The sequence below is a fragment of the Polaribacter sp. IC073 genome, from assembly GCF_007997075.1.
In the GTDB taxonomy this organism is placed as follows: domain Bacteria; phylum Bacteroidota; class Bacteroidia; order Flavobacteriales; family Flavobacteriaceae; genus Polaribacter.
Genome location: NZ_VORS01000003.1, coordinates 287,359 through 376,233, shown reverse-complemented (window position 1 = coordinate 376,233; position 88,875 = coordinate 287,359). Strand labels below are relative to the sequence as shown.

Annotated in this window: 65 protein-coding genes, 2 tRNA genes, 2 rRNA genes and 1 pseudogene (1 of these 70 only partly in view); 49 read left to right on the top strand and 21 right to left on the bottom strand. The window is 33.5% G+C overall.

Features of this window, described 5'->3' with window-relative positions; all coding sequences use genetic code 11:
* The 3 genes from rrf (ES045_RS06965) to ES045_RS06955 form a co-directional block, all read left to right on the top strand.
* Positions 1-91: ribosomal RNA gene (rrf, locus tag ES045_RS06965) — 5S ribosomal RNA — on the top strand; the annotation flags it as partial.
* A gap of 152 nt (positions 92-243) precedes the next feature.
* Positions 244-353: ribosomal RNA gene (rrf, locus tag ES045_RS06960) — 5S ribosomal RNA — on the top strand.
* A 2,812-nt stretch (positions 354-3,165) separates the two neighbouring features.
* Positions 3,166-3,447, top strand: a complete 282-nt coding sequence (locus tag ES045_RS06955) for a pyrimidine/purine nucleoside phosphorylase (RefSeq protein ID WP_147114493.1) — start codon at positions 3,166-3,168, stop codon at positions 3,445-3,447.
* A 355-nt stretch (positions 3,448-3,802) separates the two neighbouring features.
* Here the strand turns inward: ES045_RS06955 and ES045_RS06950 are convergent, their stop codons facing one another.
* The 5 genes from ES045_RS06950 to ES045_RS06930 form a co-directional block, all read right to left on the bottom strand.
* A complete protein-coding gene (locus ES045_RS06950; protein WP_147114490.1) occupies positions 3,803-5,266 on the bottom strand; it encodes a glutamate synthase subunit beta in 1,464 nt (487 codons plus the stop codon).
* A gap of 4 nt (positions 5,267-5,270) precedes the next feature.
* Positions 5,271-9,782 carry a glutamate synthase large subunit gene (gene gltB, locus ES045_RS06945; protein ID WP_147114487.1) on the bottom strand — a complete coding sequence of 1,504 codons (4,512 nt, stop codon included), beginning with the start codon at positions 9,780-9,782 and terminating at the stop codon, positions 5,271-5,273.
* 214 nt (positions 9,783-9,996) lie between these two features.
* A complete protein-coding gene (locus ES045_RS06940; protein ID WP_147114484.1) occupies positions 9,997-11,238 on the bottom strand; it encodes an ammonium transporter in 1,242 nt (413 codons plus the stop codon).
* An 88-nt stretch (positions 11,239-11,326) separates the two neighbouring features.
* Complete coding sequence (locus tag ES045_RS06935; RefSeq protein ID WP_147114481.1) at positions 11,327-11,665, bottom strand: P-II family nitrogen regulator; 339 nt, start codon at positions 11,663-11,665, stop codon at positions 11,327-11,329.
* Positions 11,666-11,698: 33 nt separating this feature from the next.
* A complete protein-coding gene (locus tag ES045_RS06930; protein ID WP_147114479.1) occupies positions 11,699-12,679 on the bottom strand; it encodes an outer membrane beta-barrel protein in 981 nt (326 codons plus the stop codon).
* Between the two features lie 269 nt (positions 12,680-12,948).
* Between ES045_RS06930 and ES045_RS06925 the strand changes: the two genes are divergently transcribed.
* Entirely contained in the window at positions 12,949-13,731 is a 783-nt protein-coding gene (locus tag ES045_RS06925) for a tRNA pseudouridine(38-40) synthase TruA (protein ID WP_147114476.1), read from the top strand.
* A gap of 240 nt (positions 13,732-13,971) precedes the next feature.
* On the opposite strand, the gene ES045_RS06920 is transcribed toward ES045_RS06925, so the two are convergent.
* Entirely contained in the window at positions 13,972-15,114 is a 1,143-nt protein-coding gene (locus ES045_RS06920) for an acyl-CoA dehydrogenase (RefSeq protein WP_147114473.1), read from the bottom strand.
* A gap of 91 nt (positions 15,115-15,205) precedes the next feature.
* Here ES045_RS06920 and ES045_RS06915 point away from each other — a divergent pair, with 91 nt between their 5' ends.
* The 12 genes from ES045_RS06915 (at position 15,206) to ES045_RS06860 (ending at position 28,387) form a co-directional block, all read left to right on the top strand.
* Positions 15,206-16,264 carry an anhydro-N-acetylmuramic acid kinase gene (locus ES045_RS06915; protein WP_147114471.1) on the top strand — a complete coding sequence of 353 codons (1,059 nt, stop codon included), beginning with the start codon at positions 15,206-15,208 and terminating at the stop codon, positions 16,262-16,264.
* 190 nt (positions 16,265-16,454) lie between these two features.
* Positions 16,455-17,687 (top strand): Glu/Leu/Phe/Val dehydrogenase dimerization domain-containing protein, encoded by a 1,233-nt coding sequence (locus ES045_RS06910; RefSeq protein WP_147114468.1) that lies wholly within the window; start codon positions 16,455-16,457, stop codon positions 17,685-17,687.
* A gap of 15 nt (positions 17,688-17,702) precedes the next feature.
* Complete coding sequence (gene nhaD, locus ES045_RS06905; RefSeq protein ID WP_147114465.1) at positions 17,703-19,106, top strand: sodium:proton antiporter NhaD; 1,404 nt, start codon at positions 17,703-17,705, stop codon at positions 19,104-19,106.
* A 144-nt stretch (positions 19,107-19,250) separates the two neighbouring features.
* Entirely contained in the window at positions 19,251-19,940 is a 690-nt protein-coding gene (locus ES045_RS06900) for a MotA/TolQ/ExbB proton channel family protein (RefSeq protein WP_147114462.1), read from the top strand.
* 119 nt (positions 19,941-20,059) lie between these two features.
* Positions 20,060-20,452, top strand: a complete 393-nt coding sequence (locus ES045_RS06895) for an ExbD/TolR family protein (RefSeq protein WP_147114459.1) — start codon at positions 20,060-20,062, stop codon at positions 20,450-20,452.
* Between the two features lie 38 nt (positions 20,453-20,490).
* Positions 20,491-21,318 (top strand): energy transducer TonB, encoded by an 828-nt coding sequence (locus ES045_RS06890; RefSeq protein WP_147114456.1) that lies wholly within the window; start codon positions 20,491-20,493, stop codon positions 21,316-21,318.
* A 68-nt stretch (positions 21,319-21,386) separates the two neighbouring features.
* Complete coding sequence (locus ES045_RS06885) at positions 21,387-22,595, top strand: bifunctional folylpolyglutamate synthase/dihydrofolate synthase (RefSeq protein ID WP_147114453.1); 1,209 nt, start codon at positions 21,387-21,389, stop codon at positions 22,593-22,595.
* Between the two features lie 59 nt (positions 22,596-22,654).
* A tRNA-Val gene (locus ES045_RS06880) sits at positions 22,655-22,729 on the top strand.
* Positions 22,730-23,197: 468 nt separating this feature from the next.
* A tRNA-Val gene (locus ES045_RS06875) sits at positions 23,198-23,272 on the top strand.
* 367 nt (positions 23,273-23,639) lie between these two features.
* The gene (locus tag ES045_RS06870) at positions 23,640-24,590 is read left to right on the top strand and encodes a GDP-L-fucose synthase family protein (protein ID WP_147114450.1); all 951 of its coding nucleotides are present in this window, start codon (positions 23,640-23,642) and stop codon (positions 24,588-24,590) included.
* 1,681 nt (positions 24,591-26,271) lie between these two features.
* Positions 26,272-27,393 (top strand): GDP-mannose 4,6-dehydratase, encoded by a 1,122-nt coding sequence (gmd, locus tag ES045_RS06865; RefSeq protein ID WP_147114447.1) that lies wholly within the window; start codon positions 26,272-26,274, stop codon positions 27,391-27,393.
* A 55-nt stretch (positions 27,394-27,448) separates the two neighbouring features.
* On the top strand, positions 27,449-28,387 hold the full coding sequence (locus ES045_RS06860; protein WP_147114444.1) for a Gfo/Idh/MocA family protein: 939 nt from the start codon (positions 27,449-27,451) through the stop codon (positions 28,385-28,387).
* Between the two features lie 831 nt (positions 28,388-29,218).
* Here ES045_RS06860 and ES045_RS16725 read toward each other — a convergent pair.
* Entirely contained in the window at positions 29,219-29,350 is a 132-nt protein-coding gene (locus tag ES045_RS16725) for a hypothetical protein (RefSeq protein ID WP_262712858.1), read from the bottom strand.
* 665 nt (positions 29,351-30,015) lie between these two features.
* On the opposite strand from ES045_RS16725, the gene ES045_RS06855 reads away from it, so the two are divergent.
* The 22 genes from ES045_RS06855 to ES045_RS06750 all read left to right on the top strand — a co-directional run bounded on the left by ES045_RS06855 (position 30,016) and on the right by ES045_RS06750 (position 56,156).
* On the top strand, positions 30,016-30,393 hold the full coding sequence (locus ES045_RS06855) for an HU family DNA-binding protein (RefSeq protein ID WP_147114441.1): 378 nt from the start codon (positions 30,016-30,018) through the stop codon (positions 30,391-30,393).
* 668 nt (positions 30,394-31,061) lie between these two features.
* Positions 31,062-31,490 carry an adenylyltransferase/cytidyltransferase family protein gene (locus tag ES045_RS06850; protein WP_147114438.1) on the top strand — a complete coding sequence of 143 codons (429 nt, stop codon included), beginning with the start codon at positions 31,062-31,064 and terminating at the stop codon, positions 31,488-31,490.
* A gap of 754 nt (positions 31,491-32,244) precedes the next feature.
* Positions 32,245-33,570: a UDP-glucose dehydrogenase family protein gene (locus tag ES045_RS06845; RefSeq protein WP_147114435.1), complete on the top strand. Its 1,326-nt coding sequence runs from the start codon at positions 32,245-32,247 to the stop codon at positions 33,568-33,570.
* A gap of 100 nt (positions 33,571-33,670) precedes the next feature.
* On the top strand, positions 33,671-34,651 hold the full coding sequence (locus ES045_RS06840; RefSeq protein ID WP_147114432.1) for an SDR family oxidoreductase: 981 nt from the start codon (positions 33,671-33,673) through the stop codon (positions 34,649-34,651).
* 64 nt (positions 34,652-34,715) lie between these two features.
* The gene (locus ES045_RS06835; protein ID WP_147114429.1) at positions 34,716-35,072 is read left to right on the top strand and encodes a four helix bundle protein; all 357 of its coding nucleotides are present in this window, start codon (positions 34,716-34,718) and stop codon (positions 35,070-35,072) included.
* Positions 35,073-35,130: 58 nt separating this feature from the next.
* A complete protein-coding gene (locus ES045_RS06830) occupies positions 35,131-36,468 on the top strand; it encodes a nucleotide sugar dehydrogenase (protein ID WP_147114425.1) in 1,338 nt (445 codons plus the stop codon).
* A gap of 86 nt (positions 36,469-36,554) precedes the next feature.
* Positions 36,555-37,880 (top strand): UDP-glucose dehydrogenase family protein, encoded by a 1,326-nt coding sequence (locus ES045_RS06825; protein WP_147114422.1) that lies wholly within the window; start codon positions 36,555-36,557, stop codon positions 37,878-37,880.
* Between the two features lie 50 nt (positions 37,881-37,930).
* Positions 37,931-39,445 carry an MATE family efflux transporter gene (locus tag ES045_RS06820; RefSeq protein WP_147114419.1) on the top strand — a complete coding sequence of 505 codons (1,515 nt, stop codon included), beginning with the start codon at positions 37,931-37,933 and terminating at the stop codon, positions 39,443-39,445.
* A 4-nt stretch (positions 39,446-39,449) separates the two neighbouring features.
* Positions 39,450-40,745 carry a Coenzyme F420 hydrogenase/dehydrogenase, beta subunit C-terminal domain gene (locus ES045_RS06815; RefSeq protein ID WP_147114416.1) on the top strand — a complete coding sequence of 432 codons (1,296 nt, stop codon included), beginning with the start codon at positions 39,450-39,452 and terminating at the stop codon, positions 40,743-40,745.
* Between the two features lie 3 nt (positions 40,746-40,748).
* Positions 40,749-41,849, top strand: a complete 1,101-nt coding sequence (locus ES045_RS06810; protein ID WP_147114413.1) for a polysaccharide pyruvyl transferase family protein — start codon at positions 40,749-40,751, stop codon at positions 41,847-41,849.
* 7 nt (positions 41,850-41,856) lie between these two features.
* Complete coding sequence (locus ES045_RS06805) at positions 41,857-42,825, top strand: glycosyltransferase family 2 protein (RefSeq protein WP_147114410.1); 969 nt, start codon at positions 41,857-41,859, stop codon at positions 42,823-42,825.
* The gene (locus ES045_RS06800; protein WP_147114408.1) at positions 42,825-43,898 is read left to right on the top strand and encodes an EpsG family protein; all 1,074 of its coding nucleotides are present in this window, start codon (positions 42,825-42,827) and stop codon (positions 43,896-43,898) included. Before ES045_RS06805 ends, ES045_RS06800 begins: the two co-directional genes overlap by 1 nt.
* A 16-nt stretch (positions 43,899-43,914) precedes the next feature.
* Complete coding sequence (locus tag ES045_RS06795) at positions 43,915-44,706, top strand: glycosyltransferase family 2 protein (RefSeq protein ID WP_147114404.1); 792 nt, start codon at positions 43,915-43,917, stop codon at positions 44,704-44,706.
* Positions 44,707-44,882: 176 nt separating this feature from the next.
* Positions 44,883-46,046, top strand: a complete 1,164-nt coding sequence (locus ES045_RS06790) for a glycosyltransferase family 4 protein (RefSeq protein WP_223267198.1) — start codon at positions 44,883-44,885, stop codon at positions 46,044-46,046.
* The gene (locus tag ES045_RS06785) at positions 46,039-46,644 is read left to right on the top strand and encodes a sugar transferase (protein ID WP_147114401.1); all 606 of its coding nucleotides are present in this window, start codon (positions 46,039-46,041) and stop codon (positions 46,642-46,644) included. Before ES045_RS06790 ends, ES045_RS06785 begins: the two co-directional genes overlap by 8 nt.
* A 2-nt stretch (positions 46,645-46,646) precedes the next feature.
* Entirely contained in the window at positions 46,647-47,846 is a 1,200-nt protein-coding gene (locus ES045_RS06780) for a sugar-transfer associated ATP-grasp domain-containing protein (RefSeq protein ID WP_147114398.1), read from the top strand.
* A complete protein-coding gene (locus tag ES045_RS06775; protein ID WP_147114394.1) occupies positions 47,846-48,451 on the top strand; it encodes a sugar transferase in 606 nt (201 codons plus the stop codon). Before ES045_RS06780 ends, ES045_RS06775 begins: the two co-directional genes overlap by 1 nt.
* 21 nt (positions 48,452-48,472) lie before the next feature.
* Positions 48,473-49,534: a hypothetical protein gene (locus ES045_RS16590; protein WP_223267197.1), complete on the top strand. Its 1,062-nt coding sequence runs from the start codon at positions 48,473-48,475 to the stop codon at positions 49,532-49,534.
* Positions 49,535-49,884: 350 nt separating this feature from the next.
* Entirely contained in the window at positions 49,885-51,018 is a 1,134-nt protein-coding gene (locus ES045_RS06765) for an aminotransferase class I/II-fold pyridoxal phosphate-dependent enzyme (protein WP_147114521.1), read from the top strand.
* A gap of 28 nt (positions 51,019-51,046) precedes the next feature.
* Positions 51,047-52,945 carry a polysaccharide biosynthesis protein gene (locus ES045_RS06760; RefSeq protein ID WP_147114390.1) on the top strand — a complete coding sequence of 633 codons (1,899 nt, stop codon included), beginning with the start codon at positions 51,047-51,049 and terminating at the stop codon, positions 52,943-52,945.
* Between the two features lie 113 nt (positions 52,946-53,058).
* Entirely contained in the window at positions 53,059-53,772 is a 714-nt protein-coding gene (locus ES045_RS06755; protein WP_223267196.1) for a polysaccharide biosynthesis/export family protein, read from the top strand.
* A gap of 2 nt (positions 53,773-53,774) precedes the next feature.
* A complete protein-coding gene (locus tag ES045_RS06750) occupies positions 53,775-56,156 on the top strand; it encodes a GumC family protein (protein ID WP_147114383.1) in 2,382 nt (793 codons plus the stop codon).
* A gap of 55 nt (positions 56,157-56,211) precedes the next feature.
* On the opposite strand, the gene ES045_RS06745 is transcribed toward ES045_RS06750, so the two are convergent.
* Complete coding sequence (locus tag ES045_RS06745; RefSeq protein WP_147114379.1) at positions 56,212-56,952, bottom strand: tyrosine-protein phosphatase; 741 nt, start codon at positions 56,950-56,952, stop codon at positions 56,212-56,214.
* A gap of 153 nt (positions 56,953-57,105) precedes the next feature.
* Between ES045_RS06745 and ES045_RS06740 the strand changes: the two genes are divergently transcribed.
* Positions 57,106-57,960 carry an N-acetylglucosamine kinase gene (locus ES045_RS06740; protein ID WP_147114374.1) on the top strand — a complete coding sequence of 285 codons (855 nt, stop codon included), beginning with the start codon at positions 57,106-57,108 and terminating at the stop codon, positions 57,958-57,960.
* On the opposite strand, the gene ES045_RS06735 is transcribed toward ES045_RS06740, so the two are convergent.
* Entirely contained in the window at positions 57,950-59,206 is a 1,257-nt protein-coding gene (locus tag ES045_RS06735; RefSeq protein ID WP_147114371.1) for a UDP-N-acetylmuramoyl-tripeptide--D-alanyl-D-alanine ligase, read from the bottom strand. The genes ES045_RS06740 and ES045_RS06735 overlap by 11 nt on opposite strands.
* A 67-nt stretch (positions 59,207-59,273) precedes the next feature.
* On the bottom strand, positions 59,274-60,953 hold the full coding sequence (gene gldJ / locus ES045_RS06730; protein ID WP_147114366.1) for a gliding motility lipoprotein GldJ: 1,680 nt from the start codon (positions 60,951-60,953) through the stop codon (positions 59,274-59,276).
* Between the two features lie 199 nt (positions 60,954-61,152).
* Between gldJ and porU the strand changes: the two genes are divergently transcribed.
* The 7 genes from porU (at position 61,153) to ES045_RS06695 (ending at position 72,035) form a co-directional block, all read left to right on the top strand.
* Entirely contained in the window at positions 61,153-64,611 is a 3,459-nt protein-coding gene (gene porU, locus ES045_RS06725; protein ID WP_147114361.1) for a type IX secretion system sortase PorU, read from the top strand.
* A 47-nt stretch (positions 64,612-64,658) separates the two neighbouring features.
* On the top strand, positions 64,659-65,780 hold the full coding sequence (gene porV, locus ES045_RS06720; RefSeq protein WP_147114358.1) for a type IX secretion system outer membrane channel protein PorV: 1,122 nt from the start codon (positions 64,659-64,661) through the stop codon (positions 65,778-65,780).
* A gap of 78 nt (positions 65,781-65,858) precedes the next feature.
* The gene (gene cdd, locus ES045_RS06715) at positions 65,859-66,341 is read left to right on the top strand and encodes a cytidine deaminase (RefSeq protein WP_147114355.1); all 483 of its coding nucleotides are present in this window, start codon (positions 65,859-65,861) and stop codon (positions 66,339-66,341) included.
* Between the two features lie 97 nt (positions 66,342-66,438).
* Positions 66,439-66,822: a group III truncated hemoglobin gene (locus tag ES045_RS06710; protein WP_147114352.1), complete on the top strand. Its 384-nt coding sequence runs from the start codon at positions 66,439-66,441 to the stop codon at positions 66,820-66,822.
* Between the two features lie 125 nt (positions 66,823-66,947).
* Entirely contained in the window at positions 66,948-68,012 is a 1,065-nt protein-coding gene (locus tag ES045_RS06705; protein ID WP_147114349.1) for a 3-oxoacyl-ACP synthase III family protein, read from the top strand.
* Positions 68,013-68,859: 847 nt separating this feature from the next.
* Positions 68,860-70,395: a glutamine-hydrolyzing GMP synthase gene (gene guaA, locus ES045_RS06700; RefSeq protein ID WP_147114518.1), complete on the top strand. Its 1,536-nt coding sequence runs from the start codon at positions 68,860-68,862 to the stop codon at positions 70,393-70,395.
* A 5-nt stretch (positions 70,396-70,400) separates the two neighbouring features.
* Positions 70,401-72,035 (top strand): LysM peptidoglycan-binding domain-containing protein, encoded by a 1,635-nt coding sequence (locus ES045_RS06695; protein WP_223267195.1) that lies wholly within the window; start codon positions 70,401-70,403, stop codon positions 72,033-72,035.
* A gap of 112 nt (positions 72,036-72,147) precedes the next feature.
* Here the strand turns inward: ES045_RS06695 and ES045_RS06690 are convergent.
* Positions 72,148-72,517, bottom strand: a pseudogene (locus ES045_RS06690) (DUF2892 domain-containing protein); the annotation flags it as partial.
* Positions 72,518-72,751: 234 nt separating this feature from the next.
* Between ES045_RS06690 and ES045_RS16355 the strand changes: the two are divergent.
* Positions 72,752-72,895 (top strand): hypothetical protein, encoded by a 144-nt coding sequence (locus ES045_RS16355; RefSeq protein ID WP_189663040.1) that lies wholly within the window; start codon positions 72,752-72,754, stop codon positions 72,893-72,895.
* Positions 72,896-72,976: 81 nt separating this feature from the next.
* Here the strand turns inward: ES045_RS16355 and ES045_RS06685 are convergent, their stop codons facing one another.
* Positions 72,977-73,492, bottom strand: a complete 516-nt coding sequence (locus tag ES045_RS06685; protein ID WP_147114344.1) for a DUF2892 domain-containing protein — start codon at positions 73,490-73,492, stop codon at positions 72,977-72,979.
* A gap of 106 nt (positions 73,493-73,598) precedes the next feature.
* Positions 73,599-76,745 carry a cytochrome c biogenesis protein CcsA gene (gene ccsA / locus ES045_RS06680; RefSeq protein ID WP_147114341.1) on the bottom strand — a complete coding sequence of 1,049 codons (3,147 nt, stop codon included), beginning with the start codon at positions 76,743-76,745 and terminating at the stop codon, positions 73,599-73,601.
* Positions 76,746-76,854: 109 nt separating this feature from the next.
* Between ccsA and ES045_RS06675 the strand changes: the two genes are divergently transcribed.
* Complete coding sequence (locus ES045_RS06675) at positions 76,855-77,430, top strand: hypothetical protein (protein ID WP_147114338.1); 576 nt, start codon at positions 76,855-76,857, stop codon at positions 77,428-77,430.
* A 73-nt stretch (positions 77,431-77,503) separates the two neighbouring features.
* Here ES045_RS06675 and ES045_RS06670 read toward each other — a convergent pair whose 3' ends face one another.
* The 5 genes from ES045_RS06670 to ES045_RS06650 form a co-directional block, all read right to left on the bottom strand.
* Positions 77,504-78,871, bottom strand: a complete 1,368-nt coding sequence (locus tag ES045_RS06670; RefSeq protein ID WP_147114335.1) for an NAD-dependent succinate-semialdehyde dehydrogenase — start codon at positions 78,869-78,871, stop codon at positions 77,504-77,506.
* Between the two features lie 3 nt (positions 78,872-78,874).
* Positions 78,875-80,524 (bottom strand): acetolactate synthase large subunit, encoded by a 1,650-nt coding sequence (locus ES045_RS06665; protein ID WP_147114332.1) that lies wholly within the window; start codon positions 80,522-80,524, stop codon positions 78,875-78,877.
* 388 nt (positions 80,525-80,912) lie between these two features.
* Positions 80,913-81,689, bottom strand: a complete 777-nt coding sequence (locus ES045_RS06660) for a TIGR03915 family putative DNA repair protein (protein WP_147114329.1) — start codon at positions 81,687-81,689, stop codon at positions 80,913-80,915.
* Positions 81,690-82,952 carry a putative DNA modification/repair radical SAM protein gene (locus ES045_RS06655; protein ID WP_147114326.1) on the bottom strand — a complete coding sequence of 421 codons (1,263 nt, stop codon included), beginning with the start codon at positions 82,950-82,952 and terminating at the stop codon, positions 81,690-81,692.
* 212 nt (positions 82,953-83,164) lie between these two features.
* Positions 83,165-84,688, bottom strand: a complete 1,524-nt coding sequence (locus ES045_RS06650) for a GH3 auxin-responsive promoter family protein (RefSeq protein WP_147114323.1) — start codon at positions 84,686-84,688, stop codon at positions 83,165-83,167.
* 173 nt (positions 84,689-84,861) lie between these two features.
* Between ES045_RS06650 and ES045_RS06645 the strand changes: the two genes are divergently transcribed.
* A complete protein-coding gene (locus ES045_RS06645; protein ID WP_147114320.1) occupies positions 84,862-85,209 on the top strand; it encodes a hypothetical protein in 348 nt (115 codons plus the stop codon).
* A gap of 58 nt (positions 85,210-85,267) precedes the next feature.
* Here ES045_RS06645 and scpA read toward each other — a convergent pair whose 3' ends face one another.
* The 3 genes in view from scpA to ES045_RS06630 are tightly spaced (at most 19 nt apart) and all read right to left on the bottom strand, a layout consistent with a single transcriptional unit that may run on beyond the window.
* Entirely contained in the window at positions 85,268-87,331 is a 2,064-nt protein-coding gene (scpA, locus tag ES045_RS06640; protein WP_147114316.1) for a methylmalonyl-CoA mutase, read from the bottom strand.
* On the bottom strand, positions 87,324-87,644 hold the full coding sequence (locus ES045_RS06635; RefSeq protein WP_147114313.1) for a hypothetical protein: 321 nt from the start codon (positions 87,642-87,644) through the stop codon (positions 87,324-87,326). The genes scpA and ES045_RS06635 overlap by 8 nt, the downstream gene beginning before the upstream one ends.
* 19 nt (positions 87,645-87,663) lie before the next feature.
* On the bottom strand, positions 87,664-88,875 hold the 3' portion of the coding sequence (locus ES045_RS06630) for a methylmalonyl-CoA mutase subunit beta (protein WP_147114310.1). It continues 141 nt past the right edge of the window; only the last 1,212 of its 1,353 coding nucleotides appear in the window; its start codon lies off the right edge, out of view; the stop codon is at positions 87,664-87,666.

Genomic DNA, 88,875 nt, shown 5'->3' with positions numbered 1-88,875 from the left:
GGGCTCACCTCTTCCCATCTCGAACAGAGAAGTTAAGCCCAATCGCGCCGATGGTACTGCATTTATGTGGGAGAGTAGGTCGCCGCCTTTCTTAATTCTGATACAATCAGAATATTACAAACCTCATGTCGAAAGATATGAGGTTTTTTAAATATTATATATATACTTCAGTTTTACTGAAGTATATATATAAATTAGTATTACGATAATTATTGAAATACTAGCAACTAACCCATTAAATTTTAGGGTGGTTATAGCATTAGGGCTCACCTCTTCCCATCTCGAACAGAGAAGTTAAGCCTAATCGCGCCGATGGTACTGCATTTATGTGGGAGAGTAGGTCGCCGCCTTTCTTAATTCTGATAAAATCAGAATACTACGAACCTCATATCTCACGATATGAGGTTTTTTTATGTAAGAAATTCAAACAGTTTGTTTATGTTTGGAATATATTGCCTGTAACTATGGAAGAAGTGACCTGTTCTGCAAGTGAAATTAACGTTTAACTTTTGCTGCTATGTGCAAAAGTATTGAACACACACATGGTATCACTAAAAAATTTGGTACCAATACAGAGAGTTATGGTTAAGCTAGAGGTATGAACTTTGAACCTTAATTTATTTTTATTTTAAAACATCAATTGAAATTGCGAAATTATTATTATCAGAAACGCTTGTTCATTTTTTACCTAACCAAATACGAGGTTAAAAGGGTGTCTTTATTTTTTATTTTACTGAACTAGAAGATCATAGTTCCTAAATAATTTAAATTGAGCCCTAAAGGATTTGTTCCGGAAGCTCCCGTTCAAGATTTTGAAATCCAGGGTAATTTTTTGTTTACATATTATTAGACGACATGGGGTGAGAATAAATCTAAGAAAGTAGTTACAAGAGATTGGCAGTTATCCGCAAAAGTTTTAGAATTATAAGTGAATTTAATGCCTTTTTAAAACGAATCATTAGGTAAGTATGCAAGGACTATTTCTTTTATAGCTAATTGCTAAGGGGCGAATACTAAGGACCTACAAAAATAAAACAAAAATTATTTATATGATTTTAAACATTGCAATCAAAGCCACCTACAAAACAATGGTTATTATTTACCGAAAATATTAGAGAATAGTTTTTTATAGATGAAACTGTATTTTCTAATGTTGATTTATCGTCTTTGTGTATTGAAAGTTACGTTATTTAAGCAGTGAATTTACTAAATAAAACACAGAAAAAAAAATGTGCCAAGATTTTCATAAGTAAACTAAAAGCAGTAATTTTTAATACACGGTGTTGGGTGTAGGTATTTTGTTTTTCAACTTTTTCTAAATTAAATTCCTATTTTATTTACTTTTCCTAAATTATCTTAAACTTCAAGATTTTAGTTTTTCGCACAGTTCAGTAGAGTTTGATTTTAAGAACCTTAATATTTCTGTTTTATCTACTTTTCCTAAATTATCTTAAACCTCAAGATTTTTGTCTTTCGCACAGTTCAGTAGAGTTTGATTTTAAGAATCTTAATATTTCTGCTTTATTTACTTTTCCTAAATTGTCTTAAACATCAAGATTTTAGTTTTTCGCACAGTTCAGTAGAGTTTGATTTTAAGAACCTTAATATTTCTGTTTTATCTACTTTTCCTAAATTACCTTAAACCTCAAGATTTTAGTTTTTCGCCCAGTTCGGTGGAGTTTGATTTTAAAAACCTTTAAATTTCTGCTTTATCTACTTTTCCTAAATTATCTTAAAATTCAATATTTTACTTTGATTTTAAGATTGATTTGCCATTAAAATAACTGTATTTTAATATCTTAGAATTTATTTGTTGAGTTTCAGTTTTTACTTACACCCAACTACTATCATAAGTAATAAAAACGCAAAAGGAAATAAAGCAGCTTTCATAGCGATGATTAAATGCATTAAAGCTCAAATACATCAAAAGATATTTTCAAATAACAGAAAAATAATAAAAGAAGTAACACTAGATATCGATGGAAATATGGGCTTAATTTTGTAGAAATTATTCTTACAGTCGACTCGGGCTATAGCTAGGTTTTATGCACAAAAATCAGCTTTAGATACTTTACAGGAAATTAGAATTGAACATTGTTGGGAAGTATGCATAAAGAAAATGGTGCCCGTGAAAATGCTAGAAAAAAAATTATTAAAATAGACTTGGAAACTATTTTCAGCGGAGATACATTACAATAATTATTAGCAAGAAGTAAGTTTTTACGATGTAAATTGAATAGTAAATCAACAAGAAAGAGCTGAAATGCTTCCTGTAATCTATCCAGATATAGAGAAAACCTACATATTATCTCATATTTATCCTGGATATATATTCAGACAAAGGACAAAAAAGCTGCTTTAATTAGGCTTACTAAATGCGATGAAAAAGTAAGATAAGTGAAGTTCAATATTTTGAAGAGTAGTGCTAGAACTAGATTTATGAACTATAAGAATGTTCCTCATTATTTTGAGCATAGGATTACAGTTGCTTTCGCAGCCGCTCTTAATGCTAAAATCAAAGCTTTAGAACTCAGTTTAGAGGTTTTGGAACATAGAATCTTTCTTTTTTAGACTTATAGATATATAAAACCTTATAATTTTGTACATCATCTGGGCTTTGCTTGGATGGTATTCTCGTAAGCCTTTGGGATACGTAATCGTTTATGGTAGTTGTTTTTCTATATGTATTGCTTATGCTTAATATGAATGAATTAAACACCATTGATGATTTCTAATGTGATATAGTTAGGCCCTGTGTGCGTAATATTTTCTAGACTACCTAATGGAGTTCTTTGGAATTCGATAAAGATTTCCTATGGTGTCAAAGTTAGCTAAACGGTAATTAATTTTTAAAAACTCATCCGAAGTACTTTCTTTTATATTGTTCTCTTTTTTAATATTGTATTAAAACCCGCTTTTTACTTTTTTATTAGTAGTAAATTTATTAGATTTTAGCTATTTTTCTGTTCTAAATACGGCAAAGATATATTAAGAAAAAGTTAGTTAAGATATTCGTTAGAAGCGGGTAATATAACGACTGTGATCTTACCAAAAGAGTCTCAAAATGATTGATAATTCTTAAAATACATATAGAAATGCTTCATTATTTTGTGATTACCTGTTTACATTTTCTTATTTTTGTGACTAAATAATTAAAATACTTATATGATATCAACAAACGAATATTTTGACGGTAATGTTAAATCTTTAGGATACAAATCAGCTATTGGAAGTTCTACACTAGGAGTAATGGAAGAGGGTTCATATGAATTTGAGACCAGTAAGCATGAGACTATGAATGTGATAGAGGGAGAGATGACGGTGCTGTTACCGAAAACTTCTGATTGGGTTACTTATAAAACAGGTGAAGCTTATCAAATTGAAGCAAATAAAAAGTTTCAAGTTAAAGTATCAAGACAGACATCTTATTTATGTCAATATAAATAAAATTAATAAAAATAACTTTTTAAAGCATAAGGACTTCCAAGTTGGATATTCTTATGCTTTTTTTTTAAGATTTAGTTAACTTCCGTACTTCAATTAATATGTAAAAAACGCACTCTCTTTGCTACTATAACTCATAAGAAGATTATAGTGTATTTTCCGTTTAAAATTCTAGTAAATAATTGATCATTTTAGGGTTTATTTAGGACACTAGTAGTGAAGAAGTTCAAACTGAGGAATGAAAGGAGAATTTGTATTGCATGCGTGCAACAAATAATTGTCTTTAAAATTTAACAAAAAAACTCATCAATATTTATGTATTGATGAGTTTTATAAAATAAATACTTAAAATGGATGTTTACATAGCAACTAAATCGCCAGAAACATCTTTTGAAGGCAATTCTGATTTCCCCATTAAAAAGAGATCTACTTGTCTGGCAGCTTCTCTACCTTCTGAAATTGCCCAAACAATTAAAGATTGTCCGCGACGCATATCTCCTGCCGTAAATATGTTTTTTACATTAGTTTGATATTTTCCGTACTCCGCTTTATAGTTCGATCGCACATCTTTTTCAAGTCCTAATTTGTCTGCTAATGTACTTTCTGGACCTGTGAAACCTAATGCCAATAGCGCTAAATCACAAGGCCATATTTTTTCTGTACCTTCAATTTCAATTAATTCTGGTCTTTGACCCGGAACCATTTTCCATTCAACATTCACCGTTTTTAAAGCTATTAATTTTCCGTTTTCATCTTTAACAAACTCTTTTGTGTTGATTAACCAATTACGTTCTGCTCCTTCATCATGAGAAGAAGAAGTTTTTAATTGTAAAGGCCAATAAGGCCAAGGAGTTGTTGGTGAACGGTGTCCTGGAGGTTTTGGCATAATTTCAAAATTAACTACAGATTTTGCTCCATGTCTGTTTGAAGTACCAATACAATCTGAACCTGTATCTCCACCACCAATAACTATTACGTCTTTATCGGTTGCCATTATTTGGTCTTTTACTACTGCTCCAAACAATACTTTTGTTTGTTGTGTTAAAAAATCCATGGCTTGTACAACTCCATCAGCATTAATACCAGGAGTTGGTAAGCTTCTTTTTTCTGTAGAACCGCCACATAGAACAATGCTATCAAAAGCTTTTAAGTCTTTAACATCATAATTAACGCCAACATTAACGTTGGTTTTAAATAAGATTCCTTCTGCTTCTAAAATAGCGATTCTTCTATCGATAATTCCTTTCTCCATTTTGAAATTCGGAATTCCGTAACGCAATAAACCACCAATTGCATCATCTCTTTCGAAAACAGTTACTGTATGACCCGCTCTATTTAATTGTTGTGCCGCAGCTAAACCTGAGGGGCCAGAACCAATAACTGCGATTGTTTTGTCGGTTCTGTTCTTTGGAGGTTGTGGTTTAATCCATCCTTCTTTAAAGGCACGTTCTACAATATTTTTTTCAATATTTTCAATAGAAACAGGGTCTTCAATAATACCCAATACACATGATTGTTCACATGGAGCAGGACATAAGCGACCTGTAAATTCCGGAAAATTATTTGTAGAATGTAATATCCATGAAGCTTTTTTCCATTCCCCTTGATGTACCATGTGATTAAAATCTGGAATTAGATTTCCTAATGGACAACCACTGTGACAAAAAGGAATACCACAATCCATACAACGTGACCCTTGTTTTGTTACCTCTTTTTCTGAAAGAGGAACTGTAAATTCCTTATAATTCTTTACTCTATCTTTTACAGAAGTGTACGTTTCATCCTGTCTTTCAAATTCTTTAAATCCTGTTATTTTTCCCATGACATTATGCTTTTGTTAATTCTTCGAACATTGGTTCTTCTGTTTCTAAACGTTTTAATGCTTTTTTGTATTCCGTTGGCATCACTTTTACAAAGTTTCTTAAACTTGTATCCCAATCTGCTAACAATTCAGTGCCTCTATTACTATCTGTATATAAAACGTGTTTTTCTATGGTTGCTTTTAACTCTGCTGCAACTTCTTCAGAAATTTCTTCAAATTCAATTGACTCTGTATTACAAAGTCCGTTTACAAATTTATTTTCTGGATCGTATACATACGCAATTCCACCACTCATACCAGCAGCAAAATTTCTTCCTGTTTTACCTAATACAACTACTTTACCACCTGTCATGTACTCACAACAGTGATCTCCAACACCTTCTACAACCGCAGTTGCACCCGAATTACGAACTGCAAAACGTTCCCCTGCAATTCCGTTAATGTAAGCTTGACCAGCGACTGCACCGAACATACAAACATTACCTACAATGATATTGTTTTCTGCTAAAAAGTCTGCTTTTGCTGGCCTCTTAATAATTAATTTTGCTCCAGATAAACCTTTTCCTAAATAATCATTTGTATTACCATCTAGCGTAAATGTTAATCCGTGTGCACCAAACGCGCCAAAACTTTGTCCTGCGGAACCTGTAAAGTTGATATTCAACGTGTCTTCAGGCAAACCTAAATGACCGTAAATTTTAGAGATTTCATTACTAACAATTGCTCCAACAGCTCTGTTTGTATTTTTAATTGGATAATCTAAGGTCATTTTTTCTTTTCGATACAAAGCTCTATGTGAATCTTTTAATATGGTAAAGTCTAAAACGCCTTCTAAATTATGATCTTGAGGCTCTGTATTTTTAACAGTCATACTTTTATACCCGGTTGGCCTGTGTAAAATACTAGATAAATCTAACCCTTTTGCTTTATAATGTTTGATCGCTTTATTTGCGTTGATTTTATGAGTTTGACCCACCATTTCATCTAAAGTTCTGAAACCAAGTTCAGCCATAATTGCTCTTAATTCTTCTGCAATGTAAAAGAAGAAATTAATTACGTGTTCTGGTGTTCCTTTAAAGTTTTTACGCAACTCTTTATCTTGTGTTGCAATACCAACCGGACACGTATTTAAATGACATTTACGCATCATAATACAACCAGAAGCAACCAAAGGAGCCGTTGCAAAACCAAATTCTTCAGCACCTAACAATGCAGCAATGGCAACATCACGACCTGTTTTTAATTGTCCGTCACACTCCACAACAATTCTACTTCGTAAACTATTCATTACCAAAGTTTGTTGGGCTTCTGCCAAACCAAGTTCCCAAGGTAAACCTGCGTGTTTTAATGAAGTTAAAGGAGAAGCTCCTGTACCACCATCATAACCAGATATTAAAACAACATCTGCTTTTGCTTTTGCAACACCAGCAGCAATGGTACCTACACCAACCTCCGAAACCAATTTCACATTAATTCTAGCCTCACGATTTGCATTTTTTAAATCGTAAATTAACTGTGCTAAATCTTCAATGGAATAAATATCGTGGTGTGGAGGAGGAGAAATCAATCCTACAAAAGGAGTTGAATTACGCACGGCAGCAATCCAAGGATATACTTTTTCCCCGGGTAACTGGCCACCTTCACCAGGTTTTGCTCCTTGTGCCATTTTAATTTGAATCTCTTTCGCATTTGTTAAATAATGAGAAGTTACCCCAAAACGACCAGATGCTACTTGTTTAATCGCAGAGTTTCTACTATCACCATTTATATCTTTTTGAAAACGATTTCTGTCTTCACCACCTTCACCAGAATTCGATTTACCACCAATTCTATTCATGGCAATCGCTAAATTTTCATGCGCTTCTCTAGAAATAGATCCGTAAGACATGGCACCCGTTTTAAAACGTTTTACAATGTCTGTCCAAGGTTCTACTTCCTCTAAAGGAATAGGGTCTAGGTTGTCAAATTCGAACAAACCTCGAATGGTCATTAAACTTTCTGCCTGTTCGTTTATTGCTTTCGCATACACATCATAACTCCCTTGATCTGATAATCGTACCGCTTGTTGCAATTTAGAAACCGTAGTTGGGTTGAATAAGTGACGCTCACCATTTCTTCTCCATCTATAATCTCCACCAACATTCAATCCTAAATTTTTATCAATTTGATTGTCTGGATATGCTTGTTTATAACGTTGGTCTATTTCTTTTTCAATTTCGTATAAACCAATCCCTTCAATTCTAGAAGCAGTATATGGAAAGTATTTTTCTACAAACTGTGAACTAAATCCTACAATTTCGAAAATTTGAGAACCTCTATAAGAATGTAATGTAGAGATTCCTATTTTGTTCATTACTTTTAAAATTCCTTTTCCAATAGCTTTATTGAAGTTATCAACCGCACCTTGCTCGTCCATACCTGTAATAAAACCCTCCTTCACTTGCGTTCTAATGATTTCATTCACCATATAAGGGTTTACAGCACTTGCGCCATACCCAAATAAAGTAGCAAAATGATGCGGCTCACGTGGTTCTGCAGACTCAATAATAATATCGAAATAAGAACGCTTGCGTAAACGATTTAATTGATGATTTACAAAAGAACATGCTAACAAAGCAGGAATAGGAGCAAACTCTTGATTTACACCTCTGTCTGAAAGAATGATGATATTATTTTTATCTTCAATAGCTTTTTCAACTTGAATAACAATGGCATCCAAAGCATCCTCAAGTCCATTTAGTCCTTGTGCTTTTGGATATAAAATTTCTATCGTTTTTGTTTTGAAACTTTCAATATCAATATTTCTAATTTTTTCTAAATCGGCATTAGAAATAACAGGATTCTGAATTCTTAATTTTCTACACTGTCTTTCTGTAATGCTAAAAATATTTCTATCTTTTCCTAAATTTAAACTGATGTCCGTTACAATTTCTTCACGAATTCCGTCTAAAGGCGGATTGGTAACTTGTGCAAATAATTGCTTAAAATAATTAGATATTAATTGAGGTCTGTCTGATAAAACGGCTAAAGGCGTATCTATTCCCATAGAACCTAAAGCTTCTTTACCAACCTGCGCCATGGGTGTGATTACTTCTTGTATATCTTCAAAAGTATAATTAAATAAACGCTGACGTGTTTTAATATCGATGGTTTCAATAGGGCAAGTTTCACTTGTATAAGGAACATCTTTTAAATCTAGGTGTGTATTATCTAACCATTCTTGGTAGGGTCTTTCTGAAACAATTTTACTTTTTATTTCTTCATCCTGAATGATTCTTCCTTCATTCATGTCTACCAAAAACATTTTTCCTGGTTCTAATCTACCGTGTTCTTTTACATCTTCTGGCGCAACTTCAAAGACACCAATTTCTGAAGACATAATAAGCCTTCCACTTTTGGTAATTGTATATCTAGAAGGTCTTAAACCGTTTCTATCTAACAAAGCACCGATGTAATCTCCGTCTGTAAAAGGTACAGAAGCGGGGCCATCCCAAGGTTCCATAATACAACCATTGTATTCGTAAAAAGCTTTGAGCTCTTTAGACATGGTTTTATGTTTTTCCCAAGCTTCAGGAATCATCATCATCATCACTTCTGGTAATGATCTTCCTGTATGTGTTAACAGTTCTACCACCATATCCATAGAAGCAGAATCAGATTTTCCTGGTAAAATAATTGGAAATAATTTTTCTATTTGTGGACCAAAAACATCACTTTTCATGATTTCTTCTCGCACACGCATTCTACTTATATTTCCACGAAGTGTGTTAATTTCACCATTCTGACACATGTGTCTAAAGGGTTGTGCCAACTCCCAAGTTGGCATTGTGTTTGTAGAAAAACGTTGGTGCACTAACGCCAAACGGGTAACCAAATCTACTTCTTGTAAATCTTTATAATAAGGTCCAATATCTTCTGGCATAATAATACCTTTATAGATGATCGTGGTGATAGATAAACTTGAAACGTAAAAATAATTACATTCAGAAATTTTAGATTTTCGAATGGTATGTTCTGCTATTTTTCTAGCAGCATATAGTTTTGCTTTAAAAGTAGCTTCGTCTAAAACTGCATTTTTACCAACAAAAACTTGTTCTATATTTGGTTCAGAAGCCAATGCAATTGGTCCTAATTGCGTAGCATCTACAGGAACTTCTCTCCATCCTAAAACAGTAAGTCCTTGTGCTGTTATATTTTCTTCAAAAGTAGTTTTACAGAAATTATATTGATTGGTGTTTTTTGGTAAGAATACCATTCCAACAGCATATTCTCTTTGTTCTGGTATCAAAAAATCACAAACTCTTTTAAAATAAGCATGAGGAATGTCTATTAATAAACCAGCCCCATCTCCTGTTTTTCCATCAGAACTAACACCTCCTCTGTGTTCTAGTTTCACTAAAATTTCTAGAGCATCATGTATAATCTGATTTGTTTTTTCTCCATTCAAATTACAGATAAATCCTGCACCGCAATTTTCGTGTTCAAATTCGGGTAAATATAAGCCTTGTTTCTCCATGTTTTATTGAATTATATTGGCTAATTTATATTTTTTATTGAGAAAAATTCAGTGATTTAAAGGTTTATATATAATTTTTATGATGAAAACAAAATTTTGCTATAAATAATTCAGTTATAATAATTAAAGCTTTTTATATTGAGAATATGCCAATAAACTGTAAATACCTACAAATTTGTGAATTTTGCAGGTAAAACAGCGATTTTTTTATGGATTAATGCTCATTTAAACGAAAATCTGGATACGCATCCATACCATGTTCATGGGCATCTAAACCTTCTAACTCTTCTCTTTCATTGACTCTAATTCCCATTGTTTTCTTTAATGTGAATATGATGATGAATGAAGTTGCCAAACAAAAAACGGCGTATGAAGCAACACCAATTAATTGACTTAAAAATTGTGTGCCACTAGCTAGGTTTCCAAAAATTCCAACAGCTAGAGTTCCCCAAATACCACAAATTAAATGAACTGCAATGGCACCAACAGGGTCGTCTAACTTCAATGTATCAATGAAGCGAACCGCAAATACAATTAAGACTCCGGCAATACCGCCAATTAAGATAGCATCTGTTGGAGACATTTGATCTGCACCTGCAGTAATACCAACCAATCCTCCTAAAATTCCGTTTAAAAACATTGTTAAATCTAGGTTTTTATATAGAATAGTAGAAATAATTGCGGCGATAACGCCGCCACTGGCAGCAGCTAAACAGGTAGTTACCAGCACTAAAGAGGTCGATGCAGGAGCTGCAGATAGTACCGAACCACCGTTAAAACCAAACCAACCTAACCAAAGAATTAAAACTCCGGCAGTTGCTAAAGGAATGTTGTGACCAGGTATTGCTTGTATTTTTCCATTTTTAAATTTTCCAATTCTAGCACCTAATAAGCAAACTGCAACAAGTGCTGCCCAACCACCAACAGAGTGTACCAAGGTTGAACCTGCAAAGTCATAGAAAGGAGTAGATAGTTGATCTAAAAATCCGCTACCCCATTTCCAAGAACCTGCAATTGGGTAGACAAAACCAACATATAAAATAGTAAATATCATAAAGGGTAAGATTTTCATTCTTTCTGCAACTGCACCAGAAACAATTGTTGCAGCTGTTGCGGCAAACATTCCTTGGAATAAAAAGTCTGTCCAGAAAGTATATCCTTCGTTATATGCTAAATCTAAAGTACCTTCAGCATTTAGAGGAGAAGAAAGGCCAAATATAAAGTCTCCTAAATATCCAGAAGCATTTGCACCCCAAGTTGGGTACATTAAGTTAAAACCAACTAGAGCATATAGCAACAACCCAACAGTAATAATAAAAATGTTTTTAAATAAAATGTTGATGGTATTTTTTTGTCTGGTTAAACCGATTTCTAAAAGGGCGAAGCCTAAATGCATAAAGAAAACGAGTGCTGTACAGATCATCATCCATACATTATTTATTGTGAGTAATTCCATGTTTTTTTTGTTGTTGTAATTTTAATTAATGATTCAAGTAAAAGCTACTTGTATTCTGTGGCTCTAAATTGCCAACTGATAGCAAAAGCTAGTTCAACGTTTCTCCTCCCTTGACTCCAGTTCTAATTCTGTACGCTTCATTAATGTCGCTTACAAAAATTTTACCATCACCAACATCTCCCGTGGAAGCAGCTTTGATGATTGTTTTAATGGTAATGGTTTCGAAATCATCATTTACAACGATCGATAAATATCTTCTTTGAATATCGCTTGTACTGTAGCTAACACCTCTGTATACATGGCCTTCTTTTTCGTTACCTAATCCTGTGACGTCCCAATAAGAGAAAAAGTTTACGCCAACTTCATGCAGTGCGTCTTTTACTGCGCTAAATTTAGATTTTCTTATAATTGCTTCTATTTTTTTCATGGTTGAATATATTGATGAGTTCGTTTTTAAGTTTTAGAAAGAGTAAACAGCAGCTATTGTTAAGCCAGTTACGTTGTGGTCTCCAAAGAAAGTTACATCATCAGAAGTATCATATCTTACTTCTGTGACAAGTCTTAAAGTATTTGTAATATTTGTGTTTCCTGTTAAAGTAAATGCAGATTGGCTTGCGTCTCCAGTGCCAGAAGTAGTTGTGTAGAATTCTGGTCTAATACCTAAAGAAAAAGTATCAGAAAAAGTGTTTTGTAAGTACAAAGCGACACCTTGGTAACCGGCATCTGCATCATCAGCGTTTGCGAAGGCAGCATTAATTCCGAAGAAAAAAGAATCTGATAAATTAAAACCACCTGTATAGTCTACGTACAAAGCATCATTAACACCAGAGCCATCAGCACCATATACTAAATTTAAAAACTGACCTTTGTACCCTGTTTGGAAACCTAGTTGGTAAGTATCCGTTTGGTTCGCTCCTGAAATTTCTGTGTGAGGATTTGTAACTGCAAACATGAAAGACAAATCTTCTGACGCTGCATAGTCAATTTTTAAACCAGTATGAGAAAAAGGACCAGCATTAAATAAGTAAGAGACCGTGTAATTAAAATTGCCAACAGGAGAAATTACTTCATATCCTAAGAAAGTGTTAAACTGACCTAGTGAAAAAGTTACTTTTTCTGAAGCATTATAGTAAGCATATAATTGATTAATTGCACCAGTGTACGCATTTGCAGCAGTTGCTCTTGGGCCATATGCTAGATCTGCAACAACACCTACTTTTCCTTTTTCGTAAGAAAAGATGGTATTCACCATTCCTAAACCAAAACCATTTGCGGCTACGTCAGATAAGATACCAACATTTCCTAAGCCTGAAGTTGATAAGTTTGTAGCGTAATACGTATCTACACTTCCGCTTAATGTAAAAGTTCCTTTGTTTTCTTTTTCTTGACCAGTTGCTATTAAACTGCTTGCTATGAGTAAAGTAAAAATAATTTTTTTCATAAACTTTGTTTTTATAATTGTGGTTTGTTTTTGAATCAACGGGTCAAATGTATCTATTTATATTTAATTTACAGGGGGTGTTTTTTTATTATAGCTAAATATTAAATATATACCCATAAAAAAATGGGGGTTAAATTATTATATATCTATTTTTTTATTTTTGAAGGGTGTGTAATATTGGGTATGTAGAAAACTAGTGTCTAATTTTGTGATATCCATAAAAATGCATGTTTTGTAAAAAAATATGGATTTATTGTACTTTTGCAGCTATGAAATATTCATTTTCTTATATTATTTGTATAGAATTCTTAGGTTTTCGTTTTTCTGGTTGGCAAAAGCAGAAAAATGCAAAAACATTGCATGATATGGTTGATAAATCTTTGTCTTATGTTTTTGAAGATTTTGACTTTAAAACCATTGGTGTTGGTAGAACCGATGCAAAGGTGTCTGCAAACTCTTATTATGTACAATTGTTTAGAAATACTAAAATTGAAGAAGTTTCTTTTTTACAATCTTTAAATTCTAACTTTTCTCCTGATTTTAGAGCAAGTTCTGTTAAAGAGGTGGATGTAAAGTTTACTATTATTAACACGCCAAAAATTAAAGAATATCATTATTACTTTTCTTTCGGAGAAAAAAACCATCCTTTTGCGGCGCCTTTTATTGTAAATATTGCAGAAACTCTTGATGTAGAGAAAATGAAAATTGCTGCAAAACTATTTGAGGGAGCGCATTATTTTCATAAGTATTGCACCAAGCCAACTGAAAATGCCATCTTTAAAAGAGTCATTGATTCTTGTGAAATTGTAGAAAACACTATTTTGACCGCAAGTTTTTTTCCTGAGAAATCTTATATCTTAAAGGTGAAAGGAAAAGGTTTTTTAAGGTATCAAATACGATTAATGATGGCGACCTTATTTGAAGTGGGTAAAGGAAATCTTGATTTCAATTTTATTGAAGCATCTTTAAAAGAAGACAACGATAGGCACTTTATGAGAAACAATGCGCCTTCTTCTGGTTTGCAGTTGTATAATATCGAGTTGAAGGAGTAGTTTTTGTAATAAGCCAGCGTGAGCGATAGCAACGACATCCTTTTTAAAGTGTACCTAAAGAGGTTCGCTGCTTTTTAATAATGAGATTCTCACAGTTTATGAAAAGGTGCGCTTCGCTATGACAAATTTAAAAAGATATAGTGAATAGCGCGGTTTTTGTTTTTCTCAAAAACACGCCCAAAAGAAAAAAATCCACCTTATGAAAAGATGGATTTTTGTACCTTATATATAAGGCGTTGTTTATCCTTTGATAATTCCTCTAGAAATTACAATTTTCTGAATCTCAGAAGTTCCTTCGTAAATTTGTGTAATTTTTGCATCACGCATTAAGCGTTCTACGTGGTAATCTTTCACAAAGCCGTTTCCACCGTGAATTTGCACCGCTTCTACGGTATGTTCCATGGCAACTTTAGATGCGTACAGTTTTGCCATTGCAGAAGACATGTCGTAATTATTACCTTGGTCTTTGTCCCAGGCAGCTTTCATAACCAACATTCTTGCCGCTTCAATTTCGGTGTGCATGTCTGCTAATTTGAATGCAATTGCTTGATGATTGCAAATTTCTGTACCGAATGCTTTGCGTTCTTTAGAGTATTTTAAAGCCAATTCGTAAGCTCCTGCTGCAATACCTAAAGCTTGGGCAGCAATACCAATTCTACCTCCAGAAAGTGTTTTCATTGCGAATTTGAATCCAAATCCATCTTCACCAATTCTATTTTCTTTAGGTACTTTTACGTCGTTAAATTGCAAAGTGTGGGTGTCTGAACCACGGATTCCTAATTTATCTTCTTTAGGTCCTACATGAAAACCTTCCATTCCTTTTTCAACAATAAAAGCATTGATTCCTTTATGTCCTTTTTCTCTGTCTGTTTGGGCAATCACTAAATAAACATCTGCACGCCCCCCGCTTGTAATCCAGTTTTTTGTCCCGTTAATTAGGTAATGATCTCCTTTGTCTTCTGCCGTTGTTGCTTGAGAAGTTGCGTCTGAACCTGCTTCGGGTTCACTTAAACAAAAAGCACCTACAAATTCTCCTGTAGCTAATTTTGTTAAATATTTTTGTTTTTGCTCTTCAGAGGCATATGATTCTAAGCCGTAACAAACCAAAGAATTATTTACAGATACAATGACAGAAGCAGAAGCATCAATTTTAGAAAGTTCTTCCATGATTAACACGTAAGAAATAGCATCCATTCCGCTTCCTCCGTATTTAGGAGCTACCATAATTCCCATAAAACCAAGGTCTCCCATTTTTTTCACCAATTCTTGTGGGAATTCTTGTTTGTTGTCTCTTTCTATGACACCTGGCAATAATTCTGTTTGTGCAAAATCTCTTGCAGCATCTCGAATCATTGTGTGTTCTTCTGTTAAACTAAAATCCATCTGTATATTTATTTGTTATATTCGTAATATTCGGCATCAAAGATATCGATTTCGTAACATATTTTCAATAGATTTTATTATTTTTACGCATATGGATAAACGAGAGGTTTTTGTAATCGGTTTAATGTCTGGTACTTCTTTAGACGGAATAGATTTGGTGTATGTAAAGTTTAAGAAAGACGACGTTGCTTTTTTTGAGATTATACATGCAGAAACGGTTGCATATGCAGCCGAATGGAAGCAAATGTTACAAAACGCCATTCATTTTTCTTCGGAAGAATTATTAGCTTTAGATACTACTTACGGCAAGCATTTGGGAGATGTGACAGCTAATTTTATTGCCAATTATAAGATTGAAGCAATCGATTTTATCGCTTCTCACGGACACACTATTTTACATCAACCAGAAAAAGGAATTACTTTACAGGTTGGTTCTGGGAAAGAAATTGCAAAAATAACGAACCAAAAAGTTGTTTGCGATTTTAGGACACAAGACGTTGCTTTGGGCGGACAAGGAGCACCTTTAGTGCCAATTGGGGATGAATTGTTATTTTCTGAACATGATTTTTGTCTAAATTTAGGCGGATTTTCTAATGTTTCTTTTCATAAAGACGGAGTAAGAGTTGCTTTTGATATTTGTCCTGTAAATATTGTATTAAACTTTTATGCTAATAAAATGGGGTTAGCATATGATGCTTCTGGTAAAATAGCATCCGAAGGAAAAATAAATGAGCAACTTTTAGAAACGTTAAATGCGCTCGAATTTTACAAAATTGCCCCGCCAAAATCTTTAGGCTTAGAATGGGTTCAAGCAGCAGTATTTCCTTTAATAGATAAGTTAGAAGCAGATGTTTCTGTTATTTTAAGAACTTTTGTAGAACATATTGCCATTCAAATAGCAACGGTTGTAAAAGATTCGAATGCGGTTTTAATAACTGGCGGAGGTGTTTTTAATTCTTTTTTAATGGAAAGGATCAAAGAGACTGCTACTATTAAAGTTGTAGCATCGTCTGATGCATTAATCAACTATAAAGAGGCGTTAATTTTTGCTTTTTTAGGAGTTTTAAAAATTAATAATCAGGTAAATTGTTTGAAAAGTGTCACTGGTGCTAGTGAAAATCATTCTTCGGGAGTTATTTTTTTACCTTAGTTTTTTATTTTAAAAAGCGGTGACATTTGTTTTTTTAGAGTAAGTTTGTGAGGTAAAGTATAACGTTTAACAATTCAAAAAATATTTTAAAAAATGAATCAGCTTTAACTTCTCTAAACAAAGTAAATGTCGTAAAAAAAAATGCATGGAAAGATTTAGAAATTAAGTTGAAACTTTATAAAGAAATAAAATGAAAGAATTATTAAAGAAATACGAGAACAAGCAACCAGAAATTGTTTTTCATTGGAAAGATCAAGAAACTGCAGCAGAAGGTTGGACCGTGATAAACTCCTTAAGAGGTGGTGCTGCTGGTGGAGGAACACGTATGAGAAAAGGCTTAGACATGAATGAAGTATTGTCTTTAGCAAAAACAATGGAAGTAAAGTTTACCGTTTCTGGTCCCGCAATTGGGGGGGCGAAATCGGGTATTAATTTCGACCCAAATGATCCAAGAAAAAGACAAGTTTTAGAGCGTTGGTACAAAGCAGTAACGCCTTTGTTAAAACATTATTATGGTACGGGTGGCGATTTAAATGTAGACGCAGATAAAGAGGTAATTCCTATCACAGAAGATTGTGGTGTTTGGCATCCACAAGAAGGTATTTTTAATGGGCACTTCAAACCAACAGAAGCAGATAAAATTAATAGAATTGGTCAATTGCGTTTAGGCGTAATTAAAGTGATCGAAAATAAAGATTTTTCGCCAGATTTATCAAGAAAATATACCGTTGCAGATATGTTAACGGGCTACGGTGTAGCAGCAGCAGTAAAACATTATTACAACATTTATGGTGGTAAAATTGAAGGGAAAAGAGCCATTGTACAAGGATTTGGAAATGTAGGCTCTGCAGCCGCTTATTATTTAACACAATTAGGTGCTAAAGTTGTGGGTATTATAGACAGAGAGGGCGGTGTAATAAAGGAAGAAGGTTTTTCTATGGAAGAGATGACGGCTTTATTTCTAGCCAAAAATGGAAATCAATTAGTTTCTGAAGACATGATTCCTTTTGAAGAAATTAATGAAAAAATATGGAAGTTGCCAGCTGAAATTTTTATTCCTGCAGCAGCTTCAAGATTGGTTTCTAAAGACCAAGTACAGCAAATGATAGATACTGGTTTAGAAGTAATCTCTCCAGGAGCAAATGTGCCGTTTGCAGACAAAGAAATTTTCTTTGGACCTATAATGGAATATACAGACAATCATTTAAGTTTGTTACCAGATTTTATATCAAACTGTGGTATTGCAAGAGTTTTTGCCTATTTAATGGAAGCAAGAGTTGCTTTACCAATGCAAGACAAAGCTATTTTTGATGATACTTCTAATATTATAAAAAAGGCATTGCAAAACACTTTTAAAAAGAGTGCATCTAAAACAAAAATATGTTCAACCGCGTTCGAAATAGCGCTCAAACAATTGATATAAACTAAATAAGAGAATATGGAATCAGTAATTATTATAATTTTTGTAATGGGGTATTTGGCCATTACATTAGAACATAACATAAAATTAGACAAACTAATACCTGCCTTAATTATGATGGCGGTGTGTTGGGCTTTGGTAGCGCTTGGTGTAGATAATTTTACAACATGGTTCGATTCTGCTAAGCACGCTTTGGTAGATGGTTTTGGTGGTCTTGGGCATGATGCTAAAATGCATTTAGTAGAAGAAACACTCTTGCATCACTTAGGTAAAACAGCAGAGATTATAGTATTTCTTTTAGGAGCCATGACCATTGTAGAGATCATCGATTATTTCGACGGTTTCTCTACGATTAAGAGTTATATAAAGACGAAGAAAAAATCTAATATATTATGGATTTTCTCCATACTTGCTTTCGTATTGTCTGCCATCATAGATAATTTAACAGCAACGATTGTGTTGATTTCTATTTTACAGAAAATTGTTAAAAAGAGAGAGGAAAGAATTTGGTTTGCTGGTTTGATCATTATTGCAGCAAACGCAGGGGGTGCTTGGTCTCCTATTGGAGATGTTACCACCACAATGCTTTGGATTGGTAAAAAGGTAACGACTTTAAAATTAGTACAATATTTACTACTACCTTCTTTATTATGTATGGCAGTTCCTACTTTTATAGCCTCATTTTTACCTGCTTTTAAAGGGGAAATAGATTTTGATGAAAACGAAGTAGAGAAACCAAAAAGTGCACACAGTGCTAAAATGCTGTATTTAGGTTTAGGCGCTATTGTTTTTGTACCTGTTTTTAAAACAATTACACATTTACCTCCTTATGTTGGCATGATGTTGTCTTTGGCAATTGTGGCAACTTTTGCAGAAATATTCAGTCGTGCTAAATTCTCTCTAACAGATTATGACAGTGCAGAGTCAGAAGCACACGCACATCACAGTCCGGTGCATGCATCTTTGTCTAAAATTGAAATGCCAAGTATTTTATTTTTCTTAGGAATTTTAATGGCAGTTGCGGCTTTAGAGTCCTTAGGAATTTTATTCAATTTTGCATCTACATTGCAAGAAAATGTGCCAATGATGGGTACAGAAGTGCACGAAGTAGGCATTACAGGAGTCTCCGATTTAGTCGTAATGTTGCTAGGTGTTGGTTCTGCGGTAATAGATAATGTACCTTTGGTTGCGGCAAGTTTAGGGATGTTTAATGAGCCTTTAGATAATGAGTTATGGCATTTTATTGCTTTTTCTGCAGGAACAGGTGGTTCGATGTTAATTATTGGTTCTGCAGCTGGTGTTGTAGCAATGGGAATGGAGAAAATAGATTTTTTCTGGTATTTTAAAAAAATATCTTGGTTGGCACTCATCGGCTTTATTGTTGGTTCTGCTGCGTTTATGATTACCAGAACATTATTTTAATGCGCATGTAATAAATTATAAAATGTCATTTCATGGTTTATTTGGAATGGCATTTTTTTTGAAAATAAAGCTGACTTGTCTCTTTTTGAAGCAATTTAAAAAAGGAATAGTCGTTAATAGGTAAGAACTTTAAATCAATCGTAAATGTGGTCATTTTTTCAAGAAAATAAAGAGGTGTTAGCAGAAGCTGTTTCCGAAGAGAAAACACTCTCTATCTATAAATTAATTATGGATGGTGGTTTAGGAGGTCAAATAATCATTGCGCTTTTAGTTGTATTGCTAACAATTGCATTGTATATTTATTTCGAACGCTTTTTTGCTATAAAATCAGCAGCAAAAATTGATGAGAATTTTATGAATCAAATTCGAGATTATATTTCCAATGGCAAGTTAGAAGCGGCAGATTCACTTTGTAAAAGCAAGAATACACCAACGGCACGTTTGATTGGAAAAGGAATTTCTAGAATAGGAAAACCTTTAGATGACATCAATACGGCCATTGAAACTGCAGGAAAGTTAGAAGTGTATCAACTAGAAAAAAATGTAAGTGTTTTGGCTACGATTGCAGGTGTTGCGCCAATGATTGGTTTCTTAGGAACTGTCATTGGAATGATCATTGCAATTCATGAAATAGCAAATGCTGGCGGACAAATAGATATAAAATTACTTTCAGACGGCTTGTATACAGCCATGACAACTACAGTTGGTGGTTTAATTGTTGGTATTATTGCTTACAGTACGTACAATCACTTGGTGGTTAGAACGGATAAAGTAGTGTATCAAATGGAAGCGAAATCTGTAGAGTTTTTAGATTTATTAAACGAACCTGTATAAAAGGTTCAAGATGGAACGTTTTAGGTTCAAAGGGGCGGATTTTGAATTGGTAGTCATGCTATTTTTTAATATTTTGAACCCAACCTTAAACTTTGAATTTTAAACATTGAATATTTAGTATGAATTTACGCGGAAGAAATAAAGTAGATCCAACATTCAATATGTCATCCATGACAGATATTGTTTTTTTATTGTTGATATTTTTCATGCTCACATCAACTTTAGTTACGGTAAGTGCCATTGATGTTTTGCTGCCAAAAGCAGGCGGAAAAACAGAGAATAGTAAATCTGTAGCCGTTTCAATTACAAATAATTCAATTTTTTATATCGATAAAACAGAAGTCACTTCCGCTAATTTAGAAAGTGAGATTTTAAGAAAAGTAGGAACTGACAAGCAAAAAACGATTATTATTCGTGGAGACAAAGAGGTGCCTTATAAAAATGTGATGAAAGTGATTGACATTGCAAATAAGAATAAATTAAAAATGATTTTAGCTGTAGAAGGCAAATAAAAACGTTGGCACTTCGAGCGCAGTCGAGAAGTAAAACTATGCAAATATTAAACACAACACATAAACGCAAATCGGCAGTAATTACTGCGCTTATTCTGATGCTTTTCATCTTCGGGATCTTTAATTATGGGATGCAGTATTTAGATCCGCCAGAAGAATATGGTTTGGCAATCAATTTCGGAGACTCAGCTGTTGGTAGCGGAGAACCTGTTGCCGAATCTAAAAAAATAGCTCCAAAAGAAGTTGTGAAAGAAGAAGAAATTGTAGCAGAGGTACAGGAAACTCCGAAAGAAGTTCTCAAAGAAGAAATTATTACAAATTACACTTCCAAAGACGTTCCTGTTGTAGAAAAAGTCAAAGAAAAGAAAAAAGAACCGCTCAAAGAGGTTGTGAAAAAGGAAGTTCCGAAAGAAAAGCCGAAGCCAAAACCATCGAAAGAAAATCAAGATGCCTTAAATAAATTGTTAAACGGAAACTCATCCGAAGGAAAACCAAAAGGAGAAGGTGATGACAAGGTAGAAGGTGTAAAAGGGCAAGAAGGAGGAGATTCCAATTCTTCTAAATATTATGGCAATACAGGCAGCGGTGCTGGTGGCGATTATAATTTAGCAGGAAGAAAAGCATTGTCTACACCCAAAAGACAACCAAATTGCCAAGAAGAAGGCATTGTCGTTGTTCGAATTACAGTAGATAAAAACGGAAAAGTAATCAGTGCATTTCCGGGTGTAAAAGGAACCACAAATACAGCACCTTGTTTGGCAAAACCAGCAAAAGAAGCTGCGTTAAGAACTCTTTGGAATTCAGATAAAGACGCTCCGTCAATTCAAACCGGAACCATTATTTATAAGTTTTCATTGTCTAAATAATCACTTACATTTGTTGCTTATTAATTGTTCTGCTGCGCTTGTCGAAGCATATTTTCAATCCATTATAAATGACGTATAAAGAAACCTTAGATTGGATGTTTGCGCAATTGCCAATGTACCAAAGAGAAGGCAAAACAGCATTCAAAAAAGATTTAACCAATACCCTCGCGTTGTCAAAAGAATTAAACTTCCCAGACAAGAAGTTTAAATCGATTCATGTGGGTGGCACAAACGGAAAAGGATCTACAAGTCATCTGTTGGCTTCTATGTTACAAGAAGCAGGCTATAAGGTTGGTTTGTACACATCGCCGCATTTAAAAAACTTCACAGAAAGAATAAGAATCAATGGAGAAGAAATTCCGAAGCGAAAAATAACAGCATTTATAAGTAAGCACAAAGATTTTTTAGCGCAACAAAAGCTATCCTTTTTTGAAATGACCGTAGGTTTGGCTTTTGATTATTTTGCTTCCCAAAAAGTAGACATTGCCATTGTTGAGGTTGGTTTAGGCGGACGGTTAGATTCTACAAATATTATTACGCCAGAAATAGCTGTCATTACAAATATCGGTTTAGACCATACACAGTTTCTAGGAGAAACATTGCCAGAAATTGCCTTTGAAAAAGCAGGAATTATAAAAAAGAATGTTCCGGTTATTATTGGTGAAGAGCAAATAGCAGTCAAAAATGTTTTTTTAGCGAAAGCAGCAGCAGAAAAAGCACCCATTTACTTTGCTTCAGATGAAGTAGGTAGGTATCAAACGGATTTGTTAGGTGATTACCAAGAGAAAAATACCAAAACAGCTGTTGCAGCAATAAAAAAGTTAAAAGGATTTCAAGTTTCCGAAGAAAATATTAAAAACGGATTGCTACACGTGGTAAAAAACACCAATTTAAAAGGAAGGTGGCAGATTTTACAAGAGCATCCAAAGGTGATTTGTGATACGGCGCATAATAAAGAAGGTTTAGAAATTGTTTTAAATCAGCTTCAAAAAGAACAAGGAAAGCAGCTTCACATTGTATTAGGAGTTGTTTCAGATAAGAAATTAGAAGACCTTTTACCTCTTTTTCCTAAAGCAGCCAGCTATTATTTTTGCAAACCCAACATACCAAGAGGCATGTCTGAAGCTGTTTTACAGGAAAAAGCAACCGCATTTGATCTATTTGGAAAAAAATATGCATCTGTAGAAGAAGCATATAAGGCTTCGTTACGTTCTGCTAATCAAGAAGATGTAATCTATGTTGGCGGGAGTACTTTTGTAGTAGCTGAAATTATTTAAATAAAAGATGTTTTTTGTTTGGTATCTCTAAAAACGGTGCTATATTTGCAACCGCTTAAGGGCAATTAGCTCAGTTGGTTCAGAGCATCTCGTTTACACCGAGAGGGTCGGGGGTTCGAATCCCTCATTGCCCACATCAAATACAATCCTGTCGATTTTTCGACAGGATTTTTTATTTTAGAAAAAGCTGAAGCTTGCTTCGTGATTTTTCTAAAATAAAAAAGACATTATGAGCGGAGCTCATGAGGATTGTATTTGCAGTAGCGGTTTCAATTGGGGATCTGCAATCCCTCATTGCTCACATCAATTACAATCCTGTCGAATTTTCGACAGGATTTCGTTCTTAAAAAAATAGCAGCTTGCTTCATGGTTTTATAAAAATAAAAAAAAGACGGTATGAGCGGAGCTCATAAGGATTGTGTTTGCAGTAGTGGTTTCAGTATGAGGTATCTAATTCCTTGTTGCTTAAAAAAGTAAATTCAAAAGCTCACACTATTTGCGCGTTTTTTTTTAGCATTAAAATATTTTTTCATTTAAAAATAAAATTCTACCACTTTTTTGTTTGGTATGTCTAAAATCTATATTATATTTGCATCCGCTAAGGGCAATTAGCTCAGTTGGTTCAGAGCATCTCGTTTACACCGAGAGGGTCGGGGGTTCGAATCCCTCATTGCCCACATCAAATACAATCCTGTCGATTTTTCGACAGGATTTTTTATTTTAGAAAAAGCTGAAGCTTGCTTCGTGATTTTTCTAAAATAAAAAAGACATTATGAGCGTAGCTCATGAGGATTGTATTTGCAGTAGCGGTTTCAATCGGGGATCTCTAATCCCTCAATACTTACCACGGTAAAATGCAGCAGAATTCCTAAAGTTTTTTTGTGTCTAAAAATATTTTTTTAAAACATTAAATTATCCTCAATAAAATAATCCTTTTTGTATTTTTGTTTTTAGAGACTGTTAAGGTTTATCGAAAGTTTCATTTATTTTAGATTTTTACAAATTTGAAGGAATGACATTTTTATATCATAGAAATTATAGGCAATGAATACATCAACAAAAATATATATTGCAGGACATAAGGGAATGGTCGGTTCTGCTGTTTGGAGAGCCTTAGAAAAGAAAGGTTATCATAATTTACTAGGCAAAACGAGTGCAGCCTTAGATTTAAGAAATCAGCAAGAAGTACTTCATTTTTTTGAAACCGAGAAACCAGAAGTTGTCATCGATGCTGCTGCCAAAGTGGGTGGTATTTTAGCGAATAGTGATTTTCCTTACCAGTTTTTAATGGAAAATATGCAAATCCAAAATAACTTAATTGATGGAGCATTAAAGTCAGGGATCGAGAAATTTATTTTTTTAGGAAGTTCTTGCATTTATCCCAAATTTGCTCCACAGCCATTAAAAGAAGAACACCTATTAACAGCTTCTTTAGAGCCAACAAATGAATGGTATGCCATTGCGAAAATAACGGGAGTGAAGGCTTGTGAGGCAATAAGAAAACAATTCAATAAAGATTATGTGAGTTTAATGCCCACCAACTTATATGGCACACATGATAATTTCGATTTGAAAACATCTCATGTATTGCCTGCCATGTTGCGTAAGTTTCATGAAGCGAAGCTAAACGATAATGCTCCTGTTGAATTATGGGGAAGCGGAACACCAATGCGCGAGTTTTTATTTGTAGATGATATGGCAGCAGCAGTTGTGTATGCTTTAGAAAATGAATTGCCAGAACATTTGTACAATGTAGGTTCAGGAAAAGATATTACTATAAAAGAATTGGCAGAAACAATTCAAAAAGTAACGGGGCATCAAGGAGCGATTTTGTGGGATTCATCAAAACCAGACGGAACGCCAAGAAAATTAATGGATGTTTCTAAAATGAAAAAAATTGGTTGGCAATATACCACAGCGTTAGAAGAAGGAATAGAGAAAACATACCATTGGTTTTTGGAGAATATAGAGGATGTTAAGGAAGTGAAAATGTAGCAACGTTTTTCGATATTCGTTGTGCGTTCATTGAAACTGAAAAAGGGAAAGAAAGACAAAGACTAAGACAAAGACTAAAACGAAGACAAAGACTAAGACTAGTTAAGGAAGGAGATAATGTTAGCGTTAAAGGCAGGAACAACGTTAATGTCAAAGTCAAGGTGTATAAAAAAGACAAAGACTAAGACTAGCTAAGGAAGGAGGTGATGTTAGCGTTAAAGGCAGGAACTAAGACTAAGACTAAGACAAAGACAAAGACTAGCTGGGGAAGAAGATAATGTTAGCGTTAAAGGCAGAAACTAAGACTAAGACAAAGACTTGGGTTAAGACAAAGACTAAGACAAAGACTAAAACGAAGACAAAGACTAAGACTAGTTAAGGAAGGAGATAATGTTAGCGTTAAAGGCAGGAACAACGTTAATGTCAAAGTCAAGGTGTATAAAAAAGACAAAGACTAAGACTAGCTAAGGAAGGAGGTGATGTTAGCGTTAAAGGCAGGAACTAAGACTAAGACAAAGACAAAGACAAAGACTAGCTGGGGAAGAAGATAATGTTAGCGTTAAAGGCAGAAACTAAGACTAAGACAAAGACTTGGGTTAAGACAAAAACAAAGTCAAAGTCAAAGTCAAAGTCAGAAAAAAGACAAAGACTAGCTGGGGAAGAAGATAATGTTAGCGTTAAAGGCAGAAACTAAGACTAAGACAAAGACAAAGACAAAGACTAGCTAGGGAAGAAGATAATGTTAGCGTTAAAGGCAGAAACTAAGACAAAGGCTAAAACTTAGATTAGGACAATATCAAAGTCAACGTTTTAGTCAAAGTCAAGGTGTACAAAAAAGACAAAGACTAAGACAAAGACAAAGACTAGCTAAGGAAGGAGATAATGTTAGCGTTAAAGGCAGGAACTAAAACAAAGACTAAGACTTGGATTAAGACAAAAACAAAGTCAACGTTTTAGTCAACGTCAAAGTCAGAAAAAAGACAAAGACAAAGACTAGCTGAGGAAGAAGATAATGTTAGCGTTAAAGGCAGGAACTAAGACAAAGGCTAAAACTTAGATTAGGACAATATCAAAGTCAACGTTTTAGTCAACGTCAAAGTCAGAAAAAAGACAAAGACTAGCTGGGGAAGAAGATAATGTTAGCGTTAAAGGCAGAAACTAAGACAAAGACTAAGACTTGGGTTAAGACAAAAACAAAGTCAATGTTTTAGTCAAAGTCAAAGTCAGAAAAAAGACTAAGACTAGCTAAGGAAGGAGGTGATGTTAGCGTTAAAGGCAGGAACTAAAACAAAGTCAACGTTTTAGTCAAAGTCAAGGTGTATAAAAAAGACAAAGACTAAGACAAAGACAAAGACTAGCTAAGGAAGAAGATAATGTTAGCGTTAAAGGCAGAAACTAAGACTAAGACTAAGACAAAGACTAAGACTTGGGTTAAGACAAAAACAAAGTCTAGGTCAAAGTCAAAGTCAGAAAAAAGACAAAGACTAAGACTGGGTGGAGAAGGAAGTCAACGTCAAAGTCAAAATCAAAGTCAAAGTCAAAGTCAAAGTCAAAATCAAAGTCAAAGTAATACTAAGACAAAGACGCAGATTAGAACAAAAACAAAGTCAACGTTTTAGTCAAAGTCAAAAGGCAACGTCAAAGTCAATGTTAGACTTGGACAAAGTTAATAAAGAAAATAATGGAAAAACAAAAAGTAGCATTTATAACAGGAGTAACAGGGCAAGATGGCGCTTATTTAAGTGAGTTTTTATTAAAAAAAGGATATCAAGTCCACGGTATGAAGAGAAGATCTTCTTTATTTAATACCGATAGAATAGATCATTTGTATCAAGATCCGCATGTAGATAACAGAAATTTCTTCTTGCATTATGGAGATATGACCGATAGTACGAATATCACGCGTTTGATAAAAGAAATTCAGCCAGATGAAATCTATAATTTGGCAGCGATGAGTCATGTTGCAGTCTCTTTTGAAACTCCAGAATATACCGGGAATGCAGATGGATTAGGAACCTTGCGAATTTTAGATGCGGTTCGTTTGTTAGGTTTAGAGAAAAAAACAAGAATTTACCAAGCTTCTACATCAGAACTGTATGGAAAAGTACAAGAAGTTCCGCAGTCTGAAACGACCCCCTTTTATCCGCGTTCACCGTATGCAGTTGCGAAGATGTATGCTTATTGGATTGCAGTAAACTACAGGGAAGCATACGGAATGTACACTTGTAATGGAATTCTTTTTAATCATGAATCGCCCTTAAGAGGAGAGACTTTTGTGACTCGGAAAATTACCAGAGCAGCCTCTCGAATAGCATTGGGGTTACAAGATAAACTATATCTTGGAAACTTAGATGCGAAAAGAGATTGGGGCCATGCAAAAGATTATGTGCGCATGATGTGGATGATTTTACAAGCAGAAGAAGCAGAAGATTGGGTAATTGCAACGGGTAAGACAACGTCTGTAAGAGATTTTGTAAGAATGAGTTTTGCTGAAGTGGGGGTTACATTAGAATTTAAAGGAGCAGGAGTTGATGAGAGAGCCTATGTAAAAGCATGTGACAACTCAAAATATCAAATAGAAATAGGAAAGGAAATATTGGCGGTAGATCCTAAATACTTTAGGCCAACAGAAGTAGATTTGTTAATTGGAGATCCTACAAAAGCAAATACCAAATTAGGTTGGATTCCAGAGCATGATTTACAATCTCTTGTAAAAGATATGATGAAAAATGATGTGCGGTTAATGGAGAAAGATCAGTATTTAAAAGAAGGAGGATATATGACTCTAAACTACTTTGAGTAAAGTGAATGGAGCTTTTAAGTTTCTAAAAATGACTAGTTAAAAATCAGTAAAAAAAATGAAGAATTTTGCATTAATAGGCGCTGCAGGTTATATTGCACCAAGACATTTAAAAGCAATTCAAGATACCAATAACAATTTAATAGCAGCCCTAGATAAGTTTGATTCTGTGGGGGTGATGGATCGCTATTTTCCGAATGCAGATTTTTTCGTGGAGTTTGAAAGATTCGACCGTTACATCGAAAAATTAAAGAGAAATCAGAACATCAACTTAGATTACGTGAGTATTTGTACGCCAAATTATTTGCACGACTCTCATATAAGAATGGCGTTAAGAAGAGGGGCAGATGCCATTTGTGAAAAACCAATTGTTTTAAATCCTTGGAATATTGATGCTTTAGCCGCGATAGAAAAAGAATCTGAAGGAAAAATAAATACCATTCTTCAATTAAGATTGCATGATGCTATTATTGCGTTAAAAAACAACGTGGATTTAACGAACAAGAAAAACAAGTACGACATCGATTTAACCTACATCACGTCAAGAGGAAAGTGGTATGATATTTCTTGGAAAGGAGATGAAGCAAAATCAGGCGGAATTGCAACAAACATCGGCGTTCATTTCTATGACATGTTGTCTTGGATCTTTGGTGATGTTCAAGAGAATGTTGTTCATTTGAGAGAGAAAAACAAAGCAGCAGGCTATTTAGAGTTTGAAAATGCAAGAGTGCGTTGGTTTTTGTCAATTGATGAGCATGACCTTCCGAAAGAAATTAAGGAAAAACAGCAGAGAACTTTCAGGTCGATCACAATAGATAATGAAGAGCTAGAGTTTAGTAATGGTTTTACAGAGTTGCACACGGAAAGTTACAAGAAAATACTTTTAAATAAAGGGTTCGGACTGGAAGAAGTGAGAAGTTCTATTGAAATTGTGCATGATATTCGAAATACAGGCATTGCAACATCAGGTGAAAAACACCCCTTTTTAAGTAAATAAAGCATATTTATAGGAAAGGATCATAAAATAAGAAATTACCGCTTACGGATATTTCAATCCAATACGCAAAGAGCATTTAGGATACTTTAAGAGTGCTATTGCCATACTTTTTTTGCCATGAGTTAAATATAAAATGCATCAATTTATATAAATGGTCAAAGTCAATTTTAGAAACAAAAACTAAGACTAGCTGGGGAAGGGAGATAATGTTAGCGTTAAAGGCAGGAACTAAGACTAAGACTAAAACTTAGATTAGGACGAAAACAAAGTCAACGTCTTAGTCAACGTCAAAGTCAGAAAAAAGACAAAGACTAAGACAAGCTAAGGAAGGGAGATAATGTTAGCGTTAAAGGGAGGAACAACGTTAATGACAAAGTCAATGTCAATGTTTGTGAGAAAGATAAGTATTTAGTAGTGAGTCAAGTAATTGGGTTCAGGCAAAAATAAAGTCAATGTCTAAGTCAAAGTCAGAAAAAAGACTAAGACAAAGACAAAGACTAGCTAAGGAAGGGGGTGATGTTAGCGTTAAAGGCAGGAACTAGGACGAAGACAAAGACTTCGATTAGGGCAAAAACAAAGTCAACGTTTTAGTCAACGTCAAAGTCAGAAAAAAGACAAAGACTAAGACAAAGACAAAGACTAGCTGGGGAAGGAGATAATGTTAGCGTTAAATGCAGAAACGAAGACTAAGACAAAGACTTAGATTAGGATAATATCAAAGTCAAAGTAAAAGTCAAGGTCAACGTCAGAAAAAAAGACAAGGACTTCGAGTAGTACAAAAACAAGGTCAATGTCAACGTCAAAGTCAAAGTCAGAAAAAAAGACAAATACTTAGATTAGGACAATGTCTAGGTCAACGTCAAAATCAACATCAACTTCAACATCAACATCAACATCAACATCAACGTCTAAAAGAGGGGGAAATGTATTTGCAAGAACCTGTACTTCAGATATTTGATGCATTTGAACTCGTTTTGTTTCAGTAAAAAGCAACCATCCATACAAGAGTTGTTCTAAAGTGTTGTTTGCTAACGATCAATGACCAAATTCATTAAAAATACACTGTAAAAATTAGGGAATTAACAACTAATAGCAGCACAAGCCTCTTCAAAAGATGAAAAGTAAATTTATTAAAAGCGCTTAAGAGCGCTTTATGCAGCTGTTTTGTAGATAAGTGTACCAAAACTACTTAAGATCTTGAATCGTTCACAAAACAATCTTTAAAATGTTAATAAGTCTAAGTTAATATGCTATATCGGGTGTAGATGATAATTGTATATTTACACATATCAAAAAAGCCTTCAAGTTGGTGCTTAAAGACTTTTTTAAAATGGTAACACTTTAAGAAGTGTTTTGTTTTGATTCTAGACTTCAAAATTACAATACTTCTTAAAACTTACCAAAAAAATTAGTATAATTTTTAATGCAGCACATCGAGCTGCCAGGTAAGGTATGACTTAATTTTATTTTCACGAACTCCATTAGGTGGTTGTTGCTTAATGTTTTACCACTTAAAATCGTGCGTGGTTGGGTGCTTGTCACAGAGTTTTTAAAGCGAAGATAGAGATGTCGTACAACGATCTCTTTAAATAAAAGTTGTAATTTTTAAATTTTTAAAGGAAACCATTATGGTAAAAGTAACAGTAATAGAACGTCCTAATCCGCAGGACAGAGTAGCGGCCAATAAGTTTTATGCACAAGCAATTGCAACAGGTACAACCGATTTAGAAAGGTTGGCGTATTTAGTTTCCAATCAAAGTACGGTAAGAGAAGCAGACTGTTATGCCGTTTTGTTGTCTTTGTTGCACAATGTAGCAGATGAGTTAGCGCAAGGCAAAATTGTAAAGCTAGATAAGTTGGGGTCTTTTCAAATAGGAATAAACTCAGAAGGGATGGCTACAAGAGAGGAGTTGTCGGTAAGTGCTATTAAAAAAGCGCATATCAATTTTAGACCAGACAAACGTTTGCGTTCGATGCTAAACAATGTGGATTTCACATTCAAATAATAGGTATTGTACATTGTTTAAGGAGTCCCGATGCTATATCGGGACTTTTTTTTTCTTCTTTTTTCATTCTTACCTCAAAAACTTCCCATACTTTTTGTAAAAAGATAGGTAACTTTTTGCAAAAAGTAGCGGTACTTTTAAGTAAAAGAAAGGATACTTTTTAAAAAAGTATCCTTTCTTTTTTTTTATTTCTTTTTAAGCAGGGTAATCGTGTGTTTCTTCGGGGTTTTGTCTAGGAGCGAAAACCCTAAAACCTCCATTGCGCCACTCGAATCCGTCATTTCTCCATTCGAATTCGTCATTGCGAGGCACAAAGCAATCTCATTGGTAGGAGTGATTCACAAACAGATTGCCGCGTCGTACCTCCTGGTAATGCCACTCGAATCCGTCATTTCTCCACTCGAATCTGTTATTGCGAGGCAGGAAGCAATCTCATGGGAGGAGTGATTCACAAACAGATTGCCGCGTTGTACCTCCTCGCAATGACGGCTGACTAACAACAAGATTGCCGTGTCGTACCTCTTCGCAATGCCGGTTTCAGGTTAGAGGAAGTACAACCTTCTATTGAAATTGTGCATGATGTTCGAAATACAGCCATTGCAACATCAGGTGAAAAACACCCCTTTTTAAACTAAAAAATTAACACTACATTTGTCAAAAATGAAAAGATGAAAATAGGAATTACCTTCAGTTCATTTGATTTATTGCACGCCGGACATATCACCATGTTAGAGGATGCAAAAAATCAATGCGACTACTTAATCTGTGCATTGCAAACAGATCCTACAATAGATAGGCCTGAAAAAAATAGGCCTGTACAGTCTGTCGTAGAAAGATACATTCAGCTAAATGGCTGTAAATATGTGGATGAAATTGTGCCCTACGCTACAGAGCAAGATTTAGAAGATATTTTAAGATCGTTTAAAATTGATGTCCGTATTATTGGAGATGAATATGCTAGTAAGCAATTTAGTGGAAGACAATATTGTGAAGAAAAAGGGATCGAGTTGTACTTTAACAAAAGAGAACACCGTTTTTCTAGCAGCGGACTCAGAAGAGAAGTACAAGAAAAAGAAAACTTAAAAAAAAAGCCTTGATAAAGACTTAGACAAATACTTCGAGTAGGACAAAACAAGGTCAAAGTAGAATTAAGACTAAGACAAAGGCTAAGACAAAGACTAAAACTAAGACAAAGACAAAGACAAAGACTAGATTAGGAATGGGGATGATGTCAGCGTTAAAGTAAGACAAAGACAAAGACTTAGAGTAGGACAAAACAAAGTCAATGTCAACGTCAAAGTCAGACTAAGACTTAGAGTAGGACAATATCAAAGTCAAGGTCAACGTCAAAGTAAGACAAAGACAAAGACAAAGACTAGGTTAGGAATGGGGATAATGTCAGCGTTAAAGTAAGACTAAAACTAAGACAAAGACTTCGATTAGGGCAAAAACAAAGTCAAAGTAATACAAAGGCTAAGACTAAGACAAAGACTAGATTAGGAATGGGGATAATGTTAGCGTTTAAGTCAGAAACTAAAACTAAGACAATATCAAAGTCAAGGTCAAAGTCAGAAAAAAAGACAAAGATTTCGAGTAGTACAAAAACAATATCAAAGTCAAAGTCAACGTCAACGTCAAAGTCAAAGTCAACGTCATAAAAAAGACAAAGACTTCGATTAGGACAATATCAAAGTCAAGGTCAACGTCATAAAAAAGACAAATACTTAGAGTAGGACAAAACAAAGTCAATATCTACGTCAAAGTCAGAAACAATATAAATACTTAGAGTAGGACAAAAACAACGTCAACTTTTAGAAGAACGTTCGCGTAAGCGAAAAAAATAAATAGATAATGAATATAGCTGTCATAGGTTCTGGCTACGTAGGGTTAGTTTCTGGTGTTTGTTTTTCAGAAATGGGAAACAACGTTACTTGTGTAGACATCGATCAAAATAAAATTGAAAAATTAGAAAAAGGGATCCTTCCTATTTTTGAACCCGGTTTAGAAGCGATGGTGCTGAAGAACGTACAAAATAAAAATTTATTTTTCACAACGAATTTAGGAAAAGCAATTAGTGACGCCGAAATCGTTTTTATAGCCGTCGGAACTCCTATGGGAGCGGATGGAGCAGCAGACTTGCAGTACGTTTTAGCGGTCGCAAAGTCCATCGGAGAAACCATGCAAAAAAGATTGGTTGTTGTAGACAAGTCTACGGTGCCTGTTGGTACCGCGGCTAAAGTGAAAGCAACCATTCAAGCGGAATTAGATATCCGAAAATCAGAAGTGTTGTTTGATGTGGTCTCGAATCCAGAGTTTTTAAAAGAAGGCGCTGCCATAGATGATTTTATGAAACCAGATCGCGTGGTCATTGGTGCAGATTCAACGCATGCTTTTGAGTTGATGAAACAATTGTATTCTCCTTTTTTTAGAACGCATGACCGTTTTATTACGATGGATATTCGTTCTGCAGAAATGACAAAATATGCTGCCAATGCCATGTTGGCGACCAAAATTTCATTTATGAATGAGATTGCAAATATTTGTGAAAGAGTCGGTGCAGATGCCAATCAGGTTAGAATTGGTATTGGATCCGATAAAAGAATCGGGTACAGTTTTATATACCCAGGTGCAGGGTATGGTGGTTCTTGTTTTCCGAAAGATGTGAAAGCATTGCAAAAAATAGCAGCAGAACACGGATACAATGCAAAATTAATAGCTTCTGTAGCAAAGGTAAATGATGCACAGAAACTAGTCATTTCCAATAAAGTAATCAAACGCTTTGGAGAAGATTTAACAGGAATGACTTTTGCATTGTGGGGATTGGCGTTTAAACCAGGAACGGATGACATGCGGGAAGCACCTGCCATTTATACAATAAAAGAATTGGTAAAGAGAGGCGCAAAAGTGAAAGCCTATGATCCGAAAGCAATCGCAGAAGCAAAAGAGTTTTATTTAAAAGGAATCGAAAATATAACCTATGGCACTTCTAAATATGAAGTGTTACAAAATGCGGATGCACTCATTTTATTAACAGAATGGAAAGAGTTTCGTTCTCCAGATTTTATAGAAATCAAACAGCAATTGAAGCATCCTGTTATTTTTGATGGTAGAAATCAGTACAATGCCTTTAATTTAGCAGCAAAAGGATTTGAGTATTATCAAATAGGGAAAGAGTAGTACTGTTTTAGATACTGTCAGTTGTTTTTTTAAAATTGATTTAGAAATTCAATTGAAAAAAAAACCTTTTATGTACATTTGCCATTAAGAAAAAATTGAAATGGAAGTTAATTTAGCAGGTAAAAATATTTTAGTTACAGGAGGCGCCGGCTTCATAGGGTCTAATTTATGTGAACAATTATTATTAAAAGGAAACAATGTTGTTTGTTTAGATAATTTTGCGACAGGTAAAAGAGAAAACTTAGAAGGATTTAAGAATCATGAGAATTTTACGCTAATTGAAGGCGATATTCGGAATTTAGACGATTGCTTAAAAGCGACTAAAGAAGTAGACTATGTGTTACATCAGGCTGCTTTAGGTTCTGTGCCAAGATCTATTCAAGACCCAATAACTTCAAATGAGGTAAATGTTACGGGTTTTTTAAACATGTTAGTTGCGGCAAGAGATAACCATGTAAAGAGATTTGTATATGCCGCAAGTTCTTCTACCTACGGAGATTCGGAAGCGCTGCCAAAGGTTGAAGACACAATCGGGAAGCCACTTTCTCCTTATGCCATTACAAAATATGTAAATGAATTATATGCAGATATCTTTTCTAAAACGTATGGTTTAGAAACAATAGGCTTGCGTTATTTTAATGTTTTCGGGCGCAGACAAGATCCTAATGGAGCGTATGCAGCCGTAATTCCAAAATTTGTGAGCCAATTGATGAATTTAGAGTCTCCAGTAATCAACGGAGATGGAAATTATTCAAGAGACTTTACCTACATAGACAATGTTGTACAAGCAAATTTTTTAAGTCTGTTGGCAGATAAAAAAGCGGTGAATACCGTTTATAATGTCGCTTATGGAGATCGGAATACCTTAAATGATTTGATGGGGTATTTGAAAGAATATTTGTCTGAATTTAATCCAGAAATTAAGGATGTTGCGATTATAAATGGACCGAATAGACAGGGAGACATTCCGCATTCACATGCAAGTGTAGCCAAAGCGAAGACCTTATTAAAGTACAATCCGCAGTATTCTTTACAAAAAGGATTGAAAGAAGCTGTCAGTTGGTATTGGGAAAATCTTTAGTGGTGAAGAGTGTTGAGTGAAGTGTGACTGGTGGTGTGTGAAGAGTGATAAAAAAAAGAAAAGAATGATATTAAGTTACAGGGATTTAAATGTTTGGCAAAATTCTATGAATTTGGTTGAAGATGTTTATAAAATGACTGCGAACTTCCCTAAGGAAGAAAAGTATGGGTTAATATCACAGATTAGAAGATGTAGTGTTTCAATACCTTCTAATATTTCGGAAGGCTTTATGAGAAAAAACACAAAAGAATATATACAGTTTATATACATATCATTGGGTTCTTTAGGAGAATTGGATACCCAGATGGAAATAGCTGTTAGATTAAAATTTATAGAAGAGCAAAAAGATTTTAATGAAAAGTTATTACTAATTAGAAAGCAATTGTATAGTATGGTTAAAAGTTTAAAAACAAGATTGTAATTATAATCAACACCAAACACTATATACTAATTTTAGTATTAGTCTTTAAAAAAAGAAAATGAAAAAAGAAATACAAAATATAAACGCTACCACTACCGAGCACCTAGCACTCACCACTAATCCCCGTATCGCAATTATAGGTTTAGGATATGTTGGCTTGCCATTAGCAAGACTTTTTGCTACAAAATATCCGGTTGTAGGTTTTGATATCAATACAGAGAGAATCACAGCGTTAATGTCTGGGGTAGACAGCACGTTGGAAGTAGATAACCATACTTTACAAGCTGTTTTAGTGGAAGACACTACAACAGAAAACGGGTTGTTTTGTACAAACTCTTTAGAGAAAATAAAAGAGTGCAACTATTACATCGTAACCGTTCCCACGCCTGTAGATAAAAACAACAGACCTATTCTCACACCTTTAATAAAGGCAAGTGAAACAGTAGGGAGTGTCCTTAAAAAAGGAGACATTGTTATTTATGAATCTACAGTATATCCAGGGGCAACAGAAGAAGATTGCATTCCGGTTTTAGAAAGCGTTTCAGGGCTAAAATACAATGTAGACTTTTTTGCAGGCTATTCTCCAGAAAGAATCAACCCAGGAGACAAAGAACACACCGTAGAGAAAATATTAAAAGTAACCTCAGGTTCGAACCCACAGATAGGTAAAAAAGTAGACGATTTATACAAGTCTGTGATTGTTGCAGGTACGCATTTAGCGCCCACCATTAAGGTTGCAGAAGCTTCAAAAGTAATAGAAAACTCACAAAGAGACATTAACATTGCGTTTGTAAATGAATTGGCAAAGATTTTTAATTTAATGGACATCAATACCCACGATGTTTTAGAAGCAGCGGGAACTAAGTGGAATTTCTTGCCTTTTAAACCAGGTTTGGTTGGCGGACATTGCATTGGTGTAGATCCGTATTATTTAGCACAAAAGGCACAAGACTATGGCTATAATCCTGAGATTATTTTGGCAGGAAGACGCATGAATGACAGCATGGGAGCATATGTGGCTGCTGAGGTTGTAAAATTGATGATTAAAAAAGATATTCGGATTAAAGATGCTGAAATTTTAGTGCTAGGAATTACGTTTAAAGAAAACTGTCCGGATGTTCGGAATACGAAGGCGGTGGATGTAATCGCGGCTTTAAAAGAATACGGAGTACATGTGACTATTTATGATCCTTGGGCTAATGTAGGAGAGGTAATGCATGAATATAATTTAGTTTCTGTAAAAGAGCTGCCTAAAGAGAAATTTGATGGGGTTGTTTTAACGGTGTCGCATGATGAGTTTAAAGAGTTGGATTTTGCTGCCTTAAAAAAAGAGATTGCTGTTGTATATGATGTGAAAAATATTCTTGCTGACGAAGTAAAAGATAAGAATTTATAAAATAAGAATAGTGCTTTATAAGTAATAAATAAAGTAATGTTTTCAACGGAGAATTAAGAAAAAGGTTCAAAAATAAAAGAGAAATAATGAATATTGCTGTTATAGGTTCTGGTTATGTTGGTTTGGTTTCAGGGACTTGTTTTTCAGAAATGGGAAATAAGGTAACTTGTGTAGACATCGATAAAGAGAAAATTGAAAAATTAAATAACGGAATTCTTCCTATTTATGAGCCTGGTTTAGAACCAATGGTTCTAAAAAATCTAAAAAATAAAAACCTTTTTTTTACAACAGAATTAGCAGATGCTATTAAAACAGCAGAAATTGTTTTTATAGCTGTAGGCACCCCTATGGGAGCTGATGGTGCTGCGGACTTACAGTACGTAATAGCTGTTGCAGAATCTATTGGTAAAAGAATGGTGAAACGTTTGGTGGTTGTAGATAAGTCTACAGTACCTGTTGGTACTGCGGATAAAGTAAAAGCAACGATTCAAAGAGAATTAGACACTAGGAAATCGGACTTGTTATTTGATGTTGTTTCAAATCCTGAGTTCTTAAAAGAAGGAGTAGCGATTGAGGATTTTATGAAACCGGATAGAGTTGTAATTGGTGCAGACTCTGAGTATGCTTTTGAGTTAATGAAACAATTGTATTCTCCCTTTTTCAGAACCCACGATCGTTTTATAACAATGGATGTGCGTTCGGCAGAAATGACGAAGTATGCTGCAAACGCAATGTTGGCAACAAAAATATCCTTTATGAATGAGATTGCAAATATTTGCGAAAGGGTAGGAGCAGATGCAAATCAAGTAAGAATTGGTATTGGTTCAGATAATAGAATTGGCTATAGTTTTATATACCCAGGAGCTGGCTATGGAGGTTCTTGTTTTCCGAAAGATGTCAAAGCACTAAGAAAAATAGCGGAAGAAAATAATTATGACGCGAAGTTAATTGCTTCTGTAGAGAAGGTGAATGATGCTCAAAAACTAGTGATAGCTCAGAAAATTGTAAAAAGATTTGGCGAAGACTTAACAGGATTAACTTTTGGTTTATGGGGGTTAGCCTTTAAACCCGGAACGGATGATATGCGAGAAGCACCATCAATTTATGTTATTAAAGAGTTAGTAAAAAGAGGGGCTAAAATAAAAGCCTATGATCCAAAAGGCATGAAAGAAGCACGGGAGTTTTATTTGAAAGATGTAGAAAATATCTCATATTTAGATTCTAAGTACGATGTTGTTAAAGATTCGAATGCATTAATCCTTTTAACAGAGTGGAAAGAATTTAGATCTCCGGATTTTGTAGAAATAAAACAACAATTAATAACTCCTATAATCTTTGATGGAAGAAATCAATATAATGCTTTCAGCTTAGAGGAAAAAGGATTTGAATATTTCCAGATTGGAAAGAATTAATCCTTAAAAGAAACTTACTTATATTTTAAATAAGAAAAATAGTATTATAGATGTCTTCAAGCAAAATAGCTAAAAATTCCATGTTCTTATATATAAGAATGTTCCTAATTACGGGAGTAACCTTATATACCTCAAGAGAAGTGCTTAATTTATTAGGAGTGTCTGATTATGGTATTTATAATTTAGTTGCTGGTATTGTTGCAATGGTAGGTTTTTTTAACTCTGCAATGGCCACAGCAACGCAACGGTACTTATCTTTTGATATCGGAAATAATGATATTCATAAGTTGTCCAAAACTTTTAGCATAAGCTTAACTATACATTTTGGTATAGCTATTTTGGTTCTACTTTTAGCTGAAACAATTGGGCTTTGGTACGTGAATTGTAAAATGGTATTACCGGAAGATAGATTATATGCAGCCAATATTATTTATCAGTTTTCAGTTTTTTCTTTTTTTGTAAAAATAATTCAGGTACCATATAATGCATTAATAATAGCAAGAGAACGTATGAAAGTTTTTGCTTTTGTAAGTATTTTGGAAGCTATTTTAAAATTAGGAGCAGTTTTTTTATTGTTTAGTTTTGGAACAGATAAACTTATTTTATACGGTTTTTTATCTTTTATAGTGGTATTGTTAATTAGGGTTATTTATCAAATTTATTGTAGGAAAAAATTTGTGGAATCTAAATTTAAACTACAATATGATAAAACTTATTTTAAGGAATTATTGATTTATTCAGGCTGGAATTTATTTGGTAATTTAGCTGCTGTAGCCCGAGGACAAGGTAATAATTTAGTGTTAAATTTATTTTTTGGAACAATAATTAATGCCGCATACGGAGTTACAATGCAGGTACAGAGCGCATTACGTGTTTTTGTAAATAATTTTCAGTTAGCGGCAAATCCACAAATAATCAAAAGTTACGCTCAAAACGATTTACAACGCACATATAGATTAATTTTTCAGAGCTCAAAATTTTCATTCTTTTTAACCCTACTTATAATTCTTCCAATATGGTATAATATCGAGTTTATTTTGAATATTTGGCTAATTCAAGTGCCTAAATATACTAATGATTTTATTAGATTATTATTGATGGTGATGTTGATTGACTCTATGTCAGGTTCTCTAATGACAGGAGTTCAAGCCACAGGTAAAATTAAATGGTATCAAATTATTGTTGGTACTTTAGTTTTTTTAAACCTACCTATAAGTTATTTTTTATTAAAGGTATTCTTTTTTCCGCCAACAATCGTTTTTAAAGTGATGATTGTTGTTTCTGTTATAACGCTTTTCTTTAGGTTGTATTTTTTGAAAAAAACATTGTATTTTCCTGTTTTTCATTATTTTAAGAAAGTTTTAACGCCAATAATTTTAGTGTTTTCACTTACTATAACTGTACTGTTTTATGTATTTTCTTTAATTCATGTCGAAAATTTATGGATTAATTTTATATTACGAACTCTTTTGATTGTTGCTATAAATATTAGTGTTGTTACTCTATTAGGTTTAACCAAATCAGAAAAAAAATTTATTAAAAATATTTTCTTGAGAAAAATTTAAAAAAATGAGTTTTGAAATAAAAGATATTGTAGAGGAAAATATGTGTATAGGATGTGGTTTATGTGTTTCTGAATCCCAGTCAAGTTCTATGGTATGGAATGAAAGTGGGTTTTTGGTGCCGGATACCACTAAAAAATTTTCTGAAGATGCAATAAAATTATGCCCATTTAATCCAGAACCAGAAGCTGATGTTTTTGATGAAGATAAATTAGCGAACTTGTATCTTCCAAATTCAAAAAATAGAGATGACAGAATTGGTAGATATGAAAGCACTTATATTGGGTACTCAAATCAATTTCGTAAAACTTCTTCATCTGGAGGAATAGCTACATTTATTTTTGAACAATTATTAGAACAAAAAATAGTAGACCATCTCTTTGTTGTTAAAGAGGTCGCAGGGACTTATAAATATCAATGGTTTGATAATATAAAAGAAATAAAAAATATGTCTAAAACAAGGTATATACCAGTAACTTTAGAAAGACTATTTAGAGAGATAGACGGTAAAGAAGGTAAAGTAGCAGTTTCCGGCGTAGCTTGTTTTGTAAAAGCCATACGCTTAAAACAATATTATTATCCACAATATAGAGATAAAATTCCATTTATAGTTGGGATTATTTGTGGAGGTTTTAAAAGTAAATTTTTTACTGATTATTTAACTCAAAAATCAGGTATAGAAGGAGATTACAAAAATCAAGAGTATCGAATAAAAGATAAAGATTCACTTGCATCTGATTATTCTTTTGGGGCCTATGATAAAAATAATAATTTTCATCAATTAAAAATGCGTAATGTTGGAGATATGTGGGGAACTGGATTATTTAAAGCTAATGCTTGTGACTTTTGCGATGACGTTACAACTGAATTGGCAGATATTTCCTTGGGAGATGCATGGTTGCCTGAATATAAAAAAGATGGATTAGGTAATAGTATTATAATTACAAGAAATACAATAGCAAATGAATTGATAGAAAAAGGTAAGCTAGCAAATTTACTTACAATTGATGTTGTGTCAAAAGAAAAAATAATTCAGTCTCAGAAAGGAAGTTTTACCCATAGGCAAGATTCTATTTTTTTTAGAAAAAAAATAGCAGGTGTTAAGCTAAAGAAACGAATAAAATTTAAAAAGAAAATAAAGCTGTCTTATAAATTAGTCCAAGTTTCTAGGAGAATGGTAAGACGTAAAAGTTTGGCCATATGGAAACTTAATAAAAACGCTTCAATTTTTAATAAAAAAATGAAATATTATCTTTTTATATTAAAAGTTGCCACTAAAATTAATCACAAAATAAGAAAATAATAGATGAAAAAAAAAATAGGTCTTTTAACGATGCCTCTTTTGAATAATTATGGAGGTATTATTCAGGTTGCGGCGCTATATCATTATTTAAAAGAAGAAGGTTTTGAACCATATATAATCGATAAAAAATACAATCAATCTAATTTAAAAGTTTTAATAAAAAAAATTTTAACTCATAATCCGTTTTATAAATTATATGATTATAATAATCATACACAACGAAGACTTCAATTAAAAAAAGTTCATGCGTTTATCGATAATTATTTTGAAAATAAAACAGACGAAGTCTTTAATGAAATTGATTTGAAGAGGGTTTCTCAACAATTTGATACTGTAGTTGTAGGTAGTGATCAGGTTTGGAGGCACAAGTATGTGAAAAATAATTTTGAACAATATTTTTTAAACTTTCTGAGCTCTAAACAAAATAAGGTTTCATATGCAGCATCCTTTGGAGTAGATGCTTGGGAGGGTGATGAAGCGTCTAAAAAACAGGTTAGTAAACTTCTAAGTAACTTTAATGCAGTTTCTGTTCGTGAAGATACAGGCGTAGCTCTTTGTGAAAATGTTTTTGGACACGAGAATGCTACTCATGTATTAGATCCCACATTTTTACCTGATGTTTCATTTTATGAATCCATTATTAAAATGGAGGTTCTAGATAAGAAAGTAGGGTTATTTAACTACGTGCTAGATGCTTCGATTGACAAGCAAGATATAATTAAAGATGTTTCTAATAAATTAAATTTAAATATTGACACAATTCACTTAGAAGAAAGGGAAGATAAAAACATTGAAAAACCATCTATAAGCGAATGGTTGTATCATTTAAAAAATGCAGACTTTATTATTACAGATTCTTTTCATGGTACTGTTTTTTCTATAATTTTTAATAAACAATTCATAACGATAGGTAATCCGGAAAGAGGAATGAGCAGGTTTAATTCTTTATTAAAAAAATTAAACCTTGATTTAAGGTTGATTTATCAAGAAGATAAAAATCAAATTGATACCTTGCTTCATAATAAAATTGATTATCAATTAGTCAATGCCAAATTAGCACTATTAAAAAAAGAATCTAAAAACTTTTTACTTTCTAATATTTAATCGTTAAATGAAAATTTCCATAATAATAGCTTTATACAATACCGAAGTTTACATAGAAAAATGCATTCGCTCTATATATAAAAATAACAAATTATTATTGAATGAATATGAGATTATAGTAATTAACGATGGTTCCACTGATAATAGCTCTAGAATTGTAGAAAATTTAAAAAAAGAGTATGCGAATTTACAATTGCTTCATAAGGCAAACGGAGGGCAAAGTACTGCGAGAAATTTAGGCTTTGCAAAAGCGAAAGGAGAATATATTTTTTGTTTAGATTCAGATGATTTTATTGATGCAGATGAATTAATAAAAGCATTAGAGTATATCGAAAAAAGAAATTTAGATATACTACCTATTGTTATTCGAAAATATGATGAGAATTATGAGAGACTAAAAGATAAGGAAGAAAATTATACCATTCTTCATAAAGTGTTTACCGGTGGTGACTTTATGAATAAGTTTGCCATTTCCGGCTCTATGTGCCGGTATTTATATAAAAAATCTATAATAAGTAAACATAAATTGCAGCTTACAGAAGGAATATATCATGAAGACGAAGAGTTTGTTATCAAGTTTATGAGTTATAGCAAAAGAGTTGCCTACGCACAAAATTTGGTTTACAACCAGGTTGTAAGACCAAGTTCTACGGTAAATAACAAGAATAAAATACATCGAAAAAAATTATTAAGCGATTTGTTGGTAGTAATAGATCATTTAATCCTGCATCGTGTCAATTTTAATAAAAATTCTTCAGTTTATAAAGGTATTACCAAAAAAATAGAGCAACTTATTATTTCTTTGTTTATTAGGATGAAATCAGATGGTTTAATTTATAAAGAAGTGAAAGACTTTAAAGTTAAGTTGCAATTAATGGATTTATATCCGATTAAGATAAAAGAGCTTAGTGTTAAATTTGAGGTCGCTGCTTTTTTTTTCAATAGTACCTTATTAAATAAACTTTATTATAAATAATGAACGATAATATTTTCTACATACAGGATTATTATCATTATTTAATATCATTTATAGGTATACTAATAATATTATCTTTCTTAAGCTATTTTAAAAATAAACGACCTAAATTTTCATTCACTATTCCAGTGATTTCCTTTGCATTATTTACAGTGTACTATATTGGAAATAGAAATGTCTATATTGGTGTAGATACGATAAGGTATGAAAATGCTTTTTTGTATTATAAGAATCTTCAAGAGTTTGAAATTAGAAAAGATTTATTTTATGATTTATTGTCTTTTTTAATTTCTAGATTTTCTGACTTTCAGACGTTATTGATTTTTTGCGCTTTTTTATATGTGTTTGGAGCATTATATGGTCTGAAAAAAATATTTAAAAAAGAATATTATTTGGCTTTTTTTGTTTTTTTAATCTCTCCTTATTTTTTTGGTAATGGTATAAGTGCTATTAGAAGTGGTGTCGCAGCATCTTTACTGTTATTAGGGCTAGGTGTTTATTATGAAAAGGGTAATACTTGGAAAGTTATCTTGTTGATTATTCTTAGTATATTATTTCATATTTCAATGTTTGTGCCTGTTCTTTTTTTATTTTTAACACGATTTGTTAAGAATACAAAAGCTATTTTTGTATTGTGGTCAATTAGTATTTTATTAGGCATTTTAAAAATTAACATTATAATGCCTGTTGTTGAAGCTTTTGATACATTTGCCTCTAGAATGGATACCTATGCCGTGAATGAAGGAGAGAGAGATTTTTGGATGAATTTCGTTATTTTTGGTTTTTTTCCGGTAGTATTTGCTGTTTATAACATACTTATTTTAAAATACAAAAATGATTTTTATAAATGGATTGTAAACGCTTATATGTTAATACATGTACCTTATATTGTGTTAATAAATAGTGAGTATGGGTTGCGATTAGGTTATCTAGCTGAGTTTATGATGCCAATAATCCTCATATTTCCTTTATTAATTGATCCTAAAATAAAAATTAAGTATGTTCATTTAAAGTTAGGTATTCTTATTTTCTGTGTGTTTATGATCAAAGCATATAAAGTTTTATTAAAATAATTGTTAAAATTTACAAATGGCGAATATCTTAGTTTCCATAATTACTACTGTAAAGAATGGAGAAGTGTTTATAGAAGAAACACTTCAATCTGTATATAATCAAACTTTTAAAAATTACGAACACATCATAATTGATGATGGATCAACGGATAATACAGTTTCTATAATAAATGATTTTAAGCAAGCTAATCCTGAAAATAAAATTATTTTACACGAACCTGGTAGTCTTGGGCGAGGTAAGGCTTTAAATTTTGGGGTTGCGAAGGCCAAAGGACAATGGATTGCAATCGTAGATGCCGATGATATTTGGCACCCAAATAAACTAGAAGCTCAAATGAATATTTTGAAAGAAAACCCAGGTTTGTCTGTATTGGCGGCTAAAACAGGTTTGTTTACAAATAAAGTTAATTTTAAAAATTTTAAAAATTTCACTTATCAAAAGATTATCCCTAAAAAGATGTTGTATAAATCTATTATTTCACATTCTTCAGTAATCATTAAAAAAGAAGATGCAATATATGACGAGGAAAGAACATCCCAGTTTGATGCAGAACTGTGGTATCGGTTAGCTTTTGATAATAAAAAACAGCTAGCAATAATGCCTCAAGAATTAAATTTTCACAGGATACATAAGAATCAGTCATTTGAAGCTTCAAAAGGGCAAGCCTATCAAATGAATTCAATAAAACTAAGTAGTAAATATTGTCTAAAGAGTATTGTGTTACTTCCACTGTTTCTTTATTTTATAAAATTTATGTATAGATTATTGATACCAAGAAGCATAAGGTTTAGTAAGGTAGTAGAATAGGATAAATTCGTATTACAAGTTATTATTGAATGAGATTCAAAAATTTATAGAACTAATATTGGACACGTATGCTGGAATCTGAAGAGATGTAGGGTAAAATGAAAGGGTTACTATATTATATAGATGAAATTCAAGTAGATATTAGTAAAAAAAAATATTAAACACTTAATAGATTAATGAAACCAAAAATAATACGCATAACTACAGTACCTCAATCTTTAAGTGGATTACTAAAGGGCCAGCATCGTTTTATGTCTGAACAAGGTTTTGAAGTGGTTGGGGTTTCTTCAAGAGGGGAACGATTACAACAAGTAGCAGTCGAAGAACAAATACGAGTACAAGGGATAGATATGTCTCGTAAAATAACCCCTTTACAAGATTTAAAATCATTATGGAAAATGTATTTATTTTTGAAAAAAGAAAAACCAGAAATTGTACATAGTCATACCCCGAAAGCAGGAACTATTGGTATGATGGCTGCAAAATTAGCAGGCGTACCACATCGCCTACACACCATTGCAGGATTACCTTTAATGGAAGCAACAGGTAAAAAACGATACGTATTAAATGCTGTAGAAAAATTAACTTATGCTTGTGCTACTAAAATATACCCTAATTCTAAAGGCTTATATGATTTTATTTTAGAACAAAAATTTACTTCAAAAAATAAATTGAAGTTAATTGCTAATGGATCTTCTAATGGTATCGATACGAATCACTTTAGTCGCAAACAGATAAGTGAAGAGGAAAGAACAAATTTGAAAAATAAATTAGAAATAAAAGAGACAGCTTTTGTTTTTATATTTGTTGGAAGATTGGTTAGTGATAAGGGAATAAATGAATTAGTTAGTGCTTTTATACAATTAAAGAATAAAACAGATAAGAGCGTTAAATTACTGTTGGTAGGTTCGGAAGAAGGAGAATTAGATCCTTTAGAGAAAACGACGGTAAAAATTATGCAAGAAGATTTTGATATTATTGCAGTAGGTTATCAGAACGATGTACGTCCTTATTTAGCTATTTCAGATTGTTTGGTTTTTCCAAGTTATCGGGAAGGTTTCCCTAACGTAGTGATGCAAGCAGGAGCTATGGGATTGCCTAGTATAGTATCCGACATCAATGGTTGTAATGAAATAATTGAAGAAAATAAAAATGGCTTTATTATTCCCGTAAAAGATATAAATGCCATTGAAGATGCTATGATTATTATGATTAAAGATAAGTCTCAATTTGAAAAAATGAAGAACAATAGTCGCGAAATGATTGTGAACCGCTACGAACAAATTCTTGTATGGCACGCCTTGCTTTCAGAATATAATTTACTTTTAAACAATGTATAAAAATATTATAAAACCTCTGTTTGATTTTCTCGCAGCTTTTTTCGGACTAATTGTACTGTCCCCAGTTTTTTTAATTGTGATGATAGGGTTAGCTTTTGCTAATAACGGTAGACCTTTTTTCTTTCAAAAAAGACCGGGTAAAAATGAAAAAATATTTAAGGTGGTTAAGTTTAAAACCATGAACGATAAAAAAGGAATTCATGGACAATTACTGCCAGATGAAGCAAGGTTAACTCCGGTTGGTCTTTTTGTACGTAAAACATCTTTAGATGAAATTCCTCAGTTGATCAATGTTTTAAAAGGAGATATGAGTCTCATAGGGCCGAGACCCTTATTACCAGAATATCTACCGTTGTATACTACAAGGCAGAAAAAACGACATAATGTAAGACCTGGTATTACGGGTTGGGCGCAAGTTAATGGGCGTAATACAATCAGCTGGGAGAAAAAATTTGAATATGATGTTTGGTATGTAGAAAACTTGTCTTTTTTATTGGATGCGAAAATCTTTTTTATGACATTCGCAAAAGTATTTAAAGCAGAAGGAGTTAATATGGAAAATCAAGCAACAACAACTGCTTTTAAAGGAGAAAATTAAAGATGATAGTTAATATAATAAATTACCTTGAAGAAACTGTAGCTAAATTTGGTAAAAAAATAGCTATTGAAGATAATAATGGTACTATTACTTTTCTAAACTTAAGAGAAGAAGCAATAAAAATAGCGAGTGAAATAAATTTATTGGGAGTAGCGCATAATCAACCAATAGGTGTTTTTTTACCAAAGTCAAGAAAAAGTATAATTTCTTTTTTAGGAATTAATTATAGTGGAAATTTTTACGCTCCACTAGACATTAAGTCGCCTAATGAGAGATTAGATAGAATAATAGAAAAGCTTTCTCCAAAAATAATAATAACAAATTTAGAAGGAGAAAAAAAACTGAGAGAAATTAAGTATTCAGGGGCAATAATAAATTTAGATAAAACTAAACTAGAGAAAGAACAGTGGGCAGGAACAGGTTATATGTATGAATACCAGCTTATAATGAACCCTAAAGATGAGCGTGTCATTTTAGATGATAAGCGCCAGTTTTTCAAATCTTATGAAAAATATGTTATTCATACGGTAGCTGATTTACAAGATTTAAAAGACAATAAGGAGTCAATAAAGACACTTTTAGAAAATCCATCTGGAAAAATAGTGTTTAAGTCATCTGATGGAAAATGTGGTGCAGGAGTTAAAGTGGCAAGTGCTAAAGACTTTGATGAAAACTCTATAATTACTTATATGGCTAATAATCAATTTGACTTAGTCGAAGAATTTATTATCCAACATCCCGATTTAAATAACCTCTCCCCTTCTGGAGTAAATACAGTTCGGATTTTTACGCAACTAGATAAGAATAATGAAGTAGTACTTTTAGGTTGTCGTCAAAGAATTTCAGTAAACTTACCTATTGATAATATGGCAGCAGGTAATTTAGCGGCTAATATAGACGAGCATACAGGAAAAATTACCGATGCTGGTGTTTATAGCGATATTACTAAAGAAGAGCAGACCATTCATCCAATAACTGGAGTTCCTATTGTTGGTTTTCAAGTTCCATTTTGGTCCGAAACTTTAATAATGGTGAAGGAAGCCGCAAAACTATATCCACAAAACCGTTCTATTGGATGGGATATTGTAATCACTGAAAATGGTCCTGGTTTTATTGAAGGAAACCATGATTGGTGTAAATTACTGTGGCAATTGCCTGCTAAAAAAGGTTTAAAATCTGTACTAACTTCTTATCTGAAATAATGTATAGCTTGTTTATTAAAAGAATTTTAGATATTACTTTGTCTTTAGTAACGTTAAGTCTAGTTTTACCAATCATCATAATTACCTATGTGATTTTACGGAGGCAAAATAAAGGCAATGCTTTATTTTTCCAAGAAAGACCGGGTTACAAAAAAAAAAAATTTAGTATTATAAAGTTTAAGACGATGACAGATGAAAAGGATAAAGATGGTGCGCTGTTGCCTGATTATAAAAGAATAACAAAAATAGGTAATATAATTAGAAAGGCTTCTATTGACGAATTACCACAATTAATAAACGTATTGAAAGGGGATATGAGTTTGATTGGACCAAGACCCTTGTTATTCAAGTATATTCCTTTGTATTCCGATGAACAACTCAAAAGGCATGAGGTTCTGCCGGGGATCACAGGTTGGGCTCAAGTAAATGGAAGAAACAGTATTTCTTGGACTCAAAAGTTTAAATTGGATGTATATTACATAAATCATGTCAGTTTTATGCTGGATATGAAAATATTATGGATGACATTGATGAAAGTAATAAAAAAAGAAGGCGTAAACCAAAAAGAAGAGAGACCTATGCTACCTTTTGATGGGAGCAATTAACATATACATAAATAGCATAAAATGAAAATATTAATTACAGGAGTGGGTGGTCCAACACCTAGAAGTTTTGCAATTGCATTAAAAAAATACAGCTTTTATAAAAAGTTTGAATTGTTTGGTACGGATATAAATCCGCTCGCTTACGGTTTATATCAAAATGAATTGTTTAATAAAACATTTTTAGTACCACCAGCTTCTAGTCCAGATTACTGGGTTGAAATTGAAAAAATAATTAAAGAAAACAATATCGATGCTGCCGTTATACTTCCTGAATTAGAAGTAATGGAGTGGAGTAAGAGAAAAGAAAATCAGTCATTGCCTTGTAAAGTGTTATTGCCTGATTTTTCTATAGCAGAATTATTAGTTGATAAGTCAAAAATGACAGCAATTTTAAAGGATTTAGATATTGTACCTCCATCAGTTACTTTTTCGAGAAATTCAACGGATCTAAATACTGTTTTTGAAGTTTTAGGTCAAAATTTCTGGGTAAGAAGCACCAGTGGTACAAGTGGTTTAGGCTCTTTGAGGGTTAAAGATTTAGAATCTTTAAAAAACTGGATTCAAATAAATCCAAACGTGCAAGAGTTTATTGCTAGTAAATTTTTACTTGGTAGAAATTTAGCCTGTAAAATGTTATACTATAATGGCAAACTTTTAAGAACAGCATGTGCGGAAAGAGTAAATTATATAATGGCAAAGGTAGCACCATCTGGCATTACAGGAAATACTTCCTTTGGTCGACTTTTAAACGAACCAAAATTAGTAGAAGGAGCAATCAGAGCAATGGAACATCTATTTAAATATACGAAAGCCAACAAACACGGTTTTTTTACAGTAGATTTTAAAGAGAATGAAAACGGAAAACCATATATTACTGAAATTAACGTTAGGCATGTAGCCTTTACGCAATGCTTTGCTGCTGCTGGCGCTAATTTTGCATCAGACACCGTTAGATTGTTAAATAATGACCAGGATTTTGACCATAGTTACAAAATGTACGAGTTTGAAAAGGATTTAATTTTCTTAAGAGATGTGGATGCTTTACCTATACTGATGAAAGAAACAGAGTTGCTGAAAAAATAAAAAGAAATGTACCTTTTATTAAATAAGAATCTATCTTAAAACAGTTATATCCTAAAAAGCGTTATTACGCTCGCTAAAAAAGGAATAGTTTCTAGGGCTTAAATGTGGCAATATTATCAATGAAAAAAAAATAAAATCTATGTTAAATAATTTACATTTAGGACTTTTTTAATTTGTAATTTTTATAAATAAAAAGAATATTAAAAAGAAAAAAAGCTTACTCTAATCGAGATTTAATAAAAACCTATATTATGATGTTTGTTATCCAATTTATTTTGAGGAGTTTTTAGAAGTCAATAATGAAAAATAATATTTTTCAAAATAATACAATTTTAAAAAAGATAAAACCCATGCAACAATCTAAAATATGGCTTTCTTCTCCACACATGGGAGGCACAGAGCAAAAATACGTACAAGAGGCTTTCGATACAAATTGGATTGCCCCATTAGGACCTAATGTGAATGGTTTTGAAAAAGATTTAGAAAATTATGTTAAAGAAAATTCTAAAGTAGCGTGTTTAACTTCTGGCACTTCGGCAATACATTTGGCATTGGTGATGGCTGGTGTTACACATGGAGACGATGTGCTTTGCCAGAGTTTTACGTTTTCAGCATCGGCAAATCCAATAGCGTACCAAGGAGCAAATCCTGTTTTTGTAGATAGCGAAAAGGATACCTGGAATCTATGTCCTGTATATTTAGAGCAAGCAATTGAAGCAGGAATTTCTAAAGGGAAAAAACCGAAAGCAATCATCGTGGTGCATTTGTACGGAATGCCAGCAAAAATAGACGCCGTTGCTGCAATAGCAAAGAAGTATGAAATTGTGTTAATTGAAGACGCTGCAGAAGCATTAGGGTCAACGTATAAAGGACAAAAATGTGGCACCTTTGGAGATTTCGGAATCCTGTCGTTTAATGGCAATAAGATCATCACAACATCTGGTGGTGGTGCTTTGGTTTGCAGAAACGAAGAAACTAAAAATAAAGCAGTGTTCTTAGCCACGCAAGCGAGAGACACAGCAGTGCATTACCAACATTCTGAGATTGGATATAACTATAGAATGAGCAATATTGTTGCGGGTATTGGAAGAGGACAAATGGAAGTGTTGGATGCACATATTGGGTTTCGCCGAGACATGCATCACTTTTATCAAGAACTTTTTAAGGAGTTTGTGGGGGTTACTGTTTTTACGGAACCTGCGAAAGAATACCATTCAAATCATTGGTTGAGCTGTATTGTTATAGATGAGGAGAAAGCAGGGTTTACCAGCCAAGCATTGCGTTTGCAACTAGAAAAAGACAACATAGAATCTCGCCCTCTATGGAAACCAATGCACTTGCAACCCGTTTTTAAAGACTGTGCCTATTATGGCGCTGCAGTAGCGGAAGCGTTATTTGAGAAAGGGGTGTGTTTGCCTTCTGGATCTAATTTGACAACGTCGGATAGAGACCGAATTGCAAAGTCAATCAAGAAATTATTGTAACTTCGCGAAGTTCATTCTAAATATAAAAATGATAAGAAACTTCTTTTTAAAAGCGCTAAAAAAATATGCCTCTAAATGGTTAGTCCTATGCATCGATGTATTGCTTGTGTGTTTTGCATTTATAGTTGCCTATGCCATACGGTTCAATCTCAGTCTCAATTTTGACCATTCGAACCTAACAGCACAAATACCTGTCATAGCCATTGTTGCCTTGGTTAGTTTTCTTTTGGTAGGTTCTTACAAAGGAATTATAAGACATACAGGGGTCAAAGACGTGTTTAATGTCTTTTTTGGGGTGACCATATTCAGTATTTGTATCGGTTTTTTAGTCATTGTGAATCAGTTTTTTGAAATTTACAAAGGCTTTACAATTCCGAAGTCTATAGTCTTGATTCATTATTTAGTCGCTGTATTCTTGTTGATCATTAGCAGGTATGTTTTCAAAGCATTTTATGAAGTGATCTCTACAGAGTTGAAGACAATTACCAATGTGCTTATTTACGGCGCAGGAGATTCAGGAATCATGTCTTACGGGGCTTTAAACAGAGAAAGAGGACACAATTATGATGTTTTAGGTTTTATTGATGACGATGTGAACAAAGTAAATAAGAAGATAGATCGCATTAAAATTTACAATACAGCTGCAATAGACACAACTTTTATTGAGAAAAATGACATTGATGAAATCATCATTTCGATACAAAACATCAAACCCAACAGGTTGTTAGAAATTGCAGATGAACTCTTAAGCTTAGGGGTAGAGGTGAAAATAGTGCCTCCGTTGTCGAAATGGATTGGTGGCGACTTGCAAGCAAACCAAATCAAACAAATAAATATTGATGATTTGTTAGGAAGGGAAGTAATCTCTATTAAAAACCCCATTGTAAGAAGAGAAGTGGCACAAAAAGTGGTGTTGGTTACAGGAGCCGCAGGTTCGATAGGAAGTGAAATTTCTAGACAATTGTCTGGCTACAATTTAGAGGTATTAATTTTGGTAGACCAGTCTGAATCTCCTTTGTACGATTTGGAACAAGAATTGCTTCAAAACGGAAACGAAAACTTCAAAGCGATTGTCGCGGATGTTCGCGATGTAAAACGCATGGAAGAAATCTTTACCAAATACAAACCTCAAAAAGTATTTCACGCAGCGGCATACAAACACGTTCCTTTGATGGAAAAAAGTCCGTATGAAGCCGTGCGCATCAATATCTGCGGGACTAAAAACATTGCAGACTTGTCTTTAAAACACAAAGTAGAGCGGTTTGTCATGGTGTCTACAGACAAAGCAGTAAACCCAACCAATGTAATGGGCGCTACGAAAAGAGTGGCAGAATTGTACATTGGGTGCTTGAGCAAAGAAAAAAGTGACACGAAATTTACCATTACCCGCTTTGGAAATGTGTTAGGCTCTAATGGTTCTGTGATCCCTTTATTTAAAAGACAATTAGAAAAAGGCGGTCCATTAACCGTAACCCATAAAGACATTACACGCTATTTTATGACCATACCAGAAGCGTGTCGTTTGGTTTTAGAAGCCGGTACGATGGGAGATGGCGGAGAAATTTATATTTTTGATATGGGGAAGTCTGTGAAGATTTTTGACATGGCAAAAAGGATGATTGCCCTGTCAGGATTGGTGTATCCAGAGGATATTGACATTCAAATAACGGGGTTGCGGCCTGGGGAGAAATTATACGAAGAATTATTGGCAGACGGAGAGAATACGACCAAAACCTACCATGAAAAAATAATGATTGCAAAATCATTGAATGCAGCGTTTCCAGAAGTTAAAGAACGGATACTGAGCTTGTGTGCAGAAAACAATGATTTGACCAACAATCGGATTGTGGAGGCCATCAAAGAAATTGTACCCGAATTTATTTCTAACAACTCTGTTTATGAAAAATTAGATGGGAATCACGAATGAGTCAATTTAAAATATTATTTTCGCAAAAAAAAAATACTGATATGAATTTATGTTCCATACATAGAAACCCACTTTTGATCACCTTTTTACTCGTACTTTTTTTGTCGTCCTGTGTGTCTAACAAAAAAATTGCTTATTTTCAGAACGATGCCATCGATCAAGAAAAGGTAAGCAATGTGTACAAGACTGTTTTTAAACCAGACGATTTATTACAAATCACCATTGCTTCAGATGATTTAGAAGCCGTAAAACCTTTTAATTTGCCCGCAGTCTCTTTTGCGGCATCCACGAATGCAGTTGCGGGGAGAGCCCAACAATTATCGTATTTGATTGATAGTAAGGGGGAAATCGATTTTCCTGTCTTTGGGAAATTAAAGATAGGTGGTTTGACACGGGAAGAAACCATTCGGTTGTTAAAGTCTAAATTAGCACCAGATTATGTGAAGGACCCTACGGTAAATATTCGGATTTCAAATTTTAAGATCACCGTGCAAGGGGATGTCAGTAAACCAGGAACTTTTAACATCCCAAATGAAAGAGTCACTATTTTAGATGCGATTGGGTTGGCTGGAGATTTAAACATCTCTGGGAGAAGAGATAATATTATGGTGATTAGAGAAGAAGGGGACAAGAAAAAACAATACCGACTAGACATCCGTTCTAATAAAATATTTACCTCTCCTGTGTTTTACTTGCAACAAAATGATGTGGTCTATGTAGAGCACAATTATGCAAGAATACAGTCTGCTTCCAGCAATAGCAATACAGGGTTGTTCATCTCTATTACAGGTACATTGATCGCAATTGTTACACTTTTAACCCGATAAGAATGCAAGAACAAAAGAATGCCGTTCATTCTCCCATAGAAGAGAACGATACATTAAATATTAGAGAAGAATTAGAAAAATACCTGTTCCATTGGAAGTGGTTTTTAGTGGGCGGTGTTTTAGCGCTACTAGTGGCGTATATTTATTTGCGCTATACGCCAGCGCAATACACGGCGTCTACAACGATTTTGATAAAGGACAATCAGAAATCTGGCATCTCGAAAGAGTTGGAAGCTTTTAAAGACATGGGGATTGTAGGGGGCGGTTCTAGCAACAACACCGACAATGAAATTGAAATTATCAAGTCTAGAAAAATTATAGGGCAAGTGGTTGATTCTTTGAACCTAGACATCAACTATTTTGTAGAAGGAAGAGTCATCAAGTCGGAAATCTATACCAACAAACCCATCCGATTTCAGTTTCTTTCTAAAGAATCTAAGTTCTTAGCAAGAGATACCGTATTCATTGTTTCTCAAAAAAACGCGCAACAATATTCTTTTAAAAATGTAGCGGATGAAATTATTGCAACACACAATTTTGGAGACATTGTAAAAGCGAATATAGGGACATTTACAATCGAAAAATTAAAGGACTTCGAGCAAGACCTTTTCATCGTTTTAACGAAGAAGGGGGCAGTTATAGATTTTTATAAAAAGAACGTAAATGTTAGCACCATCAGCAAAAACTCTAGTGTGCTCTTATTGACAATCAATGACCGCGTTCAAGAAAAAGCAGCCGATTTTTTAGATGAATTGGTGCGACAATACAACATCGATGCGATCAATGATAAAAATGAAGTTTCTAAAAAAACAAAAGATTTTATTGATGAAAGGTTGTACGCTATTGGAAAAGATTTAAGCGGGATACAAGACCGCATTAAGGAATTTAAAGTAGACAATGACATTACAGGGCTTTCTGCGGAAGGTGAATTGGCCTTGGAATTGGCGTCTAGCAATAATGAGAAATTAATTCAGATTCAAACGGAACTGAATATTGCCGAAGGTGTCTTGAAGAACCTCCAGCAACCATCGAATACAGACGAAACTTTGCCACAAAATTTAGGGTTTTCAGATCCATCAATTGCGACTGCTATTCAAAATTTTAACGAATTAGTCATTTACAAAAACAGGTTGAGTATCAATGCGGGAAGTAAAAACCCTCAAATCATCCAATATCAAAAAGAAATCACGTCTTTAAAATCGAATTTAAAGAATAGCATTTCAAACCTCATTTCATCGTTAGAAACACAATACAATCAGATCAGTAAAGAGGCGGTGCGAGTGAACTCTAAATTAAATGCCATTCCTTCTTTAGAAAGAGGTTTTATAGACATTGCGAGACAGCAAGAAATAATTGCGGGCTTGTATTCTTATTTACTAAAGAAAAAAGAAGAGACGGCAATTTCATTAGCAGTCACCGTGTCGAATGCAAAAATAATTGATGTTGCCTACAGTTCGGGCATTCCTGTGTCTCCTAAGAAAAGAATAGTTTATTTAGCGGCCTTGTTATTAGGATTGCTCATTCCATTCATCATTATTTATTTGAGAAATTTATTAGACACCAAGGTGCACAATAAAAAGGATCTTGAAAGTGCTTTAACGGTTCCTTTCTTAGGAGACATTCCGCAATCTGAAACAAAAGAGAAGATCATTGTTGGTTTTGACGAAAGATCGAGTGGTTCTGAAGCTTTTCGATTGGTTCGGACCAATTTAGATTTTATGATGGCGGGTAAAAAGGATGCTAAGAAATTTATTTTTATTACGTCTACCACCAGTGGAGAAGGAAAATCTTTTATTGCTATAAACTTAGCGGCTACGTTGGCGCTTTCTGGGAAGAAGGTGTTGTTGTTGGGGATGGATTTAAGAGCTCCGAAAGTGACTGAATACTTAGGATTAGAAAGTAAAAAAGGAGTGACCAACTACATTACCAGCAACGAGCTTTCTTTAGAGGAATTAAAATTTAACATACCAGAGGCAAAAGGGTTGGACATTATTTCTTCGGGAGCAATACCACCGAATCCTGCGGAATTGTTAAGTAGTGCTAGTATTGAAAAATTATTTTCTGAGATAAAGAATAGCGGGACGTATGATTATGTAGTGGTAGACACCGCGCCTGTAAACTTAGTAACCGATACGCTATTAATTGCGAAATATGCAGACATGTTCTTGTATGTTGTGAGAGCAAATTATTTAGACAAAAGGTTGTTGGCAGTACCCGAAGAATTGTACAGAACGAAAAGATTGCCAAACATGGCCATTGTTTTGAATGATACAGATCCTAAAAGAAGTTATGGCTATGGCTATGGAGGTTATGGAAGTTACGGCTATGGATACCTTGCTGAGGAGACAAAACCTTGGTACAAGAAACTTTTTTCTAAAAGTTAGCACTACGGAATGCAAAAGAACAAAAAAGGAGCAATGCTAGCATTGCTCCTTTTTTTTAGTTAAATACTTTACAGTTATTCTTTAACAGGTGTTGTATTTTTTTTAAATTTTTCTCCGTGCCAATTTGCTTCAACAATTGCAAGTGCTGGTGGTGGTGCGTGTCTGAACCGACAAAATCATATGTATTTTGTTTTAGCAATTGATGGCTTACTTGCTGAACATGCTTGCCATAGTGCGCTGTTAAAGACAACAAATTCAATTGAAACAGACAACCTGCTTTTTTTAATTTATAATAGTTTTCTAGAGCATTGTGGTAAAAAACATAGCGTTCTGGATGCGCTAAAACAGGCTTGTAGCCTTTTAACTGTATTTCAAACAAGACATCATATAAATTCATAGGTGCATTAAAATAAGACATTTCCACAAGGATGTAGTTGTCTTTTAAAGGCAAAATGTCATCGTTTTTAAGTCTTTCAGAAAACTGTTCGTCCATCATGTACTCTGCCGCGGCACGTATGTGGATGTCTGGATATCCTTTTGCGAGCAAGGCATCTCTTACTTCCGTTAATTTACTTTGAATGGTTTGTGATGCATTTGGATACACATCTCCTAAAACATGAGGCGTTGTGATAAAATTTTTAATTCCGTACGAATACATTTTTAAGATAAGTTCGATGGAAGCGGCGATGTTTTTTGCGCCGTCATCGATACCCGGCAGTAAATGGGAATGAATATCAACAAAATCTTTAGGAAAAAAATCGATTAAAGGAATTTCCTTCTTCTTAAAAAAAAACATATCATTATATTTACCGTAAAATTACAATAATTAAATCCATTCCATTAATTTATTCAGATTCAGAATAAATTAATGGATACGAAAACGATTGAAGTTTTACTTCGTATTGTTATTTGTTGGAAGTTATTATATATTTGGTTAAAATAAGAGATTATGATTTTAATTGCAGACGGAGGTTCTACAAAAGCAGATTGGATTGCGATCAACAGCGAAAAAAATGAAGAATTTAGAGTCCGGACTTTAGGTTTAAATCCTGCCGTTGTAGCAGAGGAGGAATTGTACAATAGAATTATCAATATGTTTCAATTGATCAATATCAAAGAAGACGTTTCTGAAATCCATTTTTACGGTGCAGGTTGCGGAACACCAAAGCCAACAGCAATTTTAAAAAACATTTTAGAAACTATTTTTATAAATGCCAAAGTGTTTGTTTCGGAAGACATGTTGGCAGCGGTCTATGCAGCAACAGGCAAAGAACCCGCCATGGTTTGTATTTTGGGGACAGGCTCTAATAGCTGTTATTTTGATGGTGAAGAAATGCAAATGTTGGTGCCTTCTTTAGGCTATATTTTAATGGATGAGGCAAGTGGTAATTACTTTGGAAAAAAATTAATTGTAGATTATTTCTATAAAAAAATGCCAAAAGCCATTGCAACCGCATTTGAGAAAGAATTTAATTTAGACGCAGACCATATTAAAAAGAACATTTACAAAGAGGTGAATCCGAACATGTATTTGGCCTCTTTTGCAAAGTTCATGTTCGATTATAAAGATGAAAAGTACATTAAGAGAATCATTAAAAAGGGATTCCAAGAATTTTTCAAATGCCGTGTATTGCCTTATCATTTAGACAGCAATGCATCGATCTATTTTATTGGTTCTATTGCGCATTATTTTAGAGACACGTTAGACAAAGTGGCTGGGAAATACGATTTAAAAATTACAGACGTCATACAAAGGCCCATAGACAGCTTGCTAGAATACCACAAAAAGAACATCAATGTATAAGTTCTAGTATTCTTTCTAACTGCATGCCTCTAGAACCTTTGATTAAAATAGATTGATTTTCTAGAGGTTTTTTCTGAATACATTCTTGCAGTGCTTCAAAAGTTTCAAAAGTATTATTTTTGGTAGTTGTGTTGAAGAAGTTAGCGCCCACATAGAAGGTATTCGAAAAAGACAAGCTGTCTGCTAAGTTGACCATTTCTTGGTGTTCTTTGTCGCTTTCCTTGCCCAATTCAAACATATCACCTAAAATGACCGTTTTAAAAGGGTTTTTAATTTTTGAAAAATTTTCTAAGGCAACTTTCATACTCGACGGATTCGCATTGTAGGCATCCAAAAGAATCTGGTTACTCCCTTTTGTGATCATCTGAGAACGGTTATTGTTTGGCGTGTATTGTTCGATGGCTTTCTTCATTTTTGGAAGTGCAACCTCAAAATATTTTCCAATAGTGATGGCCGCCGCAATGTTGGTGTAATTATAGTCTCCAATTAAATGACTCTGAATTTCTAGATGAGCAACAGCCAATTTTACATACGGAGTTGCTGCTATGAAAACACAGTTGTTAGGAAAAGAAACCGTTTTAAGGTTCGTTGTTTTTTCTACTTGAAGGGCATCATTTGGGTTGATAAAGGCAGTCTTATTCTTTTTATTTAGATACGTGTACAATTCACTTTTTCCTTTGATGACCCCTTCTAGACTTCCAAAACCTTCTAAATGTGCTTTTCCGAAGTTGGTGATATAGCCATAATCTGGTTGTGCAATCTCGCATAGAAACGCAATTTCTTCTTGGTGATTGGCACCCATTTCTACGATTCCAATTTCGGTTTTCGGGGTCATAGAAAGCAACGTCAAAGGCACTCCGATATGGTTGTTTAGATTTCCAACGGTAGCGGTGGTTTTATATGTTTCAGAAAGCACACAATTAAGCAATTCTTTTGTGGTGGTTTTTCCATTGCTTCCGGTCAAAGCAATTACAAGGATTTTTAATTGCAATCGGTGGTAACGGGCAAGCTGTTGCAGCATTTCTAAAACGTTGGGGACTAAAATGGTCTTGCTACTTGTATCAAACTCCTTTTCATCTATAATGGCATAAGCTGCGCCATTTTTTAAAGCTTCATTTGCAAATTTATTCCCATTAAAGTGGTCCCCTTTCAAAGCAAAGAATAAAGTGTTTTTTCTAATGTTTCGGGTGTCTGTATCTACTAAATAATGCACAGCATACAGGCTGTAAATTTTCTTTATTTCCATTTTTTAAAGATAAAAAAAACCTCATTGCAAATGACAATGAGGCTTCACTATTTTTTAGATTAGAAGGCTATCTACGAGGACTTCTCGCTTTTCTTTTCTTAAAAGTCATTGGGCCTAATTGATCTGTAACACATCTAAAACCAATAAAATTTGTTGCCATATATTCTGGCAAATACCTTCGCTGTGCAGGATCTAACCAATATTCTCTGTCTGCCCAAGAACCTCCTTTGTAAACTCTCGTTTCATCACTAATTAAAGTAGTACGTTTCTTTGCATCATTGGTTACAACAGTGTCACCAGAATCTTCATCTCTGTCTCTTGTTGGTTTTTTTGGTGAATTGTACATGCTCGGTCTCGAAGCAAAACGATCTGCGTCATCTTCGTAAAATCGTGTAGAGTTTAAATCTCCATCACCATAGTTTGCATTTTCAGCGCGAGAGAAGTTGGTTCTAAAAGTAGCATCGTTTTTTGTAATGGGGATGTATTTAATACTACCAGGCAATTGTTTTGGAATGATACTTCCGTTTGGCAAAGTGTCATATTCTACAGCAACATCATCACCAACAATAACAACTTTACCTTCTTCATTGATCATTTTTTTGGTAAATATATTCCCTCTAAAATAATTAAAATCATTTGCTTCGTTGTCTATAATCGGTCGGTATACATCGGCGACCCATTCGGCAACGTTACCAGACATGTCATACAAGCCAAAAGCATTTGGTGGATACGATTTGATGCGAATAGGAATGTCCGATCCATCTGAACTCCAACCCGGTAAGCCACTATATTGACCACGCCCTTGTTTGAAGTTTGCCAACTGATCTCCTCGAAATCTTTTGTCTTTTTCTCTGGTGTACTTTCCGTCCCAAGCATATTTTTTTCTCCCTCTAATAGTGTTGTATTCTCTATTTTCTATAATTGCTTTTGCAGCAAATTCCCATTCTGCTTCTGTAGGCAATCTAAATTTTTGTTGAAGAATGCCATCTGCTTGTGTAATTTTTCTCCCTTGAAAATCGTCTCTACCAGGTTTTGGGTCTCCTTTTTTTCTGATGTTTCTTGACCGAACGCCCCTTTTATAAATAGTGGTGTCCCCATCAAAAAGTCTTTCAGAATCACTTAAAAAACGTTCTGTATCGAAAAAGTTTCTGGTAGAATCAGATTCGAAAATATTTTTAATATGACCTTTGTCTATTAATTTTTTAAGATTTACGGCGTTTGTTCTCCACTTGCAATATTCATTCGCTTGCAGCCAAGTAACGCCAACTACAGGGTAATCTGCGTATGCTGGATGGCGAAAATAGTTGTCCGTTAAAATATCTGTGTTTCCTAAACTCTTTCTCCACACCAACGTATCTGGTAAAACCGAATTGTAAATATGTTTGTATTCTTCTACTGCAGGAGAAAACACATCCTTTACATATTGTACGTATAAAAAGTATTCAGAATTGGTAACTTCTGCTTCGTCCATGAAAAAAGAACGGACATGCATTTTTTTAGGTGTGGTGTTCCAATCGAACATGACGTCGTCTTGAACTTGCCCCATTGTAAAAGAACCGCCTTCAATAGCAACCATTCCAAGAGGTGGTTCTTGCCCATCAAACGAGCTGTTTCTGATATAATTCCCGTTTTTAGGATCATTAAAAGACAACCCAGTTAACCTAGATGTGCCAGAAGTAGATCGATTACAATTTGTTAAAAGTAATGTTGTGAATACTACTAAAGTGACTTTACATATGTTTTTCATTTTCTAGTAGAAAATTATTTAGGGTTTGTATTAAGATGCAATTTACAATAAATATAATTTCGTGCAAGAAAAATATAAATTTTAACGCATCATTTTTTCATTCACTTTCTATTAAACGCATGCTTTTTAACTTTAGTATAACTTATCTTTGTGGCCGTTAAAATATCTCTTATTATTTTGCGTTATTTGAATACGATTTATGAAAAGACTTTTTCTAGTTTTAGGAACCCTATTTTTAATGCAATGTGCCGCTGCACAGACCAATAGTTCTGTATTGGCATCGGGAGATTGGTATCAGTTTTCTGTAGACACCACAGGCGTTTTTAAAATTGATAAAAATTTATTGCAAAGAATTGGCATTGCAACAAAGGGATTGAACCCTAAAAATATTCAAATATTTGGTAACGGAGGCAGCTTATTACCTGTTTTAAATAGTGCTTTTAGATACAATGATCTGCAAGAAAACGCCATCTACATAGCAGGAGAAGATGACGGTAATTTTGACAACAATGATTTTATCCTCTTTTATGCAAAAGGGCCGCATGATTGGGAAGTAGCCCCGACAAGTAAAACAGCAAAACACCGACAAAACATCTATTCAGACAAAGCCTATTATTTTATAACTGTAGGGGATGCAAACGGAAAAAGAATGCAATCAAAAGCTGAAAACCCCAATATAGCAACGACTCAAATAACCGCTTTTGATGATTTTACGTTTTATGAAAAAGAGGAACTCAATTTATTCGGAGTAGGAACACAATGGTTTTTTAATGATAATTTTAACATAGAAAACACACAAACTTTTACAATTCCTTTTCTAAAAGCGGTGGCAAACCAAGACGTTTCTGTTCGAGTTAGAGGCGTGAGCAATTCTGTGGTTTCTTCTACCATGGCTGTAAAAGTGAACAATGCAGCTGTGTACACTTTAGGTTTTGCTGCGGTTAGTTCGGGTTCTTTAACAAAGGCACATACCTCGGAAAGAACAGCTGCTGTTCCTAATTCTTCGGATGCAATAGTGGTAGAAATTAAATATAATAACAATGGAAACCCTTCTGCAAATGCGTATTTAGATTATATAGAAATTGTTGGTAAAAAAGAACTCCTTGCAGATACGAAGCAATTTTCTTTTCGAAGTTTTAAGCAATTTGATGCTTCGGGAACTGTGGCATATCAAATTAAAAATGCAAATGCTATTTTTCAAGTTTGGGATGTTTCCAACTTTTTAGCCCCAGAAATAATTACAAATGAAGGGGCAGGAACTGATTTTGTATTTAAAGATTCGGGTGGCATTTTAAGGGAATATATTGTGTTGAATGAATCTGATTTTTACATCCCAGAAACAGTGGCAAATGCAAAGGTTAGCAACCAAAATTTACAGGCATTAAAAGACATTAATTATATAGTAATTACAAGTGCAGCACTAGTTTCTCAAGCACAAAGATTAGCAGATTACCACGAGACGAATTCGGGTTTAACGACAAAAGTGGTTATCTTAGAAGCCATTTATAATGAATTTGCTTCGGGGTCTAAGGATATTACTGGTATTAGAGATTTTCTAAAACTGGTGTATGATACAAATTCATCCGCAGAAAAAAAATTAAAATACGTTTGCTTTTTTGGTGATGCCTCTTACGACTACAAAGATCGGCTTATAGGAAATAATAATAGTGTGCCTGTAAAATTAGCAGACGCAAGTTTTAATTTGGCGACTTCGTATGTTACCGATGATTTCTTTGTAATGTTAGAGGATGATGAAGGCACCATGTTAACGTCGCATACATTAGATGTTGTTTCGAGTAGAATACCCGTTACCGGAATATCGCAAGCGAAAGATGTTGTTGATAAAATTTTAAGCTATTATGACAAAAAATCGATAGGAGATTGGCGAAACACCATTACTTTATTAGCAGATGATATTGATGATGATTTTGATATTGCGATTCAAAAAGGAGTAGAGTCTATTGCAGATGAAATTAAAAAAGAAAAACCAGTCTTTAATGTACATAAAATTTATGCAGATGCGTATGTGCAACAAAACTCTTCTGGTGGGGAGCGGTATCCAGAAGTAAAAAAAGCAATTACGAATGCAATTGAAAAAGGAACCTTAGTTTTTGATTATTTTGGACACGGAGGGGAAGATGGTTTTGCTTCCGAAAGAATTTTGGAGAAACCACAAATTCAAGAATTTAATAATCCGAATACATTGCCATTACTAATTACGGTTACCTGTGATTTTTCGAGATTCGACAATCCGAATAGAATTACGGCTGGTGAATTAACCTTATGGAACAAAACCGGGGGTGCAGCAAGTATGATTACCACCACGAGAGAAGTTTTTATTGGTGTAGGGCAACGTTTTAACGAGCAATTAATTAGAGTTTTATTACAATTTAATGATGAAGATTTAACGATTGCAGAAGCCTTAACAAGTACTAAGAATCAATTTTCTAGCAAGCAGAAATTCTTTATTTATTCTTTTGGAGACCCAGCAATGAAGTTGGCAGTGCCAGAACCAAGTGTTCGAATTACGAGCATAGAAGATGTGAATATGCAAGCTTTAAATACTTTAAAAGCACTCTCTAAAGTAACGATGAAAGGTATTGTTGTAGATGGTTCTGAGAATCTTTTAAGTGGTTTTAACGGAGATTTAGCGACTACTATTTTCGATAAATCTATTGACAGGGAGACTTTAGGAAATAATAATTTTGGAGAAACGTTGTTGTTTGATACCCAGGATAGTAAAATATTTAAGGGAAAAGCGAAAGTAGTTAATGGAGCTTTTGAGTTCGATTTTATTGTGCCAAAAGATATTAAGATTGGTATTGAAGAAGAAAAGGACAAAGATGGAAATGTTGTAGTGGATGGAAGCGGAAAACCTGTTTTTAAAAAAGGAAAAGTAAGTTTCTATGCAGTTGAGAACAATACGTTTCAAGAAAAATCAGGGTACAATATTGATATTCTTGTTGGCGGAATCGATGAGAACGCGCCAGAAGATACGGTTGGTCCGGAAGTCAAATTATTTATGAATGATGAATCGTTTATAGACGGCGCGAATACCAATGCGTCTCCTAACTTAATTGTTGTGTTGTCGGATGTTAGTGGGATCAATACATCAATCACCGCAGTAGATCATGATATTATAGGCATTTTAGATGGGGATGCGACAAACCCAATAATTTTAAATGATTTTTATGAAACAGCATTAAATAATTTTACCAAAGGAAAAGTGACGTATCGATTACGAAATTTAGAGGTTGGTGTGCACACTTTAAAAGTAAAAGCTTGGGACACGTATAATAACTCTTCGGAAACAACGTTAAGTTTTGTGGTTGTGAGTGATGCCATTTTAAATTTAGAAAATGTTTTAAATTATCCGAATCCTTTTGTAAATTACACCGAGTTTTGGTTCAATCACAACAAGCCAAATGAGCCTTTAGAGGTGCAAGTTCAAATATTTACGGTTGCGGGTAAATTGGTAAAGACCATCAATAAAACGGTACAAACAACAGGCAATCTATCTCGAAACATTGCGTGGAATGGTTTCGATGATTTTGGACATAAAATAGGAAAAGGAGTGTATGTATATAAGCTAAGAGTAAAAGCAACTACAAGCAATTTGGTTTCAGAGAAGTATGAGAAATTAGTAATACTTCAATAAAAAGTAGATATTTGCATTAAGAATAAGATTCAATACAGAAGAAAGAAATGAAGAAATTAGGACTCTATTTATTACTAAGTGCTTTCGCAATTGTTAAAGTGGCTGCACAAACAGACACGCAGCAAACGGGCGGCATTACAACGGCAACACCCTTCTTATTAATTGTACCAGATGCAAGAGCTGGTGGTATGGGAGATATTGGTGTGGCTACAAGTGCAGATGCATTTTCGTTGTTTCACAATCCTGCAAAAATTGCATTTAGTAACAGGCAGATTTTAACAGGAATCACCTATTCACCTTGGTTGCGTAATTTAACAGATGATATTTTTATAGGAAGTGGTTCTTACATTAACCGATTTAGTGAAAACGCAGCTTGGGGTGCCGATTTTAAATACTTTTCTTTAGGTCAAATAGACTTAACAGATAATAAAGGGAACTCAAAGGGAGCTATAAACCCAAATGAATTAGTAGCCACAGGTTCTTATTCTTTAAGATTAAGCGAAACTTTTGCAATGGGAGTTTCGCTAAAATACATCCGTTCTAATTTGGCTTTTAATGGTACAGAAGGAAATTCTTTACAGCCAATTAATTCTTTTGCTGTAGACGTTTCTGGGTATTACCAATCTTTAGAAGAAAATTATGGGAACTTTAATGGGAAGTACCGATTAGGATTTAATATTGCCAATATTGGTCCGAAAGTATCTTACACGCCAGGGCAAGAAGATTTTATACCCACGAATTTAAAGTTAGGGGGTGGCTTCGATTTTATTTTAGATGATTATAATACCATTTCTACCACTTTAGAATTCACAAAATTATTAGTACCTTCTGTAAATGATGCTGATAATGAACAAGGTTGGATCAACGGAATTTTTAGTTCTTTTGGAGATGCACCAGGAGGTTTTAGTGAAGAAATGAAGGAAGTTACCTATGCTTTAGGTGCAGAATATTTATACAACAATGCGTTTGCATTAAGAACAGGATACTTTCATGAAAGTGAAGAAAAAGGAAACAGACAGTATTTTACGTTAGGTGGTGGTTTTAAAACCAACGCTTTAAATATCGATTTGTCGTATTTAATAAATGCTTCGGATGTAAATAATCCGTTAGAAAATTCTTTGCGTTTTTCTTTATCTTTTGATTTGGGTGAAATTTACCAAGACTATTAAAAAATCGTTTTTTTTTAGTAATTTTAGAACACTATTCAAAGCAGTCAATTTAGGCTGCTTTTTTTGACCTTTTACATTATGAAAGAAATTAAAATAGCTGCTTCAGCAACACTATATAAAGATATCAACGAATTGCCTACAGAAGATAAAATGCTGATGCACAAAGCAGTGGAGGCTAGGGAAAAAGCGTACGCACCGTATTCTAAGTTTCATGTTGGTGCAGCATTATTGTTAGAAAACGGAGAAATAGTTTTGGGGAATAATCAAGAAAATGCAGCGTATCCTTCTGGTTTGTGTGCAGAAAGAGTGGCTGTTTTTTATGCAGGAGCAACCTATCCTGGGGTAAAAATAATGAAATTAGCAATTTCTGCAAGTTCTACCACAACCAAAGTAGACAAACCGATTGGTCCTTGCGGTGCTTGTAGACAATCGTTATCTGAATATGAAATCAAACAAAAGCAACCTTTTCCGCTTATTTTTATGGGAGAAGTGGGGGAAGTTGTAAAAACAGCGTCTTTACTTTCTTTATTGCCTTTTTCTTTCGACAGTTCTTATTTATAATAATTGTCATTAAGAGGAAGTGAGACGTGGCAATCTCTAAAGGAATTGTGCTTAAAAGAGAGCAAAAAGCTTTTAAATATTTAAAAACCAAACACTATTGAAACAAGACATTTCTTCAAGAAAAGATATTAAGTTTATAATGTCTGGATTTTATAAGTTGTTATTGGCGGATGAAAAAATGCGGCCGTTTTTTGAAGATATCGTAGCTCAAAATCATTTAGAAGCGCACCTAGAAGTTATTTCAGATTTTTGGAATGATATTTTATTTGACACCACAACTTATAAAAATAATACGATGCAAAAACATTTGGATAAAAATGCTTTTGTGAAGTTTGAAAAAGCACATTTTGCAATTTGGACGTCGTATTTATTTCAAACAATTGACGCCTATTTTGAAGGTGAAACTTCCGAAAGAATGAAAAACAGGGCAACCTCAATAGCTACGGTTATGCAGCTTAAAATGAATTTATATTCTAAATAATTATTTTATTAGAATTGAAAAAGTGTTTATTGAATATCATTTTTTAGCCTTAAAATTAGCATCCTTTAAAATGCTGATTTTGTAAATTACAAGGATTTTAGCAATTAAAAAAGTATCAGAAACTCATGATTTCATCAAAAATTACAGGAACAGGAAGTTTTATTCCATCAATTAAAAAAGAGAATAAAGATTTTTTAGAAACAGATTTTCTAAATGAAGATGGTAGTGGTTTTCCATCGGGAAACGAGGTGATAATAAGTAAGTTTAAAGACATTACTGGTATTGAAGAAAGAAGGTATGCGAAACCAGCATACAAAGCATCTGATTTGGCCTTTTTTGCTGCAGAAAAAGCAATTAAAGATGCAAACTTAAATGTAGAAGAATTAGATTATATTATTCTTGCCCATAATTTTGGAGACATACAACAAGGAGGTATTCAAGGAGACATGTTACCAAGTTTAGCAACTAGAGTTAAACATAAACTAGGAATTGAAAATCCTAATTGTGTTGCTTACGACATCCTTTTTGGTTGCCCAGGTTGGATACAAGGTGTAATTCAGGCACAAGCCTTTATAAAAGCAGGAATCGCAAAAAAATGTTTGGTAATTGGTGCAGAAACCTTGTCTCGAATTGTAGATAAACACGATAGAGATTCGATGATTTATAGTGATGGTGCGGGCGCTTGTATTGTTGAAGAAACAACAACACAAGAAGCTGGTATTATTAGTCATGCAGCACAAACTTTTGCAAAAGAAGAAGCTTATTTTTTACATTTCGGAAAATCTTTTAACAAAGAGGAAGATGATAATGTACGTTACATAAAAATGTACGGTAGAAAAATTTATGAATTTGCCATTACCAATGTTCCCGCGGCAATGAAAACAGCGTTAGATAAAAGCGGATTGGATATAGACGATGTTAAGAAAATTTTTATACATCAAGCAAATGAAAAAATGGATGAAGCGATTGTAAAACGTTTCTATAGATTGTTTAAAAAGCAAGTTCCAGAAGGTGTCATGCCAATGAGCATTCATAAACTAGGAAATAGTTCTGTGGCTACTGTGCCTACTTTATTAGATTTAGTTCTAAAAGGAAATATTGAAAATCAGGAAGTAAAAAAAGGAGATGTTGCTATTTTAGCTTCTGTTGGTGCCGGTATGAATATCAACGCGATTGTGTACCGATTTTAGGAAAGTGATTTGTTTTACAGAGATTTGTAGCGGTTCTCTTTAGGTTGGTCCTTGCAAATCAAGCGCTTTCTGCTTGATGAAGCAATCTCTTTATTTAAAAAACAGTGCAATTGATTGTAAACATTGTTGTGCAATTAAAAAGGTACGGTACAGTCTAACAATCTCACAGATGTTATTACCAGAGATTTGTAAAGTTTTTTTTGATACGGATTTCACCTATTTTCACTGATGTTCCTCTAAGACTTTAGAAGTAAGAAACTAGAAAAAAGAATAAAGAACGAACTTTTTTTTCTAATTAGACGCCAAGTATCAATCAGTATTTACAATGTCAAATGGGACTTGTTGAAGTTTTTCAAGTTGAAATCAAAGTAACAACTCGCTATGTTCTCTATGTGGTTCTTCTAAGGCTTTAGAAGTAAGAAACTAGAAAAAAGAATAAAGAACGAACTTTTTTTTCTAATTAGACGCCAAGTATCAATCAGTATTTACAATGTCAAATGGGGCTTGTTGAAGTTTTTCAAGTTGAAATCAAAGTAACAACTCGCTATGTTCTCTATGTGGTTCTTCTAAGGCTTTAGAAGTAAGAAACTAGAAAAAAGAATAAAGAACGAACCTTTTTTTCTAATTAGACGCCAAGTATCAATCAGTATTTACAATGTCAAACGGAGTTTGTTGGAGTTTTTATCAAAAAAACAAAACGACTAGCTTTGTAGTATCCCTATTTCATCAATCAATAAAGACAAGAAACCTTTTTCAGTGAATTCTAGGTAATGTGAGGATTCAAAATTTATGATAAAAAATATTCATTTCAGCATTTGAAATTTAATCTGAAATGGTATTTTTGCGCATGCAACAACACAACGTACTTATTTTAGATTTCGGATCGCAATACACACAACTAATTGCAAGAAGAGTTAGAGAATTAAACATTTACTGTGAAATTCATCCATACAACCATCCGCCAAAAAATCAATCAGAATTTAAAGCCATTATCTTATCTGGGAGTCCAAACTCAGTAAGAGGAGAAAATGTTTTACATCCAGATTTATCTGCTATCAGAGGAAAAAAGCCCCTGTTAGCGGTTTGTTATGGCGCACAATATTTAGCCCATTTTTCTGGAGGAAAAGTAGCACCTTCTAACACGAGAGAATATGGTAGAGCAAATTTATCATTCATAAAAAATAACGAAACTTTCTTTGAAAATATTTCAGAAGGAAGTCAAGTTTGGATGAGTCATTCGGATACGATAAAAGAATTGCCAACAAACGGAGAATTGTTAGCAAGCACAAAAGACGTTGAAAATGCCGCTTATAAAATTAAAGGTGAAGACACCTATGCAATTCAGTTTCACCCAGAAGTGTATCATTCTAAAGATGGTAAACAGTTATTAGAGAATTTCTTAGTAAAAATTGCAGGCGTAGCACAAACTTGGACGCCAGATTCTTTCGTAGAAAGTACCGTTGCAGCAATTCAAGAAAAAGTAGGAAGTGACAAAGTAGTTCTAGGGCTTTCTGGAGGAGTAGACTCTACTGTTGCAGCTGTTTTATTACACAAAGCAATTGGTAAAAACCTATATTGTATTTTTGTAAATAATGGTTTGTTACGTAAAAATGAGTTCGAAAGTGTTTTAACGCAATACGAAGGAATGGGATTAAACGTTAAAGGTGTGGATGCCTCTGAACGTTTTTTAACAGCTTTAGAAGGTTTGACAGATCCTGAAAAGAAAAGAAAGGCAATTGGAAACTCATTTATAGAAGTTTTTGATGATGAAGCAAATAAAATAAAGAATGTAACTTGGTTAGCGCAAGGAACCATCTACCCGGATGTAATTGAGTCTGTATCTGTAAACGGAGGACCGTCTGCAACCATTAAAAGTCATCATAATGTGGGAGGTTTGCCGGCTTATATGAAATTAAAAATTGTAGAACCTTTGCGCATGATTTTTAAAGACGAAGTAAGAAGAGTAGGTGCTTCTATGGGAATTGATGCAGAGTTATTAGGGCGTCACCCGTTTCCTGGGCCTGGTTTAGGAATTCGTATATTGGGAGACATTACCGCAGAAAAAGTGCGTATTTTACAAGAGGTAGATGCTGTTTTTATAAACGGATTAAAAGAAGATGGCTTGTACGATAAAGTTTGGCAAGCAGGGGCAATGTTATTGCCTGTAAATTCTGTTGGAGTCATGGGAGACGAAAGAACTTACGAAAAAGTAGTTGCTTTAAGGGCAGTAGAAAGTACCGATGGTATGACGGCAGATTGGGTGAATTTACCGTATGAATTTTTACAAAAAGTGTCAAATAAAATAATAAATCAAGTAAAAGGCGTTAATAGAGTAGTGTATGACATTAGTTCTAAACCGCCTGCAACTATAGAATGGGAATAAAGTATATGAAACATCTTAAATTTTTTGTTTTTCTGTGTATTCTAACGTTTACCGTTTCTTGCGGTCAACAAAAAAAATACGTTCAGTATAAGGTTAAAGAAGGAGAATCGATGCGTGTCATTGCCAAGAAATTGGACATGAATACCAAAGATTTACTGCGTCTAAACCCAGATGTAAGTAAAAATCCGGAGGCAAATACCGTAATTATCGTTCCTAACAAGGAAATGAAAAAAGGTGTTACGAATCAAGAAAATAGCATTAAAGACCAAGATATTGCGTCAGATGCTACTACTGTAAAAGAAGATGCTGAGACTGTTATCCTTTCTGAAAAAGAAAAACAAAGAAATCTTTTAATTGAAGAATTAGAAAAATATTTTAAGATTCATGAAGTTAAAAAAGGAGACACTTTTTTTAGCTTGACAAGATTTTATAACGTATCAAGAGCAGATTTAATTGTTCTAAACCCAGAATTATCTGAAGGTTTAAAGCTAGGGCAACTCATAAAAATAATGCCGATAGAAGATGTTATAGAAGAGGATGATTTTCTGTATGCAGATGAAATTGAAGAAGGGATTTCTATTAAAGCTGCAATTATGCTTCCTTTTAGAACTTCTGAACTAGATACGCTTTCAAGCAATGAAATCTTTGGAAACAGTAAATTAGCAAACATAGTCACCGATTTTTACCTGGGGGCAGAAATAGCAATAGATTCGCTTCGAAAACAAGGCGTAGCATTAGATATTGATGTTTTTGATACTGGAGGAAAAAGCACTAAAATGAATGCAATTGTAGCAGATAATAATTTAAAAGAGAACGATGTTATTATTGGCCCTCTGTATTTTGAAGAAATAGCATTTTTAGCAGACAAAGTAAATACACCAATTGTTTTTCCTGTGTATTCTAAAAATCAGTCTAAGTTTACTTCAAAAAGAATTATTAAAACGGCGCCAAATAAAGATTTGTTTAGAGATAAATTATTAGCATATATCGAAGAAAATTTTCAAGATGGTAATATTGTAATCGTTGGAGATGGTAAAGCAGACTCTAATTATAATTCTAGTAAAATTAGAACAATCCTTAAATCTCACGATTCTATAAACAGTATTCATCTTATAACACCGAAAGAGGGGTATATTAAGAAAGAAAAATTCATCAATGTTTTAAAACCCAATATGAAAAATATTGTGGTGATGACAACAAGTGATAATGTTATTGTAGCAAGTGCTATTAATAGCTTAATTAGTTTGCCAGAAAATACAACTGTTCGTGTTTTTACTTTTGATAAAACAAGTGCTTTTGACAAGATTGATAATGGAAAACTTGCGCAGTTAAGTTTTACGTATGTTAGTGATGAATATATTAGAGAAGATTCTTTTAAAGCAATGGACTTTAACAGTAAATATCTTGCTAAAAACGGCGCATTGCCTTCTTATTATGCAACAAAAGGTTTTGATATTACGTATGATATTTTAGTGCGTTTAGCATCTGGTAAAAGCTTGAAAGCTACTTTTGATGATGGGTATTCTTACAGGGTAGAAAGTAAGTTCGATTATTCGGATACGCTTTTTAAAACAACCGATAACAAAGGCTTGTTCATTGTTAGATACAATCCAGATTTAACGTTAACAAGAATCAATTAGAAGAACATACTTTTAGAAATAAAAAATCCGATGAAAATTAATTTCGCCGGATTTTTTTTATGTTTTAATAAAGTGTATCTCTTTAGATTTTTTCTGGTTGTTGCTTCATTTGTTACATTTGCTCTATTGACATACCTAGCTTGTTTAATTTCTTAGCTTGTTTAAGTTAATCCCTTCACGTTTGCGTCTTTTAGTCATTACAATTCCTGCCAACTGTAATTCTGCCATTGCCAAATTAAGATCCATTGACAAACCTAATTTTGCGGCTTTACGCAAACATTTCTCCGCTTGTGTCATGCTTTTTGACTGAACATAATACCGTGTAAATAATTAAAATATCCTTGTTGCTTTACAATTAGAGCCGCTTCAGGGTTTTTAATAGCATCCAATCACTTTTTAGTTCCTGCAAAACTTTGTCTACGCAACTGTAAAAATACCAATAAAATAAACTCATGCTTAAAGTAGAATAAAATAAAAAGTCCAGCGAGTACTAAGATAGAAATTCTGTTATATTATTTCTAAGGGTGCCTAATGGAAAATTTTCGCAGTTAAGTTTTACATATATTAGTGGTAAAAATATTAGAGAAGATGCTTTTAAAGCAATGGACTTTAACCGTAAATAACTGGCTAAAAACGGCGCATTACCTTCTTATTATGCAACAAAAAGGTTTTGATATTGTATGATGTTTGAACTCGGTTAGCTTCTGGAAAAAAGTTTGAAAGCTACTTTTGATGATGGGGATTTTTACAGCGTAGAAAGTAAGTTCGATTCTTCGGATACGTTTTTTAAAACAACCGATCACAAAGGGTTGTTCATTGTTAGATACAACCCAGATTTAACGTTAACAAGAATCAATTAGAAGAACATACTTTTAGAAATAAAAAATCCGATGAAAATTAATTTCATCGGATTTTTTTATTTTTTAATAAAGCGTATCTATTTAGATCTTTTTCATTTGTTGTTTCATTTGTTGCATTTGCTCTTTTAACATACCGTGCTTGTCTAATTTCTTAGCTTCTGCCATTAAGTTGGTCGCTTCACGTTTGCGTCTTTTAGTCATTGAAATTCCTGCTAACTGTAATTTTGCCATGGCCAAATCATGATCCATTGCCAAACCTAATTTTACGGCTTTACGCAAATATTTCTCTGCTTGTGTCATGTTTGTTTGGCTCAACATAATACCATGTAAGTAATTAAAATATCCTTGTTGCTTTACAATTAGAGCCGCTTCAGGGTTTTTAATATAATCCAACCACTTTTTAGTTCCTGCAAAATTTTGTCTACGCAACTGTAAAAATGCCAATAAAATAAATTCATTCTTAAAGTAGAATAAAATAAAAAGTCCAGCAAGTACTAAGATAGAAATCCCGTTCATAATGTTCCCTAGGGTAAATTGATAGACTGCCCAAACAGAAATTAAACCGGCTAAAATTAATTTTATATTTTTATGAAACATACATTGTTTTCTTTTGTGATCTCGAGTAAAATCGAGAAGTTATAATTGATTTTCGAGGAGCAAAAATACATTTTCTTATGAAAATATTTAGTGACTTCTCATTAAATTATTTTTTATAATATTTTTTATATTTTATAAAAGCAAATGTTCCTAAAATGGCAACAAAACCAACAGAATAATAAATTGAAGTTGGTGTAATAACTCGATCTCCACTGGCGTAAGAATGCAGACCAGACAAGTAGAAGTTTACCCCAAAATACGTCATCATAATAGAAGCATACGCAATTATAGACCACAAATTGAATGTAAATCTACCACGCAAACCAGGAATTAAACGCATGTGTAACACAAAAGCATACACCATAATAGAAATTAATGCCCAAGTTTCCTTAGGATCCCAACCCCAATAACGTCCCCAGCTTTCATTTGCCCACATTCCGCCTAAAAAGTTACCAATAGTTAACATAATTAAACCAATAGTAATTGCCATTTCATTAATAATGGTAATTTCTTTAATGTTTAAATCCATTTTCTTTTTATTCTTTTCATTGGTAAATGCCATTAAAAAGAGTGCGAATATACCTAAAATCATTCCTAAAGAAAAAGGCCCATAACTAGCAACAATAATAGAAACATGTACCAAAAGCCACCAAGAATTTAAAACAGGTTGTAGGTTTGCAATTTCTGGATCTAACCAGTTTTGATGTGCAAATGCTAAAATAATAGCTGTTAAAAAGGTGGTTGCCGTAAGTGTTAGTGCAGATTTTCTTCCGAAGAAAAGTCCAAATAACATGGTTGCCCAAGCAACGTAAATAATAGATTCATACGCATTACTCCAAGGTGCATTTCCACTAATATACCAGCGAGAAACCAAACCTAGTGTATGAAAAATGAACAATCCAATAACAACAGCAACAACTACTTTTACAACGGTGCTAATCCATTTTTTTGAATTGAAAATTTGCCAGATCACAAAAATGATTAAAAATAAACTTGCAAAACCATAGTACTTCGCCAATCTTTGAAAAGGCTGTATTTTATTATAAGAAATTTCTAAATCTATTTTCTTTTCTGAAGGAATTACGGCTGCTCCAAATTTTTGTTGAAACTTTTTAATTCCGTCTAAAATTTTATTCGCGTCTGTATAATCACCCGTTTTTTTACCTTTCTGTAAAAATTGAATGTAAACAGGCAAAGATTGTCTCACAAAAACAGAGTCTGTTCCTTTAAAATTTGCTGTTGAGGTTTCTGGCTGCGAAACCCACTTGTTGTTTTCATCTCCCGGAATTGGATAGATTTTTAAAATTCCACCACCAATTGCACTGTAAAGCAAACCAATTCTTTTATCAATTTTAATCAAGTCTTTTTCAAACTTATCTTGCACTTTTTTCTTTTGTGCTTCAGCAACTTTTTCTTTTATTTTATACACACCCATCGGAGTAATAAAATCTGATAAAGCAGCATATTTAGCTGTATCTGCAACACCAATAAACGCTCTAATTTCGGTGTTTTTTTCTTCCAAATAAATTACAGGAACTTCAAACCAAAGTCTAGGATTTTCTATGATAGATAATAAAACCTGGCTAGGTTCCATGTCTTTAAACTTTTCTGTCTGACTTACTTTTCTAACCAATTCAGACGCAAAAGTATGTGCAGGTTTCATTCTACCTCCAGCATCCTGAATGACCAACTTATTAAAGCTTTCTGCATGTTTAGCATCGACCATATTAGCTTGTAAGATGGAGTCTATTTGATGCGTGGTGATTTTATTTGGTTGATGATTATTACCATGTTGTGCAAAAGTAAAACTTGATAAAAGCAACGTAGCAACAATAGATAGTGTCATCTTTCTTTTTCTAATTTTAGTCAACCCTTTTTTCAAACTATCGAAACGGGTGTTTTTTGCGAAAAGAATGCAAATTAAACCAGTGTATAATAAAGAGTAACCTAAATAGGTAACAAACGTTCCTAGAAAATCATGATTTACAGAAAGGTGTGTCTCCTCTTTCCCGTCAGACAAATCATAACTAGCCTGAAAAAATTTATAACCTCTGTGATCTAATATATGATTCATAAAAATTTTATAATCAAAAGTTTCTTTGGGGTCGATAACGGTTATTTCACTTGCGTAAGCTGCAGCACTTTCCGAACCTGGGTATTTCTCTAACTGAAAGTCATTTAATTTTATACTAAAAGGAGTTTCTAATATTTTAGCGCCATATAAAACCCTAAAGTTTAAACCACCAACTTTTACTTCTTTAGAACCACCAGAGTTAAATTGTCCTCCTTTTAATTCTACTCTTTCAGTTTCATTATTTGCAGTAATATCTACCACAATAACGTCTTGTACTTCAGCGTTTTTTTCGCCACTCATCGTTTTCATAATTCCTTTCTCTGCAGGTTTCGGAATTACAAATTGCATGTCGCCAATAGTATGAAGCGTTAAATATTTAAAATCTTGTAAGGAATCTTTTTCAATTTTCCCTTTCTTTTGATCTGCCATTCGAAACCAATCTCCTTCTTCTTTAGAGGTCATTCTCAAAGCACCACTTTTATTTGTAAAATTGATTGAAGCATTTTCATTCTCTGCCTCAAAACCAATTAAAATACCATGAATGTTTTGGATGGTTCCTTTCTTAATCCAATGCTCATGACGTGTTCCTTCTGAAGATTCTACAAAAAACAAGTGTTCTACACCATTATCATCTTCAATCAACTTCTTTTCTGCCCAAGGAATATAAGAAACTAAGTCAAATTTAAAATCGATATCGCTGTCTTTTGTTTTAAAACTATCTGAGTAAGACCAAGAATTTGTACCCCAAGCAGAAAGCATTATAGGCGCATTTACTTCTGGCTTTTGAGAATTACCATCGTCTATAACTGCGTTTAGATACGTAGTTTCAGATAAGAATTTGTTTGTAGTTTCTCCTTCTTCAATTAGCATAATGCCTTCATAACCAACATAACGTGTGATTCCTGCACCTATTAAAACTAATAAAAAAGAAGTATGAAACATTAAAACGGGCCATTTTTCTTTTCGATACAATTTGTATCTAAAAATGTTTCCGAAGAAATTAATTACAAATAAAGCCATAATTGCTTCGAACCACCAAGCATTGTAAACAAGTGCTTTAGAAGTTTGTGTGCCAAAATCGTTTTCTATAAATGTGGCAATTGCCATGGCTGTGGCAAAAACGATAAATAAAAATGCCATTAAACGAGTAGAGTAGAGGAAACTGAATATTTTTTTCATCCTTTTGAAGTGCTTTTTAAAAGAGTTACAAATTTAAGCATAAAAGCACAAATGAACTTCTAGATAGCAGTATATTTATGTATTAAAGTTTTAAAAAAATCACAATTTTATGTCTAAATACCATATAATTCCAAAAACGATAAAACAACAAGTGAAAACTGCGTTAAATTACTATCCGCAGCTAAAAAAGATACCAATTGAATTTAAATTTAAAAAAAACATTAAAAAATCTACAATGCAAGCGAGACCAACTTTTGATAGTTTTTTTAAATTGAAAAAAAATAGAAAGTTTCTAATATTAATTAGTGAAAAGTTTAAAATTTCTGACAAAGAATTTTCTACAAGAGATATTCCCGACGATATCTTTATTGGTTGGATTGGTCATGAATTGGGGCATATTATGGATTATCAAGGGAGAAGTAAATTGAATTTAATTTGGTTCGGAATTAAATACCTGTTTTCAGACAACCATATAGTGGAAGCAGAAAGAGCGGCAGATAGTTTTGCTGTAAAACATAAAATGGAAGATTACATCTTAAAAACAAAAGATTTTATTTTAAACAATGCGGCTATTTCTGAAGTTTATAAAAATAGAATTAAAAGGTATTATTTATCACCAGAAGAAATTATGGTGTTGGTGGAAGACCGAAATAAATTGGCAGAAAATTTAGAGAAGATTCAGTAAAACTTTAAACAGAACAATAAAAAACCTTCACTTTGTAGCGAAGGTTTTCTTTTTACTGTAGAACTCTTTAAACTTAATCGATCCAAATAGATTTTGTGTTTACAAACTCTCTAATTCCGTAACTAGAAAGTTCTCTACCGTAACCACTATTTTTAATTCCGCCAAAAGGCAACCTTGGGTCAGAAGCAACTAATTTATTTACAAAGCTATTTCCTGCCTCTAATTGCAGTGCAATTTTTTCACCTCTTTTAGAATTGTTAGTAAGTACACCAGAACCCAAACCAAAAGTAGAGTTGTTTGCAAGTGCAATTGCTTCATTTTCGTCTTTTGCTTTAATCACAGAAGCAACAGGGCCAAAAAGTTCCTCGTCAAAGGCAGTCATTCCAGGTTTTAAGTCTGCCAGAATTGTTGCAGGATAATAAGCCCCTTTTAGATCAGGTATTTTTCCTCCTAAAATTAACTTACCTCCTTGTTTTACGGTTTTTTCTACTTGCTGATGAATTTCATTACGCAAATCTACACGTGCCATGGGACCATAATATGCATCTTTGCTTGTTGGCGTTCCCATTTTTGCTGCTTTCATTTTCTTTGTGAATAGTTTCAGAAATTCGTCATAAATTTCTTCTAAAACAATAAAACGTTTTGCAGCAATGCATGTTTGGCCGTTATTTTGCAACCTACCATAAGTTGCTAAATCTGTCGCTTTTTCTAAATCGGCATCTTCTAAAATAATGTAGGCATCGCTTCCTCCTAATTCTAAAACGGTCTTTTTTAAGTTTTCTCCAGCAATTTTAGCAACCGAACGTCCTGCAGGTTCACTACCTGTTAAAGTAACGGCAACAATATTTTTATCTTCTATAATTGCTTTAATATTATCTGAAGCTACGTTTAAGTTAGTGAAAACACCATCAGGAAAGCCAGCTTCTTTAAAAGCATCTTCTAAAGCAAAAGCACAACCTTGTACATTTGAGGCATGTTTTAACACACCTGTATTTCCTGTCATTACTGCGGGTGCAGCAAAACGAATTACTTGATAGAAAGGAAAATTCCAAGGCATTACCGCCAAAGTTACTCCTAGCGGCTGAAACGTAACATAGCTTTTGCTAGCTTCCGTTTCTACTATTTTATCAGCCATTAATTTATCAATATTCTCTGCATAATACCTACAAATTAGTGCGCATTTATCTATTTCACCACGAGACTGACCAATAACCTTTCCCATTTCTTGCGTAACCAATTGTGCATATTTCTCTTTATTTTCATCAAAAACATCCGCAAGTTTAAGCATTAACTTAGAGCGTTCTTTAAAACTTGTTTTTTTCCAAACGTTATAAGTCTCATTAGCTTTTGCAATTTTTTCTTTTGCTGTTTCTGCAGAAATTCGATTGTAACTTGCAATTTCTTCTTCCGTGGCAGGATTTATACTGGTTGTTGTTTGCATCATTTATTTTTTTGAGTTTTCTTCTAGTAATACATTTAAAATTTTGTGATTCAACGAATAATCTACTGCCAAATCAATAATATGTACTCCTTTTGAATTTAATGTTTTAGTTAATGTTTTTTCAAATTCTTGCACCGATTCTGGCCGATGACCAACAGCGCCAAAACTTTCTGCATACTTCACAAAATCCGGATTGTTATATTCCAAGCCAAATTTAGGAAATCCTTCTCCTTCTTGTTTCCATTCAATCATACCGTAAGCGTTGTCATTTAAAATAATAACAACCAAATCTAAATGCATTCTAACGGCAGTTTCTAATTCTTGCGAATTCATCATAAAACCACCATCTCCATTTACAGAAATCACTTTTTTATTTGGGTACAATTCTTTTGCCATAATTGCAGAAGGAAATCCTGCGCCCATTGTTGCCAAAGCGTTGTCTAATAGTAAGGTGTTTTGCGCATAGGCTGGAAAATTCCTCGCAAACCAAATTTTATAGATTCCGTTGTCTAAAGTTACAATGCCATCTTCTGGCAAGATATTTCTGGTTATTTTAACCAATCGTTGGGGTAGAATAGGAAAACGATTGTCTTCTTCGTACTTCGATAAATGGCTTAAAACATTCTCTTTTACTTTTAAGAAAAAATTAATGTTCCATTTTTTAGCATTCGGCTTTAATTTTTCTGTTAGCTTGTGAATACTTGTAGCAATATCTCCAATAACATTTAACTGCGGAAAATAAACTTCATGAATTTCTGCAGCAAAAAAGTTCATGTGAATGACCTTTCTTTTATCAGCAGCATTCATAATAAATGGAGGTTTTTCTATCGTATCATGACCAACATTTATAATTAAATCTGCTTCCTCAATGGCTTCGTGTAAAAAATCATTAGAAGAAAGTGCAGCTGTTCCTAAGTAAAGTGGATGTCTTTCATCGATAATTCCTTTGCCCATTTGGGTATTAAAAAACGGAATTCCTAATTCATCTACAAACTTGGTCAACGCTTCACTTGCTCTTTTTCTGTTGGCACCAGCACCAATTAATAATAGGGGTTGTTTTGCAGATAATATCATTTCTTTCGCTTCAAGAATAGATGCTGTATTTGCAGAAGGAATTTTAGAGCTCACTATTTCAAAGAAGTGTGGGTTTTCTACCATTTCTTTAGAGACATCTTCGGGAATTTCTAAGTGAACACCCCCAGGTCTCTCTTCTTGCGAAACTCTAAATGCTTCTCTTATCAATGCACTTGCATTTTTACCGTAGGTAATTTGTTTCGAAAATTTTGTAAGCGGTTGCATCATTTCTAAAATATCTACAATCTGAAACTTTCCTTGCTTACTTTCTTTGATTGGTTTTTGACCAGTGAGCATTACCATGGGCATTGCACCTAATTGTGCATAGGCGGCTGGCGTCATTAAATTTGTAGCACCGGGTCCTAATGTAGACATACAAACACCTGGTTTTCCTGTTAATCTGCCATAAGTTGCGGCCATAAAACCAGCTCCTTGCTCGTGTCTAGTTAAAATTAATTGTATTTTATCTGATTTTCTTATGGATTCTAAAACGTCTAAATTTTCTTCACCAGGCAAACCAAATATATAGTCTACTCCTTCATTTTCTAAGGCTTGTATAATAATGTCTGAAGTTTTCATTTTTTATAATTTTTTAAGGATTAATTTTTTTAAAAATCTTCTTTTCGAAGTTAACCATTTTTTAATTGTGCATTTTATAGTTGTACTTAAAAGTCTGTTAATTTTAAAAGGATTAGAATCTTGAATATTCATTTAGTAAATGAATTTAAAATATTATAGAAAAGAAAAGATAAATTTAGTTTTGTAATCTATCTTCTTGTTTTTCTATGCAAATAGGTTAAGCCATGTAAAAAAACAATAAGTATTAAAATACTTACATGTTGAGTTCTATGACTTATTTTGATGAAAAAAAGTCACTAATTTTAGTCAGATGAGTAAAATGGAATAGTAAGAATACTTTGGATGATGAATTAAATTGAAGACAGCAGGTTTTGTACGTAACTATTAATTAAAAATTTGGTTGCTTTTCACTCAAATATTTCCAATACCGTTTTGGAACATGCTTAACATGTAATTTCATATTCTTTCGTTCTTTAATGTTTGTACTATTAAAATAATCTTTCCATAATTTCTGAAATTCAAATTCTTCAGCAGCAAAAAAATGGTCATCTGTTTTTGTAAAATTAAAATTTGTAGGAAAATCCATATTTACAATTGCTACTTTTTTTAAATCATAAAATAATGCATAAGCCCTTTTGGTGTCATAAATCACCCATTTTTGGTCTGCATATCTACTTCTAAAATGTTTAGAAATTAATGGCAATACATTAAAGTCGGGTTCAATATTAGCAAAGTAAATTTTATCCTTTGTAAGTTTAAAACGCACAAAGGCTTCCATTCTATGCTTCTCTCTACTTACAATTTTTGCTATTTGAGATGTTTTTAAAATACTAGCGTGTGTGAAATCAGTATCCACTTTTTGTTTATTTTTGAAAATATATTGAAGGTGATCTAGCAGGATATTTTCAACACCAATTTGTTCACTTAAAAAGGCGTAATAAATTTTAGTGGAAGCGATACTAGATGTCTTTTCCTTTAATCGTTTCCAGACTCTATCTGATTTTTCTTTATCAGTTGTAATTTTTTCATTTTCAGAAAACAAGCCATTTTGAACAACAAATTCACTCTGAATGGAAACATTTTGTAATTTATATTCAAAGACATAAAAAACACAACTCAAAAAACCTTCGAAAGAACCATCGTAAATTAATGTTTTTTCTATCATTTATTCAAATAAATTTAACTGCGGACCTAATAAAGTATCATATTTGCTCGTTGAGTTTTTCATTATAAAAGCTTTTATTTTATCAGCAGTTAAATCTCTTCTTTCAAATAGATTGCTATCACACACTAAAAAATATTGAGCTCTGTTAAAAGCGATTCCTATCTTCTTTAAATGTTCCCAATTTAATCTTCGGTATTTTCTCGCCATCAAAATCTTTGAAACAGATTTCATACCAACGCCTGGTATTCTTGCCAACATTCTTTTATCTGCTGTATTAACATCCACAGGAAATTCATGCATGTTTCTTAACGCCCAACTTAATTTTGGATCGATGTCTAAATCTAAATTTTGATGATTTAAGTTTACAATTTCATTCGTTTGAAAGCCATAAAAACGGGTTAACCAATCTGATTGATACAGCCTATTCTCTCTTAACATAGGTACATCGCTACCAATTTTAGGCAAACGGCTGTCGTGACTTATAGGTACATAACCAGAAAAATAAACTCTTTTTAAATTGTATTTTTTATAATAATATTCTGACGTTTTTAAGATTTGAAAGTCATTTTCTCCGCTAGCACCAACAATCATTTGGGTGCTTTGACCTGCTGGCGCATATTTTGGCGTGCTTTTTAGAATCTTTTTTTCTGCCTTGTATTGTATAATTTCATTCTTTACCTTTTCCATAGGCTTTATGAAGTCTTCGAATTTTTTATCTGGCGCTAACAATTTTAAGCCACTCTTAGTAGGGATTTCAATATTCACACTCAATCTATCTGCATACAAACCAGCTTCTCTCATTAATTCATCAGAAGCACCTGGAATTGATTTTAAATGAATGTAGCCATTAAAATTTTCTTCTAAACGCAGTTTTTTTGCCACAGCCACCAAACGTTCCATGGTATAATCTGCACTTTTAAAAATCCCGGAACTCAAGAATAAGCCTTCAATATAGTTTCTTCTATAAAAATTAATCGTTAACGCTACCACTTCTTGAACTTTAAAAGCCGCTCGTTTAACGTCATTACTTTTTCTGGTAACACAATAAGCACAATCAAAAATACAGTGATTTGTCAGTAAAATTTTTAGCAAAGAAACACAGCGCCCATCTTCTGTGTAGGAATGGCAAATTCCCATTCCGGTAGCATTACCTAAGCCTTTCTCTTTGTTGCTTCGGTTACTTCCACTAGAAGAACAAGAAACATCATATTTTGCTGCATCTGCTAAGATTTTTAATTTCTCTAATGTGCGTTCGAAAGACATAGCTTGCTAGTGTTGTTTTTAGATTGATTTTTTAAGTAACGAGTAGTCATGTAATTTACAAGAACTGATAATTATTAGTATAGGAGAAAATAACTTTAACACAAAAACCGACTTATTTTAAAGGCGGTTTATATGGGCTTGTACATTAAAATAATTAGAACATCGTATCCTCATGATTTTTTACCTTGCAACCTATGCCTTATTTCAGTTTTCTACTTTTTATTTACAAAATCTTCCCAATCTGCAAATTTATCCTCTTTCATCACGCGTTCCATTTTTACTTGACCGCCTTTTTTCTTGTTACTATCATTCCAATCATGGAATTTTTCAACAGGAATTACAGTAACTTTTACGCCTTTTAAAGCTTTACTCCTAGCAACTTTATAATTTTTATTAGCCTCTTTAAGAAAAGTATCTAATGCTGTTATAATGCTTTCATTAGTTTCCTTCATTTCTGACCCTAAATACCAAGAGTGATAAAACTCACCATCATCAAATCTTTTTGCACAAATGGTGTATTCTGTAATTTGGGTAGAAAATTTTTCTTCTAGATGTCTAATGGCATCATCCATTTTATTGACAGATAATTGAGAACCAACGGTGTTTAAAAAGAATTTTGTACGTCCTGTAATTTTAATTTCGGCTCTTTCTACATCCGTGAATTCAATTGTATCTCCAATCAAATATCTCCAAGCACCACTAACGGTACTTATAATTAAAATATAATCTGTATTGGTTTTTACTTGTTCTAGTGTTAATGAAGGTGCATTTTGTTTGATAGAACCATCTTCCTTTATATAATCGGGGTTCATTGGAACAAATTCAAAATAAATACCATTTTTGGTATTTAATTGCATGGCGTCTGTTTCTGGTCTTACCTGCGTAGCAATGTACCCTTCAGAGGCTAAATAGGTATCAATTACAGTTACGGATTTACCCAAAAGTGCTTTGAAGCTTTTTTCATAAGGTCCAAAAGCAACACCACCAGAAGTGTAGACTTTTAAATTTGGCCAAATTTCATGAATATTCTCTAAATTATGGAATTCAATAACTTTCTGCATCATCAATTCTATCCAAGCAGGAATTCCGCTTAAAGCGCCAATGTCCCACGTTTTGGCATTTTCTGCAATGTGTTGTACACGTTCGTCCCAATCTTCAATTTTTGAAATTTCCTCACCAGGTTTATAATATCCTTTAAACCAAAAAGGAATGTTACTTGCGCTAATTCCGCTAATTTCTCCTTCTAAATGATCGTCTTTCTCAGCAAGATCTGTAGAACTTCCCAACATCATAATATCTTTTTCGAAAAAATCTGCAGGCAAATCAAAATTATTTAATGAAGTAACTTGTTTGATACCAGAACTTCTAATGGCAGCAATCATTTCATCTGTTACAGGAATCTTTTTACTCGTTTTTCCTGTTGTTCCAGAGCTTAAAGCAAAATAAGAAGGATTGCCAGCCCAAGTAACATTTTCTTCTCCATTATGAATTTTGCACCACCATTTTTCATGAAGTGAATTATAATCAAAATAAGGAACTTCCTTTGCAAAAGAAGATTGCAGATCATCACTAAGAAGCGTTGTTTTAAAATGATAAGCTTCACCAAACTGAGTGTCCTTTGCAGATTCTAATAAGTCTTTTAAAACCTCTTTCTGTGCTTCTATATGATTTGTTTCTGAAGAAAGCGTATCTGTTAAATTGATAATTCCTTTGATGATATTTCCTAAAATAGCCATGATCTTATTGTTTTTTAACAAAGTTAGGTAATTATAACACTTAAGATTATCGTTAATAAGCTAAAAGTTAACTCAAATAAGAAGTGCGTTCTATTTGCGTCCGTATTAACATCGATAGCGACAAAACAGAAGGAATAATAAGGGTAGATTGTATTGAATTTAAAACTCACATTATGAACAACGAAAGCACAAACGAATTAGATTTTATAAGAAAATATGAAGCGGAAGGCTATACAAATAGTTATAGAGTTCGAAATGATATTTTAATTGAAAACGAATCTGATATTGGGTACACACCATTCGGAATTAAAGTAGTTGCAAAACATAGATACGAAGGAGATAGCAATCCCTCCGACATGTCTATATTATATGTTATCGAAACCAAAGATGGAACGAAAGGAACAATTTTAATGCCTTATGGAAATACAAATGAGACGGAAACATTGGAATTTTTCAACAAAATTCCTGAAGAAAACTTCTCAGAATCTGAAAATATTATGTTTCATAATAAAAAAAAGTAATCTATTCTGTAAAGAGAAACTTGCATAGAAGTTTCTCTTTACAGAAATAGTTGAGAAATTATTCTACAACACTATCAATTAAGATCGTTAACATATCTATGGCAGCTTGTGCAATTTTTGTTCCAGGACCAAAAACACCAACAGCGCCTGCATCAAATAAAAATTGATAATCTTGTGCAGGAATAACGCCACCAACAATTACCATAATATCTTCTCTATCGTATTCTTTTAAAGCTGCAATAACTTGCGGAACTAATGTTTTATGCCCTGCAGCTAAAGAAGAAATTCCTAGAATATGAACGTCATTTTCTACAGCTTGTTTTGTTGCTTCTATAGGAGTTTGAAAAAGTGGCCCAATATCTACATCAAAGCCTAAATCTGCATATCCTGTTGCAACTACTTTTGCACCTCTGTCATGACCATCTTGCCCTAACTTTGCGATCATAATTCTTGGACGTCTTCCTTCTAATTTAGCAAAGTCGTTTGCTAAATCCTTTGCTTTTTTAAATAATGGGTCTTCCTTTATTTCTTTACTGTACACGCCAGATATGGTTTTATGAACGGCTTTATGTCTGCCAAATTCAACTTCGAGAGCATCAGATATTTCACCTAAAGTGGCTCTGTTTCTTGCTGCTTCTACAGCCAAGTCTAATAAATTCTCTTTGCCAGATTTTGCTGCTTTTGTTAAAGCGGTTAAAGATTTTTGCACTTCCGTATTATTTCTATTCGTTTTTAATGCATGCAATCTTTCAATTTGAGAATTGCGAACCGCTTCATTGTCAACTTCTAAAATATGTAAAGGATCTTCTTTTTCTAGTTGATATTTATTTACTCCAACAATAATATCTTGACCGCTATCTATCTTTGCTTGTTTTTTTGCAGCAGCTTCTTCAATTCTCATTTTCGGAATTCCTTTTTCAATTGCTTTTGTCATTCCACCTAATTCGGCAACCTCTTGCATCAGTTCCCAGGCTTTATTCGCAATATCTTCCGTTAGCTTTTCTAATTGATAACTTCCTGCCCAAGGATCTACTGTTTTAGTTATATGCGTTTCTTCTTGCAAGTAAATTTGTGTATTTCTGGCAATTCTTGCAGAAAAATCTGTAGGCAAAGCAATTGCTTCATCTAGCGCATTTGTGTGCAAACTTTGGGTACCACCAAAAGCAGCAGCCATGGCTTCAATGGTTGTTCTTGCAACATTGTTAAAAGGATCTTGTGCTGTTAAAGACCAACCACTTGTTTGCGAATGTGTTCTTAAAGCTAAAGATTTTTGATTTTTTGGATTGAATTTTTTTACAATTTTAGCCCACAGCATTCTTGCGGCCCTCAATTTTGCGATTTCTGTAAAATGATTCATTCCTATGGCCCAAAAAAAAGACAATCTTGGTGCAAAAGAATCAATATCCATTCCTGCATCAATTCCCTTTTTTAGATATTCTAAACCGTCTGCAAGTGTGTATGCCAATTCAATTTCTGCAGTTGCACCTGCTTCTTGCATGTGATAACCAGAAATAGAAATCGAATTAAATTTAGGCATTTTACTACTGGTATATTTAAAAATATCGGCAATAATTTTCATAGAAGGAGCAGGAGGATAAATGTACGTGTTTCGTACCATAAACTCCTTTAAAATATCATTTTGAATAGTACCTGAAAGCTCTTTTAGAGAAACACCTTGCTCTTCTGCAGCAACAATATAAAAAGCTAAAATGGGTAAAACTGCACCATTCATAGTCATAGAAACAGACATTTTGTCTAACGGAATTTCATCAAACAAAACCTTCATGTCTTCCACAGAATCTATAGCAACACCCGCTTTACCCACATCTCCCTGCACACGTTCATGATCTGAATCATAACCTCTATGCGTTGCCAAATCAAAAGCAACAGAAAGACCTTTTTGACCCGCTTCTAAGTTTCTTTTGTAAAAGGCATTGCTTTCTTGTGCAGTAGAAAAACCTGCATATTGTCTAATGGTCCAAGGTCTTCTAACGTACATTGTAGCATATGGTCCCCTTAAATTGGGTGCAATTCCTGCAACAAAATCTTCATGAAGAAATGATTCTTTTGACGTTTTGTTCTTATTAGAAAGTGATATGTTTTCTATAGATTTTCTACTCATTTTCTAGTTTCATTAAATGATATAATTTTGACTGAATATCTTTAGATAATTTTTTTTTCTCTTTAATTCTTTTTTGACTCACATAAAAATAGAGCAGACCAGTAAATAGCGTAAATAATACGCTAACTGAGATGAAATTTAGAGTTCCACCAAAGTAGCTGTATACTTTACTTTCTATTGCAAAAACAGTTAAGAACATTATAAAAACAAAGCCTACTATATAACTAGGTGTTGTCTCTTTAATTTTTTTGGTTTCTTTTTTTAACTCTTCCTGTTTTTTCTGATACGCTATAATCTCATGAGTTTTAACCACGTTATCTATTTAGTATAAATTAACTTTCATTCTTTAACCTTTGCTTTTCAATATTTTCAGACAGACGTTTTCTATTGATCGGTGGAAATAATGTTTTTATATTTCTTTGCTTAACAAAAGGATCTAATTCTAAGCTTTCTTTCATGAAATTTTCTTTATTAGGTTGTAAATTAGTACCTAATAAGATCAATTCATTTTTATGAAATTGTTCTTCTTCCTTTGCCGTGTTTTCTTTTATTTTTCTTTGAATGTTGCCTTCTTTTAATTGTTTTAAGAAGCCACCACCTTTTTCGATCTGTTTGAATATAATTAAGGCTTTTTCTGCCATTTGCTCTGTAAGAGATTCTATATAATAACTTCCTTCAGCAATGTTTTGTGCCTTTTTAAAACCACTTTCTTGTTGCAATATTAAGAGTTGATTTCTAGAAATTCGTTCGCCAAAATCGGTGCTCTCTGCATAGATCTTATCATAAGAAATATTAGCAACTGTGTTTGAGCCGCCTAAAATAGCACTCATACATTCAGAAGTAGTTCTTAACATATTTACATTATAATCGTAAATCGTTTTATTTCTTGCAGAAGGTTGCACAAAAAGATGCGCTTCAAGATCTTTAACACCATATTCCTTTAAGAGGGCGTCCCATAAAAGGCGAAAAGCATTTAATTTTGCTATCTCATGAAAATAATTACTTCCTACAGAAAATTGAAAGTGAATTTTAGGTGCATTTTCTGCACCAAAATGATTTAAGTATTCATTCGCATGGGCTAGTGTGTATGCCAATTGCTGCACCATATTAGCACCCGCATTTTGGTATAAATCTCCTGAAACAGAAATGGAGTTTTCTGCAGCTGCTACTATGTTTTCTAATTTTCTATAATCTTCTTTTAAATTGACAAACCAATTGCCAACTTCGGCAAGATTTCCTAAAATATCTATTTGAAAAAAGCACGTATTAGAGTTTATGTATTTTGATAGTTTACTGATAAACTCATCATCTAAAAACTCAAATTTAAAGTATATGGTTAAAGAGGTTAGATCTATTGTGTCTAATAGAATGGTATAATCAAATTTCTTTTTTGCTATGAATTGAATTGCAGTTGCGCCTCTGTTCAAAGCATCTGTAGTTAAAGTGTTCGCGCTCTTTTCATCAGAAATAATTATGGTCTGACAAATTTTAAAAGCCTTTTTTGGAACTTTTATTTTGTTATGGGTTCTATCATCTTTGGTGTA

Bases quoted from the DNA above. Each gene is read 5' to 3' on its own strand.
- ES045_RS06790 (WP_223267198.1), top strand. From the start codon at position 44,883: ATGAAACCAAAAATAATACGCATAACTACAGTACCTCAATCTTTAAGT.
- ES045_RS06785 (WP_147114401.1), top strand. From the start codon at position 46,039: ATGTATAAAAATATTATAAAACCTCTGTTTGATTTTCTCGCAGCTTTT.
- ES045_RS06895 (WP_147114459.1), top strand. From the start codon at position 20,060: ATGAATTTACGCGGAAGAAATAAAGTAGATCCAACATTCAATATGTCA.
- ES045_RS06885 (WP_147114453.1), top strand. From the start codon at position 21,387: ATGACGTATAAAGAAACCTTAGATTGGATGTTTGCGCAATTGCCAATG.
- porU (WP_147114361.1), top strand. From the start codon at position 61,153: ATGAAAAGACTTTTTCTAGTTTTAGGAACCCTATTTTTAATGCAATGT.
- ES045_RS06670 (WP_147114335.1), bottom strand. From the start codon at position 78,871: ATGCAAACAACAACCAGTATAAATCCTGCCACGGAAGAAGAAATTGCA.
- ES045_RS06835 (WP_147114429.1), top strand. From the start codon at position 34,716: ATGATATTAAGTTACAGGGATTTAAATGTTTGGCAAAATTCTATGAAT.
- ES045_RS06855 (WP_147114441.1), top strand. From the start codon at position 30,016: ATGGTAAAAGTAACAGTAATAGAACGTCCTAATCCGCAGGACAGAGTA.
- scpA (WP_147114316.1), bottom strand. From the start codon at position 87,331: ATGAGTAGAAAATCTATAGAAAACATATCACTTTCTAATAAGAACAAA.
- ES045_RS06660 (WP_147114329.1), bottom strand. From the start codon at position 81,689: ATGATAGAAAAAACATTAATTTACGATGGTTCTTTCGAAGGTTTTTTG.
- ES045_RS06900 (WP_147114462.1), top strand. From the start codon at position 19,251: ATGTGGTCATTTTTTCAAGAAAATAAAGAGGTGTTAGCAGAAGCTGTT.
- ES045_RS06860 (WP_147114444.1), top strand. From the start codon at position 27,449: ATGAAGAATTTTGCATTAATAGGCGCTGCAGGTTATATTGCACCAAGA.
- gldJ (WP_147114366.1), bottom strand. From the start codon at position 60,953: ATGAAAAACATATGTAAAGTCACTTTAGTAGTATTCACAACATTACTT.
- guaA (WP_147114518.1), top strand. From the start codon at position 68,860: ATGCAACAACACAACGTACTTATTTTAGATTTCGGATCGCAATACACA.
- ES045_RS06940 (WP_147114484.1), bottom strand. From the start codon at position 11,238: ATGGAATTACTCACAATAAATAATGTATGGATGATGATCTGTACAGCA.
- nhaD (WP_147114465.1), top strand. From the start codon at position 17,703: ATGGAATCAGTAATTATTATAATTTTTGTAATGGGGTATTTGGCCATT.
- ES045_RS06685 (WP_147114344.1), bottom strand. From the start codon at position 73,492: ATGTTTCATAAAAATATAAAATTAATTTTAGCCGGTTTAATTTCTGTT.
- ES045_RS06915 (WP_147114471.1), top strand. From the start codon at position 15,206: ATGGATAAACGAGAGGTTTTTGTAATCGGTTTAATGTCTGGTACTTCT.
- ES045_RS06645 (WP_147114320.1), top strand. From the start codon at position 84,862: ATGAACAACGAAAGCACAAACGAATTAGATTTTATAAGAAAATATGAA.
- gmd (WP_147114447.1), top strand. From the start codon at position 26,272: ATGGAAAAACAAAAAGTAGCATTTATAACAGGAGTAACAGGGCAAGAT.
- ES045_RS06705 (WP_147114349.1), top strand. From the start codon at position 66,948: ATGATTTCATCAAAAATTACAGGAACAGGAAGTTTTATTCCATCAATT.
- ES045_RS06810 (WP_147114413.1), top strand. From the start codon at position 40,749: ATGAAAAAAAAAATAGGTCTTTTAACGATGCCTCTTTTGAATAATTAT.
- ES045_RS06735 (WP_147114371.1), bottom strand. From the start codon at position 59,206: ATGGAAATAAAGAAAATTTACAGCCTGTATGCTGTGCATTATTTAGTA.
- ES045_RS06935 (WP_147114481.1), bottom strand. From the start codon at position 11,665: ATGAAAAAAATAGAAGCAATTATAAGAAAATCTAAATTTAGCGCAGTA.
- cdd (WP_147114355.1), top strand. From the start codon at position 65,859: ATGAAAGAAATTAAAATAGCTGCTTCAGCAACACTATATAAAGATATC.
- ES045_RS06845 (WP_147114435.1), top strand. From the start codon at position 32,245: ATGAATATAGCTGTCATAGGTTCTGGCTACGTAGGGTTAGTTTCTGGT.
- ES045_RS06920 (WP_147114473.1), bottom strand. From the start codon at position 15,114: ATGGATTTTAGTTTAACAGAAGAACACACAATGATTCGAGATGCTGCA.
- ES045_RS06840 (WP_147114432.1), top strand. From the start codon at position 33,671: ATGGAAGTTAATTTAGCAGGTAAAAATATTTTAGTTACAGGAGGCGCC.
- ES045_RS06665 (WP_147114332.1), bottom strand. From the start codon at position 80,524: ATGAAAACTTCAGACATTATTATACAAGCCTTAGAAAATGAAGGAGTA.
- ES045_RS06925 (WP_147114476.1), top strand. From the start codon at position 12,949: ATGAAATATTCATTTTCTTATATTATTTGTATAGAATTCTTAGGTTTT.
- ES045_RS06910 (WP_147114468.1), top strand. From the start codon at position 16,455: ATGAAAGAATTATTAAAGAAATACGAGAACAAGCAACCAGAAATTGTT.
- gltB (WP_147114487.1), bottom strand. From the start codon at position 9,782: ATGGAGAAACAAGGCTTATATTTACCCGAATTTGAACACGAAAATTGC.
- ES045_RS16725 (WP_262712858.1), bottom strand. From the start codon at position 29,350: ATGCATCAAATATCTGAAGTACAGGTTCTTGCAAATACATTTCCCCCT.
- ES045_RS06745 (WP_147114379.1), bottom strand. From the start codon at position 56,952: ATGTTTTTTTTTAAGAAGAAGGAAATTCCTTTAATCGATTTTTTTCCT.
- ES045_RS06830 (WP_147114425.1), top strand. From the start codon at position 35,131: ATGAAAAAAGAAATACAAAATATAAACGCTACCACTACCGAGCACCTA.
- ES045_RS06695 (WP_223267195.1), top strand. From the start codon at position 70,401: ATGAAACATCTTAAATTTTTTGTTTTTCTGTGTATTCTAACGTTTACC.
- ES045_RS06675 (WP_147114338.1), top strand. From the start codon at position 76,855: ATGTCTAAATACCATATAATTCCAAAAACGATAAAACAACAAGTGAAA.
- ES045_RS06930 (WP_147114479.1), bottom strand. From the start codon at position 12,679: ATGAAAAAAATTATTTTTACTTTACTCATAGCAAGCAGTTTAATAGCA.
- ES045_RS06825 (WP_147114422.1), top strand. From the start codon at position 36,555: ATGAATATTGCTGTTATAGGTTCTGGTTATGTTGGTTTGGTTTCAGGG.
- ES045_RS06775 (WP_147114394.1), top strand. From the start codon at position 47,846: ATGTATAGCTTGTTTATTAAAAGAATTTTAGATATTACTTTGTCTTTA.
- ES045_RS06950 (WP_147114490.1), bottom strand. From the start codon at position 5,266: ATGGGAAAAATAACAGGATTTAAAGAATTTGAAAGACAGGATGAAACG.
- ES045_RS06815 (WP_147114416.1), top strand. From the start codon at position 39,450: ATGAGTTTTGAAATAAAAGATATTGTAGAGGAAAATATGTGTATAGGA.
- ES045_RS06820 (WP_147114419.1), top strand. From the start codon at position 37,931: ATGTCTTCAAGCAAAATAGCTAAAAATTCCATGTTCTTATATATAAGA.
- ES045_RS16590 (WP_223267197.1), top strand. From the start codon at position 48,473: ATGAAAATATTAATTACAGGAGTGGGTGGTCCAACACCTAGAAGTTTT.
- ES045_RS06780 (WP_147114398.1), top strand. From the start codon at position 46,647: ATGATAGTTAATATAATAAATTACCTTGAAGAAACTGTAGCTAAATTT.
- ES045_RS06850 (WP_147114438.1), top strand. From the start codon at position 31,062: ATGAAAATAGGAATTACCTTCAGTTCATTTGATTTATTGCACGCCGGA.
- ES045_RS06890 (WP_147114456.1), top strand. From the start codon at position 20,491: ATGCAAATATTAAACACAACACATAAACGCAAATCGGCAGTAATTACT.
- ES045_RS06655 (WP_147114326.1), bottom strand. From the start codon at position 82,952: ATGTCTTTCGAACGCACATTAGAGAAATTAAAAATCTTAGCAGATGCA.
- ccsA (WP_147114341.1), bottom strand. From the start codon at position 76,745: ATGAAAAAAATATTCAGTTTCCTCTACTCTACTCGTTTAATGGCATTT.
- ES045_RS06760 (WP_147114390.1), top strand. From the start codon at position 51,047: ATGATAAGAAACTTCTTTTTAAAAGCGCTAAAAAAATATGCCTCTAAA.
- ES045_RS06800 (WP_147114408.1), top strand. From the start codon at position 42,825: ATGAACGATAATATTTTCTACATACAGGATTATTATCATTATTTAATA.
- porV (WP_147114358.1), top strand. From the start codon at position 64,659: ATGAAGAAATTAGGACTCTATTTATTACTAAGTGCTTTCGCAATTGTT.
- ES045_RS06805 (WP_147114410.1), top strand. From the start codon at position 41,857: ATGAAAATTTCCATAATAATAGCTTTATACAATACCGAAGTTTACATA.
- ES045_RS06740 (WP_147114374.1), top strand. From the start codon at position 57,106: ATGATTTTAATTGCAGACGGAGGTTCTACAAAAGCAGATTGGATTGCG.
- ES045_RS06955 (WP_147114493.1), top strand. From the start codon at position 3,166: ATGATATCAACAAACGAATATTTTGACGGTAATGTTAAATCTTTAGGA.
- ES045_RS06870 (WP_147114450.1), top strand. From the start codon at position 23,640: ATGAATACATCAACAAAAATATATATTGCAGGACATAAGGGAATGGTC.
- ES045_RS06795 (WP_147114404.1), top strand. From the start codon at position 43,915: ATGGCGAATATCTTAGTTTCCATAATTACTACTGTAAAGAATGGAGAA.
- ES045_RS06765 (WP_147114521.1), top strand. From the start codon at position 49,885: ATGCAACAATCTAAAATATGGCTTTCTTCTCCACACATGGGAGGCACA.
- ES045_RS06650 (WP_147114323.1), bottom strand. From the start codon at position 84,688: ATGGCTATTTTAGGAAATATCATCAAAGGAATTATCAATTTAACAGAT.
- ES045_RS06750 (WP_147114383.1), top strand. From the start codon at position 53,775: ATGCAAGAACAAAAGAATGCCGTTCATTCTCCCATAGAAGAGAACGAT.